Source organism: Peribacillus sp. YIM B13477 (assembly GCF_042787955.1).
Taxonomy (GTDB): domain Bacteria; phylum Bacillota; class Bacilli; order Bacillales; family DSM-1321; genus Peribacillus; species Peribacillus frigoritolerans.
In genome coordinates this window covers 173,015-288,112 of sequence record NZ_JBHZPD010000007.1, presented here as the reverse complement: position 1 = coordinate 288,112, position 115,098 = coordinate 173,015, and the positions used below count along the sequence as shown (strand labels likewise).

Here is a 115,098-nt window from a genome sequence, read left to right as displayed (position 1 = left end):
TTGTCGAACATTGTTCTCAATATCGAATATTTTAACAAAAACGTCATCATGTTTCCATGAATGAATTACCCTTTTTGTTCATCCTTCATGTAGTACGTATTTTTTTTATCATTTCCTTGAATTTCAGTCAGGCGCATTTCTTCATTTTCAAATGCCTGCAAATCCGTAACGAGCGAATCGCCGCATTTGCCGCATAACCTTCCGCTCTTGATGTTGGCGCCGCACTTTTCACAAGGAATTCCGAGATTGGGAAACTGTGAAATTCTCAGCTTTCCGGTTCTCACAAATTTAATAATTAACCTTTCTTCAACGCCGGTTTCCATAACCACCTGCATCATGGACGCCGTTCTATTTGTTTTCTTGCGAATATATGCATACACTTTATCATATTGGGCTTCTTCTTCTTTATAACAGGCATCGCACACATCACGGAATTTCGTCATAACGAATAACGAATTACAGTTTGGACAGTTGAATACATCCATCGAGGCCCCTCCTTCACCATCACGGCGATTATTCTTCAGTACTGTATATATCGAATAATCCCGGTGATACTTTAGGGAGTTTTATTAAAATAAGCTTTTTCACCTAGCCAGGGTGATCGATGATACTTCTTTGGCCCCAGCTGTTATCAATGCTTTGGCTGCATGCCTGAGAGTTGTGCCAGTTGTGTAAATATCATCGATGATCAAAATGGATTTATGCTCCAGCATATCAGATTGCATGACCTGAAAAACCTGCGGTAATGACATTCTCTCTTGACGAGATTTTTTTGATTGTTTTTCGGTATGGATTCTTGTCAAGGTCTCAACCGTATGAAGTCCAACTAGATCTGCCAAAGCCTTTCCCTGGTTGAACCCCCGCTCCTTAAGCCGTTCATCGCTAAGCGGGATGGCGGTTACCAGGTCAAACTCCACCTCCTTTAACCTTTCTTTCAAAAAAGGGACGAAAACCTCAGCTAACGCATAATCACCCCGGTACTTATATTTAGCAATCAGGTCTTTTAAGTATTCATTATAATGAAATAGCGCTATGTTCTTCGACAAATAGCCTCCCCATTCCCTATTCCTTTCCCATCTTGAACAATCGAAACAGAGGTCACCGGTCATATGGTCCCCTCCCAGCTCCCTTGAGCACATTGTACATGTATCTCCGGTTATCCTATTAAGTTTCCCCTCACATCCTTCACAGATTGCCCTTGCCTCGGCCTGCTTTAGCAGGCTCCCCCATGTCAAAGCTTGCTTCATTCCTTCATCACAAACTAGACATCTATTCATCCAGCAGCCCCCTTTTCATGGCATTTTTATTCATCATCTGTATATGGCGGACCGCCTCGGACATCGCTTCACTTTTACCGTAATGAAAAAAGGTGACCGTCCCGGAAGGGTTCGCAAAGCTTCTCCCTACCCTGCCGGCAATCTGAACGAGAGCGCTATCGGAAAACACTTCATGTTCAGCACCGATCACGGCTACTTCCAACCGCTCGATTGTCACGCCCCGTTCCAGGATGGTCGTGGTCAGTAATCCCGGAACGAGTCCATTCCTTAAGGCCATTACTTTTTCCTTTCGATCAGGGTGCAGGGAGTGGACAATCGATAATTCAGGGGACAGCCTTTGAAACAGCGGAAGGACTTGCTCCATCACTTTGATGCTTGGAAAAAACAATAGGAAGGGGATATTCTGGTTAAGGCGCTCACTTACCCATGCGTTGATTTTCGATGGAATCTTTTGTTGAAGGAATAGTTTTTGCCAATTGCCGCTCCACTTCATTTCAGGAACGGGGATTGGCTGGCGATGATAACGGGCCGGGATTATGAAGGCTTTCAATTTGCCGCTTCGGTATAGCCGCCGCATACTCTTCGAAGGTGTGGCGGTCAAGTAGATGGTTGCCGCGGATACCTTTTTCGACTTATTAACCGCATAATGCAGCGAATCATCCATTGAGTAGGGAAACGCATCGACTTCATCAACGATGATGACATCGAAAGCTTCAATAAAACGGAAAAGCTGATGGGTCGTGGAAACGGTCAGTGGCGAAAAACCATGTCGATCTTCACTACCGGCATGGAGGGTAGTGACTTCAATGGCAGGAAAAGCTTTTTTTAACCTTGGGGAGAGTTCGAGAACGACATCGGTACGCGGTGTTGCCAAACAAATCCGTTTCCCGGCAAGCAAGGCTGCCTCAATCGCTGGAAATAACACCTCCGTCTTCCCTGCCCCGCATACAGCCCATACTAGGAATTCATCTTTTCCGTTTACGGCTTCAACGACACAGTCGGACGCATTCTGTTGACCTGCCGATAAAGTGCCCATCCACCTCATCACATTGTCAGGAATCGTATATTGAATGCCGGGACCGGTCCACCTATAAAGCTTTGCACATTCACTGACCCGTCCCATCAGGATGCATGAGCGGCAGTAAGTGCAATCTAGATTGCAAATCTTGCAAGGGAAAGTATAAAATAAGGTTTGATCTTTGTTACCGCAGCGTACACAGTGATAACTGCCGTTCCCGGATTGCACGCCGCAAGTTTCCGAGACATACCCATTCTTGAGGTGCTCTGTGAGGATTTCTTGGGAGAAGGGGATTTCGAAGGCCAAAAGATGTTTTCCGGTGAGATGGTTCTGAAGTTCAGGGGAATAAGGCGGGGAAATGCTCGTTTTTTTCAAACTGCAACCTCCATTTCTTGATATATTACACTCCCCCTTATCATTCGCTTTTAATTCCCGGATTCCTTTTTGTTCATAAAAAAACGCCTTTCAATTAGTAAAGGCGTCAAAGCTTAAATTTTATACCAGCCCATCCCCATCGAGCCTTCGCCCAGATGCGTTCCGATTACTGGGCCGAAGTAGCTGATGTCGAATTCGACATTCGGGAACCGGGCTTCAAGTTCCGCTTTCCAGTCTTTGGCTTCACTTTCCCGTTTTGCATGAATGATGACGGCCTTATATTTCTCGCCGCTCGCCGCCTCTTCTCCAAGTAAATCGGCAATCCGTTTCATCGCTTTTTTCCTTGTACGGATTTTTTCGAATGGGACGATGACTTTATCAACAAAATGGAGCACCGGCTTCACTTGAAGCAGACTGCCGATCAAAGCTTGGGCACTGCTTAAGCGGCCGCCGCGCTGGAGATGGGATAGGTCATCTGCCATGAAGTATGCCTTGACCGATGGTTTCATTTCTTCAAGCCTGGCCATGATTTCTTCTGCACCTTTGCCATCAAGTGCCATCTTCGCCGCCTCGATCACGTAAAACCCTTGTACCATGCAGCTGATTTCCGAATCAAACGCATGAACCCTGATTCCCTCGACCATTTCACCTGCAGATACAGCTCCTTGATACGTGCCGCTGATGCCGCTCGATAAATGAATGGAAATAACATCATCATATTCTTTTTGCAGTTCCTCGAACTTCTCGACAAACTTCCCGATTGGAGGCTGTGAAGTGGTCGGCAATTTCTCCTGCCTCTTTACTTCCTCATAAAACTCATCCGCAGTAATATCAATTTCCTCCCGGTAAGCTTCATTGGAAAAAATGACATTAAGCGGCATCATATGTATATGTAAACGATCACGCATTTCCTTTGGTATATATGCAGTGCTATCTGTTACGACTGCGGTTTTCATATCAGTACCATCCTTATAAAAATTTACTTCGTATCATATTCAACATTCTATCTGAAAATGCCTTTATTTGCATTAAATAGCTTTTTTAATTACCAAAAATTTGAATATGATCATCAAACAAAAAAATCCAGCCCTTCAGCACGCATTGCGGAATCTGAAGAGCCGGACTTATCGAACGCTTTGATTACTTCACTTCTACCCAGCCGTTTTTAATAGCTAGGACAACCGCTTGTGTACGGTCATTCACATTCATCTTCTGAAGAATGTTACTCACATGGTTCTTGACTGTTTTTTCACTGATATATAGAGTTTCGCCGATGGCCCGGTTGCTTTTCCCGTCAGCTAAAAGCTGAAGCACTTCACATTCACGTCGAGTCAATAGGTGAAGCGGCCTCCTGATTTCTATCGTATGTATGGAATCACGATCAGCACCCTCTTCAGCTGCTAAACGGCGATATTCTTTAACTAAGTTATGGGTGACCTTCGGATGAAGGTATGAGCCGCCTTCAGCGACTACACGCACAGCATCGATCAACGCGTCTGCGTCCATCTCTTTCAACAGATAACCTTGTGCTCCTGTTTTCAATGCGTGCTGCACGTAGTTTTCATCATCATGAATGGAAAGGATGATGACTTTTGTTTCAGGGTAACGGCTCACGAGCATTTTTGTAGCTTCGACCCCATTCATGTTCGGCATGTTGATATCCATGATAACAACATCAGGTTTATGTGTTTCAACAAGATCCATAGCTTCGCTTCCGTCATCACCCTCGGCAACAACATCAAAGGATGATTCAAAATCTAATATGCGCTTTACGCCTTCACGAAAAAGCTGATGGTCATCGATTATGACGATACTAGTCTTCAACGGCTTCTTCCTCCTAGTTTCTATTTAATATGTCTATTCTCTATTATTTAAATGGTAGGGAATTTGGATAAATACCAAAGTGCCTGCCCCCGGTTGTGAATCGATAGTCATTTCACCTTCCAGCAGCTCGACTCTTTCTCTCATTCCAACCAAGCCAAATGAGCCTTCTTTTTGAATCGAAGAGTCAAACCCCTTTCCATCATCTTTGACGACGACGGTCACCATCTCCTTGGAAATGGACAGTTTAACTTGAATCTGTTTTGGGTCCGCGTGCTTCAATGAATTTTGTACAGCCTCTTGAACCAGCCTGAATAATGCGACCTCCATATCGGAAGGGAGCCTTTTGACCTGCCCAAGGTTGACGAAATTCAGATTCACGCCATTATTATAGTCTTCGGTCGTTTGCAGGTACTTTCTAAGGGTTGGAACAAGTCCTAAATCATCAAGTGCCATAGGCCTAAGGTCATAGATGATTCTTCGCACTTCATATAAAGCATTCCTTACCATGACCTTTAAACTGCGGATTTCCACTAACGCTTCATCAGGACCTCTCTCCCGCTGCACTCGTTCTATCAGGTCTGAGCGCATCATGACGTTTGCCAGCATTTGCGCCGGACCATCATGGATTTCACGTGAGAGCTTTTTACGTTCCTGCTCCTGGGCTTCGATTATTTTCAGTCCGAAGTCCTGCTTGCGTTTCGCTTCTTGAAGGGCTTCCCCCACAAATTTAAGATCTTGTGTCAAATAATTCTGCACCACCGATATTTGCGAGACGAGATGCACCGCTTTATCGATCGTCTGCTGCAAACCCCTTAACCTTAACTCAAGTTCATCCCGGCGATTACGGAGCTCTTTCTCCAATTGCCGGTTAATTTGTAAATCGACTTGCAGCTTATGTGCCCTTTCATAAGCATCGCGCACTTGTTCTTCAGAAAAATGGTTGAAGTGCATACTGACTTCTGAAAGCCTTTTTCGAGCAAACCTGGCTTTTGAATCCAGTGCATCGCTGTCGGTTATCACAATGGCAACCCTGATTTTCACATCATCAAGCTCTTTTGATAATGTCTCGAAGTCCTTTCGGCATTGTTCGCCGATATCAAAGACTTCATCCTTACTTTCACTAACAGTGCTCACCATTGTTTCTAAGATCTTGTCCAATGCTTTAGCATCAACCTTTTTTATGGACATTAAGATCCCTCCACTTAAATCAAAAGACTTAAACAATTTATTGTCTCAAAGACTATGTATATGGAAAAAAGTTCTTTCCCTTTTTCATGAATGGTTAAATTTCAGGAAACATTTGTATGAAGTAACCTTCATGAACATATTGTACCAAAAAAAGTTTAAAAATACGTTAATTTCCTTTTTGGTTTCCATAAAATGTACATACTTACTATACATCTCATAATCCGGCCATTAAGTCTGCCTATTAAAGGCAGATAGCCATATCAATTATCCTAATACAAAATATCCTTTTCAATCAAATGGGATATTCCGCTCCATTGATTATCATATGAAACAGATGCATTTATTAAATGGCAAAATCCTTGAAATGAGAGGACACGTTAAGGTAAAGCCAGGATAATGGCACAGAACTCATGTTTTTCCTATAATGTTATTCTTTTAAGCATATATGACCAGCTAATAACAATAACAGGCAATGAAATTAATTATAACACGTACAGCTTTATCTTATATTAAAGTTTCTTTACACATGCAGTATGTAAATGAATCGTGATTGCCACTTTTTCCGCAAAGCCTTATAATAAATCAACTAATAGGAAGCACGAAGGTGGAATAATATGCTCACTCAATATTTAACGGTGGCTGGTCGCGGCGAACATGAAATCGTCATTGAAAAATCCCGTTTTATTTCCCACATCGCCCGGGTCGAAACCGAAGATGCCGCACAGGCCTTTATCCAGGAAATCAAGAAAAAGCACAAAGATGCTACACATAATTGTTCAGCTTATATGATCGGGGAACAAAATCAAATCCAAAAAGCCCTCGACGATGGGGAACCGAGCGGAACGGCAGGCGTCCCTATCCTAGAAGTGCTTAAGAAGAAAGAACTGAAAGACACAGCTGTTGTGGTCACTCGGTATTTTGGCGGCATCAAACTTGGTGCTGGCGGTCTCATTCGCGCTTACAGCAAAGCGACTTCAGAAGGGATAAATGCCACTGGTGTCGTCATTAGGAAACTGATGCGGGTCATTTCGACAACCGTCGACTATACCTGGCTTGGAAAATTGGAAAACGAATTGCGCTCTTCCATTTATCAAATAAAGGAAATTCAATACCTTGATCAGGTCAATATCCTTGTATATGTTGAGGAAACACAAAAAGAGACATATATCGCTTGGATTACAGAGCTGACAAATGGTCAGGGCCATATCACCGAGGAAGAAATGCTTTATTTGGAAGAGGAATTCTCCTGATATACTCCTGCATATTTTCCCTTTTTTTTGCTGTAATATAATTGAAAAGAAATATTTATTTTACGAAATTATTAAATCATTGTAAAATTAGGTGTAATATATGACGAAATATAAACTGCAGGATTCGAAAAATAGCGATATATGTCTGATGTTCGTTATTTAAAAGGAGAAGAAAAAGATGTCTACTACTAGGCGTGTTTATAAAATTAAAAAAACAAAGAAAAAAAGGCGAAAGAGGCTTTGGTTATTGCTTGTTCCCCTTCTGGTACTTGGTCTGGGGGCTTCTACGTATGCTGCAACCCTGTATATGAAAGCCCAGAATGTATTCAATGATTCCTATGACCCTGTGGAAGCTTCAGCAAAGCGAGATGCAGCGATCGACCCGCTCGAAGATAATTTCTCGATTCTTTTCATAGGAATCGATGATAGCAAGGACCGTGACTTAAAAGGAAATTCCCGGTCGGATGCTTTAATGCTGGCCACATTCAATAAAGACCAAAAATCTATAAAGCTATTAAGCATTCCGCGTGATTCATATGTTTACGTGCCAGCTAAAGGCGTAACCACGAAAATCAACGCGGCCCATGCAGCCGGCGGTCCGAAAGCGACGATGGACACCGTAGAGGAGTTACTCGATGTCCCTGTCGATTATTATGTTCGCATGAACTTCAATGCTTTCATCGATGTTGTAGATTCATTGGATGGCATCGAAGTCGACGTCCCTTATGAAATGTATGAAATCGATTCACATGACAAAAAGAATGCCATCCACCTCGAAGAAGGATTACAGACCGTTGATGGTGAAGAAGCATTAGCATTTGCACGGACACGTAAAAAAGACAGTGATATCCAACGCGGCGAGCGTCAGCAGGAAGTGCTGAAAGCCATCATTGCCAAAGCAACCTCTGCTGGATCACTAACGAAATATACAGACGTAATGGAAGCTGTCGGCGACAATATGACAACGAACCTTAAATTCTCGCAAATGAGAGGTTTCATAAAATATGTGACTACCGATAAAGGCATCAATCTTGAAACCATCAAACTTGAAGGTCAGGATTCTACCATTAACGGAAGCTATTATTATCAGCTGAACGATACATCATTAGCGAACACTAAGCTGTTGCTTCAATCCCACTTGAACCTGGGACCAGCTGAAGGCAATCAAACTGAAGCAGTTCAATCACAAATACAAGAATAAAGCGAACCCCCCACTCGTCATGAGTAGGGGGTTTTTTGATGCATTATATGAAATCACAAAGAATAGCCCTAAAAAGATCAAGCCTGTATTACAAAAAAGCCACCAACCGTTACTTCAAACGATTGGTGGCTTTCCAATAAAACTAGCGAATCTAGTAATCTATTCCTAAATGATCATGGCTTGTTTTTAAAGTTGAGCATCTTGAGCAACGGCTGGTAGTTTGAATTGACCAAGCCAATTTTCTCCACGAAAATCTCTATGATCAGCAGAAGTCCCGTTACAAGGATCAAAGCCCCCCACATCGTGGCAAATGAAAAGATTATGGCCGCTAAACCAAAGCAAGCAGCTAAAGCATAAATGAGTAAGACAGTTTGCTTATGGGTGAATCCCAAGTTTATCAAACAGTGATGTAAATGTGATTTATCAGCAGCCGAAATCGGCTGTTTATTGACGACCCTGCGGATAATCGCGAAAAATGTATCCGAAATGGGAACACCCAAAATGATGATCGGTACGATCAAGGAAATCATCGTTACGTTTTTAAACCCTAGCAGGGACAGAACGGCAATGATGTAACCTAAGAATAAGGCACCTGTATCTCCCATGAAAATCTTTGCCGGATGGAAGTTATATTTCAAGAAGCCAAGAGTGCTTCCAATCACGATCAATGCGACCACGGCAACAAATAGGTCCCCTTTAATAAGGGCCATAGTTGCAATTGTCACTAATGCGATCGTCGAGACACCGCCTGCAAGACCATCCAGTCCATCTATTAGGTTGATTGCATTAATGATGCTGACGATCCATAAAATGGTGATCGGTATACTGAAAACACCAAATTCAAGAGTATCGGTAAAGAACGGCAAGTTGATGAATTCCACTTCAAGACCGCCCCATAATACGATAATGAGGGCAGCCAAAACCTGGCCCAGGAATTTGGGTGCAGCTCTTAATTCAAAAATATCATCAGCCATCCCAATCAATATGATGACAAGCGCTCCCACCAGAAGGGGCAGCTGCTCCCCAAAAGGCAGCTGCTCCCCAAAATCATCCATGAAAGGCAAGAAGAGCAAGAAGAGCAAGAAGGTAATGCAAAAACTCAAAAATATAGCTAAACCGCCCATGCGCGGCATAATTTTACTATGCACTTTTCGCTCATTCGGTTTATCGGTAGCTCCTAATTTAAAAGCCAGCTTTCCGACAAAAGGAGTCAAAAAAATGGATAATAAAAAGGCTACCAACAAGGCCCCTATTAACATCAAGAACCACCTCAATTCAACTAAAAATCTAATACCCGTTACGATCTATAAGAAAACCTATATATAAATGCTTATTTTAATTTTTCATCCTCAAATAAACATTATATACGTTATTGGCTAAAATCTCTATAGAAAAGTTGTTTTTTGCAAATTTTTGTAAATCCAGCCCTATCTTTGTCAAGTCCCCGGATTTTTTTAATTCCAAAGCATTGCAGATGGCCTGTTTCAGCTGTTCGACATTGCCGATATCCGTTATCCAGCCCTTGCTCCGATCGGGAATCAATTCCTGTACACCGCCGACATCACTAGTGATTGCCGGAAGACCCGATCTTGCTCCTTCAAGTAAAACGAGTGGGAAACTTTCGCTTAAGGAAGTCAATAATGTGATGTCCCCCAATGGGTAGATTCGATCTAAATCTTCACGATACCCTAAAAAATACACATGATCGGATAATCCCTTTTCCGAGACCATCTCTTTTAGAGCGGTTCTCCTGCTTCCGTCCCCTGCAAGGATCAGCTTCACATGGGGGAATTCCGATACCACTTCACTTAGTGCCGATAAAGCAAATTCATGACCTTTAACCGGTTCAAGCCTTGCAGGCATGATGATGATGAAATCATCTTTCCCAAACCCGAAATCTTCTCTTTGAAACGGGAAAGGCAGTTCCTTTTCAAAGTCAATTCCGTTCAGGATCTTTGTTATTTTGGATGAATGGATTCCTTGGTCAATCAAGTCCTGCTTAAAGCGGTCGGAAACCGCCAGTATATGATCGGCATATTGGAATGACCTTACATGAAGGCCAGTAAACAATTTCCCTTTTACACCCTGCCCTAAAAAATCATGATGAGGCGAACTGTGAACAGTAAGGAGCCATGGGCATTTAATGAGGCGCTTTATAAAAGCACCATATATATTAGCCCGCGGACCATGTGTATGGATGATGTCTATATTATTTAGACGGATAAAGTCCCTTAAAGGTTTCAAAATTGAAAGGTCATATTTGGAATGTTGCTTGAAAAGTTCAGTTTGTATCCCGGAGGACATGGCCCGCCGGTATAGTTCACCATTTTCAAATACACCTAGCAAACACTCCTCTTTATTCAATTGGTTCAGTAAGGACATAATATGAAACATACCTCCGCCGGTTTCATTACCAGCGTTTAAGTGCAAGATTCTCATCCAGTCCACTCCTTATGTTCAGGAACGCTGCACCGTTTTCCTTAACCGCCGAACCTTTAATACGAATCTTGGCAGCGCAAGCATCCGTTTCCACCGTGAAGGTTGCTGGATCAGTCGGTACAACCATTCAAGACGCATTTTTTGCCAGAAAACCGGGGCGCGGTTCACCTTTCCCGCAAGGACATCAAAGCTTCCCCCTACCCCCATGAATAACCCTTTATTGAATAACGCATAGTGTCTGGAAACCCATTTCTCCTGCCTGGGGAACCCTAATGCAGTCAATATGATGTCAGGTTCCAGTTCCGCTATCGACTTCGGCAGGGCATCATCCTTGATATCAATGTAACCATGGTTGTATCCCACCAACTCGAGACCCGGATATATTTCTTTCACTTTCAGGGCCGCTGCTTCAATCACGTTTTCCTCCGCTCCAAGCAGATAAACCTTCAACGCTTTTTCATCAGCGACCCGAAATAATTCATTCATCAAGTCGAATCCTGTAATCCGCTCTTGTAAAGGTTGATTTAGCCATTTAGAGGCCATAATAATACCAACGCCATCAGGAGTGATGTAATCAGCCGATATAATGATGTCTTTATAATCCCGATGTTCATTTGCATACTCGACTATTTCCGGATTTGCCGTAACGACAAACGTTTTTTCCTGATTCATCAATCTCGGATAAATCATTCTATTCATGAACTCATCCATATTGCTATCAATGAATGGTATGGTTAGTATCTCAACAAACTTCTCTGTCATTTCACTTCAGCCTTTCATATGTACTATACATCTAAAGGGTGGGGTATTATTCAAGAAATTTTTTCATACACATCATAGAACGTGATTTTTGATTCAAAGGTGGTTAATCAATTGAAGTTTATAGAAAAACAATCGTTACCCATTCTATTTCTGTGCCTGCTCATCCCATCGGCAGTGCCTCACCCTATCGCCGGTTACATGGCAACGGCGTTGATGCTCGTTTTTATCGTTATAAATAAAAAAAACCTGTTATTAATTCTATTCATTTATTTCCCTGCCCGTCCCCTATTGATGGAACTGAATAGCGGCTTAACTTATACAGGTGACCTGATCATCCTCACCTTATTCATTTCTTTGCTTATAGAAAAATTCAAAAAGAACGAATGGCCATTTTCGAAATATCATTTCACTGCGCCATTTTGGTTGTTTTGTTTAATTGGTGCCGGTGCTGCACTCATAAACGGGGTGGGAATCCTCCCCATCTTGTTTGAACTCCGTGGATTGCTTATTACATTCTTGCTTCTTTACATTATCGGTGAATTAAATCTAGAAAGAAAGGATATCTTTCGCTTTTTGAAGGTAATCCTAATATTTACTATCTTACTTTGCCTGCATGGCATAGTGGAGAAAATCTTTTCCCGTACAATCCTGCTTCCCCGCACATGGGAATTGTGGAATCTTTCTCCAACAAACCGCATGAGGATTTATGGAGCACCAGCCAATCCTAATGTATTTGCCTTATTCTTAAGCATTCAGTTATTCCTTGGTTTCTTTCTATTTCAGTCGCTGAAAAAATATAAATGGATCGTCTTTCTGGCTGCCATCCTGATTTCCGGAACGTTACTGCTTACCTATTCGCGGGGCACGATGATTGCATTCGGGTTCGCTGCGCTTGTCTTTATAATTTGGACTAGAAATAAACCATTTCTCAAGTATGCTGTAGGAGCATTTTGTCTCGGACTGCTCCTTATTTATTACCCAGTTTTATTTGCATCAAGCAAAGTGGAGGTATCCGCATCGATTCCCATGGAAAACGTGGTGATCGGCAGCACTCCATCTTCCGAACACGAAGATGCCCTCTCCAATCGCTTTTCAGAAATGTTCTCTGATAAGACCCTGCACCAAAGTACGGAATGGGGCCGGTTATATGTCCTAATCAAGGGAATTGAAATTTTCAAAGATCACCCGATAATCGGCACCGGGCTAGCAACCTTCGGAGATTCTGCGACACTTTCCTTCTCCTCGCCAATCTATCAGGAGTACCAAATTGGTGAAAGGATGTATACCGATAATCAATATATCCAGATTCTGGTCCAAACTGGTGTGCTCGGCTTCCTTGCAGTTCTTGCATTCATCTTTTTCACCTGCCGGAAAATCCTGAAATCGGGAAAAGGCACATTTGGGGCGTTCACCATCTGCCTGATGTTGGCCGCACTATTAGCAGGACTTTTCTACAATATTCTCGAAGATAAAACGTTTACGCTGATATTTTATAGTTGTTTGGGATTCTGTTTACAGAAGGACATCATTTTAAAGGATTGAAAATATGCCTACTCTTTCAAATGTCATTAAATCGGTCGGGCTCGTCACCATTATTGCAGCCATTGGAAAAGTCCTCGGATTCGGGCGGGAATCGATCATAGCCGCCTATTTCGGGGCATCATCCATGGCGGATGTTTTTTTCGTGGCAAGCCTCATTCCAACCATTCTTTTTACGGCTCTCGGCAGCGGTCTTCAGGCCGGCGTTATTCCTATTTACTTGGAAAAGAAAGCGGATAACCCAAAGAAGGCGGACGAATTCATCAGTGTTTTAGGTTCTTTCTTCATGCTGGTTGCCGGAGTCCTGACCATTGCCTGCATGATTTTCATAAAGCCGCTCGTCATGATGACAGCCCCGGGCTTCTCCGATTCAGAGCTTGCCCTGACGGAATCACTGACCCGGATCATGCTGCCAAGTTTACTATTTTTCACGCTTTCATACATGGCGACGGGGGTCCTGAATGCGAATAAGCGCTTTATACTGCCGGCACTCACTTCAACTGCACAAAACACGGTCATTATAGCAGCCACCGTATTGTTCGCTGCTCCCTTTGGGATTGAAGGACTGGCTTGGGGGTTTGTGTTCGGTGCAGCAAGCCAGTTCCTTATTCAATACCCATTATTGAAGAAATACGGAATCCGGCCCATCGTCTCTTTCCTGCCTCACAAAAGGCAAATTGCACAAACACTGCTCACCTTTTATCCAATTATTATCGCCGCTTTGGCGATCCAGTTGAATAGTGTCGTCGATCGGATCATTGCGACTTCGCTCGAAACTGGGAGCGTATCGGCCCTTAATTATGCGAATCGCCTGCTGTGGCTGCCATTGAGCATTGTCCTCACGCCGCTGATTACCGTATTGTACCCTTCAATCGTCGAGCGCGCGCTTATAGGCTATCAATCCTTCCTTAATTTGACCTTAAAAGGGTTGAAATCACTGTTATTTCTAGCGATTCCGTTCATGGTCGTCATGTTAATCAGTGGAAACAGCCTAATCACTCTGGCTTTCCAACGCGGGGCTTTCGATGCTTCAGCAACTGATATGACTTATAGGGCATTCCTCTTTTATTCAGCTTGCCTCCCATTCTTTGCACTGAGGGATTATTTGATGAACGCCTTCTACGCCTTGAAGAAAACGAAAGTGGCCATGTATTCCTGCCTGATTGCCGTTTTGCTTAACGTGCTGCTCAGCTGGGTTCTATCACGTTATCTCGGCGTCGGTGGAATTGCTTTAGCAACAGGGATTTCCATGCTCATGCAATCTCTCTACCTTTTCGGCTACCTATGGCTGAAGACAGAAAGTACGGACAAGGCCGCTTTCAGGGATGTTTTTCAGGAAAGCGGCAAGCTTACCATCATCGGAGTCATCCTTTACGGAATCGCACACTGGATCCACCCGCTTACCCTAATGCTGCCCATCATCATGGAATTGGTGATCATCACGCTGCTGGTATTCGGATTATATCTCGCACTATCCATTCTTTTTAAAGTAGGCAGCCTGCAAGGGCTGAAAAAGATCAGATCATCAAAATAATCCAGTAGAAGAAGGAGTGCCAATATGAACATTTTAATCACAACGATTTTCAACTATCCTCATGAAGGAGGGCTATCGAGCCATATCACTACGTTAAATAAGGGTTTAATGTCACGAGGCCATAATGTGGACATATTATCTTTCTCTCAATTACCACCTTTCAAGAGGAAGATGCTCGCCCAGGCTCCAGGGTTTTTGTTAAATAAAGTAAAACAGGGGAGCGGCCAGCTTTTCAATGATCGGCAACGCCAAAAATTATTGGCTTCATCTATTAACGCCTTGAAAAAGAACTATGATGTCATTAATGCCCAAGACATTTTCGCAACGCTCGCCTCCATCGAATCCGGTATACCAACGGTGCAAACCGTCCATGGATATTATTCATTCGAGGCAGTCAGCAGGGGCGCTCTTCTTCCGGACAGTGAAGAAGATTTGATCATCCGCGAGCTAGAAAGAAAAGCTTATCAGTCCGCTGCAAAAGTTGTGACGGTCGATCAAAGGATCAAAGACTATATAAATCATTTGGCACATATAGAGGCGGATACGATCAAGAACTTCATTGACGTGTCTGCTTTTAAACCGGAGATGGCAAAGCGGGTGCAAACTCGCCGGGACTTTCAAATACCGCTACATAAAAAGATGCTTTTCGTTCCGAGAAGAATGACGGAAAAGAACGGTGTCATCTACCCGCTCCTTGCTTTGCCGGAGGTGCTGGAAAACCATCCTGAAACGGTTTTGGTCTATGCGGGTACAGGGGAACAGCGAAGCCGGCTTGAGGAAACCGCAGCCAGTCTCAATATATCCGCTTCCGTACTTTTCCTGGGTTCTGTACCGTTCGAGAAAATGCATAACCTCTATGAAGCATCGGACATCGTACTCATCCCTAGCGTTCATTCCCACGGGGTGGAAGAAGCGACTTCCATTTCCGCTTTAGAAGCGATGAGTTGCCGCTCACCCGTCATTGCAAGCGCAATCGGAGGTTTAAAGGAGATTCTCATTGATGGCGAAGATGGCCTTTTAGTAGAGGAAAAAAATAAAGAAGCACTTGCACAAGCCATCTCCCTTCTGCTTAAAGAACCTGAATATGCAGCAAAGTTAGCTTCGAAAGCAAGGTGTAAAATGGAAAGCGAATACTCCCACCTTTCAGCGGCCGAGCGGTTTGAGAAAGCTTATGTTGAAGTGCTTAACTAAAAAAAAGCAGACCCGAAACCCGGGTCTGCTTTTCACATTCATACCAGTGCGGAACTACGCCTTTTCATTTGCTCTTCACGGTATTTTTTCTGTTCTTGTTTAGACATGGCGTTATATTCTTTTAAGAATGCCTCATATTGCGGCATTACTTCCTTCATGGCACCGTATGCCTTTAACTCTCCATATTCAAGCCATAATGCCTTTTGGCAAAATTTCTTCATCTGACCGATTGAATGGCTGACGAAGAACATCGTTTTGCCCTTTGCCTTAAATTCGTTCATTTTCTCTAAACACTTCTCAGCAAAGTTTTTATCCCCGACTGATAAGGCTTCATCAATAATCAGGATATCTGGATCGATATGCACGGAAATGGAAAAACCAAGCCTGGACTTCATGCCGCTTGAGTATGATTTCACCGGTTGGTCAATGAACTTACCCAGTTCGGAAAACTCAATGATCTCAGGCTCAAGTTCTTTGATCCGATTTTTATCGAATCCGAGCATCAGCATTTTCAGTTCGATGTTTTCCCTGCCCGTCAACTGATTATTCAGGCCCGATGAAACGGCAATCAAGGCCGTTTTCCCATTAGTTTGGACATTTCCGTCCGTAGGCGGGACAATGCCTGCAATAATATTGGACAATGTGGATTTACCTGATCCGTTGACCCCGACAAATCCTATTACATCGCCCTTTTCTGCTTCAAAACTAACATTCCTCAGAGCGAAGTACTCTTCCCCATAGCTTTTAGGCAAAAGGAGATCCAATAATTTTTCCGAGTTTTTATTATATAATTTATATTTTTTCGTTATATCTTTGACTATTACCGATTTTTCCAAATTTTCTCACTTCCAGTTTACTTAAAGTCAACAAAGCGATCTCTGAACCTGACATGCAGCGAGGAACCTATCATAAACAAGATGATAACGACTGCCCAGAAATAAAGCGTATACTCCCAATGCGCTATCAGATACCATGATTCCCCCAACAACGAAGCTCGATACCCTTCCACAATATAATATAGTGGATTCAGCTTCATGATGTTGACTATGGTAGGATGTTCCTTAGCATCCATTACCCAAAGGATTGGTGTTAAATAAAACATGACTTTCATTAAGGACACGATGATATTATGAACGTCACGAATGATGGTTGATAATGTTGAAGTGATTAAACCCAATGAAAATAACAGCAAGACCGTCGCTGCAACATAATACGGCAATTGCAAGATGTAGAGTGTAGGGAGGTAACCTGTAAACCCTAATAGGATGATGATGACTCCCAGCAGCATGAGATGCTGATACAACTTAGCAAAGATGACATACGATGGAATCACACTCATCGGAAAGCTCATCTTGGATACCATATTCATTCGGGAATAGACGGATTTGGACGTTTGGGTTATGGCCGGGTTCACAAAGAACCAGACAACGATCCCTGCCATCAGCCATGGAAGGAAATCATCCCCGCGATTTAAGATGATAAATCCAAATACAAACCAATAAATCGCAATCTGTATCATCGGATTGATGATTTCCCATAGGACTCCCAGGTAGTTACTGCTGTTGGCACTTTTCACCTCATAAACAGATAAACGCCTTACCAAATAAAAATGTTTGATTTGTTCTTTTAAAACGGTCAAAGCTGAACTCATAAATTACACAGACCTTCCTAAAAACACTTTTTCTACGACACGGCGTGAAGCCTGGCCATCTTCGAGTGCACAAAACCGCTCGTGAAAATGATTGATATCATTGGTATTTTCATATTTCATCGTCTTGATACTATCAATGACCGCATCAGATGTTTTGACTAACAAACCTGGTGCATTCTTTTCGAAATCAAAGTAAAATCCGCGAAGCTTATCCCTGTAATTTTCAATATCATATACATAGAAAAGCATCGGACGCTGTAAATTTGCGTAATCAAAGAATACGGATGAATAATCGGTTATTAATAAATCCGAAATAAGATACAAATGACTAATATCTTCGTAACTGGATAAATCATAGGCGAATCCTTCATACGCCGATAAATCCAAGTTCTCAGAAACCAAATAATGAAGACGGAGCAAAATGACATACTCCTCCCCCAATTCCCGTTTCATTCGATCCAGATCCAGTTTTATTTCGAACTTATATTTTCCCTTGCTATAAAACTCATCATCCCTCCAAGTGGGGGCATATAAAACGATCTTTTTCTCTATTGGTATACCCAACTTCTGTTTCAATGAGTCGATTGTATCACGATTATTCCCGTTGTAAAGGATATCATTACGTGGATAACCGGTTTCCAGAATTTTAGAGGCATCGACATTGAAGGCCCGGGCAAAGATTTCACTTGAATAAGCATTCGGTGAGATTAAATAATCCCATTTACTTGATTCGGCATGGAAATTTTCTTTATATTTATCCGTCGTCGTTCCAGGCATATGAACTTCATTCATATCCGCCGCAAGCTTCTTTAGTGGAGTACCATGCCACGTTTGCAAATAGATCGTGTGCTTCGGCTTCGGAATCCAAAGCGGAAGCCTGCTGTTCGTCACCCAATAACGGGCCCTTGTCATTTTGAGCAGCCAACTGAATGAAAAACGATCGAGATATGGAATGCCTGCCTCTTCGAAAAGAGCAGCATATCTTTTATCCACGCTCCAATACATTTTATATTCAGGATGGTTACTCTGCAAGTATTCATAAATCGCCCGGGGATTACAGCTATACTGCTTGCCCAAAAAGCTCTCAAAAATGACAAGCTTCTGGTCCACTGGCAACACTGTGCCCGCCAATGCAAAAGCCATTTTATATCCTCTTAAAATAATTGCTTTAGCCTTATTTTTAACTAGCGATAGAAAGGAAGGTCTCTTTGAGGTTTGTACATTTTCATTTGACATATCCGATCTCCCTTTTTATTGATTAATGATCATTTCAAACTAAAAATAAGCTCACCCAATAAAAGGGAGAGCTTATTTTTGGCGTACTTCTAACAGCTACTCCAAAGACTTAATTGCCAGTCCCAAATTATTTGCCACTGTTGTATAAAACTCCACATTTTTCTTATTATACGTCATCTTATTTTTCAGGATCCTTTTAATATTCATCAATTGATAATCATTGTAGCGAATGAACACTGTAAATAATGACATTTCCATTTTATCAATTTCTTCTAAAGAAACAGTAAACTGACCTATATTACCGTCTATTTGAACTCCGCAATTGATTTCATTGTCCACTCTTTTTCGATCACGTATCAATACAGAATCTATGTTGTCTATATCATCACCATAAATCTCAAAACTTTGGTGATAGACATTATCCATGATAAAGGAATCCATTGCACGGGCAAGCATCGGTATCCTGACAAAGCGATACTCGCCTTCCAGAAATGGAAGTTCATAATATGGTAAACCATCTTTAATATGATACTTTTTATTGGACTCTCGCTTTAACCATTCAAACAACTTTACGAAATCCTCAATGCGATCGCCCATGAATAATTCAAGAGCCAATTTATAAACAGGCACCTTAAATTCATTCTTAAAGTCATATGACAGGTTATTCGCAGTTTCGACAGCTTCCCTTAATATTTCTATAAAATCTTCTTTATTCTTGGATTTCACAAAAGTTTGGCTGTCGAACGTTTTTACAATATCGTACTCATAAATCCGGTTAAGGGCCACCTTTTTCAATTCAATGGCAATGTCCTTGGATTGAATATACTTTATTATGTCGATATCCGCTTTCCTTTTTTCCAACACATTCGTAACACGTGTTAAGGAAGAGGGATTTTCTGAAGTCCTATTGACATAATAAATAGGTTTTTTAGTAGTTGATACTGCTTTGACTTTAAAGAAAACATCAGTAAAAAACCATTTATCTTCACCGAATTTCATATTCGGAAAACCAATTTCATTTTCTTTAACCATAGGCAGATTCATCATCCTGGCCGTTGGACCCATATGATAAAAAAAGTGCGGAACATCCATTGGGGTGATGCTTCTTCTTTCTTTAATGGAAGCAAACTCACCGATGACACTCTCTGCCTCAGATTCGACTTTTACCGTTTTGCCCACTACATAATCATCACCGGTTTCCTCCAGGATATTATGGAGGCTTTCCAGTCCATCATGGGCAAGCCAGTCATCCGCGTCTAAAAAAGTTATATATTTGGATGTTCCCAACTCTATTCCAATGTTTCTGGGGGTCCCAGGTGACCCATTATTTTCTTGAAGAGTAACTGAACAGATATTTTTATATTTAGCTGTATACTCCTGAATGATTTTATTGGTAGCATCAGTCGAACAATCATCAATAATGATATATTCAATCTGATCTATACCCATTGTCTGATTTATTACTGATTCAATTGTTTTTCTGATGAATTTTTCAGCATTATAAGCAGCCGTGACTACAGTGACCTTTTTTTCTTTTCCTAAAAATTTATTCCTTAAGCCTACAGGGTTATTTTTTATTGAAATATTACCGCTCTTTAAAAGTTCCCTCGCCTTTTGACGTACCAAGAAATTCATACGATTCCCTCCTTATAAGTAGAGGTAACATAGATGTTTCTATCAGGCAGCCAGTTACCAGTTACTTAAAAGCAACAATACCCTTTATTTCAGGAATCAATCATTAAAAAATTTATCCACGATTCTCTGTGTAGCTTTACCATCCTCTATTCCACAATACTTCTCTCTAAATAAACCATATCTCTCTTTGTATTGCATGTTTATTTCATCAATATTGGTAATAGTATCGATAATCTCCTCAGTCGTTTTTAAAAATGGACCTGGTGCTTCCTTTTCAAAGTCCATATAGAATCCGCGGATGTTATCTCTGTAATCCTCCAAGTCATACGTGTAGTACAAAATCGGCCGGGCAGTATTAGCAAAATCGAACATTACGGAAGAATAATCCGTAATCAATATATCAGAAATCAGGTAAAGTTCCTGGATATCTGAATAATTGGATACATTTATCACGAAATCCTCGAATTCGCTCGGAATGCTGAGATTATTACTTATAACAACATGCATCCTTAACAACAGGATGTATTCATCCCCTAGTTCTTCCTTCATTCTTTCCAAATCAAATTTCAGCTCGAAAATGAATTTATTGTTTTTCGAAGTTTGATTATCCCGGAATGTAGGAGCATATAAGATGACTTTTTTCCCTTTTGGTATCTTCAGTTTTTCCATCACTGAGTCGGCAACCATTGAAGCATCTTCCTTGTAAAACAAATCATTTCTCGGATATCCCGTTTCCAATATTTCCCCTTCATATTTGAAAGCACTTCTGAAGGCTTTGGATGCGTATGGACTTGGTGATATTAAGTAATCCCATGTTCTCGTTGCACCATGCACCCGATTCAAGTACCCCTCGTCTCTTCCTTGGATATTATCGATATCAAACAGCATTTTTTTCAAAGGGGTTCCATGCCAAGTCTGAATATATGTCGTTTCCTTCCTTTTGCTTAAATAAGTAGGGAAGTTTTGATTATTTATCCAATAACCTGCTTTGGCCAAATAATAATAATATTCCGGGCTTAGGCGTTTGATCAGCTTCGTGTTCTTTCCTTTTATCGGTAAATTACCATTATACACCCAAACTTTTTTATATTTATTATCCCTTTTGACCAGTTCTTCATAAATATATTTGGGGCTATCGGAGAATTGCTTCCCTATCCCACTTTCAAAAAGAATAAGGTTCCGGTCAACCGGTATGATCCTGGACATGATTTTATAAACTTTTTTCATGACAGGGAAATACTGTTCACTTTTCCTAAATCGATTCATAATGAGTTTTGATATCGGGTGGTTATATAATTTAATAAGTGAATTCTGATCTTTTTCTGCATGTTTAATCACTTCGAATATCCTTGAATTAGAATGGACATCCCGATATTTAATAAAACGGTTGGCCTTATCGATATACTTTTTCTTCATGACAAAATCAGTGTTGGCGTATTCGGCTAATACACCCAACAAACCATCCAATTCATCAACGATTTCACCCGGAAGATCGTTATCCAAATCCAAATGTGACGGTCTTTTCCCTATGAAACGATCTCTATCAAATTGATAGTAAATAACCGGTTTATGCAGGAAACTAAAGTCGAAAGCAACACTTGAATAGTCCGTGATCATAATCGCGCTTTCCTTAATTAACCTTTGGACATCCACTTCACCCTGACTAATCACCCGAACAGGGGCATCTTTAAAATAAGACGTGAATTTCTGCATATTAGGGTGAAGGCAAAAAATGATTTCAAACCCATTATTTTTAGATAACTCATGTAAAACCGGGTGATTCACCAAGTTCTGATACCTTTCGAAATACTCGCTTTCCAAAAATATTTCATCGGATGTAATCCAATCTCGCCATGTCGGAATGATCAGTAATTGCCGCTTTGTTAAAACATCATCCTTAAATAGTGAGTCGAACCTAGAAAGTCCGGTCGTGAATACTTCCTTCTCGTTGTATCCAAAATCCGTTACGATCATATCCTTTTCGAAGTCTGAACTAACTAGAAAAACATCCGTACTAAAACCGGAGGATGCATTTTTGCCGTAGTTTGCAACCATGTTCTTAGTGCCCATAACACCATGTTGAAGAAATACCTTAACTCCCTTAACACGATTTTTAAATTCAGATGTTCTTAAAGGATATAAATAATCCGGATGATGTGATGAAATGATACGTGTCGATTCCATTGTCTTTTTAATATGATCCTTTGACTTGAAATAAAGGATATTTCCAAAGGGCTCGACGTTCTTGGCTTCCACGGAATTTTCTTCTATTACATAATAGACTTCTTTTTCAGGGTGGTTTTCCCTCATATATTTAAAAAAGTGATATCCGGTATCTTGGGCCTTATAAGTTCTTTCGCCAATTAGCCAAACATCCTTTTTCTTTTTAAATAGGGCCAAAAAACGCCTCCATCCCATCATCTTTTTTAGATATCGATAACTTTCCGTAGAGAAGTTAAACACTTCCAAAGATAAATTGGATGCTTTAAAGGTATAATATGGATTGATGATGGCCACTCCATTATTCGAGCTCACATCGGTCTTTTTTGTAAATAATTTAGTTCTCGTGGTCGGTCTTCCGACGCGTACCATTTTCGGCTCTTCCTGATCATGTAAATGTAATTTCATGTAAATATCATAGACATCATCTTCCAAATCCACACTGACTAATTGTTCTAAATCCAATTTCAAATCATATATATAACGATTCAGTCCAAATTTCTTAATATTCATTTCCTTATTATGAATAAAAGATAGATTGGCCTGATATTCTTTGCCACTTTGTCTTCCTCTAACTAGGCCCTCACCTTTTATGATCGCGGAATGCTTGGTGAAGATTTGACCATTTACATGCATGGTCTTCGAATTGTTTTTCATTTTTTCAATTTGAGACTTAATCTGAATTTTAGGGGTTTTATTGAAGTAAAGAGATATATTTCCTTTATTCGTTATCGAGAATATACTTTGTTTATCTTCATAGGTGTAAATACTTAAATTGTTCGTGTACGTCTCCTGAAAACGCCCTAGACGAATTGGAAATTCAATATGAACCCGTTCGTTCTCTTCTACATATTCAGCTTTATGTTCGATATTAAGTATTGTTTTCTTACTCAGCTTTTCAATCGGAACGGCTACCTTTATATAACAGTCATAAACAGTCGGTTCATCATCTGCTAATTTCCGCATTAAATCTTTCATATCTACTTTAAAATCAAATTTAGACGAGCTCACCGATTCAGCTATTTTTATTTTCTGATCTTCGTTTTCCCTAGAATATAGCCATAGTTCTTTTGCGCAATAATGTTCTATTGAAAATTCTCCTTTAATCAATAGCATATTTTCCTCTTGCGCAATGGTCAGAACTTGTTTCAGCTTAATTTTAGGCGTTTTTTTTGCTTTCCCTTTTCCAAGAAGCTTTTTAATCATTTTAGACCACCTATAACAAATTATTTATTTAAATAAAAATGAATCATTCATTGTACTTTAAAATCATAAACTTTTTTTTGTTTTTCCTCAATATCATTAAACATACAGGTGGATTTCCCTTAATTCCCCTTCAATTCCACCTATGAACAAAAAAGAAAATATCCAGGTGATTCATTGTCGTACCAAAACAAAAAACCGCAAAAATCAAATGCATGTCCTTCCATGTTGCCAGAATGGAAAGGGAATAGCAAAAACATGTCTTTCAATTACAAAGAAGTCTTCTTACTATCAAAGTGAACGCTTTCAAAACAGGTCAACCGTTTATATTTCCCCCTCATTAAATGGTTCCATAAAAGTTAAGCGATAGATTTATGGCCGATAGATACCCATCCTCTGTCCTTCACCTTCCACTTTTAGAAAACAGGATTTATGAAGCTCCTCTAGTTGTTCTCTCCTAAACGTGGTAAAATTGTGAGTGGCTTTTCTGATTGCAGCAAGAATGATGAAATCTTTTTTCATTCATTAATGTGAGGGGAATTATTTTTAAATACCATTAAGTATAAATCCTTACATTAATTATGGACACTTTATTATGCCCTTCAGAGTCATACAAATTAGTCAACATTTAATTTTAACTTAAAAAATAATATTTACAAGAATCATCAATGTAAAAAATTGTGGTTTATTTGTAAAAAAATTGTGGTTTATTTGTAAAGCTATTAAGTTATAATTAGTTAGAGAATGTCATTGCCTAAAAAATATAGGAAAACAACAAGCGGAATTAAAGAGCTGGTTGCCTGTTTTATTGTTCCATTTCATATTCTAATAGACCAAATATATATTAATTTGATTGAATAACAGTTCAAGAGTCTTAAAGGAGGAATAAAAATGAAAAAAGTAATCACTTACGGAACCTTTGATTTGCTTCATTGGGGTCATATCAATCTATTAAAACGTGCTAAAGATTTAGGGGATTATCTGATCGTTGCCATTTCTACGGATGAATTCAATGCTTTAAAAGATAAAAAAGCTTATCACAGCTTTGAAAACAGAAAAATGATCCTAGAATCAATTCGTTATGTGGATGAAGTCATACCTGAAGACAATTGGGAACAAAAGAAGGAAGACATCGTTCGCGAAGGTGTGGATATCTTTGTAATGGGTGATGACTGGAAAGGCCAATTCGATGAATTATCCGAAGTTTGTGAAGTGGTCTACCTTCCAAGGACAATCGGCATTTCGACTTCCCAAATTAAAGATGACCTTCTACAAGTTACTAATGGCTAAAGAATTCGCGATAGGGATTTATCTTTTTTGTTTCAAAGTTTTATTCTCTATCTTTAAACTTTTCCCTTTATATGACAAAACGACCTTTGTCACATCATTCGGGGACAATTGCCAATATATCGCAGATGAAATGGACAAGCAGGACATTTCCGTTCAAAAGGTATTTTTAATGAAATCAAGCAGTTCTATACAAGTTAAGGACGATGGGGAAACCATCGTCCTTCCGTTTGAATCAAAAAATATCAGTGCCATGTTCCGATCGATTTATCATCTGGCTACATCAAAATGGATTATCATCGATAATTATTTTGGCTTTCTTTCAGCCATTTCATTCAAAAAGCAAGTGACATGCGTGCAAGTGTGGCATGCGGCCGGTGCCGTAAAGCAATTCGGTGCAAAAGACCCTTCCATTAAAAACCGTTCAGCCGGTGCAAGGAAAAGATTTTTTGAGGTATATGGTAAGTTCGATTATGTTACGGCAGGTTCAGAAAGAATGGCCGAGATTTATCAAGAAAGTTTCCAACTGCCGGCATCCCATATCCTAAGGACCGGGATCCCTCGGACCGATTTCTTTTTTAATGATGAATCAAAAAGGACTGCCCGTAATGCTTTGCTGGCCAAGTATCCAGAACTTGAGCATAAGAAAATCATGTTATATGCCCCTACATTTCGTAATGACGGCTTGAACAACGGAGAGATTGCTCTTGATTTGGAATTGCTCTACAAGGAACTTAAGGGCGAAAATTATGCGTTATTGCTAAAGCTGCATCCAGCTGTAAAAGCAGAGCATGATTTACAAGATAAATTCCCGGGATTCATTTACCCTGTCAATAGTGACTTTCACGTTAATCAACTGCTGATCAGTACGGATCTTTTAATAACCGATTACTCATCGATTCCATTTGAATTCTCTTTTTTGGGAAGACCCATGATATTCTTTGCATATGACTTAGAAAAGTATGTGCAGGAACGGGGATTCTGGGAGGATTACTCTTCTTCCATGCCCGGACCCGTGGTATCCACCACGGAAGAGCTCTTGAGGAAAATCCGTACCGCCGATCATTCATTAATGAGGATCGCTTCCTTTAACCAAAAATGGAATGAATACTCCACGGGAAATTCAAGCAGGAATTTAGTTGATTTCCTTTTTAAATAAAACCACCCACTTCGTAAAACGAAGTGGGTTTTCTATTTTTCCATAACCACTGAGCGGGCATGCACGCCCAACAAAAAGGTACATTTTTTTCATAAAGTGACAAAGGGAAACACCACATCCCGAAATGTGAAAAAAGACTCACAATATAGAAAATATTGTAGTTTACAATACTCAAACGCCACCAATATAAACCAGTAAAATACTACTATTTTCCCCTTGTAACAAAAATGTAATATGTTTAAACCCATTTATTTTGTTAGAATAGGGAAAAAGACATATTCGAGGTGGAAAACCGTGAAAAAAAGTGTTGTCGCATTTTCGACATTAGCCATTTTATCTTCGACTTTTGTTTCTCCTGCCCTTGCCGGTACATATACAGTCAAAAGCGGTGATAACCTAAGTAAAATCGCCCAAAATCATAATACGACGGTAAAAGACTTAAAACAGCTTAATAACTTAAAATCAGACTTCTTGAGAATCAATCAAAAATTAATTACACCCAACTCCAAAACAACATCAAATGCTTCTTCAGTTTCCGTGAAAACAACAAAGAAAACCACATATACCATTGTTTCAGGTGATACCTTAACCAGGATAGCAAACAAGCATAACCTTACACTTGCTGAATTGATGAAAATGAATAACTTAAAATCCGATAGAATTTATGCAGGCTCCAAACTTATCGTATCCAAATCATCCACCACCACTACCATTGATTTACCCGGCAGCTCCAAACCATCCAGTGGTACACAGACCCCAGCCAATTCGTCTACATACATTGTGGTAAAAGGTGATACTCTTTCCAAGATTTCCAGAAAAACAAACTTGACTGTAGCCCAGCTTAAATCGACCAACTCGTTAAAGTCCGATTTAATCAGAGTGGGTCAAAAACTGAAATTAAGTACATCGGCAAGCACTGCCCCTGCAGATAAAAACGATGGTGGAAACGCGGAAGCCCCAAGTTCAGGAAACAAAGTGGCCAAGCTCGTTTCCGAAGCAAAGAAATTGATCGGCACACCTTATTCGTGGGCGGGTTCCTCCCCATCAGGATTCGATTGCAGCGGATTCATTTACTATACGTTCAAGAAGGCTGGGTATGATGTTCCAAGGCTTTCATCGTCCACCTATTATGATATGGGCAAAAAAGTTACTTCACCGAAAAGCGGCGATCTTATCTTCTTTGCAACGGGTTCCAATAAATCAGTCATAAGCCATATGGGAATATACTTGGGCGGCGGGGAATTCATTCATGCCTCATCAAGTAAGGGAGTAACGATCAGTACCACTTCAAACTCTTATTTCAAAAGTAAAATCATCGGTTATAGAAGTTTATAAGATTCACTTGCCAGACTTTCTCTTAAAGTCTGGCAAATTTTATGAAAAGATTCATAACTTCTTTAACTATGCTATACAATTTTGGAAAAAAATGAATGCTGTGTAAACGAAGGAATTCAGAATCCTTCGTTTTTTTGAATGAAAAAAAGGTAAATATGCACTCTACCTACAAAAAGAAACTATTCTATTTTTGACAAAAAAAAGGTATAGTTAAAAATACCGACTAGGTACTTTTTCACACCTTCCATTTTGTGGGATGGTTAAGGGAGGAATATTAAATGAGATCCGAACATAAAAAAAAGAAAAAGAAACGCAAAACGTTTAAAATAATCGGCTTCACCCTTCTTATCCTTATCATTGGCGCAGGTGTTTATGGCGCTTCAGTATATCAATCATTAGCCGGTGCGATCAGCACTATGCAGGGCACAGCCCATAAAACGGATAAACGTGTAGAGGACATCAAGTTCAAAAGCCAAGATCCATTTTCATTACTAATTCTTGGTGTGGATGAAAGAAAAAATGACTCAGGTCGATCAGATACGATGATTGTCATGACCGTTAATCCTAAAAAAGAATCGATTGAATTATTGAGTTTACCGAGAGATACCCGTACAGAGATTGTCGGTAAAGGTATAAATGATAAAATGAACCATGCCTATGCATATGGCGGAGTGGCCATGTCGATAAATACAGTGGAATCCTATTTGGATATCCCGATTGACTATTACGTCAAAATGAATATGGAAGGCTTTCAGGATATCGTGAATGCCGTTGGCGGTGTCACGGTCGATAATGATATGGACCTTGCCTATAAAGGATATACCTTCAACAAAGGTACAATCGACTTAAATGGTAAAGAGGCCTTGATTTATTCCCGAATCCGTAAAGAAGATCCCCGCGGGGATTATGGACGGCAAATGCGGCAACGCCAAGTTATCCAAGCTGTCATGAAAAAAGGGGCAAGCCTATCAACACTTACCAATTATGACGATATATTCGAAGCTTTAGGTAAAAACGTGGAAACCAATTTAAGTTTCAATGAAATGTTGAGCATTCAAAATAACTACAAATCATCCCTCAAAAATATTGAACAATATACACTTGAAGGTGACAATCAACGGGTAGATGGCGTTTGGTACAACATCGTTCCAGAAGATACAAAGCTTGAAGCCCAAAATCGCGTTAAAACACATTTGGGATTATAATGGAAGGAGGATGACTTTTATCAGTCATCCTCTTTTTTTACCTCCTTCTCAATTTTTTAAAGTAATCGGAACGTATCACCTGATCACTCAGATCAATCTCCTTTTGATCTTCTGGTGAAAATCCTTCGACCTTGCCTTCCCCATTTATTTTCATTTGAGAACCATAATCCCCTTTTAATATCAAGGCATCACCCTCTTCGCCATCCAGCATGCTCTCTCCAAAGTATGAAGAACTCTTTATATTGAACAAATCATATAGAGTGGGCAGAATATCGATTTGGCCCGCCACCTTATCAATCGTTCTCCCTTCCATATCCTCCTGATAAATGATCACGGGAATGGGCATATATTTTTCAATCCACTCTTCATCGCTAATTTTACTACCATAATACGCTTCAACCTCGTGTTTATCTTTCAAGAATAGCCCATCATGATCTCCGTAAATGACAATTACGCTGTCTTTCAACTTCCCGTCATCCTTCAACTTCTTCACGAAATCCCCGATAGCTGAATCTGTATAATGAATGGCTTCGAAGTATTTAGTCAGGTAACTATTTTCTTTTCCAACTTCAGGCTTCATTGTTATCTGTTCCTTCGGCAGTGAAAAAGGTACATGGCTGGTCAAAGTAACGAAAAAAGCGTAATAGGGGTTTTGTTTATCTTTTAAGAAATCATAGCTTTGATTAAAGAAACTGCGGTCTCCCAAGCCCATCGAAATCATCTCATCCTGCTTCATATCCTCTATGGAAAGATAGTCATCAAATCCTAGCGAGGGATATGCATGCTGCCTATTCCAAAAGTCTTCTTCATCTCCGTGGAAAGCAAAACTTTGATAATCCGACTTCTTTAATTCCTTGGCAAGACCAGGAAAATCATTATAAGGGAAACGAAAAAAGGTCGCACCTTGCTTTAAAGGAAATAGTCCGGTATTCACGATAAGCTCTCCATCAGATGAATTTCCAAATACCGTCTGCGGATATACATGCGGGAAATACAATCCCCCTTTCGCCAGTCCATTCATGAATGGCGTGACCTCCTGCCCGGCACTGGTTTGAAAGAGCGGAAACGACTGTAAAGATTCCACCTGAATGATAATGAGATTCTTCCCCTCCAAGGATCCTGAATGGGCATTTTCCTTTCTTTTCTTTTTATTGAAGTAATCAGAAACGGCCTTCTTTTCTTCCGAAGACATTTCATCCCTTCCCGAGTCAGTAAAATAGGCATAAGTATCCAATGCATGATGACCGATAGGGCCCCAGGTTCGCAAAAAGGTATTTGCCTCATAACGCCGGGTTATATCTACTTTGTCGATAAAGATATTCTTGACTGGTTTTAATCCTGCTATCATCAGGAATATTACGGCCGGCACAAGTGCCATATGCTTGAGGGGGTATTTTTTCTTCACAAAAGATTCAGCAATTGGAATGCCTGCCAGAAGAAAGATTGCATCCTTGATTTCCATCATACTGAATATACTTTCACCTAGCCCATTCAGATTGCTTTTTTGCATCCACATATAGGATGTTATAGGTGTCGAATAATAACGATAAAACCAGATGTCCCCAAGGAAAAAGACCATGATCGAAAGAAGGAAAACTGAAAAAACGATGCCCTTTACGATTCGATTCGATATCCATTCCTTCAGATAAACAACAAAACCGGCAGCACCGATGATTATCGTAATTATTCCAATAGAAAGATCGTTACCCATCCTATCATTCGTATAAATGAAAAGTATGGATACGATTGAGAATGACAATAACTCAAATAGCCTCTCCTTCAAGCGTCGATTACGGTTATTCTTCATGCCCCTGCCACTTTCCTCTTCATTATTTCCAAGCCTTGGTTAGGCTAGATTGCGGAAGATTACTTATAAATATTACTTAGCGTTACCATTTATGAGAAATTGCACACAGAAAATGGCATAAATATTTGGTGCTACTGACCTCCCTTATAAACAAAAAACCTTCATCACTAAAAGGATGAGGGCTTTGCTTTGGCGCTCCGGCAAAAAAGCTGCCGATTGCCGCTAGACTCTTGCGGTTGTTTTTCTACTTTCTCTTCATTTCAAAAGCAATCTTCCAACCTTCATCAGGAATCGATTCCGCCAACATATCCCCTTCCTCGAACAAGAAACGCCATGGCATGCTTGAAAGTGCCGGTATCTCACCAAGCTCTATGAGATCGAATGTCTTTTTCGCAAGGAGTTTTCCATCTCCATCAACTAACAGTAAATCCACGATATCAAAACTGACGGCTTTATCTATTGAATTTCGCAGAAAAGCCACTATGATGACATCATCTTCCACCCTAGTCAGCTTGATGCCGGATATTGAAATTTGGTTCGGTTTTAATGCAGGCAGCCTTTGATGGTGGAATTTATATACATATTCCTCTTGCTTGGAAATATCCCACCCCTTGTGAAACATCAGGACAGTATGAACGGTGTCATCCTGATCTGCTAACTTAGGTACATCTGAAGCTGCATTATCCCTTTTTCCAAATAAACTCATCGTTCCTCCCCCTCCAAAGAAGCTGCATCTTGCTGATTGCTTTTCATATATTCCATAAAACGGATGCTTATCTCCGCCTCAATTTTACTTAATAGAAGGTTGAATTGACTGAGAGCTGCTTTTTCAAACAACGCATATGGGTCCTGCTGACCATATTCGCTTAAACCAATGCCTTCCTTCAAACTGTTCATTTCATCTAAATGGTTCATCCAATTTGTATCGATGTGCTGCAGCATGAAAGCGCGCAACTGGTTTCCCCATTCTGCATCGTCTTGAAAGATCACCAGTCTCGATTCCCATTCACCTAAAGCCTCCAACACCCTTCCTTCAATTTGGCCTTCTATATCCTTCAAATCACTTTCCTGCCAACCTAACGACAGCAAAACAAAGGTTAGCTCCTCAATTAAGGCAGAGGAGTCGGGCTCCGCTATATGTTCACGGTCATATTTCACTGTGAGCCGAGTAATGTATTTTACGATGTATTCAAGTAAAATGGCCGACATCCGTTCAGGCTCCATATCAAGAATCCGATCTCTCATTGCATAGATGATTTTACTCTGCTCATTTAATGGATGTTCCAACTTCAATAAGTGATATCGGCTTGATTGATGCATCTGCTCTACCGTTTCCTGAACCATTTTAACGAATTTATCGGGTGCAGGGCTCAGCACCACCCCATTTTCATCCGTTTTGATTTTCTTGATATAACGTCCCATTTCTTCTTCATCATAGTAATGAAATAAATCATCTTCCAAAGAAATGATGAATTGTGTTGAACCAGGATCACCCTGCCGCCCGGAACGTCCTCTTAACTGCATATCGATCCGACGGCTTTCGTGTCGCTCCGTCCCGATAATATGAAGGCCGCCCAATTCCTTGACATCATTCCCAAGTAATATATCCGTCCCTCTCCCAGCCATGTTCGTGGCCAGCATCACCTGTTTTTTTTGCCCGGCATTCGCAATGATCTCCGCTTCATCCTCTTCCGTCTTCGCATTAAGGATTTGATGTTTAATTTTCCGATTATCCAGTTGAACCGAAATTTTTTCAGATTGCTCAATGGAGGTCGTCCCGATCAGGATAGGTCTGCCTTCATCATGGATCCGTTTTACTTCCGTGACGATTTTGTTGATTTTGCTTGTTTCATCTTTATAAAGCAAATCAACCTCATCCACTCGAATAATTGGCTCATTAGTTGGAATTTCAATGACGGGGAGCTGATATATTTCCTGGAATTCAGACTTTGATGGTATGGCACTCCCTGTCATCCCAGACATTGAATGATATAATCGAAAATAATTTTGGACGGAAATCATAGCCTGTGTTTCATTCTCTTCGGAAATCTCCAATCCCTCTTTTGCCTCAATGGCTTGATGCAGCCCGTCACTGAAGCTTCGCCCTTCCATCACCCTGCCTGTGAATTTATCGATGATTGCAATCTTTCCATCGATGACAATGTAGTCCACATCCAATTTCATGATTGCCCGCGCTTTCAGCGCCTGTGTAACATTATGTAATAACTCTTGATGCTCCATTCCATACAGATTGTCGATGCCAAAGGCCTCTTCAATCTTGGAAGCACCTTGATCCGTGAAGAAGGCGGACCTTGACTCGACGGAAATCTCGTAATCATCCTTTTCTATAAATTTCTTCATGATTTGCGCCGTGATCTGGTAAAGCTCAGTCCCGTCGTTTGCCCTGCCCGCAATGATTAATGGTGTCCTCGCTTCATCAATCAAGATGCTGTCAACCTCATCGACAATGGCAAATCGGTGGCCTCTTTGAACCTTGTCTTCCCTTCGATAAACCAGATTATCACGCAAATAATCAAAACCGAACTCTGTTGCCGTCCCATACGTGATATCTGCCGCATATGCTTCACGTTTCGCGGAAGGTCCCATTTGGGAAATGTTCAAACCGACCGTCAATCCTAGAAATTCAAGAATTTGTCCCATTAACTCTTTATCACGTTTGGCCAAATATTCATTGGCCGTTATTATATGGACACCGTTACCGAACAGTGCATGTAAATAGCTAGGCAATGTAGAGACAAGCGTCTTCCCCTCGCCCGTATTCATTTGGGCAATGCCCCCTTCACTCAGGACAAAACCGCCTGCAAGCTGAACATCATGGTGCCTAAGATTCAATACTCGCTTGGAAGCCTCCCTCACGACCGCAAAAGCTTCGACTTGTATATCCAAAATATTATCACCAGCATCCAAAATGCTTTTAAATCTATTCTTCATTCCGCTTAATTCCAGATCTGAATATTTTTCATATTTACCCTCTAGCCGATTCACTTCTTCTACCAACTTATAAATTCTCTTCAAGTCTTTAGAACCTTCTTTGAAGAACTTTTTCATACTGGATAGCATGGGGTTTTCTCTCCTATTAATTCAATTGACCTTTAGTGAAATTATATCAGTTATGTATTTACTGTTTATAAATTATCGCCTTCATATTGTAATTATATAGAAATTCTTTATTTTTTTGAAAGACAAATTATACAAAAACCGACTCGATGCCGCTAACCATGCTAAAAAGATTAGCTCCATCCTTAATATCAGGGAGGGGTTTTTTTATCGATTTAAACAAATAATAGGAAGACTTTCACCCAATGGAGGATTTCAGATGAATAAGACATCCAGATATAAACTCGTACAGCCGCATCGCTTTGGATTATTCGTTCTTATAATTTTCTTTATTAGCATGAGCCCCCCTATTCAAGCAGAAACAAGAAACACCCCCAAGAATGTCATATTGCTGATTGGCGACGGCATGGGGCTAGGGGCAATAGAAATTGCCCGGCAATTGGAATATGGTAAGACAGGTGTACTACATTTGGAAAAACTGGAGCATGTCGCCCTGATGCGCACTTATTCCGCCAATAATTACGTCACTGACTCGGCAGCAGGAGGGTCGGCGATTGCCACTGGTATAAAAACCAACAATGAATCAATCGGTGTCGATGCCAATGGTTCCGAGGTGGATAGTGTATTGGATGCCTTTCAGAACAATGGCAAAAAAGTCGGGATCATCTCAACCAATATGGTAGTCGATGCCACACCCGCTGCCTTTGGTGCAAGTGTGCCTAACCGCTGGACAGGTGGCGCAAATATCGCGAGGCAGCTCTTTGATAACCGGATCGATGTCATTCTTGGCGGTGGTGCCAGCTATTTCGATGCGGATAAGCAGAATGGCGAGGATTTAATCGCCAAATTTAAACAAGCTGGCTATGGGATTACGACGACTAAAGAAGAACTTAGTTCCATTAATAATCCGGCAAAACTTTTAGGATTATTTCACCCTACCTATATGAATTTCAAACTGGATAAAGAAGTATTACATTCCCAAGAGCCATCCCTCCCCGAAATGACATCCAAAGCGTTGGATATTTTATCCCGGGGTGATAAGGGATTCTTCTTGATGGCCGAAGGTGCGCGTATTGACCATATGGAGCATGCAGCAGACATCACTGGAATATGGAAAGAAACAATCGAATTTGACCAAACCGTGAAAGAGGTTGTAGATTGGGCAAAAAATCGAAATGATACGTTGATCGTTGTACTTGCGGACCACGAAACAATGGGGACCTCCGCTTCTGAAACAATGGATATCAAGGCATTGAAAAAAATCAGGGTTTCATCTGAATATATGTCCAAACAGCTTACATTCGATAAAAATAATGAAATCAAACCAGAAAGTGTCGTTTCCACATTCAAGAAGTATGCACATATATCCCTTACGGATCAGGAAGTTGATCAATTCATTGATAACGTAAGAAAGAATAAAACGCTTGTCTATCCAAAGCATCAAATCGATTGGGAAATCGGTAGCACCATCGCCAGGCACCATAAGGCGGGCGTAGCTGATCGAAGCATACGGGCAGCCAGTTCCACAGGAGGACACACAGCCAATATGATTCCCGTTTTCGCCTCGGGTCCAGGCAGTGAAGCCTTTGATGGAGTCATTGAAAATACCGATATCTCAAAAATCATCACAAAAGCCGCCGGTGTTCCGTTCACACCCGGTCAGCATAAAACAAAGGAGGAGTGAATGCATTCATTCCTCTTTTAAGATTCTCATTTTCATTTTGATTAACGTCCGTTAACTCAAGTTATGGCGAAGTTTGTGGGCATTACTCACGAGTTTAATGCATTTACTCGTGAGTTTCCGCCTTTTACTCGTGAATTTGGTGCGTATACTCGTGAATCCGTGCCTTACTCGTGAGTTCGGGCCTTTTACTCGTGAATTTGGTGCATTTACTCGTGAGTTTCCGCCTTTTACTCGTGAGTTTGGTGCATTTACTCGTGAATCCGTGCTTTACTCGTGAGTTTGGTGCATTTACTCGTGAATCCGTGCTTTACTCGTGAATTTAGTCCATTTACTCGTGAGTTTCCGCCTTTTACTCGTGAATTTGGTGCGTATACTCGTGAATCTGTGCTTTACTCGTGAATTTAGTCCATTTACTCGTGATGGTGAAGAGTCATGATGCCATAATAAAGTAGAGCAAAAAAAGACGCCATGATTGACGTCCTGCTCACTCATTTTTTTATATGTTTTTTTAATACATACCCAATTTGGCTTCCCTTTTTCACTTTGTACCACTCATCTTGTTGAGCCAGGATCGTTACAGATTGGTCCCTGTATAGATTCCCAACCGTTTCAGAAGATGCATTTCTATTTTCTTTAATATATAATTCGCTTGCTGTCACTATTCCCGTCGTCTTCCTAATCGAGATTTTCGTTGAAATGGTTTTCTGATTGTCACTCTTATCCTTAGCTGAGATTATTACCGTAAATATGCCGCTGGACATATTTTTGAAATCCCATGTTGCTGATTGCCTGCCTTTACTGAACGGCCTTTCAGAAAGGATACCGACAACCTTCCCTTTACTGTTCTTGATTTCCACCGTTACATTAGCGTTTTCATTAATTATATATGTTATGTTCGCTTTTTCGGTACTATAGTCCCCCGATGTTTTGACATCGGTGATTTTCGGTGCCGACGTATCTTTACTGATCTTAATCGGCATTGTTGCCAAACCTTCATTCCCGTTGCGGTCCATTGCAGATATTTCTGCTTTATATGTACCGTTACTCACCGCTTTTGTGTTCCAGATTGCTGAATGGGTACCCTTTTTCATTGTTTGGTCACGGACTGGGGTAGCTATAGATTTCCCTTTACCATCTTTAATCGTAAGTGTAACCACAGTATCTTCTTTTAGGGAGTATGTGATTCCAACCTCATCATTGACATGATCCGTTTTCGCTTTCATGTTTACTGAATTCGGTTCTGACTTGGCGACAAGATCCGTTTTAAATCCCGCGCCTGGTCCATATTCCCTTTCTATAGTTGTGTCAGGATAATAAAATCCCAAAATATCTAGATAGGATTGTCCTGCTTCCGCTCTGTTTTTCGCCCCAAACTGACTTAGCCCGACACCATGCCCATATCCTGATCCTTTAATAGAAATTTTGGAGTGATCGGAGGATGAATGGTCAACCAGATAGCTTTTCATCACCTCTTGCCCCACCATGCCCCTGATTTTGGAAGCTGATACATTAGTAAGCTTAACCGTTTGCGGCAAAAGCTTTCCCCGGTCATCAACGAGGTCCCTTACATAGAAATTCAATTGGATGGAGCCTTTCGTTACACGGCCTCCCGTTTTCTCATCTGAAAATGTTAACAAGGGAATCTCCGTTATTTTAATATCTTTCTGCGCATATCCATTATTCTTCAGCCAAGCCTTAAGCTTCGGCACAACCGTTTTATCTTTTTCCTCTACACTTGTCCACCATTCTTCCGGTTTAGCTAAGTCCATTTTTGAAAGGTCAATTTGCTGCTTGTCCAGCGTTATCTCCCAACTGGTTTTCGGATCATAGAAATCTTCTTTTATAGATAAATATGCAAGGGGGTTGCCACTTGACCAAACATTTGAATTTGATTCGGTCATTCCTCCATTGCTTGAGGAAAAGAACGCTTCGATTATTTCGCCATCATGCTTGATTATCATGCCCTTCGTCTGCTCAATGGCAGAATTAGTTCGATAGTGACCGGCAGCCCCGCCATATACTTGGTAAGAAACCGTATCATCAATTATTGTGGATTGATGGCGAAGTGCATAGGTCCGGGCAGCAATCGCCTGTGCTTTTAAGGCTTCGGAGTGCCATAGTGCAGGCATCTCCAGCGGGACGACGCCCTTTAGGTAATCTTCCATATAAACAGTATTGATCGGCCGGATGTAACCGTCCTCCGCTGTAAATGAAAATGAGCCTTGATACGGACGGCCGTTTATGGATAATGAAGAATCAGGTTTAACTGGTATTACCTTAAAAGAAGCATAAGATCCCTTTTTCTTAGTTCCTTTGTATACGGCAAGTTTAGCCGACTCTACTTTCAAAGTCAGATTTTCCCCCGCCTTTATGAATAACTCTCCCCTTGATGTACGGTAGTCCCCGGTTGCCGTTATTTCGGCACTGGTTCTATTGCCCAAATAATTCTTCAGTTTCACTTCCATCGTTGAATTTTTTTCTGCTGCCGTCGCTTCATGAGAAGGAAATGCAAAAAAAGTGATAAAGAAAGCGATAAACAAATACTTTAATCTTTTCATTCCTTTTCATCCTCATTCCCATTCTATTCATCTTTCAAGGATTTTTGAGTTAATCCCATTCAATCCATCGGCATGTGGTAACATAACGGCCTGGATGATGTCACTCTGTAAACATCATGATTTCAGGACGTCCCGAGTATACTAGCAAGTTATTGAACTCCCTTTTTACATTCTGTATGCACGACCCATTCTCCTTCAAATCCAGCTTCATTGCCGCCATAAATTAGAACACAACCAAAATAAAGCAGGACATGGAAGAAGCCAATGTCCTGCTTTTTAATGTTTAAATGCTTGCCCAGTTCAAGATGGGTGACTTTTTGCTTTACTTTAAATACTTCTTCAACACCGGTTTCATTTGGTCGACAACGACATGGCTGCCGCCTCGTCCTTTAACATCTTCCATCATCCATGCCATGAGAAGTTCCGGGTCTTCTGTGTCCATGGCAACAAACCAGCCGTTTTCTGTTCCGTCCGCGTTTTTGGATGCCTTGATTTCAGCAGTTCCCGTTTTGGCAGCGATTTTGATGCCAAGATCAGCTATTCCATGTCCGCTTCCCTTAGGATGCTCCACTACTTGTGTCAGCATCTTGGTGACCTGATTCGCTTGGTCTGCTGATATCGCATTTTCTTTCCATATTTTCTTTTCTATTTTATCTCCTGTTATTAAGAAAGGTGCAGGAATGTTTCCTTCATTCAAGAAGGCTGAATAGGTCATGGCGAGGTGGAGCGTGCTCATTTGAACTTGCGCTTGACCATATCCAGCATCTGCCAATCTCCCCTCACTGTCGATCTTGCCGATGCTCGATGCTTTGATCGGATAATCATAATTCAAAGACTCATCAAATCCGAAAGCCTTGAGTCCATTCGTGAATTTTTCCTTTCCAAGCCCGAGAGCTTTTTGGGCAAAGTAAATGTTGTCTGAATAAATTAATGCCTTTTCCATATCGATTGGAACTCCAGGGTCCGAAACCCTTGTAATGGAATGATCTTTCCATGTCGATTTGGCCCACGTTTTCCCTTGGATATTGATCGACTCTTTCGGATCCACACCATTTTTCAAGGCGATCGCCGCAGTGAGGGCCTTAATGGTTGAACCAGGTGCATACGTCGAACTGAAACGGTTCAGAAGTGGTTTTTTCGGGTCTTCTTCAAGCGCTTTTTGTTCTGCTTTCGTTATTCCGAAAATATACTTATTAGGATCGAATGACGGACTTGAAACAAGTGCAAGCGTTTCGCCTGTCTTCGGATCAATTGCCGATGCCGATCCAGTTTCGTTCTTATATTGCTTGAAGATATCCTTTTGAAGCTCGGCGTCGATAGTCAATGTAATTGTTTCTCCCTCTTCAGCAGGCTTTTCAGCAATCACCTTTTCTTCGCCATCTTCGGTTTTAATGAAGATTTTACCGCCAGGTTTGCCTTTAAGCCGCGCTTCCAACACTTCCTCAAGACCTCGCTTGCCAATAACATCACTTGCGGTATATCCTTTTCCTTTCAATTTCTCCAGGTCCTCGGCCGATGCCTCACCGACATATCCGATTAGATGGGCAGTGGCCTCTTTATACGGATATATGCGCTCTTCCGTATTATTGACAGATACCCCGGCAATGCTCAATAGCTTTTCCAAAGTTGCGCTATTATCATTTGACATTTTCTTGATGGGCACGAAATAGCTTGGCTTTACCCATGTTTGTTTTAATTTCTGATTCACTTCTTCAGTGGACATGTTGAGGATTCCAGCGACCTTTTTAACCGTTTCGGATTCGTTGGCCATTTTCTCTGGCACGATTCCCACTTCTGCCACCGTTCCATTCATGGCGAGGCCGCGTTCATTTCGATCGACAATTTCCCCGCGAATGGCTGGATACGATTCAACCGATACCTTCTCACCAGCTTCCAATTGAGGGAATATGTAGCTCTCATCCCACTCGATGTACCAATTTTCTTCCTCGCCTTCCCCTTCCTTGACAAGTGTCGCTTTATGGTCAGAGCTGACTGCGCCCGCCATAGTGGACATATCTACGGTATATGCAAGGCTTACCTTTTCTCCATCTTTATGATCTTTTTCTTCTTTTGGCTGTTTATAGTCCACCTTTAATTGGTCGGCTTCAATGCCCGTATAGATTTTTTCATAACGCTTCTCAAATTCATCCGCACTGATTTCTTTCCTTGTCTCAGGTGACAGATACTCGTACATCTTCGTAAAATCTTGTTTATTCCAAAGCTTCGTGTATGCCGCAAAGCGCTCTTCCGGACTTGGCTCATCCGAGCAACCTGCCAGGAACAATACGCTCATCAACAATAAGCTGGAAACTAAAGCTAGTTTCTTCATGATTTCCTCCTAATGAATAGTTAGAGTGATATACCTATAGTTTAGCAAAATATTAGGGGAATGGGGGATTTCGTATGCCGAATTTCTTCATTTTTCTAATTTAACCATGTTTTTTCTAAAACAAAAGTCCTGTACATCGTGTACAGGACTTTACTTTAAAGCATTCTTTTTTTTCGGCTTTTTTTCTCTTGCAGCCATTTTTTCAGGAAGATGAAGCCGAGGATGGCCGAAATGATGAGTCCGCTTGTCGTTACAATGACAGCTACCCATTCGTATAAGCTGTAATCCATATACGCTTTCCATGGCAATTTCCCTTTCCAATCTTCAATATATAGATTCATTCCGAATATCCCGGAGATCACCGTATAAATCGTTAGTATCTGCAAAAGATAATTACTTCTTTTCCCAGACAGTTTATCCTGATTTTGATAAAGGTAGGAAAGTGTTTCCTTCACTTCACTGTAGAGAGGGGCAATCCTGAAGGTTTCATCCGTTTTTTTGAAAAGCTCTTTACCGATTGCCGTACTATTCACTTCAGTGAATAAGTACTTTGCAGAAAACTGAGTGATCATGAAAATCAGCTGTTCTGTATCCGATTGATCTTTTTCCACATCAATCTGGGAATGTTCATGAGCCAATTTAAGCAGTACGATCTTATAATAGAAGAAAAGCAACAATGTATAAAAATGCTGGCCGTACATTTCGCTTGCCAGTTCTTGTTCCAGTTTACCTGTCGCTTTCGTGACACACGCGAAATGATACATGCTAGTTACATAATAGGTTTCCTTGCCCCACCTGTCATATACCCTTTCTTGATAATACTTTTCTATATAATCAGGGTTTAATGCGCCTATATATGGCTCACCATCATTGTCATACCCGTTCAGCTCACTGATCCGGAATAAATCACTTTTAGAAATATCACGATTCTCAGGGAATGCCGTATAACTGATCACATACATTCTTTCATCAATGAAAAAGGGCAAACTCCCAAAATAGGTCGGATCCGCTTGTTCTTCATCCATATATTCCTCAATAGGCGGCAAGAGTTCATTGAAGATGAAATCCTTCACTTGTTCATACTGATTTTCCCGGCAGCCAACTTTCGTTTTTTCTTCATCATCAGCAATCGGTTCGAGGATTCTAAATGTATCACCAAAATAGAGCACATCATTATGTGAAAGCCCTTCAGGTAAAGTAACACGAAGATTCATCATGCCGATATGAAATGGGCATATGAAGATATCTATAGAGTTAATAATAAATGGGGTATTTAGATAGGGTGATTCGAAGGTACAATCAATATCCAATTTTTTCGTGAAACGCCGCAAGCCTTCCTTCTGTTTTGCATGACCCGGAAATAAAATCGGCTCGATGTATGGCATGAAATACTTTTCCAATTTACGGTGTGAAACTTTATGGCCGCCGTAAAATTGATTTTGTTGTTCCATATCTTTCAAGTTCAAAAAAACGAAATTGTCCTCAAGCAATTTTTCAACAAACTTTTCAATCATTTTTCCTTCAAGTGTAAAGGGAAAAATGAACTGCTGGAAAGTTCGCTTCGTGGGATCATTCTTCACTTTCACATCCATAAAGTATATTCCTCCGATTAAACTGCTATAAACACAGGTTTAATTCATCTTGTTTCTTATATTTACCCACGTATATACAAACAAAACGAAACATAATATAGAAATAAAGTGGACAAATTATCCAAAAAAAAACAAAAAGATCCCCCAAGCAAGTGCTCGGGGGCCATCGAAAAGAGTTCTTCAACCCTCTTCACTTTAGGGTACTAGAAACTGATGTTTCTAATGAAAAATCCGATATTCGGACCATTTTAGCATTTTTTTAAAGTATGATAAAACTCGAAATTCTCCCATATTTAGGCTTTACCACTTATTATCATCTAATTAATCCTTATATGCAGGGATTGACAGATGAAAATATAACTCTAGGAATAATTTGTGATCTATTGGCTCATTATTCTTATCCCTTTATGAGGAAATCACGTTTTAATTAAAAAAAAATGGGTAAATAAAAAATGCAAAGGAGAGACATCATGAAATCCGATAGAAATAAACAACACTTTAAATTTTTTGAAAGAGCAAATAACGCTAAACCAAGTGAAAGGAAACAATTGAGCGATTTCATCAAAAAGAAAATGAATGCTCAAAACACTCATTTAAATGATAAAAACTCATGACATATGGGATGTCATGAGTTTTTATCGTTTAAAATGCGATTTCATTTCCCTGAAGGTTATGCTTCACACATTTTTTGATACCGATTACATTCAAAAAATGTTTAATTTTCTTCATTGAGGTTGCCTGATATTCATCCGCAATGGAAAACTCTTTAATATAGGCGATTTTTTCTTGTACATCTGTATCTATATGATCTTGGCTGTATTCTTTTTCATCTGATTTTTGGCATGTGTACACCACAGCTTCGCCAATATTCCTTGTTGCCTTATCAAAATAAAAAGAAAACACAATGGCACATTCATCATCGTAAAAAGAGGGTTGAACTTTCATATTAATATCAATCATTAACCTTACACCTCTCTCCGTTTTGTTATTTACACTATAACAAAATCATTAAAAGGAAATAGGCGTTACAAACTACCCTCACGTTTCTTCCACGCCTACCAAATGGACCTTACACTCCCCATTCATAGATAATTATAACTACAGGAATATGCGCAAAAGAATAATCAATCAAAAATGATAATAAAAAAACATCTTCAATTGAAGATGCTTGAATCAGTAATAGTAAGCTTCATTTACTTATTTATATAAACCTGGAAGTTCTGCGTAAAGGCCTGGTAATTCGCTTGGGACAATAACAAAAGCAGCGATGATAAGAAAAGATACGACTAATGCTTTAGTACTTTTTTTCATAGGTCATTCCTCCTTTTCTTTTAAAAAAATATTGGTTAAAATAGAAATAAATTCTATAGTTATATTTAACCACACTTCTTTAAACCATATATTTCGACTAAAGAATCTATTTAAACCGTTCAGGACCTGTACATACCGCTTTCACCGATTTTTCATAACAAAATATAACTCTAGGCATATTTTAAGGAGAATCAAAATGGATTTTTTTGCAGTTGGACAAAAGATCAAAGAGCTACGTAAACAAATCGGGCTTTCCCAGGAAGAGTTGGCAACCGGTATTTGTACACAAGCACAGATCAGTAAGATTGAAAAGGGCGATGTCTATCCATATGCATCCACTCTCTATTTAATTTCCCAACGTTTAGGCGTTGATGTAAACTATTTTTTCGATATTGGAATGACCCCTAGGCTGGATTACGTGGAAGAAGTGATTTATCAATTAAAAATAGCCAGAAGAACCCGAAATTATGAGGAAATGCAGCAAATTGTAAAGGCCGAGGAAAACAGTCCCCTCTTTCTTCAGAATAAAAAGAATCATCAATTGATTCTTTGGCACAAGGGAATATACGAATATGAAAAAAATAAAGATTTAGATAAAGCCATCGATTTCATTAATCAGGCCATAGCCATTACCCATACGACAGACAAAATTTATTCGGAACGGGAGCTTGAAATCTTAAGCAGCCTTGGTGTAATGTATGTTGCCGAAGAACAGTACGAAAATGCATTCGCCTTGTTACGGAAAGCTTTAGATCACTTGAAAGCCCTGCCCTTTTTGACGGATAAAACGCTTAAGACACGTCTATCCTATAATTTCGGCAGAGTGTTAACACGCCTGGTCCGATACGAAGAGTCCATTGCCTGCTGCCAAGATGCCATAAAGTGGTGCCTCGAACATGACCAATTATATGCTTTAGCGGATTTACATTACCATTTAGGGTATAATTTTGAACTCGTAGGTAACTTTGAAGAGGCAAAAGAGTACTTGGAAAAGTCAGCTTTTCTATTCGATTTACAAAAAAATCATACCTTTGTTACATTCATCAACAAAAAGTTGGACAGTTGGAAGAATGAAATGAAAATTAACTAATTTCATATTTTAGAGCCATTCCCGCGGGAATGGCTCTTCCCATTAACCAAGAATATGTATAATCTCACACTCATCATTTTCAAAACCTCTATTCTACATTTTAAATTCCAAGCCAAAATGAAGTATAATAAAGAGATGCTTCAAAAAACGCACATTAAAAAAGGGTTCCGGCCCCTCATCACTTAGTCTTGTGAAGCTAATGAGGATGAAGGATTCCAAGCATGTTCATCGTGAATGCCGGTTATTCCTGTTTATATCCGAACCGCTTATATTCATGCGGATTTTTGACGATATTGACTTTTACAGGGTATTTATGAATATAACGGCAAGAAGCAGTGATTAAATCGAATAGAACGTAAAGAGAACGGCCATAGTCCGGCATTCGATCATATATACACAAAGCCGGGATGGGAATTACGAAAAGTTAAGAACTGATGGTTCATGATCATACAAAAATATATAACTAGGGCTGGTCCCTGAAGGAGGAGAGTATGGAGCGGGAGTTGTTGTTAGTTGGGGAGCGGCTGGCGGAATTTTTGGAGGCCGGGGATCCGGAAGATTCGGATGTGGTGAATCAAGGGCTCCAGTTATACCGTCAGGGGCTCGTTGATATTAAAGAAGAAGCGGTGGATACGATTGCAGCTGAGGTACAGGAAGAGACACGATTTAAGTCCAGGCTGAATCTGCTCTCCCCACAGGATGGAAGCTGTACATGTGATTCAAGGTTCATTTGCCGGCATCAAATGGCCGTTTTCTTTTCTGCATATTCCGAACACGCTAGTGTTTCCGAATGGCTGGGCGATTGGAAAGCACCTAAAAACGCCTCAGCGGCGCAAGCACTGCAGCAGGTGAAACCGGCAAGTGAATTACTTAAACAGGCGGCGGGGAGATCCATCACCTTAGATAAAAGCTATCCATCATGGAAGCAATTCGTGAATGATGCCTTTGCGGAACATGTCGAGCCCCATATAGGCGAGGCTACTTACATGATCGAAAATCATATACAAACTTACTTTAAACGCCTTAGCTCAAAAGCTCCAATGGAAAGGGAATGGAAGTTGCTTTATCATTTCGTTACGCAATTTTGCACGATGCAGCAGACACTGAGAATGATTCAGCTGCATAAAAGTGAGACGCAAACGATCAGGGTCTTTTATGCACTTGCCGTCGACTTGGCAGAAGAGCTGCATGAAACGGTACAGCCGCTAAGCAGGCAAGCGCGGCCCTTCGCCTTTGACCCCTTCGTTTTCAGCATCAAGGAAGATGTAGCTAAACTGCTGGATGGAGGGGAAGGCCTCGAATATGAAAAGATCGACCTCTACCGGGAGATATGGAGCTACTTATTCTCCAACTCCTCATGGCGTAAAGAGGAACTTGAACGAATCAATAAAGAACTTCCCGAGAAGTATATGGGCACCACTGAGAGGACGTCCTATATCCTCGCAGCCATTCACCTATCCCTTTTGGAAAACCATGATAAACAAGCGATTGAGCTTCTCCATGAATTGAAGAAGGATGCCTGTCCATACATTTTTTATTGGCTGAATCTCCTGGCTGAATCTGAAAACCGGGCACGGGCCATCCCTTTCATTGAATTCATCAATAATAATGTCCAGGAATTCCTTGCCGGTCTATCCGATTATTATAAACGGGTAGATTTCGTCCGGACCTTTACGACTTTAATTAACAGTTGCTGTTATAAATTAAAACGGACCGATTTGCTTGAGAAATTTTACAGGGCCACCCTTCCGCACAGCTATTGGAACTATGCAAATTTCCTTTTTGAACAAGGACAATACAAAAAATGGGTGGAGATGCATATTTACTCGGAAATCAGCATTGACTTAATCAGCAGTGAATCCATCAAAGAAGTGGTATCAAAAGAACCGGAACTAATCCTGCCCCTTTATTATCATGCGGTCCAGGAAAAAGTTTCTTTGAAAAACCGGCCTGCTTATAAGCAAGCTGTCCGTTATTTGAAAAGGATGCGCACCATCTATAAAAAGAGCAAAAAGGAAGACGTATTCGAACGGTATATACTTTATGTAGCAGATTCGACCAAACGGCTTCGCGCTTTCCAAGAAGAACTAAAAAGGGGTAAGCTTATCGATGTTTAATCCAGGGAAATTAAAAATCAAAATAGCCGCTCTCGAAAACGGAACTTACGCCCTTGGTGTCGTCAATGAAGAGAATACCTTCCTCACCACGAATCACATTCGCAGGCTGTTATTCAACTGGGATGACGCAAGCTTTTATGGAACTAAAATGACTACGGATATAGTGGATGGAAATCAAGTATTCATTCTTGACGCTTGGGGACTTCTCAACTTTTTTGCGAGGGAAAGCTTTAACTCCTTCATAGAATGGGAATGGTCCGAAATATCCTCCCTTTGCCTGTCAGCAGCGCCCGTTCTTCATGAATCCATAGAAGCTGGAATCCCCGTACCGGATTTCACCAATCTTCAATTGGACTCCATCGGCTGGAAGCTGCCGGAGGAAGTGGAAGAGGAATTCGTCCCTTCCTTTTGGGAAGAAGAAATATCATTGGATCTTCCTTCACCTGAACTGGAAACCAACCGTACTTTTATCGAAAAGTGGTATAACGGTGCCGCTAATATGTATTTAAAAAACTATTCACCCATGCAGCATAAATGGAGTGAAGCCGTCGGGGCATTAAAGGATACTCGACTTTCTCCCGAAGAATTGCAGGCCTTTTTTGACAAGGACAGCTGGCAGGAATGGCTCGGTACCCTGCCCGATCCCAAACCATTCACTATAGGTCTCCGTTTAACTGAGCCTCCAGATGGCAACGGGCCTTGGATGCTCGATGTTACCCTTCGTTCCAAAAAGGATGAGAATATCATTGAAACATATACAGGAAAAAAACTTCCGCGCGGCTGGAATAAGTATGCAAGTGATGTGGTGCGTGCTACGAAACGCTGGCAACTCGTCGTGCCCTGGCTTGGGGAGAATGGCCGTCTGAAAAGGGAGATTTCAGAAACGGATGCATGGGAGTTCTTGACCGATGCAAGCGAAAAGCTCTTATTTCTTGGCGTCGAAATTCTCCTTCCATCGTGGTGGCTTGCCTTGAAGGAGTCCTCATTGAAGGTCAAAGCGAAAGTGAAGAGCCAATCGAACCGCGGCCCTTCTTATGTCGGGTTAAAAGCTTTAATGGACTTTGATTGGCGGTTCTCATTAAATGGCAAGGAGCTCACTGAGGCGGAGTTCGAGGAGCTCGTCAATGAAAAAAGGCGGCTTGTCTTCATCCGCGGCCAATGGGTCAAGCTTGACCCTGCTTTCATTAAGCAAATACAGGAGCTGATGGAAACAGCGAATGAAAAAGGCATCCAACTGACTGACTTGCTGCAGCAGGAACTGTTGAATGGCGTGAATGAAGATGGCGATGTCGATTCTGAAAACGACGAAATGCTCCGGATTCAATTTGAATTGAACCAGGAGCTCCGTAAAATGGTGGGAAGGCTCAGGGAAACCAAAAACATATCCATCCTGCCCGTCCCTAATGCACTTCAAGGTGATTTACGCCCTTATCAAAAACTGGGCATGAGCTGGCTCCTTTTTTTAAGGGAGCATGGTTTTGGTGCTTGTCTAGCCGACGATATGGGACTTGGAAAAACCGTCCAGATGATTGCCTATCTGCTTCATGTGAAAGGCAAAGAAATGGTCGGTAAAGAGCTGCCCACTGCGCCCAAGGATGAACAAAAGAGTGAACCGATCATCGTCGAAGAGGATCGCGGCACAGAGAGCAGTGATGAGGCTGAGGTCATTGCCACTGCCCCTGAATCCGTCCCTGTACAATCGGCGCTCATCGTCTGCCCGACATCGGTACTTGGCAACTGGCAAAAAGAATTGGAAAAATTCGCTCCATCACTTAAAGTTCACCTACACTACGGATCGAATCGTGCTAAAGGTGAGGCATTTACTAAACTGGCAGCCGATCATGATATTGTCTTAACATCATATGGACTGACCCACCAAGATGTGGCTGAACTGACCTCCATCCATTGGAGCAGTGTTATCCTTGATGAAGCACAAAACATCAAGAATGCCCAAACGAAGCAATCCAAGGCGGTCAGAAAGCTAAATGGCAGACATCATATCGCCTTATCGGGTACGCCGATGGAAAACCGTTTAAGTGAGCTATGGGCGATTTTCGACTTCATCAACAAAGGTTATCTCGGAACGCTAGGTCAGTTTCAGGAAAAATATGTGGCGACCATTGAGCGTGATGAACAGAAGGATAAAATCAAGGAATTGCAGCGTTTGATACAGCCATTTTTGCTTCGCCGTACAAAACGCGATAAGGAAGTCGCTCTTAATCTTCCGGATAAGCAAGAACAAAAGGAATTCGTACCGCTTACCACCGAGCAAGCATCGTTGTATGAACAACTGATTAAAGATACATTCACTGATATCGAACAACTGTCTGCCTTTGAAAGAAAAGGCATCATCCTCCAGATGCTGAATAAGCTAAAGCAACTTTGCAACCATCCAGCTCTTTACTTAAAAGAGACGGAAAAGGAAAACATCATGAAGGCACCTAACCGATCAGGCAAACTCGAGAAGCTGACCGAGCTTATCGATGCGGTCCGCGAACAGGATGAAAGCTGTCTCATTTTCACACAATATATCGGGATGGGCAATATGATTAAAGAATTGCTGGAAAAACGATATGGCTTTGAAGTGCCATTCCTGAATGGGAGTGCGAACAAGAAGCAACGTGATGAAATGATCACCCGATTCCAAGATGGGGAATTCCCTATTTTCATACTCTCATTGAAAGCAGGCGGCACGGGTCTTAATCTTACAGAAGCAAACCACGTGATTCACTATGATCGCTGGTGGAACCCAGCTGTTGAAAATCAAGCCACCGACCGTGCTTACAGAATTGGTCAACAGCGTTTCGTTCACGTTCATAAGCTAATCTGCACAGGGACCCTGGAAGAAAAAATCGACCAGATGCTTGATAAAAAGCAAGCCCTGAACGACGAAATCATCAGCAGTGACAACTGGATCACCGAACTTTCCACAGAGGAAATCAAGGACTTGGTCGCTCTTCAATAACCTGATTTCACGATAGAAGATGATTGAGGGCAAAAAAAGGAGAATGCATATAAATATGCATTCCCCTTTTTTTATACATAGGCGTCCTGTTATACATGGCATCGTTTGGTTCGAAAACGTTTATTGATTCAAAAAAGCGACTTCACCATATAGAGGGCTGTGAGCCAAATGATGATTGCAGAAATTTTATTTAATATTCCAAGGAATTTTCCAGATGTATCAACCTTTTTCAGCAATCGTCCCGCAAGACATAATCCGTGGAACCAGCACCATGACACAAAGATGCACGTCATGGTGAAAATCATTTTATCTTTTCCTGAATAAACAAGTGAGCTCGAACCGATTACACCTATCGTATCCAGGATTGCATGCGGATTCAGTAATGATACGGATAAAGCAAATACAATTTGTTTTTTTGTCGACATCTGCATGGATTGGACACCTGACTGTGAGTTTGATTTGGCAAACCAAATCTGAAAGCCCATATACAATAAAAATATAACGCCGATTATGATTAATGTAAGGCGCAACCAATCGTATTGCATGACAATCAACGAAACACCTAAAATAGCTAACAGAATGAGCACCGTATCACAAATTGCAGCTGTGATCGTTGCTGGCAATGCTTTTTTTATTGTAGGTTGGATTGCTCCTTGATTAAAAATGAAAATATTTTGCACTCCCAATGGAAGTATCAGCCCTAATGCCAATAATAATCCATGAAAAAATGGCCCCATATGAATACCCCCTTCCCTCATATTCAGTATAATGAATAAAACAAAGGAATTGACCCTCCAATTGGTTGGTCTTCAAACCAACCAATTTATAATGAATATAGAACATGAAAGGAGTGGTTTTCGTATGTTTATCGAATGGAGACCAAACCGGTCTTCCGCGCAATCACTTCACCAACAAATAGTAGATTGGATCAAACAACAAATTACACGGGGGGAATGGCCAGTTGACACTAAGCTTCCATCACAACGCTCATTGGCCGACTCATTTGGCGTAAACCGAAGTACCATCATCACAGCCATAGATGAGTTGATTGCAGATGGATTATTGGAAACTAAGCTTGGGTCTGGCACATTCGTTTCCAATAATACATGGAATGTGCTCGTCTCCAGCAAACAGCCCGACTGGAAAAACTATGTACGGAATGGCCTTCATGAACCTAATTTAAAAACGATTCAGGATATTAATCAGTATGAAACGGACACTGCCATCATCAGATTAGGCACTGGTGAGTTATCTCCAGCGCTATTGCCTACAAAGCAAATCGAAAAGACGTTGCGATCCACTTCCTTTGATGCACACTCATTGGGATATTCCGAACCCAAGGGTGACAAGAGACTTCGCCAATGTATAAGTGTTTATTTAGAAACAAAAGGGATCAACTCAAGTCCCAGCTCCCTCATGGTCGTTTCTGGCGGGCTTCAGGCACTCCAGTTGATTTCAGTAGGTTTACTTCAAAAGGAATCGATGATTTTACATGAGTCCCCTTCCTATTTAAATTCCGTCCACCCTTTTCAATCTGCGGGCATGCATTTAGTAGGTTTATCAAAACAAGGACGTGAAAGTATCCCGACACAAATGAAGCGCATCAATGGAAGGAAGAAAGCGTCACTGTTTTATACTGTCCCAACGTTTAACAATCCAACGAATACTACATGGTCAAAAGAAGAAAGACTTAACCTCCTATCACTATGCAAAAAAGAACAGATCCCGATTATTGAAGATGACGTATATAGTGATTTGTGGTTTGATGAGGAACCGCCGCCGCCATTAAAATCCCTTGATGCAGATGGCCTTGTATTGCACATTGGCAGCATGTCCAAAACTTTAAGCCCAGGATTGCGCATCGGCTGGATTGCTGGCCCCATAACTGTGATTGAACGTTTAGCGGACATCAAAATGCAAATGGATTACGGTTCCAGTGCACTTTCCCAACACCTTGTGGCAGAATGGTTAGCAAATGGTCAATATTCTAAGCATTTAGAGTGGCTAAGGCAAAAGTTGAAGGAACGCAGGGATTTTACATTAACTCTTCTCAATCAATATTTTAAAGGGCTGGCCGAATGGCAAATACCTCAAGGCGGATTTTATATATGGCTGAAATTATGTAAACCCATCGTGAATCCAAACCTTTTCAAGCAAGCGATAAAGGAAAACATACTTCTTAATCCGGGATACATATACGAACCAAATAACCATACACATATACGGCTTTCATATTCATACGCCTCGGAGGAACAATTAGCTTATGGCATCCAAACCCTTTCAAAGATCATTCGGCGCTTGGTTTGACATCTCCAAGGATAGGAAACGCTCATCATGGCGAAACATTAATGGAGCTGCCGTGGCAGCTCCATGCTTATTGAGTAAAGTAACTTTTCGTATGAATTATTCGGATATCTCATACCTTACAACGTCCTGCCTATAAATGTTTGGGATTTCATGGCGTAGCTGCTTTCATTTTTACGTTCCGCTCTTTTTGCTGGATGATGAAAAAAGAATGGTGATAGCCATGATTGATCATAATATGATCGAGGATTGCAGTAAGCGCCTCCCCTTTATTCAGCTGATAAGTCTCTGAACTTTCCTCAATGATGATTTTTCCTTGGTGGGGGTCATAATTAATAGATGTTTTAGCACCTCTTTCAAAAAAAGAAAGGGTTACCTCCTGACATAGAGGAAAATCCTGATAGGGTGAATCTGAACGGGGATCCTTTTCAAAGGGAGAATGGACGTGCTGAAGTGCATCAAAGAAACTCGTTTTTGTAAGATATGACCTGTCGCTTCCTCTCCTTTCGAATTTCACTGTAATTGCAATACTAGTTACTTTATTGCTAGATTTCTTCTTATAATTCATAGATACCCTCCTTTTAATAAACCCTTTATACCTAATTCTTTTATCCTATTCGATATACCTGCCGGATAATGAAAAAACTTCCTCACCAAGAGATTTCCATATTAACACGGTGAAAACAAAGCAAACCATTTCCAAAATCAGCACGAAAGAATTCAAAATCCGGAAATAATATTGGGCAAAAACAGCCCAATTGGATAAGAGAGCCCATACTGTAGTTAGAAGAAAGCGAGTATGCCTACTGTTTTTTTCTTTGAAAACGTTCCGGCTTATTTCAGAAATTCGCTCCCTTTCCGCCGACTGTCTGCCAAGCCTCCTCGACGCAAGCGTCTGTGGGGTCTCGGCTAGCCAGTTATTCGGCAGGAGTGTCGCAAATTTCTTCAATTTAATGAGGTTTCATTCCTTATAAAAAGGTAAAAATTCATGAAGGATAACCAAGATTTCTTTTTATAATCTCGGAGGGTCCATTCCGAACCCCATCTTGTATAAGTAAAAGCGAGTTTTCCTAAAGTTTTCATAAAAAAAGGCATTCCAGTTGATTGGCGGTTGTTCGGGACTCCTACAGGAATAGAGTGTCAAAGGGAGACCCCACAGGCGCAAAGGAGCGCCGAGAAGGCTTCCCGGACCTCACGCGGAAGGCAAGTGCCCTACGTTCCAATCAACGTTAGCATTGTTCTAACCCTCAAAAGATGCAGGTAAAATCAATTATGTCCACAAAAAACAGCCCTCTTGAATAAGAGGGCTGCCTTTCGTTTATTTTTTTGCTTTATTGATGTTAAAGGATTTCTTCGATTCATTTCCTGCAAGATCGGTCACCTTAAATTCAATCTTGTTGTTGCCAGTCTTAAGCGGCAGTTCCAAATCCTCTATCTTTTTCTTATAGGAACGCATTTTGTATGGTTCCTTGAATTCATGATAGAATATTTCACTTCCGTTCAGGTAAAGGCGGATTTCATCGAAATTATCTTCTACCGTCACGTCCACTTTTGGATTTTTGCCTTTGAATCCCACAGTTTCCGGTACGCCTTTAACTTTTAAACCTGGCTTTGTTGCATCGACCATTATCGTCCTTTTAAAGGAAACCGTGTTATCCCATTTATCGGTTGCTTTAATGGTGAAGCTTTGGACACCATCTTCGAATTTCTTTTCATATGAGAATTCATATTTTTTATTCGTTTTGTTATACGTTGCAGGTACCGTTTTATTGTCGATTTTAAATTCCTTTATTTCCGACGCTTCTTCAATTTCTCCTGTTATTTTGATTTTATTTTTATTGTTCACGCTCAAGGCTTCAGGACTCTTGATCTTTACAGCTGGTGCATGATTATCGATTGGAGCCGAATCACCGGCCAATTCGGTTTCAGCCGTTTTCTCATTACCTGCATAGTCGATTGCCACAACCTGAACCTTTTCCCCTTTTACATCAGGTAGGGTGAATTGTTTAGCATTAGCCGGGAGCGGCTCTTCCATGATGGATGCTCCATCGACTTGTACATCGTAATAAGCAAGCCCTGAACCATTCAAATTATCCTTACCTTGGATGGTTAAAACATTGCCTTTTTTCGAAATCTTGACCGTCGGCTTTACCGTATCGATTTTGATTGGCATTTTAACCGTCTGCCATTTTGCACCCTCGTAATCTATCATCGCTTTGATTTCAAAATAATAGACCCCATCCTTAGCGAGTGCATTATTGATTTTACCGTCCCATTTACGGGCCGGATCCAGCGTGTATGCGGTCCCTAGTCCGCCATCATAATAGTCCTTGCGTACATTATTCTCTGTGCGAAGTTTCCGGACTGATTTGGTTTCACCATTCAATATATTGTATTCTACCTTTTTCGCATTCCTTAAGAATGATAGGACAGGCACGAAGTCATCCTGTGCACCATCGCCATTTGGGGAAATCGCGATTTTTTTGCCATTGAAGGTTTTCCCCGCAGGGTCATAGCCAAGATACGTGAAATCTTCACCTGCTGTTGATACTCCCCCTGCCATGCCATAGAAAGATTCTTTGTCATATTTGGTGCCATCCAGGATCGGGGCTTTGTCCCATTCCCCTTTAAATCCTACATACGGTACATTCAGTTCCGGATTCGTATCGGCTGGATCCTTCAATGAGATGAACCCTTCAACAAAATAGCCGTTTGGAAACACCTTGTCAATATCTACAAGAGTTTGAAGGTCATCACCAAGTACCTTTGCATCGGATATGTCCACTTTCACTTCGAATGTAATCGATTTTTTTGCAGGAACGGTAATCTTATTTGTATTTTTATTATTGATTTTAATCGTAGCGTTCTTAATTTCCTGTGCTTCCAGCTCGTTAGCGGAATAGCCCAGTTGTCCCTGGATTGCATAGTCTGTTTGGATATTTCCTTTTACATCATACTTGACTGCTTTGTTGCTGAAGTTTTCAACCTTTAAAGTAAAGGCGAACTTATTGCCGACCTCCTTCATGGCAACCTTCGCTTCTTTCGTGAATGCCTCGGTCACGACAGCAGGTGTGGACAATGCGGATTGCAGCTGCATGACCCCGGCTCCCTGCCTGCGAGGCGAGTAAGGGTTTTTCCAGTCAAGGGCCTTATTGACGACCCCCTGATCCGTTAATGGTTTTGATGTATTCATCATCAGGTTCTTCGCTAAATTAGCCCGGGCCGATCCTTCTAATTTAAAGTCTTTATCCACTCTTTCAAGAACCAGTGCCGAGCCGCCGGAAACATGCGGCGCCGCCATCGAAGTACCGCTCATCATTCCATATTCATCATTGTTCAGCGTTGAATAAATTTGTCCGCCCGGAGCGGTGATTTCCGGTTTGAAATCCAAGTTCGGTGCGACTCCCCATGAGCTGAATGAGCTCATTTTCCCTGCTTCTGGATTTACAGCTTTTGTTTTATCACCATTAAAGGTAATCGTCACCTTTTCGCCATCCGCTAAGGCCGCTTTCAGCTTTGCACCATCCGATTTCAACATGAACAGCTGGGGAATGGTGATGCTAGGATCTGTAGCCATGGAAATATATCCGTCAGCATTATTGTAAATAATGACACCTGTCGCTCCTGCTGCCTGGGCATTTTGCGCCTTTTCTATAAAAGTAAGCGTGCCGCGCTCGATGAGGGCGAACTTGCCTTTAACATCCACTTTGGAAAGCTCCTCTGGTGTCCCAAGACCAGCAGCCACCAATTCATGTGATTTATCCTTCAAGGCATTGGGATGCACGCTTGAAGCCGACATGAACGGAGCTTTTCCTGCCTGACCGTTTATTTCATAAGTCGCTGCATCCAAATCCATATAATTATTCTCTACCGATGCCACTTGTACTGAATCGTAAGCAAGTCCAGGTGAACCTGAAACGCCAATATCCGGGTTCGAGGCTGATGGGTTGGCAAATCCATTTCCAAAGTGTGCCGAGTTTCCTGCTGAAATCGACATGAGGATCCCATTATCAACAGCTCTGGATACCGCCTGCTGCTCCGGATCGTCTGCCGATACAAAGCCTGCAGTGGAGCCAAGGCTCATATTCAGCACATCCGCACCAAGAATGATGGCATCGTCAATCGCCTTAATATATATATCGCCCCATGTTGTCTGCATGTCGGGATCATTTCCGAAGACCTTTAATGCAAGCAGCTGGGCTTCAGGAGCAACCCCTTTAATGCCGCCATTCTCTTCATCTCCATTGGCTCCGGCCGTACCTGCCACATGCATTCCATGCATGGAAGCCTCTTCACCAAGGTCAAGGATTTCTTCATTTTCATCCATGTAATTGTATCCATAAGGAACCTTGGCCGTATAGTAATTGCCTAATAGATGGCTGGATTCCTTCATCGCGCTGATTTCACTTTCATTCAGTTCAGCCTTATTCTCCTCGTTCAGGACCATATCACGGTGAGATGGGTCGATTCCAGTATCAATAATCCCGACGACCATCCCTTCCCCTTTATATCCATATTCCCGCCATGCTTCCTGTGCTTGGACAAGCTCTTTGCTATATAGCATTTCGGGTTTTTCTGCAGGACGTTCATATTCATTCGCTATATGTACTTCAGCAACTTCAGGCATGGCTTCCACCTTTTTGATCTCACCATACTGAAGTTCACCGCTGAATCCATTGACGACTGTCGTAAAACTTTCAAGTTCCTTGAAAGCTATTTTTTTCTCTTTCACCTTTTTTTTCAATTTCTTCTGAGTAGCTAGCTTTTCGGACTTTAATTGTTGTTTTTTACTTTTCGATAACTGTTTAAAAAGCTTCCCTTCTTTCGAAGCCGTTTCTATTGCCGGGGCTTCCTTCATCTCTACGATGACCCTGACCTTCTCATTGCTTTTGTATTTCTTCCCCAAGTCATTTTTCTTCTGCTTAATAACACTTTCCTGATTCTTCTTACCTGCACCGCCCGAGCCTGTCGGGGGATCTGGGAGCTTGGCTGCGGAAACGCTTGCAGTAAATACTAATAGAAAGATTGCTAGAATGGACAAGCTACGTTTGATCAATGAACTTTCCTCCTCTAAAATAAGCAATTTTTGGAATATTCTTACTGAGTATAAAAGTATCACAACTTTTGGGGTGATTTTAAGGGGTAATAGTCACTATTTTCCTATTTAGAACTAGGATTTTTTTATTATTTTTCATATTTCGCTAGATTTATAAGATAAAAGGCAAAAAGATGGTGATGTTAAACTAACATCACCCTTTTACTTCTAGTTTTTCATTCTTGGATCCAAGGCATCGCGCAGCCCATCCCCCATTAGGTTAAAGCCGAGTACCGTAAGCATGATCGCAAGCCCAGGGAAGAGAACCGTCCATGGCGCCTGAATGATGAACGCCCTGGAATCGGCAAGCATTTTTCCCCACTCTGGTGCTGGCGGCTGTGCACCGAGACCGAGAAAGCCGAGTGCTGCGCACTCAATGATGGCTGTTGCAATCGCTAAGGTACCTTGAACGATAATCGGTGCAAGGCTATTCGGAAGGACGTGGTGAAGGAGAATGCGGCCATCCCCCATTCCAATTGCCTTTGCAGCCGTTACATATTCCTCTTCTTTCACCGTTAAGACCCGTGACCGTAAAAGCCGGCCGAATATCGGGACATTGACGATGGCGATGGCAATAAGTGCGTTGCGAAGGGAGGGCCCCAAAACGGCAACGACAGCAATGGCAAGCAAGATACTAGGAAAGGCCAGAATAATATCAAAGATCCTCGATATGATCGTATCTATCCACCTGCCGTAATAACCGGCAATGATCCCCAAAAAAGACCCAACCACAACAGATCCGGCAACAGATAAGAAGCCGACCCCTATTGAAATGCGCGAGCCATAAATGACCCTGCTCAAAATATCCCGGCCAAATTCATCCGTTCCGAACCAATGCTCCGCAGACGGGGCCAAATGTTTATCACTTAGCTTTTGCCCATCAAATGAATAAGGTGCTATAACGGGCGCGAAGATGGCGATTAAGATGAAAAATGAAACAATCCCCAGACCTACGATGGCTACCTTGTTTTTCCTAAAGCTTTTCCAGCCTTCCTTCCAGGGAGAGATGACTTTTTCCTCTGCCTCTTTTGGAGGAAGGATTGGCGGAGTATTCGTTGCTATTTCAGGCATGAGTTTCCCTCCCTATTTATACTTAATCCTAGGATCGATCGCTGCGTACAACAAGTCCACAACTAGATTAATCATGACAAACAAAAAGGCGATGACGAGAATTCCGGACTGTATCACCGGATAATCCCGAGATAGGATTGCATCATAAATATATGTACCGATACCTGGCCATCCAAAAATGTTTTCCGTTAAAATGGCGCCGCCTAAAAGTAATCCTGTCTGCAGACCGATAACAGTCACAACTGGAATCAAGGCATTCTTAAAGGAATGCTTGTAAACAACCCAAAACATTTTCATTCCTTTAGCACGAGCCGTACGAATGAAATCCGATCTCATGACTTCCAGCATGGACGAACGTGTCATCCTTGCAATAATCGCCATCGGAATGGTAGCAAGCGCTATCCCCGGCAAAATGAGATGCTTGATCACCTCGAAAAACTGATCAACCCTGCCAGCCATGAGTGTATCTATCAAATACAGGCCGGTTATGGCCTCAACAGGATCCCTGATATTGTCCCGCCCTGTCGTCGGAAGTAAATCCCATTGAATTGAAATGATGTATTGCTCCATTAATCCCAGCCAGAAAATAGGCATGGACAAACCAATCAACGCAATCACCATGGCGACATAATCAAACCATGAGTTTTGAAACCAAGCTGATACTATCCCTGCATTCACGCCTATGACCACGGCGATGATCATCGCGATCAAGGCCAGTTCGATCGTGGCCATCAAGTATGGTCCAATTTCTTCCGAAACCGGACTATTCGTTTTTAACGAAACACCCAGGTCCCCCTTTAACAGGCCTGATAAGTAATCCCAAAATTGAATGAACCAAGGTTTATCCAGGCCAAGTTCCTTTGTCATCGCAGCGACTGCCTCTTCCGTTGCTTGCTGCCCTAAAATCACCTGTGCTGGATTTCCAGGAATTGCCCGTATCATCATGAACACAATAAACGCCATTCCGAGTAACACCGGAATGAGAGATCCTAAACGTCGTACGGTATAGGAAAACAAAACAATCACCCGCCTTTTAAATAAGGGTACTTCGAAGCGCCCTCGATCATTTTGAAATGCTTCCATAACAAAACCGGGAAGCATGCAAGACTCCATACTACCCGGTTCGTACGGTTAATTTTCTAGAGAAACATTAACAAGGGATTGTGAACCAGTTGGATGTGGAACAAACCCTTTGACCGTCTTAGATCCGGCTAACTGAGGTAAAGAGTGTACAAGCGGAACCCATGGAGCTTCATCATGGATGATTTCCTGGGCTTTTCCATACAACTCATTACGCTTGGCTTCATCTGCCGTGGACTGGGCTTCGATCAGCAGTTCATGGACTTCATCGTTTGCGTAACGGGCATAGTTGTTGGAGCCGATATTATCTTTATCCAATAATGTATAAAGGAAGTTATCCGCATCTCCATTATCGCCTGTCCAGCCCATCATGAAGGATTGGGCTTCACCAGCCTGCACTTTCTCTAAATATGCAGCCCATTCGTACGAAACGATATTCGCTTCGATGCCGACTTGTTTTAGGCTTGCTTGAATGGCTTCAGCCACTTTTTGACCATCCGGCATATATGGGCGCGGTACCGGCATTGCCCATAGATCCATTTTAAATCCGTCCTCAAGTCCAGCTTTTTTCAGCAGTTCTTTCGCTTTTTCTACATCGTAATCATAGTCTTCGATTTTGTCATTGTAGCCAGAAACGGATGGAGGCATAGGATTCTTGGCAGGCTCTGCTGTGCCTTCATAAAAATTATCAATGATTTCCTTTTTGTTGATCAAATGCGAGATGGCTTGACGCACTTCTTTCTTGTCGAATGGCGCTTTCTCAACATTGAAAGCAAAGTACCCGACGTTCATGGATGCACGTTCGAATATTTGCAGTTTTTCATCTCCTGTAACCTTACTGATATCACTTGGGTTCAACCCGTCCATCAGGTCTATTTCACCCTTGATTGCAGCATTTAAACGTGCAGAGTTATCTTTAATGACCTTAAACGTGACTCCATCAAGTTTAGGCAGTCCATCTTGCCAATAGTCATCGTTTTTCACCACTTCAATCGTATCGCCAGGTTTCCATGATTTGAACTTGAAAGGGCCTGTACCAGACGGGTTTTTAGTGAAGTCGTCACCCTCTTTTTCAATTCCATCAGGACTGGCTATAGCAAATGTAGGCATGGCAAGGTTTTTCAGGAACGGCGCCTGCGGACGGTTCAAAGTGAATTCCACCGTGCTGGCATCGATCGCTTTTACTTCTTTGATAACATGACCTTCATCACCTTCAAATCCTCCGAACATGGAGGCATAGTACGCAAATTTCCCTTCATCCTTACTTTTTGCCCATCGTTGAAAGTTTTTTACGACCGCATCCGCATTGAAATCCGTACCATCATGGAACTTGATTCCGGTTTCCAATTTGAATGTGTAGGTTTTCGCGTCATCGGACACTTCCCATGACTTTGCAAGACCCGGTTTGATTTCCGTATCATCTTCCCCATATTTCACAAGCGTTTCAAAAATCTGCTGAGTGACGATGAATGATTCCCCATCGGTTACGATAGCTGGGTCAAGACCGACAGCATCTCCGCCTTTACCGTATATCAATACGCCGCCCTTCGCTTCACTCGATCCCCCTTTACCATCATCTTTCTCTTTTGATGTAGACGAGGAGCATCCCGCAAGCGCCAGCGAAAGAGCCAGGATACCAGTCAGCAACAATGCCAATGTTTTCTTCATATTCTTCCCCCTTATTATTTGCGAATTTATGTATACGTCGTGTCAATTGTATAGATGACAAGCAACGTAGTGACCAGGTTTATGTTCAGTCAGGATTGGCTTGTCCGTATTGCATTCTGCCATCGCCTTCGGACATCTCGTATGGAATGGACAGCCGCTGGGCGGGTTTGATGGGCTTGGAACATCTCCCTGCAGGATTACCCTATCCCCCTTATATTCCACATCCGGAATGGGCACGGCCGATAATAAAGCCTGTGTGTATGGATGAAGCGGATTTTCATAAAGCCCTTCACTTTCCGTCAATTCAACAATATGTCCGAGATACATGACACCGACACGGTCGGAGATATGCCTTACCACTCCAAGATCATGAGCAATGAACAAGTAGGTCAAATCAAAATCTTCCTGCAAATCCTGCAACAGATTCAAGACCTGGGCTTGAATCGACACATCCAGTGCAGATACCGGCTCATCTGCAATGATCAGTTTGGGATTGACTGCAAGTGCCCTCGCGATGCCAATACGCTGCCGCTGGCCCCCACTGAATTGATGCGGATACCTTTTAGCATGGTAACTGCTTAGGCCAACGACCTTAAGAAGTTCCTGTACACGGGCCTTTCGCGCCTTTTTATCTTTAACCCCGTGGACGATGAGCGGTTCTTCCAAAATTTTTTCAATAGTATGCCTGGGATTGAGGGAGGCGAATGGGTCCTGGAAGACCATCTGCATTTCACGGCGCATCTTTCTCATTTCACTGGAAGATAAAGCTGTCAGGTCCTTTCCTTCGAAATAAACATTGCCCTCGCTCGGCTCAAGCAATCGAAGCAATAACCTTCCCGTCGTGGATTTTCCGCAACCGCTTTCACCGACAAGCCCCAAGGTTTCCCCTTTATAAATGGAAAAAGACAAACCATCAACTGCCTTGACCTCTCCAATGGTCTTTCCCAGAACCCCTCCTTTTATCGGAAAATGCTTCTTTAGGTTTTCTACCTTAACCAATGTTTGATTCATGCAAGGAAGCTCCTTTCCCATCTTCATAAAGCCAGCAGCGAACATGCTGACCCTCATCGAATTCCAGTAGAGACGGGGTCTCATTTATACATTGCTCCATGGCATGGGAGCAGCGGGGGGCAAACTGGCACCCGAGGTTGCTTGTCCCAGGTTTTGGCACATTACCCGGTATCGAGTAAAGGCGCTCTTTCTTTATTCGCATATCGGGAATCGACTGAAGTAAACCGACCGTATAAGGATGCTTAGGGTTTTGGAAAATCGTTTGCACATTTCCTTCCTCTATCACCTTGCCGGCATACATGACAATGACACGTTCACACATTTGCGCCACTACCCCAAGATCATGGGTAATCATCATGATTGCCGTGTCTGTTTCTTTATTTAAATTCTTCATTAATTCCAGGATTTGTGCCTGGATCGTCACATCCAAAGCCGTTGTCGGTTCATCGGCTATAAGGAGTTTAGGCTCACAAATCATGGCCATTGCTATCATGACCCTTTGTCTCATTCCGCCAGAAAGCTGATGCGGATACTCTTTGAGCAATTCCTCGGCACGGCCAAGCCCAACCAGCTTCAACATTTCCACCGCTCTATTTCGTGCCTGCTTTTTATTCCATTTTTTATGTATCCGAAGCGTCTCGACCAACTGCTCGCCAATAGTGAACACCGGATTCAAGCTTGTCATCGGTTCCTGAAATATCATCCCTATATCATTTCCGCGAATTTTTCTCATTTTCGCTTCAGAGGCATTTGCGATGTTTTCTCCTTTAAAAAGGATTTCCCCCTCCACCTTACCAGCCGGTGAAGAAACCAGACCCATGATGGACAGAGAAGTTACGCTTTTTCCGCATCCCGATTCTCCTACAATCCCTAAAACCTCACCAGGATTGACATGAAAATCGATTGAATTCACGACAGGGATCACCCCATCGTCCGTACGAAAACTGGTTCGAAGCCCATTAACCTTAATAATTGGTTCGTCCATCAAATCACTTCCTATATATAACTTATTTTCCATTATATTATTGGGTTTATTATTGCATCAAAATTAAAATATTACAATATATTTTCTAAAAATTCTAATTTAACAGAATTATTTTTTATTTTTTTCTATTTACACACATTTTGGCACAAAAAAAAGACTGCTTATTTGCAGTCATTACAAGGGGGAAATCATATAACTCAATTTTTTTGAGGGTAAATCGGGGTTTACTGCGGAGAAAAAGCTATATTAGCTTTGGGGAATGAATGGATGAAAAAAAATTCTATATGCTACTGCCTAGTTTCATGAAAAATAACTGTAATTCCATGCATTGGTTTTCATTATGGTCATATAAATACTTTTTTGTGTATCGAATGTAAATCTTACATTTTCTTAAAAACAATTCTTTGTTAAGCAAGCTAGCATGCCCAACCTTCACGTAACACTATAAACCAATATGTTCAAAATCCCTGGGCTTTCCATCATTTTGTTTAGTTCCGATGAATTGAACCCTCTCGGAGACCACTTCAGTTACATATACATATTTACCCTCCTGATTTTCGTACCTCCTTGTTTGTATTCTGCCAGTTATGCCGATTATGGCTCCTTTTTTACAATATTGAGCAGTATTTTCAGCCGACTTTTTCCATATGATACACTGAACAAAGTCTGCCTCATAGTTACCGACAGTATTACGGAAGTTCCGGTTGACCGCTAAGGTGATATTGGAAACAGCCTTGCCATCAGGTGTGTATCTTAATTCTGGATCCTTCGTAAGCCTGCCGACGAGTGTAACTTGGTTAATCATTGTTTCACTCCTTCCTCTTTAATTACTTTAATCATACGCTTTCTTCCATCGATTAAAAAATGGAGGAAATGATCTTATTACACCATTTTTCTTCATAAAAAGACGTTTGGATTGGTGCAAAAACATTTTTTAGTGATTAAAATCAGGTAAAAAACGAATAGTTAACAAAATTAAATTTTTTGCAAATTTTTATTCCATCCTTCATAATTTAGACAAATGTTGGGTTTTCATTTCATTAAGGGACTTTTTTTTAGTATGATATAATTACCTTTAAAAGGATTAATCGATATGTACCCTTTCAAAATTTACGTTAAGAGAGGTAATCGCCGCTCTTTCTTGCAAGAAACGGAGGAATTAGATGAAATCATTCAAATTGATCTCGTTGCAAATTGTTACTGAAAATTTAAACTTGATTGATATTGCATTAACAGATGGATTGATCATAAATAAAGAAAACGACGCTAGATCATGGTTACTGGAAGCCTTTGTCGAAGAAAAACATTTCAAAGAGCTTGAACCCTCACTTCCCGATATAGACGGAGAGGTGTATATCCAGGCAGTCATTACCAAAAAGGACAATGAACCGGCTTTGTTTCAAACTGTTTTACGTACAATAAGAAAAGTGGGCAATCATTATAGCCTTTTATTCGTTGGCCACATCCAAAAAACACGGAGCAAATATGCAGAACTCCTTCTTGAAGATTTGGTCCAAAAAGGTCTCGTTGGCGATGAACTTATAAAAGAGTTCAAGAAAAAAATCCGCTCAAAGCCTAAGTTAGCAACTAATAAATAAAAACCCTTCCCTTAATTTCCATCCCCTAATCGAATGCACATAAAAAAGACTGACTTAGACGGATAAGGATATTAATCCTCTTTTGCCTAAGCAGTCTTTCTCATTCTGTGCTAATTACTTATTTTTGTCGTCATTATTATTAGGGTCTTCAATCAAGTCATCGGCATCATTATCGTTATTATCGTCGTTTTCAAGGATGTCATCATCGTTATTGTTGTCGTTATCAAGCATGCCATCATCGTTACCGTTGTTGTTATCATCTGTACCATTGTTATCATCTTCTATGATGTTGTTATCTTCTTCTGGTGCGGGATTGTTGTTGTCATCATTATCCGTTCCACATCCAGCAAGGAACATAATAGATAATAAAGATCCCCCAAGTAGTGCAAAAATTTTCTTCATCATTTTTGGCAACCTCCCTTCTTTCTTTATCATTAGGTATTTTGCCCGAATATGAAAATAACTTGCGTCCTATTTTAAATTTAAAAAGAAAATCTGCTTTTTGGATTAAACATTAAAAAATGCCGGACATAAAATGTCCGGCATTCAAAGGGAGAATAGAAAGATCTAAAAACCGCTCTTGCTTTAAAAAAGCAATGCAGTGCTTTTTATATACACCGCTTCACGATTCCTTAAACCACTTTTTGAAATATATAGTTAAACATTCCATTCCCATCACGGAAAAAGAATCCTTATTTGTCACCAAAAGCAAACATGATATCGGCCTCACATGCTGTTTCCCCATCAACCGTTGCCACTGCTTTCCCTTTACCCATTGACCCTCTCATACGCACTATTTCCACTTCCAGACGCAGCTGATCACCTGGTTTAACTTGCTTTTTAAAGCGGCAATTATCAATCCCAGCGAAAAATGCAAGCCGGCCTTTATATTCTTCTTGTTTCAAGACGGCTACAGCGCCAACCTGCGCTAAGGCCTCTACAATTAAAACTCCAGGCATTACTGGATAATCGGGGAAATGGCCATTAAAGAATTCTTCATTTGCCGAGACATTCTTCAATCCAACCGCTCTTTTCCCTTCATCAATTTCTATGATCCGGTCGACTAATAAGAATGGGTAACGATGCGGAATAATTTCCTTTATTTGTGTGATATCTAGCATACTTGTTCCTCCTATGACTTAAATATTTCAAACATAACGTAAACTCGCCCCTGTCACCTGGACAGAGGCGTAGTTGCCATGAAATATAAATCCGTTAACGACAGCAACTACTTCAAAAAAAACATGGAACTACGCGCCCTTGTTCACTATATCAAAAATATGGGTCCATGTGGATTTTTGGAAAACATCCATTGCATGTCCTCCGCCAATCACACTATATCCTAATAGTGCCCCGGATAATACAGCAATGAAAATCAATCCGATAACAATGAGTAAACGAAGCCAAATTGGCAAAAGACGGACCTTGATCCTACGATTCGGTTTCGCCTCAACTTCCTTTATCTCTTCTTCAATTTGTTGTCTCATTACACGATTTTGTTCCATATAGAATGTGAAAGCTCCTTTTAAGAAAACTCGCCGACTGATTTCCCCAATACGCCAGAAATTCAGCAGCTATGCAAAATGGTCGGCACGAATGATTTCTCTTGTTATGAATTCATTATAACCGATTTGCTCTAATTCCGCAGGGAGACATTTTATTTACCAGGTACCTTAACGGATTCCATTCACTAATCCGCTCATTTGGTCAGCCATCGTTACCGCCCGGGATTGAAATTGGTAAGACCGCTGAACATTGATAAGATCCGTCATTTCTTTGGAAAGATCGACATTTAAGGACTCCAGATTACCTTGACGGACCGCTGCCTGGTTGCGGGAATCCCCTGTTAATGCAGTCATGATATCGACTTCCGTAACACCCAAGGCACTGAAGTTTTTTGGCAGGCCAAGTAAATTCCCTCCTAGCCGGTCAAGAAATTGCGGTTTCTTGACCGAGACTATTCCGAGCCCAAAACTCTTCTCGCCATATTCTTCCGTATCCACTATCAATAAGCCATTTTCCGAAATCTTAATGCCTTTAATATTTCCCTCTATGAGGATCGGTTCACCATTTTCATCAAGTACTTTATGTCCAGCAGAGGTAACAAGCATCATTCGATCGTTAGCATTAGGGGATAAATAAAAGGCACCATCCCTTGTTAGCCTTGTATTGACCCCATTATCGTCCTGAACGCTTACGGTGAAGAATTGGTCATCCCGGGTGAATGCTGCATCAAGGTTGCGGTCCGTCGTCTTTAAGGCACCCTGTAAAAGCACCAATTGAGATTTGCTTAACATAGCACCTGTTCCCTGCCGGATGCCAGGTGCGGTCAACCTTCCTTTTCCTTGGTCTCACCCGGTTGATTATTGAAACTCTGTGTCAATAAGTCATTGAAACTCGTTTGGGTCTTTTTGAAGGCTGTCGTGTCCACATTCGCGATATTATTACTTATTTGATCGATTTTACTTTGAAGTTGGTTCAGCGCATTCGTCGCCGTCATCATCGTCCGGTTCATGGTTTTTCCCCTTTTCCGAATTTCACCTACTGCTCAATTAGAGCCTGCCAACTTCATTGACCGCTTTATCCAAACTTTTATCATAGGCTTGAAGCACCTTCTGACTCGCTTCAAAAGAGCGGTAAGCCGACATCATTTCTGTCATCGTTCTCGATTGGTCAACATTGGAGCCTTCAAGAAAGCCCTGCTTAGTAGAAAAACCGACATCCGCAGCCGCGTATGCGCTAGGTAAATCCCCATCATTCACAGCCTTATATAGGCCTTCGCCATCTTTCATGAGCTGTAATGACGGCTCATCCGAATAACGGATCCCTAAACGTGCGGTTTGAACATTTCCTTCTAAAATAACACCGTTTTCCGCTACTGTGAATCGATCGCTATCAAGCTGGATCTTTTCATTACTTTCGTTCAATACATAATGACCGGACGGCGTAGTCAGATAACCTTGCCCATCCAGGGTGAAACTGCCGTTACGCGTATAACGGATAGCACCATCGCCATCCTGGACAGTAAAAAACACCGAGCCTTGCCGACCCGTTTCCTCATTGATCGGTAGGTTTACATCAACAAGGGAAATATCCGTATCAAGCTGGGTTTCCTCCAATGTTCCCTGGGTAAATAAAGGATTCGCCTCCTGTACGTAAACACCCGTACTTACCCCCCAACCTAGGAAAAACTGGACATGCTCAATTTACTCTCCGTGGGAACCGTTTCACCACCCATGCTGCTTATGAGCATTTCCGGAAAAGACCTTACACTCAATTGATCCGCTTTATACCCTGTTGTATTCGCATTGGACATATTGTTTGTGAGTAATTCCGTGCGCCTTTGCTGTGCAAGCATCCCGGAAGCAGCCGTATAAAAACCTCTTAACATCTTCTTCACTCCCCAATCTACATAACTTACCCGTTCAATATCTCATATCTATCTTATCGGTCATGAACATCAGTATCTTAAGGAAAAGGAGAAGCGTTAGGCAGAAGAATTTGTCATATCGTAGGCTAGGTCAAATTTAAAGGAATGGTGTTAAATTCTCGACTAAAAGAAGAGGGCCTATTGCTCATCAGTACTGGAACTGCACGCACTTTCACTATGCCTCACGTTTGTCTGAACCTTAGACCCCTATCTTATGATGCGGATTTCCACCCGCTTTTTAGTTGAATTTGTGCCGTGGCAATTTATCCATATTATCAAGCATGATACCGGTTCCGATTGCTACACAATCCATTGGCTGCTCGGCAACGAGTACTGGGACCTTAAGTTCTTCAGCAAGAAGTAAATCAATCCCGTGAAGCAAGGCTCCCCCGCCTGTTAAAATGACGCCGCGGTCGATGATATCAGCAGAAAGTTCTGGCGGCGTCCGCTCAAGTACGCTTTTTGCAGCTTGTACAATGATGGAAACCTGCTCGCGAAGTGCCTCCTCAATTTCTTCAGAATTGACCGAAATGGTTCTAGGCAATCCCGATACCATATCACGCCCACGGATATCGATGACTTCATTACGAGATCCAGGGAAGACGGTTGCAACCTGGATTTTAATGTTCTCCGCTGTACGTTCACCAATCAGGAGCTTATACTTCCGCTTGATATAATGTAATATTTCATTATCGAATTTGTCACCGGCCATTTTAATGGATGAAGATGTAACGATATCCCCCATTGAAAGAACGGCAATATCCGTTGTACCCCCGCCAATGTCTACGACCATATTGCCGCTTGGTTGAAAAATATCCATACCGGCACCGATTGCAGCCACTTTCGGCTCTTCTTCAAGGTATACTTTCTTCCCGCCGCTTTTTTCGGCAGCTTCTTTAATCGCCTTTTGTTCGACACTTGTTATGTTGGTCGGGCAGCAAATTAAAATTCTAGGCTTTGAAAGAAAGCCTTTCACATTCAATGTATTGATAAAATGCTTAAGCATCGATTCTGTTACATCGAAATCTGCAATGACACCGTCTTTTAAAGGACGGATTGCGATGATGTTTCCTGGAGTACGGCCTACCATTTTTCGAGCTTCTTCCCCGACGGCAAGAACACGGTTCGTATTCTTATCAATCGCGACTACCGAAGGCTCATTTAACACAATTCCTTTACCTTTGACATGTATAAGAACATTGGCTGTTCCAAGATCTATCCCAATATCTCTAGCAAACATTTCTTAAATCCTCCTTGAATATCCTCACATATAACCTACTTCTGTCCTAATTGTTTATTTTACCATATTGCATTGACACAAGTAAGTATGAATTATAAATAAACACTAATACAGACTATTATTTCCTATTTTGACAATATGTAAAAAAAATCAATGTCTTATGTACTACCTTACCGTATTTTACCATTAAAAAAAATCCCGGCATGGAACCGCATCAAGGTTAAGAAAAAGCTGACACTCACTTTCATGTCCCCTTATTCATTCCCCGATAGCCCGATTCACTTCCAATTGCCGGAATGATTCAAGTATCATTTAACGATTTCTTCTTCTCTTTCAGAACGTTTGTATTTTAATTTTGTCGCTTCTCCACCTCTAAGGTGACGAATGGATTTATGATAATCCAATATATCCTTCACTTCGTTAGCCAAATCAGGATTAATTTCTGGCAGCCTCTCAGTTAAGTCTTTATGCACTGTGCTTTTAGAGACCCCGAACTCTTTTGCAATGACGCGGACTGTTTTTCTAGTTTCCACGATATACTTTCCTATCTTGATAGTTCTTTCTTTGATGTAATCGTGCACACCACTCGACCTCCCCAAATTGGATGTGAGAAGTGTGAAATGAGATTCGTATTTTTCGAATCGAATACCGCTGCCCTATAAACAATGAAAGATAGAATTATTCACCTATTAGATAATTTGTAATAAACGATTCCTCACCTCAAACACTCTCTTTGCATGGTTTATAACATCTTATTAGCTTGGTTAAGAATATATGCCTAATGGGACAGGAGGTTTGGATTTATTTCTGATTTTCATCTGTTTATTTTCATTAAACGTAAATTATTTCCCGAGAAATTTGTCAGAAATTCAAAGGTTTCAGCATATTGGCCAATATTTCCCCGAAAGAAAAAAAGAAGCCGTTCAAAGTGAACGGCCTCCTTTTACCAAATTTTCAGTTGTTGTCATTCGTAACGCTCTAGGTTTTTGTTTTGATTTTATTAAAAATCTTAATCTTAATTAGATTGATTTAACGAATCTTTTAAGGAATCGCTTTCTTCAGTTGTATCTTCACCAGGGACAGAGCCTTCCTCATCAGTGCCACTCTCTAAATCAGTGCTCTCGTCAGTTTCGTCAACTGCAGGCGTTTCTTCTTTTTCAGCTTCAGATTCTTCGACTGCAGGTGTTTCTTCTTTGTCAGCTTCAGACCCTTCGACTGCAGGTGTTTCTTTGTCAGCTTCTGATCCTTCGACTGCAGGTGTTTCTTCTTTTTCAGCTTCGGCTTCAGTTGCAGATTGAATCGCAGAAGCTTGTTTATCAACAAAATCAAGTGGGTTTAACGCAATGTTATCTTTTCTGATTTCGAAGTGGACATGTACGCCAGCCTCTTCATTGATTTGGCTTTTTCCGGCTGTAGCAATTGCTTGTCCTTGTTTCACTTTGTCACCGACTGCAACCTTAATGTCTTTAACAGATTGATAACGAGTAACAACGCCATCTTCATGCTCTACTTCAACTAAATTTCCAAGTAACGCATCATCTTGAACTTTCGTTACATTTCCACTTAAGGAAGCTTTTACATCGAAAGACTTTCCATCTTCCATTGCAATGTCTATACCTTTGTTTTGCTCATATCTATTGTTGTAGAAAACCAATGCTTCTTCTTGTGCCTTTTCATCCGCATTCACATCATAAAACTGTTTCTTGATAACCGATTTGTCTGCATCGGCCACAGGCATCTTGATTGTCTCAAGATTGCTATTAACCTCTACAGAAGGCTCACCATAGTTTTTTCCTGTTTCAGCCGATTCCTCTTTGCCATCTTTAGCTGAATCATCAAAACTATTTTGTAATAAGAAGGCCGCGGCTAAGATTATGGCTGCACTTGCGATATAGATTGCTGATAATGCCCAACGTTGTTTTAGTATACGTCGGATTGTGGAAGTTGGTTTCTTTTCTTCCTCTCTCATATTAATCACCTCAGCAATCATTCTGAACATTTTGTTAAAATTATATACATTCAGGAAAAAATTTTTTTGGATTTATTTTGTGGAAATGAAACCGATTTTATTCGTAGAATGGTAAAATGTTTGGTATCTTACTGTTGAAGGATGTTTAAATCATGAAAAAAGCTTTTAAACTTTTGTTAACGTTATTGCCTTTTCTATATATGATTGCCATTTGGATAATGTCGAGCAACCCCGATGATATGATTCTTGATCTTCCCTCATCGTCATTTGACCGATTTATCAAAGAGGCACTTCATTTGGTCGAATTTGCCCTTTTGTATATATTATTTGTTTCTGCACTTGCTGCACACCAAAAACTGAGACCTGGTTTAAGCCTGTTGGCTGCCCTTGTAGCTTGCCTATATGGAGTGGTCGATGAATACCATCAATCTTTCGTCCCGTACCGCTCCTCCAGCATAATAGATGTCATTAAAGATATCATTGGGGTAGCTGCAGTTTATTTTCATGTCCAATATCATTATTTCAAGCGTAAACGGGGCTTTTTGACCTTTATAGAAAAATTAAACGAAAAGAAATGAGAGATGGGAATTCCCATCTCTCATTTTTTTGCCGTCATCGTATTCAGCCACTTACTTGAAGACTGAACTTTAACGCCTTTATAATAATATTTCACGATGTCTTCATAGGTTTTCCCTTCCCTGGCCATGCCGTTAGCACCGTATTGGCTCATTCCAACTCCGTGTCCAGATCCTTTTGTCGTGATCACAATCCGGTTGCCTTGACGCTCCCAGTCAAAATCGGAAGATGTCAGCCCGAGCTTCTCACGAATCTGTTTTCCTGTCATTTTCTTTCCTCCGATATCCACTACACCTACGCGATTACCCGATGTTCTTTCAATGACAGTTCCTATGGATGTTCCCGAAGAAAGACTTACACCCAATTTTCTTTCAAAATCTGCAGTATCGACTACTACTTTATTATAAAACTTTGGTGATTCTTCTTTATCCCATGGACTTGATACACTTTTTAAATAGGGGAATTCAGCTTGCCAATAGTCCTCTGAATTCTCCGTATAGCCATTGCTTGTCGAAAAAAAAGTGGCAGTAATCGGTTTTCCTTCATAGGTTAAGATTTGACCCGCCGTTTCTTTTATGGCCTTGTTAATTTTTTGCATTTTCCATTTATAATCAGAGCCCCACTGTTTTTTCAGCTCATCATTATTCTTATAAACTTGGTGCATGACCGTATCGCTTACATCGGCACCATCGGGCAAGCCTAATCGACTTTCGCTTATGAGCTGATTGACAATATAGGTTCTCGCCGTCAACGCTTGTGCTTTCAGCGCTTCTTCTTCAAAATCTGCTGGCATTTCAGCTGCAACCACACCACTCAAGTACGATTCAATCGGCAGTTTTTCAATCCTTTTTGCTGATGTGCGGTAAACGGCAACTTCTACGGAACTCATTTCATTTGCCGCTACCTCTTTGCCCTCACTCTTCCCTTGCTTTTCCAATTGCTCAGTTAACTGCCCACTTGTCTTATCATTTGAAAATGGAAGCACAAGCACTGCCGGAATCATGATAATTACGAATGCTACTGCTATGAATAGTACGACCATCGGTTTGATTGCTTTCAAATTCCTGAGCCTCCCTACACTTGTTCTCTGCCGTATTATCGTATCCAGCAGGTATCTTTACATAACAAATGTATGTCGAAGGACAAGCATTTATGAATAGAAAAACGACAACTATTTAACAGTCGGCCAAGAATCCGGAACATGATAAAAAAAACCATTCACGGTTCGGAGACTCGAACGTGAATGGTTTTATAAGCTACTTATGCGTTTAAATCTGCAATTTTTTTTGTTTCAGCAGGCACATCTTCGTTAATACGTTCCACATCAGCACCTAGAGATGCCAATTTACCATGGAAATTCACGTATCCTCTGTCAAGATGCTTTAATTCTGTAACACGTGTAATGCCATCTGCAACCAATCCAGTCAGGATGAGCGCTGCAGCGGCACGTAAATCTGTTGCAGCTACTTCAGCACCTTGAATGTTAGTTGGACCATTAACGATAACGGAACGGCCTTCTATTTTAATATTGGCATTCATGCGACGGAATTCTTCAACATGCATGAAACGGTTTTCGAAAACGGTCTCCGTAATCATACTTGTTCCTTCAGCACGCAGTAATAATGCCATCATTTGCGATTGCATATCAGTCGGGAAACCAGGATGCGGCATTGTTTTGATGTCAATGGCCTTCAAGGTTTTTGGACCGATAACGCGTAATCCATCTTCTTCTTCAAGAATTTTAACGCCCATTTCCTCCATTTTAGCAATAAGGGAAGTAAGGTGTTCAGGTACAGCTCCTTGAACAAGAACATTGCCGCCAGTAAGAGCGGCCGCTGTCATGAATGTACCAGCTTCGATACGGTCAGGTATAATCGTATGTTCAGTGCCATATAATTTATCGACACCTTCGATTCTCATCGTACCAGTACCGGCACCTCTGACTTTGGCACCCATTTTATTAAGGAGATTCGCAAGATCTACAATTTCAGGCTCTTTGGCCACATTTTCAAGAATCGTAATACCTTCAGCAAGCGTAGCAGCCATCATGATGTTTTCGGTGGCACCAACACTTGGGAAGTCAAGATACACTCTTGCACCCTTAAGTCTGCCTTCTACCTCGGCATCAATGAAACCATTGCCGACCTTCACTTTTGCTCCCATCGCTTCAAAGCCCTTTAAATGCTGGTCGATAGGACGTGATCCGATGGCACAGCCACCAGGAAGAGCAACGCGGGCCCGGCCATTCCTTGCTAGTAATGAGCCCATCACTAAAACGGAAGCTCTCATTTTACGTACATATTCAAATGGTGCTTCTTCTAATAACTCTCTTGATGCATCTACAGTTACTTGATTGTCATGAAAGGCAACATCTGCATTTAAGTTGCGCAATACTTCATTGATTGTATATACATCGGAGAGCGTAGGAACATCTTTAATGATACTTTTCCCATCACTTGCTAATAATGTTGCAGCGATAACTGGCAAAACGGCGTTTTTAGCACCTTCTACTTTAACTGTCCCGCTAAGCCTTTTTCCGCCGCGGACGATGATTTTTTCCAAAAGTATTCCCCTCCGCGTCCATTTTCTCTATATTAATATTCAAACGTTATGATTGGTGTGCCAACTACAAAGTTCGTTCGGTCACCCAATCCTTCTGTCCGTAGCCCAAACTGCAAATTTAATTTTTCTTTTGTCAAAGGTTGTTTAAACAAAGTTGAATGTGCAGATATAGATGTAAAGTTTGTTTCGTGCACACTCTCAATTTCCCTTGCTTGGAACATATCTAACAGGTCTTCAGTTTTAGAGTTTAAAACCGAATCCATATTATCATTGATAGACCCTTTAATACAAGAAAAAATTGAAGGAGTTCCTATAAATAGGTCATTCACCCTGTTTTGGAACGTAGCGGTAAAAAAGGCATTATTGGCTTTCTTCCACTTTTTCCCCTTCACTTCGTAAATAACATAGGTAACTTTATCAAATTTCTCTTCCGTTGTCATTATTTTGATAGACTCGGTCAGACCTGAATCGACATTGTAAGTTAACGCCTCAGCCTTCCAGCCGGAAGCATCATCTTTCCGATGCCATTGAAATTGAGGGTATTTTCGTTTTAAAGCTGTAACTTCGCTTTCAAACTCTTGTTTAGTTGTAATCTCTTTATTTATTTTTCTAGTGAGTACAGACCAATCCCCTATGTCTAAATCTTTATCTTCCTGTAACAGTCCCACCATTTTAACTATATCTGGTTTACTTTCTGCCACAATCGTACTATTCCCAATTAAAATCACCATCAAACCGAGAAATACTATGTATGTTAACATTTTTTTATTTAAAAAATACATGTTAAATCCCTCCCCTTTTACACATTCTTTCCATAAGGAGAGAGATCATACTTCGAGTTTTCCGACAATTGGTGACACCTTCCCCTTAAACTTGCAGGAAGCAATAGCGAATACAAGAGTAGAATCATATTTTGCTATAAGAATATTCTTACAGCTTATCAGTCATTACTAAACATATACGGAAGTTGGTTTGCAAATCCCAGGTAGTCGAGGAAGAAATTACTTACAACTGAACCGATGGCAACCGTTAATAAAATATATAATACCCTGGCCTTGATGACCGAATTGGATCTTAACATTTTATCAAAATGTAATGCCTGTAAAGCCCACCAGGTAACTGCGATGAAAAACAAGTGTGCAATTATTCCTGTTAAAGCCTGCTGTCCCATTGCTGAAAACATGTACATACCTCCTAAAGGACACCCGAATTCTATTCTAACACAAAACCCCTTCATATTTGGAATTAAAAAGGAAGAATTGCAAAATATCTTTTTAAAACTGTAAATAGAGGCTTGATCCAATGGAACAAGCCTCTGATACAGGCATTATATCATTTACTCGAAATAAAGTCTGTAAAATCGCCAAATTGATCATGAATAAAATCAAAGGCAATATTTGGCGCCACCCCGAAAAGTATGGTGCCTATTACGCATATGATCAATACGATGTGAAGACCCGGACGAATTTTAATGATCTTCTCTGAATGAACCGGTCGGAAAAAGACCTGCACCAATAATCCGAAATAATACACATAGGACACAATGGTACCTGCAATCATGATTCCCGCAAGGACGAAATGTCCAGGCTCCGTTATGAATGTCCCAAGAAAAATATTGAGTTTGCCAATGAAACCTGTCGTCCCGGGAATTCCAGCAAGCGACAGGATGAATACGGTGAATGCCATGGCAAGGTACGGGGATTTCCTCCCCATTCCTGCAAGAATGCTGATATCTTCGGACCCACTTTGACTGGAGAGCAGCTGAATGACTGCAAATACACCGATATTCATTAATACATAAGCCATTAGGTAAAACCAGACAGTATCAAGCAGGAAATATCCCCCGCCCAATGTTGCCACCGCCACAAGCAGGTAACCCGCATGAGCGATGCTTGAATAGGCAAACATTCGTTTTAAATTTTGCTGCCTTAACGCAACCACATTTCCAATGATGATCGTCAGCCCCGCCAATGAAGCTATATAAATATTATTTTTATCCAAAAAATCTAGCGCCCCGAACGTATCACCGGAAGCCGTTAGGAACAACGAAAGAAAAAGGCGCAGGATGATGACGAAACCCGCCATTTTCGAAATTACACTCAAGAAGGCTGCGACCGGTGTCGGTGCCCCTTCATAGACATCCGGCGCCCACATATGAAACGGTGCGGCAGCTATCTTGAAGGATACACCGACAAATACCATGAAGAAAGCGAGCCCCATGATGTATTGCAGCTGCCCGTCCGTCATCGCAGCCATCGTCCTGCTCATTTCGCCTAGATTGACGGAACCGGTCACTCCATATAAATAGCTCATCCCGAATAAAGTGATTGCTGTGGAAATGCCTCCGTTTATCACATACTTCATGGACGCTTCGTTGGACTTCCGATCATGCTTGCGCATTCCGACTAATATATAAGATGAAAGTGAAAGAAGTTCCAGTCCAACGAACAGCGTGATCAAATCACCGCTTGAGGACATGACCATCGCTCCAAGCAAAGCGGTCAGGAACAGATAATAAAATTCCCCCCGGTGCTCCCGCAGCCCCTCTCGCGGTTCATATCCTTCAGCCAGAAGGATGATCAGGGCCGCTCCGAATAATAGTAGCAGCTTAAAAGCTTTTGCAAATGAATCTAAACGAAACGTATCGGATAAGATACTGACTGTCTCAAAGGACAGCAGGCTAATCAGTGACAAACATGCCAAAATGATTCCGGTTAGCGCGAGCCATGCCAGTTTTCTCCGATTAAAGTGCTTCGGCCAGAACAAATCCAGTATCGAAAGAATCATGGTCGTTCCAAGAATGATGAATTCCGGCATCATCGCTCCCCAATCATAAGAAAGCATCGTGTTCCAATCCATCCTTCATCGCCCCCCTAGAGCAAGCATCATGGCTTCAATCGTTCCTTGAAGAGGCCCGCCTAACAAATTTGGGTATACCCCAACAGATATTATCAAACCGAGAAGAACCAACGTCGGCAAAAACTCCCAGCCCCTTAGGTCCCATTTCTCTTTTTCTATCAAGCTATCATTTTTCCCGAAAGTCATAAGCATGACCGCCCTCAGTACATAAACAGCGGTTAATACCAGCCCGACCACCCCTATTGCCGCAAGCAACGGCTGACTCTTGAATAAGCCAAGAAATACCATGAATTCACTGATGAAACCGGACATGCCAGGCAAACCGAGTGAAGCCATCCCGCAAGCTAACATGAACCCTGAAAAAATCGGCATCGACTTGGCCAGCCCTCCAAGCTTAGGAAGCATCGTGGTTCCTGTACGCTCATACAACGCTCCCACCAAGAAAAACAACAAAGCAGCAATTAGCCCGTGTGAGATGACTTGAAAAATAGCTCCCTGAATGCCCGCTTCATTCAAGGCTCCCAGCCCCATCATGACGATACCCATATGCGAGATTGATGAGTAGGCTAAAACGAGCTTGAAATCCGTTTGTACCAATGCCAGAAAAGCACCATATAAAAAACTGAGGACCCCAAATAGGACTATGGTAAAGGCCAAGCTTTTATATTGTTCAGGAAATATCCCCATTCCAAACCGGATGATTCCGTACGCCCCAATTTTCAATAAGACACCGGCATGTATCATGACTATGGATGGAGGTGCTTCTGCATGGACCCGCACCATCCAGCTATGAAAGGGAAAGACCGGCAGCTTTATCGCAAATGCCACGAGAAATGCAAGACATAAACCATATTTCATCGAACCGGATATGGGTGCAAAAAGCGAAACGCCGCCCATTGTCATCATCTGTGTCAATGCTGCAATGTTGGTCGTACCTGTCCTGGCAAACAAAATCAAAATCGCCACCAATAAAACAGCCGAACCAATGCCATTATAGATCAGAAAACTATAAGAAGCTTTCTCCCTCTCCAGAAAGCCCCATCTGCCAATCAAAAAGAAAGCAGGAATCAAAGTCATTTCGAAAAAGATGAAAAAAAGGATCAAATTTTCCGCCGTGAATACACCGAGCATTCCAATCTCCAGGATCAAAAATAATAAATAATACCCTTTCCATTCTTTTTTTATATAAATGGATGCGATTGCGGCCAGTGATGAAATGATTGTTGTCAGTAATATGAAGATGAGACTTAAGCCATCCAGCCCCAACTCAAAATCAACCGTGAAGAGCTTGGGATCATACATTTCCAAATTTCCAAACCTGATCCAATTCAACTTAATGTCAAATATGGATAGGGCCACACCCGAATAATATTGGCTGCAAAGAAAGAATGATAGGAAAAGGGGAGGCAGTGTTCCGAAAAAACCAAATTGTTTAATCGTCCTTTCCTCTTTTTTCGGCATGAGGGCAACCATCACGATGCCCAGCAGCGGTGAAAACACTAAAAGCGAGAGCAAATAGACATTCATCTTAGATACCCCCCAGTTACTGCAAAAATCACCAACAGTACCGCAAGTCCCAGAAAGGCTATCATGCCATATTGCTGTACCTGTCCCGTTTGCAGTTTAGACCCTACTTTCCCCAATCCTTCTATTGAACTTGTTACAGTGGAAACAAGGCCACCGACAATGAACCTTTCAATATAAGATAGGAATATACTAAAGCCTTTGATTGCATAGCCTGCAGTAAAATGATAAATCTCATCAATGTAATACTTATTTTCCAAAATCCTATATACCTCGGAGTTTTCTTTGACAAGCCATTCCCGAGATAACTTCTTTTTAACGTATATCATATAAGCAAGGTAAATCCCGGCCAGCGACACAAGCACGGCCATCAACATTATCCAAACGGGCCCCTCACTATGGCTGGCGCCTAGAAGAGCTTCATTTCCCTCCACAAGCCACTCCCCAAGAAAAGTTCCAAACCACGGTGTTTGGATATACCCACCGATTACAGCAAGCAAAGCCAATGCGAGCATGGGAATTAGCATGATGAAAGGTGATTCCTTGACCTGTTCTGCCTGACTGCGTGAATCGCCTGCAAACATCATGAAAAACAGCCGGAACATATAAAACGCAGTTAAAAAGGAGGTAACCACCGCTAGACCAAACAATATATAACTACCATTCTCCCAAGCTGCCATTAGAATTTCATCTTTACTGAAAAAGCCCGAGAGCAACGGAAACCCCGATATCGCCAACGTGCCAGTCAAGAACAGCGGACCGGTCCAATTCAACTTGCGCCATAATCCGCCCATTTTTTCCATATCCTGTGTATGTATAGCGTGAATAACACTGCCTGCTGCCAAAAACAGCAAAGCTTTAAAAAAGGCATGGGTCATTAAATGAAACACCCCGGCCACATATCCCGAAGTACCCAAAGCAAGCATCATAAAGCCAAGCTGAGAGATGGTCGAATAGGCCAATACACGCTTAACATCCTTTTGCACCATGGCAATGCTTGCGGCAAATATGGCTGTAATCCCACCTGTTATGGCCACTACCTGCATCGCAGCAGAACTAGCCATGAATAACGGAAACATGGCCGCCACCAGGTATACCCCTGCAGCAACCATGGTTGCTGCGTGTATCAATGCGGAAACCGGAGTCGGGCCTTCCATTGCGTCCGGAAGCCATGTATGAAGTGGAAATTGTCCAGACTTCCCAACCGCACCGATAAAAATCAAAATAGCAATTAATGTCAATTTTTCACTTGATATCATGCCCGACTGAACGGCTTGAAAGATCTCTCCATATTCAAAGCTGCCTGTTTCCCAGAATAGAAGAATGATGCCGATTAATAGCCCTACATCCCCAATCCTGGTCATGATGAATGCCTTCTTCGCCGCAGCCTTAGCTTCCAGTTTATAAAAGTAAAAACCAATGAGCAGGAAAGACCCCACCCCGACCAATTCCCAGAAGATATAAAGTTGTAATAAATTGGGTGCCATGACTAGTCCAAGCATGGCAAAGGTGAAGAAGCCCAGATAAGCATAAAAAATGGAGAATCGCACTTCACCCTTCATATACCCCTTCGAATATATCTGGACAAGCAGGCTGACAAGGGAAACGACCACAAGCATCAAGGCATTGAGCTGATTGATTTCGAATCCAGCTGAAAGTTGCGTCCCTCCGAAGGAAAGCCAATCTATCGATATATTATAAGTAGGTTCCTTAAATCGCTCGATCAGGACAAGCAATGATAAAACGAACGAAGCCACTGTACATATTATTCCTATAAAAGCGCCTCGATCCCGCAACCGCCCGCCTGATAGAAGCAGAACCAGAAACGTGACGAGTGGAAAGATCGGTATGAGCCATGCGTGCTCCATCATCGTATCAAATCCCCTTCTTCAATTATATAAACCTTCAATTCTTCATCATTTCCATTTCATCGACATTGACCGTCTTACGATTGCGATAAAGGGACATTAGTATGGCCAGCCCAACAGCTGCCTCAGCTGCAGCAATCGTAATCGTGAATAAGGAAAAAACTTGACCCGTAATGGATGGCGTTACCCCGAATTTACTGAAGGCCACTAAATTGATATTTGCAGCGTTCAGCATCAGCTCGATTGAAATCAAAACAATGACCGCATTTCTTTTCGTCAAGGCACCATACAGCCCTATACAAAATAAAACGAGAGCCAATACAAGATAAGCCGACAAAGGAACTCCCGTCATGATCGATCTCCCTCCTCATCATCTTTTTTAGCCAATACGATGGCACCGACTAAAGCAACAAGCAGGAGTACCGACATCACTTCAAATGGAATTACATATTTTGAAAAAAGTTCGATTCCTATTTGCTTTGTATTTTCCTCATGCAACGCCGTTGGCTGTACAGGTATATCCAGATTATAAATCCCCAGATACACCGCTACGGCAAATCCGGCAATCGCTGCCAGCAAGGAGAAATTCCCCCAGCCCCCTTTAGCCGGCGCATCATTTTCCTGGTGTTTTGTCAGCATAATCCCGAATAGCATCACGATCGTAATTGCCCCTGAATAAATAAGGATTTGGACAATGGCGACAAACTCTGCCGAGAGCAACATATAAATGCCTGCAATGCCCCAGAAAGTAAAAACAAGTGCGATAACCATGTGCACCACTTTTGTTAAGGTAATCAGCAACACCCCGCCCACTATCGCGACAAGTGCCAAACCAATAAAGGCAATTAACTCACCCGACAAACTCATACTTTATTCACCTTCCGGATATTTTCATCATTTTCATCCAGCCACTCCAGGTTTTTAAATAAATGATCACGGCTATACTCGGCAAGCTCGAATTGATTCGTCATCACGATCGCTTCTGTCGGGCAGACCTCCGTACATAAATCACATAAAATGCAAATCTCGAAATTGATGTCATACGTCTCGATGATTTTCCCTTTTTTCGACGGGTCCGGATGTTTCTTACCAGTTAATTGAATACAATCCGTTGGACAAATCGTCACGCATTGATTGCATACGATACACTTTTCAGGATAGAATTTTTGGATTCCGCGAAATCGGTCAGGGAGCGGAAGCGGCTCATTCGGGTAGTCATAGGTCACTTTTTTCCTCGTCAAGTTCTTTAATGTATAGGTTAAACCTTTTGCTAAACCAAGCATATAAATCCCTCGCTTTCCGACCAGCTTAAGTTTCTAAAAAAGGTTAAGCAATTCTTTTATTAGTGCCGTCAAAAATATATTTGCCAATGCAACCGGAAGCAGCACTTTCCATCCGAATTCCATCAATTGATCAGCCCTTATCCGAGGAAAGGTTACACGAATCCAGACCAATATATAGAATACGGCACTGAACTTCAGACCGAACCAGATGGCCGCCGGAATAAAATCCAAAAACGGAATAGAATTCCATCCCCCTAAAAATAATACAGTGGTTAGCGTTGCCATTGCAAACATATACACATATTCGGATAACATAAAGAAGGCCCAGCGAAATCCAGAGTATTCAACATGATAGCCTGCTACAAGTTCGGATTCCGCTTCCGGAAGGTCAAAAGGAACCCTGTTCAACTCGGCAACCGATGCAATGAAAAACACGATGAACGCAACCGGCTGAAGAAAAATGAACCAAACCTTTTCCTGGGCTGCAACTATATCATTCAAGTTTAAACTGCCTGTTATGAGGACGATGCCCACTAGCGACATCACCAAAGGGATCTCATAAGATATCATTTGCGCGGCTGCCCTCATTCCGCCAATCAAAGAATATTTATTATTGGATGCCCAACCTGCAGTAACGATGCCGATGGTCGATATGCCGGAAATCGCCATATAATAAAGCAGTCCGACACCTATATCAGCAAATTGGAAGGCATCGGTGAACGGCAAGGTGGCAAGGACCATGAAAGCGGGAGCAAAAGCAATTACCGGAGCTAAAATATATAACGGCTTATCAGCTTTCTTGGGTATCGTATCTTCCTTGATCAGAAGTTTCAAAACATCAGCAACGGTCTGTAAAAGACCCCATTTCCCTCCAATTTGGTTTGGGCCGACACGCATCTGCATGAATCCCATGATTTTACGCTCTGAAAGGATTCCATAGGTTACAAACCCTAATACGACAAACAGGAGCAGGACTGCCAAACCGAAAAAAATGCCAAAATTCAGTAGGCTTGGAGCGGAGTGGAGAAGATCCTTGATCATTTATCCATCCACCTCCCCTAACACGATATCGATTGCACCCAAAATCGTTATCAAGTTCGCCATATTTTCCCCCTCCAATAATTTCGGAAGAATTTGCAGATTATAAAACGAAGGTCTGCGGAATTTCAAGCGGTATGGCTCCTTTTTCCCTTCACTCGCGATATAACAGCCTATTTCCCCTCTTGGTGATTCAATTCGGACAAATGCCTCACCCTTGGGAACCTTTATTATTTTAGGGACCTTAGCAAGGACCGGCCCTTCTGGAAATTGCTCAACCGCCTGCTCGATGATCTTCAGTGACTCTTCGATTTCTTCCATTCTACAATGATAGCGTGAAAAGGCATCACCCTCTTCCCTTGTAGGAACATCGAATGTGAACCTGTCATAAATGGAATATGGTTCATTTTTTCGTAAATCCCACTTCACACCTGTACACCTTAAGTTGGCACCGCTAAGCGAATACTGCAAGGCTTCTTCCTTCGAATAGATGCCCACCCCTTTAACCCGATTAACAAAGATTTCATTCCCTGTCACAAGCTCATGGTAACCGGCAAGCTGCTCCCTCATATAAGGGACAAACTCGGCAACCTTCGCAATCCAGTCTTCAGGAGCATCCCATTTCACACCTCCGACACGCATATAATTGAATGTTAGGCGTGCCCCTGACAATTCAGTCAATAAATTAACGATCATTTCACGTTCTCGGAATGCGTATAGGAAAGGACTCGTCGCACCTATATCCAGCAAGTATGTACCCCACCAGACGAGGTGGCTTGCAACTCTGCCCAATTCCATTGCGATGACCCGCAAATATTCTGCCCTTTCAGGGATCTCCACCCCCATCATTGTCTCAACAGCATGGCAAAGTACATAATTATTTGTCATTGCCGCCAGATAATCGAGCCGGTCAGTATATGGGATTATTTGTGTATATTGCAGATTTTCCGCTAGTTTTTCCGTACCGCGATGCAGATACCCGATGACAGGTGTAGCCTCTTTGATAATCTCACCGTCAATCTTGATGACAAGCCGAAAAACACCATGTGTACTCGGATGCTGCGGCCCCACATTGAGAAGCATTTCTTCCGTCCTTAACATAGGGGTTACACCTCCACATCATAAGGCTCATAATCTTTTCTAAGGGGATACCCTTTCCAATCTTCCCCAAGTAAAATCCGCTTTAAATCAGGGTGCTCATAAAAGTTAATGCCCAATAAATCATACGCCTCACATTCTGGCCAATTTGCACCTGACCATAATGGGACCAATGATGGGATAACGGGAGTATCCCTATCAAGCTTAACCTTCAAGGCAACTGATTGGTTCATTTTGAATGAGTGTAAATGTACATAGATTTCCATATGGGATTCAAAATCCGTACCATGAAGTTCCGATAAATACGAAAAGTCAAGTTGTTCATCATACCGCAGAAATTTGGCTATTGAGAAATATGTATCCGGATTAGCCACTAAAGTGGGTACATCTTTTGATAGTCTATTAATATAGTTCTCTAATAATGCCCCTTGTCCTACATGGCTTTCAATAGCAGAAACAATTTGATCGAGTTTCGACTGATTTGGGGAAATTTCGCTAGGGGTGTCAGCTTCCTCGCTTTCCTGTACAGCAGTCCTGTTCTTCGCAGCAGCAGCCGCTTTCGCTTTGGCAGCGGCTGCTGCCTTCGCCTTGGCCGCTGCCGCCTCCTTTTGCTTCGCTGCATCGATTTCGCCTTCCGGCTTTTCTCCGGCTTCTTCTTTCGCCTGTTTTTTGGCCAATGACGCTGCCTTCGCCTTGGCCGCTGCTGCCGCTTTTTGCTTCGCTATATCCATTTCGCCTTCCGGCTTTTCTACCGCTTCTTTCGCCTGTTTTTTGGCCAGTGCCGCTGCCTTCGCCTTGGCCGCTGCCGCCGCCTTTTGCTTCGCTATATCCANTTTTTGGCCAGTGCCGCTGCCTTTGCCTTGGCTGCTGCCTCTGCCTTTTGTTTTGCTATATCTATTTCGCCTTCCGGCTTTTCTGCCGCTTCTTCTTCTTTCGCCTGTTTTTTGGCCAGTGCCGCTGCCTTCGCCTTGGCCGCTGCCGCCGCCTTTTGCTTCGCTATATCCATTTCGCCTTCCGGCTTTTCTGCCGCTTCTTCTTCTTTCGCCTGTTTTTTGGCCAGTGCCGCTGCCTTTGCCTTGGCTGCTGCCTCTGCCTTTTGTTTTGCTATATCTATTTCGCCTTCCGGCTTTTCTGCCGCTTCTTCTTCTTTCGCCTGTTTTTTGGCCAGTGCCGCTGCCTTTGCCTTGGCTGCTGCCTCTGCCTTTTGTTTTGCTATATCTATTTCGCCTTCCGGCTTTTCTGCCGCTTCTTCTTCTTTCGCCTGTTTTTTGGCCAGTGCCGCTGCCTTTGCCTTGGCTGCTGCCTCTGCCTTTTGTTTTGCTATATCTATTTCGCCTTCCGGCTTTTCTGCCGCTTCTTCTTCTTTCGCCTGTTTTTTGGCCAGTGCCGCTGCCTTTGCCTTGGCTGCTGCCTCTGCCTTTTGTTTTGCTATATCTATTTCGCCTTCCGGCTTTTCTGCCGCTTCTTCTTCTTTCGCCTGTTTTTTGGCCAGTGCCGCTGCCTTTGCCTTGGCTGCTGCCTCTGCCTTTTGTTTTGCTATATCTATTTCGCCTTCCGGCTTTTCTGCCGCTTCTTCTTCTTTCGCCTGTTTTTTGGCCAGTGCCGCTGCCTTTGCCTTGGCTGCTGCCTCTGCCTTTTGTTTTGCTATATCTATTTCGCCTTCCGGCTTTTCTGCCGCTTCTTCTTCTTTCGCCTGTTTTTTGGCCAGTGCCGCTGCCTTTGCCTTGGCTGCTGCCTCTGCCTTTTGTTTCGCTAAGTCTTCCTTTTCACTCATCTATATCACCCGCTTTCCGGTTTTCGCCTCATAACGGATTTTTTCTTTTAATTTATTGATCCCGTAAATAAGTGCAGCTGGGTTTGGGGGACAACCCGGTATATATACATCGACAGGTACAATTTGATCTACCCCTTTGACCACTGAGTAAGAGTGAACATAAGGCCCGCCAGCAGTTGCACAGGAGCCCATTGCAATAACCCATTTCGGTTCTGGCATTTGTTCGTATAATCTACTTATTATTGGAGCCATTTTTTTCGTTACCGTTCCTGAAACAATCATGACATCCGATTGTCTGGGGGATGTCCGAAAAAAAGAACCAAATCGGTCCAAATCATAATGAGAGGAGCCGACACCCATCATTTCAATTGCACAACATGCCAAACCGAAAGTCATTGGCCAGAGTGAGTTACTTCTAGCCCAGCCTTTTATTTGTTCAAGTGTGGATAAGAAAATACTGTGGCGCATTTCTTCCATTTCTTTAGGGGTAAGTTCATCCAACTTCAATTCCACTTTAACACCTTCTTTTTCCAAGCATAGATTAGCCCTAGCATAAGGATCACGACAAAAAACAGCATTTCAACCAATGCAAACAGTCCGAGTTCATCATAGGCAACCGCCCATGGGTACAGAAAAACCGTTTCTACATCAAATATGACGAACATCAATCCAAATAGATAATACCTGACATTGAATTGAACCCTTGAATCCTGAAAAGGTTCGATTCCGCTTTCATATGTCGTATACTTCATATCTGTCGGTTTATAAGGCCTTAGCAGTCTACCAAGAAATAAAGCGATCACAGGTAATAAAATTCCGAGACAAAGGAAAACAAATACAATTAAATAATTATTTTGGTAAATATGCAGCTGTCCCATGTTCATCTCCCTTTATGGATATATCATGTTAAATGGCTACAATTTAAGTTTGCTTGTCTTCATTTTGGATACGTTATAAATATTATGCAGGGTAACATTCTTTTAGAAGCAACGTGAAAGGAGGGGTATGAAGCAATAAATGTAAGCGTATACATTATAACATTAGGATAAAAGCATGTCGACGAGTTAAGGGTTAAAATGGAAAATACTTTACTCTATAATTCGACATTTTATTCCTAATTCTGATATTCCATGTCAATAATCTTCAAAAACCATCTGGATAAAAAAACACCTGATCTTACCACGAATGGTTTGATCAGGTGTTTTCATCAATTAAAGTTATCGCATTTCTGCAATTTGGATTCGGTTGATTGCACGTTTAAGCGCTAAATCAGCTCTTTTGGCATCATTTGATCCATCATTGTTCTGCAATCTTTGTTCAGCACGGGCTTTTGCTGCTTGAGCACGTGCAAGATCGATAGTTTCAGCTCTTTCAGCAGATTGAGCTAAAATGGTTACCACATCAGGGCGAACTTCTAAGAAGCCACCATTTACAGCTACATAGTCTGTGTTGCTTCCATTTTTAAGACGGACAGCACCAATGGTAAGCGGGGCTACAGTTGGAACGTGTCCAGCCATGATTCCCAGCTCACCGCTTTTAGCTTTAGTGCTTACCATTTCAACTTCTGCATCATATACTGGGCCATCGGGAGTAACAACATTGACTTTAATGGTCTTCATTTCATTCCCTCCTAGGTCCCTTTAATTAAGCCATTTCTTTTGCTTTAGCAACAACTTCTTCGATGCGGCCAACTAGACGGAAAGCATCTTCTGGAAGTTCGTCATATTTTCCAGCTAGGATATCTTTGAATCCTTGGACTGTTTCTTTAACTGGTACATAAGATCCCTTTTGACCAGTGAATTGTTCAGCCACGTGGAAGTTTTGTGACAAGAAGTTTTGAATTCTACGAGCACGTTGAACGATTACTTTTTCGTCTTCGCTTAATTCGTCCATACCTAAGATGGCAATAATATCTTGAAGTTCTTTATATTTCTGTAATGTTGATTGCACTTGACGAGCCACTTTATAGTGCTCAGCCCCAACGATTTCTGGGCTAAGGGCACGAGAAGAAGACGCCAATGGATCAACTGCAGGGTAGATACCCATTTCAGAAAGTTTACGCTCAAGGTTAGTTGTTGCATCCAAGTGAGCGAAAGTTGTAGCTGGAGCCGGATCCGTATAGTCATCGGCAGGTACATAGATCGCTTGAATGGATGTAACTGAACCTTTATTAGTTGAAGTGATACGTTCTTGCAATTGGCCCATTTCAGTAGCAAGAGTTGGTTGGTAACCAACCGCTGAAGGCATACGTCCTAGTAGGGCGGAAACCTCAGAACCTGCTTGTGTGAAACGGAAAATGTTATCGATGAAGAATAGAACGTCTTGTCCTTGTTCGTCACGGAAATATTCAGCCATTGTCAAACCGCTAAGAGCTACACGCATACGTGCACCTGGCGGCTCGTTCATTTGTCCGAATACCATTGCCGTTTTCTTGATAACACCGGAATCAGTCATCTCGTAGAAAAGGTCATTACCTTCACGAGTACGCTCACCTACACCAGCGAATACCGAGATACCGCCGTGCTCTTGTGCGATGTTATTGATAAGTTCTTGGATAAGTACAGTTTTACCAACACCGGCTCCACCGAAGAGACCGATTTTACCACCTTTGATGTAAGGAGCAAGTAAATCTACTACTTTAATACCAGTTTCAAGAATTTCAACTGTTGTTGATAAGTCCTCAAAAGTTGGTGCTTGTCTGTGAATTGGATCACGGCGCACCTCTGCTGTAAGTGGTTCGAATAGGTCAATGTTTTCCCCTAATACGTTGAAAACGCGGCCTAGTGTTACTTCACCTACAGGAACGGAAATTGGAGCTCCTGTATCAACAGTCTCTGCACCACGGGTTAAACCATCAGTGGAAGACATTGCTACAGTACGAACTGTATTATCACCTAGTTGAAGGGCTACTTCAAGAGTTAGTCCTGTACCAGACGCTGTATTTTCGATTCTTAACGCGTTATAGATCTTAGGAAGTTGTCCGTCTTCGAATTTCACGTCAACAACCGGACCCATAACTTGAGTAACGCGTCCTATATTCATCGTTTTCCCTCCTAACGTTGCTTATAACGACAATCTAGTTTATGGAACGGCCAAGCATCGTCCGGTCCGACCGTCCCTTTAATAATTTTTATTCTAAAGCTGCTGCACCGCCGACAATTTCCGTTATTTCTTGAGTAATTGCGGCCTGACGTGCACGGTTATATTGCAATGAAAGTGAATCAATCAATTCTTTAGCATTATCGGTCGCATTTTTCATTGCAGTCATACGTGCAGAGTGCTCACTTGCTTTACCATCTAACAAAGCACCATAAATTAAACTTTCTGCGTACTGAGGCAGTAATACCTCAAGGATTTCTTCTGCATTCGGTTCAAATTCATAAGAAGTCATTGCTGCATTGGAAGTATTAAAGTCAGCTAACGGAAGGACTTGCGTTTCCGTTACATCCTGCTGGATTGGGCTGACATAATGGTTATAGTACATGTAAAGCTCATCACACAGTTCATTTAGATACAAATTCACTGTTGATTTTGCAAGGGAGCTAATGTCAGCGAAAGAAGGCTGATCAGGAACTCCAGTTACTTCAAGCTCTACGTGCATGTTACGGCTGACAAAGAAATCACGGCCAACCCTTCCGATTGCGATAATGACGAACTCATCATTGGATTTATGGCGTTCAAGAATGGTTTTATGAACGTGGCGAAGGATACTACTATTGTATGCTCCTGCCAATCCGCGGTCCGATGTGATTACCAGGTAACCGGTTTTCTTAACTGGACGCGAGACAAGCATTGGATGAGATGCACCCGTACTTCCGTTCGCAATACTTGATACTACTTCTTGAATTTTATCCATATATGGAACATATGCTTTAGCATTAGCTTCAGCACGGTTCATTTTAGAAGCAGATACCATCTGCATCGCTTTTGTAATTTGACTCGTCTTTTTCGTTGAAGTAATCCGAGACTTAATATCGCGTAAAGAGGCCATTCATTCTCACCACCCTTTATAAATTAGTTAGACCTTATTATTCAGAAATAACGAAGTTCTTTTTGAACTCGTTAATTGCAGCAACGATAGCAGCATCTTCAGGAAGACCTTTCGTTGTGCGAATGTGATCTAATAATTCCGGATGAGAACGATCTAGGAATACATAGTATTCTTCTTCAAAACGAAGGATATCCGATACTGGAATATCATCTAAATGACCTTTAGTCAATGCATAGAAAATCATGACTTGTTTTTCAACTTTGATCGGTTTGTTTAGATCTTGTTTTAGAACTTCAACTGTACGAGCACCACGGTTAAGTTTTGCTTGAGTTGCAGCATCAAGATCAGAACCGAATTGAGAGAATGCTTCCAATTCACGATAAGAAGCCAAGTCTAGACGTAAAGTACCAGCAACTTTCTTCATCGCTTTAATTTGTGCAGATCCACCAACACGGGATACGGATAGACCAGCGTTAATCGCAGGACGTACACCTGAGAAGAACAAATCGGATTGCAAGAAGATTTGTCCATCAGTGATGGAAATTACGTTTGTTGGAATGTAAGCAGAGATGTCGCCTGCTTGTGTTTCAACAAATGGAAGCGCAGTGATTGAACCGGCACCTAAAGTGTCATTCAATTTAGCTGCACGCTCAAGTAAACGGGAGTGCAAGTAGAATACATCCCCTGGGAATGCTTCACGACCTGGAGGACGGCGAAGTAGCAAGGAAAGTTCACGGTATGCAGATGCTTGTTTAGAAAGATCATCATAAACCACAAGAACGTGCTTGCCAGCGAACATGAACTCTTCACCCATAGTCACACCAGCATATGGCGCTAGGTATAAAAGTGGTGCTGGTTGAGAAGCTGATGCAGATACAACGATTGTGTAATCCAATGCACCATTTTTACGCAGTGTTTCAACAGTTCCACGAACAGTTGATTCTTTTTGACCGATAGCCACATAGATACAGATCATATCTTGGTCAGCTTGGTTAAGGATTGTATCGATCGCAACTGATGTTTTACCAGTTTGACGGTCACCGATGATTAACTCACGTTGTCCACGTCCGATAGGTACTAGCGCATCGATTGCTTTAATTCCTGTTTGTAATGGTTCATGAACAGATTTACGGTCCATAACACCTGTAGCAGGGCTTTCGATTGGACGAGTTTTTGTTGTAGCGATCGGACCAAGACCATCTAATGGTTGTCCTAACGGATTCACGACACGCCCGATTAATTCTTCTCCAACTGGTACTTCCATGATACGGCCAGTACGGCGTACTTCACTGCCTTCTTGAATGTCTCTGAATGGTCCAAGAATAACAACACCTACGTTATTTTGCTCAAGGTTTTGTGCCAATCCCATTGAACCATTAGAAAATTCTAAGAGCTCCCCAGCCATTGCATTGTCTAAACCATGAACGCGAGCGATACCATCACCAACAGTGATTACTGTACCTACATCGCTTACTTTAATTTCCGACTGATAGTTTTCAATCTGCTTTTTAATCAGCGCACTGATTTCTTCAGCTTTGATGCTCATGAATTTCACCCCTATCTGTGAATATTAACCTAATAGTTGTTTGCTAAGGCGATCAAGCTTCCCACGTATCGTTCCGTCATAAATACGGTTACCGATTTGAAGTTTGATACCGCCAAGAATATTGCTATCCGTAACATTAGTGATACGCAAATTACGTTTGCCGATCTTTGCAGCAAAAGCTGAAGACACAGCTTCCGCTTCAGCTTCAGTTAATGGATTAACTGTATAAACAGTCGCATCCGCAACTGAATTTTCTTCATTCGCAAGTTCAATGAACTCTTGTGCCATAGGAATCACTTCATCTGTACGATGACGCTCCACCATTAACATTACAGTGTTTCGAACGGAAGACGAAAGACTTGCAAATGCATTTGCAAGCATTGTATTTTTTGCATCTCTAGTCATTTTAGGATGAGCCAAGAAGCTTAATAGATCTTTATCATTTGTGAAAACTTCATTCACTATGCGAAGCTCTTCTTCAAGTTGGTTAATGAGATTTTGCTCTTTCGCAATTTGGAAAAGAGCTACAGCATAACGTCCTGCTACAGTTATATCGCTCATTTACCTTCTCCTGCCTCTTGAATATATTCATTGATTAGTTTTTCTTGATCAGCTGATGAAAGTTCTTTCTCAATCACCTTAGAGGCGATCATGACAGATAATGAAGCTACTTGCTCGCGTAAGGCGGCAACTGCTTTTTCTCTCTCTTGAACGATTTCACGTTTTGCTGATTCTTTAACACGTTCAGCCTCTGCACGCGCTTGATTAATAATATCTTCGCGTTGTGCTTCGCCTTGTTGCTTAGCATTCTCTATAAGTTGTCCCGCTTCAGTGCGAGATTGTTTTACGATTTCACGCTGTTCTTCTAAATATTTCAGTGCTTCTTTTCTGCTAACTTCAGCTGCTTCAATTTCATTCGCAACATGCTCTTCACGTTCTTTCATGATGCCCATTAGCGGACCCCATGCAAACTTCTTAAGCAACGCTAACAAAATAATAAAGATTACAAGCTGGTATATGATATCTCCACCATTAAAGTGGACTTGACCAAGAACAAAATTGCTTGTTAACACGCTCGGTTCACTCCCTTCATGAGATTCACTATTGAAGTTCTGTATTTTCGATTGACAGTATCACTGCCATAAATGTTCACTTTAAACACAGAGCAATGGCGAAGGGTCTCCTTGGATCATCTTCGCCATTATTGAACTTTTTCAAGTTATCTTATTTACCCATTACAATAAACGCGATAACTACAGCGATGATTGGAAGTGCCTCAACTAATGCAATACCAACGAACATTGTAGTTTGAAGCATACCACGAGCTTCCGGCTGACGAGCCATTCCTTCAATTGTACGCCCAACGATAAGACCGTTACCAATACCCGCACCTAGTGCACCTAATCCAACTGCGATAGCAGCAGCTATAAGACCTAAAGAACCTGTCATGATAAATTTCCTCCTTGAAATGTTGTTTTATTTTTTCATCAATATAATGTTCTAAATGAACAATATTTATAATTAATGGTCGTCACTTACTTTATGGGAAAGATAAACCATCGTTAACATAGTAAAGATAAAAGCTTGAATGGAGCCGACAAAGATACTAAACCCTTCCCAAGCTAACATCGGTAATGCAGCAGTGGCTGCACCCACAACACCACTTGTTCCTAGTCCAGCAAGTAAAGTTAATAGTAACTCACCCGCATAAATATTCCCGTAAAGCCGCAATCCTAGAGTTAACGTATTAGCGAACTCCTCAATAATCTTTAACGGAAACAAGAAACCCATTGGCTGAACATAAGTTTTGGCATAATTTTTCATGCCTCTCATCTTGATACCATAATAATGAGTTAAACCCATTACCATAACTGCCAAAGTTAAAGTTATTGCCGGATCAGATGTAGGTGATTTCCACCAAAGTTCATGTCCTATTACAATCGAGAACGGCAATCCTAACATGTTTGAAACAAATACGTACAATATTAACGTCATTCCCAACATTAGGAACTGACCACCCGTACGCCAATCCATATTGCTGTTGATGATATTTTTCACAAAATCCATAACCCATTCGATAAAGTTTTGGATACCTGTTGGCTTCATCGCAAGTTTTCGAGTTGCTGCTACAGCAATAATGAAGACAATGAGACTTGCGATGGTCATCATAAGAACATTAGCCAAGTTGAAATGTATTCCGGTATTCATAAATTCCCACATAGGAGCTTCATGATTCAACAGTATTCACCTCTCTTCTTTACTACCTACGTATGTTTTGCATAAAATAATCTATCATAATGACAAAGTAAACTGTCATTAATCCCACAACCACGCAGACAACCTGAAATTCACCAGGATATCTCAATGCAATAATTGCAGCTAAACCCGCTACAGACATTCTAGTTAAACTACCAAGGGAGCGCGTTTTCTTTCCTTCGGCAACCTCTTGGGCGAACTTCTTGTTCTTTTTGACCATTGACCAGAATATAAATAGGCTGAAGGCAGTTCCAAGCAATAATCCTTGGAAGACTGAATCATGGGAAGTGAAAACCACCCCAAGTAGATAAATACCCATTAAATACAACATGTATTTTAGCTGCCTATTGAACATTTTTTCCAATTCTAGCATTTTGTCATGTAATCTCCCTAGAAATATTGTAGTATCTTGTTTAGCTTAGGAGAATTTGTCCGTAACAAGTCCAATTAGAAGGTCAAAAACTCACTTCTATTTGACACGTTATTAACGTATGAAACCCCTCTCATTTTACATCCTTAGTTAGCATACAATAGGCTAGAATCATTGTCAATGAGTGGTTAGTGAAATTTGTCACAGGTTTGTAATTATTAACGAATTGTTCACAAATTATCTTTTTTCTTCTATTGACATCCATTTTATTTTACTTATTGTCCTCTCTTCACTCGATAAGTAACGTCTTTTCTATCCGATCTTCCCTTCCGCCCCTTCTCGCAAAGATTATCGCTTTATACACTCCTTTAGGCGGCAAGTCCTTTTTCAATACATCTTTTTTGATCAAACCGGAAGGAGCAGATCTCGACCAATCCAAATATCCAGCGAATTTCAAGCTATCTTCCTCATAAAGGGCAATACCGAATTCTTCAGCCCCGCGCGGAAGATACATTTCGTATCGATATGTGCCTTCCTGGTCCCCTTGGCCAAAATCAAATCCCATTATCCTTGGATAATCCGGCTCTTCTTTTACATATAAATAAGGAAGGGATATTCTTTTGGTTCCTTCCATTATAATGAGGTATCCATCAAAGACTCCCTTTTTAAGTTCGGCTGGGTTGACCTGCAACCCGACTTTTAACCGTTTCTTTTCCTTCGGTTTCAAAGTAAGGGATTTCGGCAATTCCCAAGTGAGTCCCATCTCTTTTAATGGGACCATGAATGAGTACTTCCTCATTTCCGTTCCGGTATTTTCTATGACTATCGTTTCATGATGCTCTTCAATTCCCTCTTTTTTTGTATACATCCCAAAGGACAATGAGCTTGGATTCAAGAGCGTGTCCGCTTTTAACGCTTCGTCGACCTGGATGCGTCCAGCCCCCTGTTCATATGTGTGATACAATTGATTTGCTGTTTTCCTCAATGGCTTGGAAGTGCTCATCAATGCAGATTTCACTTGATCAGGAGTCCATTCCGGGTGTTTTTGCAGGATTAAGGCGCATGCTCCTGCAACATGCGGTGCGGACATACTTGTTCCATCCAGGGACATATATCCTTTAGGAATGGTGCTTTCAATTTCCACTCCCGGTGCCAATACGTCAGGCTTTATTCCCCATGATACGGTTACCGGTCCCCTGGAGCTAAAATCCGCGAGCCTATCCTGCTCGTTCTTATAAACAAATTGAACGGTTTTGCTCTGCCCTTGATCCATGATTTGCTTGAGCTGCAATCCATCTCTTCTATTAATAGAAGCGGCTGGGATGTTCATTTCTTTTTCCAAGCTTCCAGTAAAGGTCCCGCTCGTATTATTAAAAACAATTACACCCTTCGCACCTGCCTTTTCTGCATTGGATACTTTTTGCTGGAAGGTAAGTGTGCCACGTTCCATCAACACAATCTTATCCCGAACATTCTTCAGGTCCTTTCCATTACCCAGTCCACCATATATGACATCCTCGGAAAACGTCAGGTTCCATTTTTTAGAGCCTTGAAACAAGGTTAAATGCGATTGATGCTTTTTTGATCCAAGTCCGTATATCATATACGGAACCCTTAGGGGCGGAGTCGAAGCCCCAACGGAAATCGCTTTTTCCGCTGTACCGGGTGAACCGACGGTCCATACAGCCGGACCGGAATTCCCGTTTGATGTCACGGCAACGATGCCGCTTTCCACAGCCTTATTCAACGCAAGGGAGATAGGTAAATCAGGACCATTGACGTTATTGCCTAGAGAGAGGTTCAATACATCCACTTTATCCTTCATGGCTGACTCAATGGCCGTCAATACTTGATCTGTATCGCCAGAACCGCCTGGCCCCAATGCCCGATATGCGTAAATCTCCGCTTCAGGTGCGACGCCTTTCATTTTTCCATTGGCTGCAATGATGCCCGCCACATGAGTGCCATGCAATGTATCGAGGTCGCCTTGATTTTTGGTTTCCATCGGATCTGCATCACCATCAACCAGATCCTTACCTCCCTTATAAGCTCGTTGCAAATCTGGATGTGTATAATCAATGCCAGTATCGATTATCCCTACCTTTATCCCTTTCCCGGTGATCCGGTGATTCTCCTTATCAAAGAACCCCCTGACCCTGTCTCCTCCTATGTATGGGACACTTTTATCCAACACGGCTTGATAAACGGATACTTCCGTTACGGCCTGAATTCCACCCTCCTTTTTAAGTTGTTCTATTTCATTCATTTTCCCATGAAGGGAAAATCCATCCAGGGCAACCGAATAAACATTCCGTAATTGAAGGGATGGATATTTTTCAAGCAGTTTTTCGATCTTTTTTCGATTAAACGCCTTATCCATCGTGACAACAACCGTTACTTCGTTAGATTCAGATAGTTTTGGTAAAGGCGGCAGAATGACTTTTGCGAAGCCCCTTTCATATTGATAAATAAATATAAAAAGGAAAACAAACACTATGAACGTTTTCTTTCCCAACATAATCATCCCCTTAGCAATTATCTTTTCTCAACAATCTTGGAGTATGCAAATAAAAAAGGAAAAGCGCATGGCTTTTCCTTTTTTATGGTTCAAATCTAGTTGGCGGCATATTCACTTGCTTAAAATGGTAACGGATGGCTTCAGCTATGCGGACCGAAGAATTTCCGTCCCCATATGGATTTGAAGCTTTGGACATTTTTTCGTGCACCTCTTGATCGGTGAGCAATTCATGTGCCAAATCATATATAGTTTGTTCATCAGTACCAGCCAATCTTAAGGTTCCAGCCGTAATCCCTTCAGGACGTTCGGTCGTATCCCTTAAAACCAGGACGGGTACACCAAGTGACGGTGCCTCTTCCTGGATTCCTCCAGAATCAGTCAAAATCAGATAGGCTCTAGAAGCGAAGTTATGGAAATCCAATACATCCAGCGGTTCGATCAAATGAACCCGCGGATCGTCTCCGAGAACTTCGTTTGCCAATTCTTGAACAAGCGGATTTAAATGGACAGGATATACCACTTGAACATCATCATGCTCAACAATGATTCTCTTAACGGCCCTGAAGATATTTCTCATGGGTTCCCCTAGATTTTCCCTGCGATGGGCGGTAAGCAAAATGAGCCTGTCTTCTCCAAGGTCATTTAAAACCGGATGGGAATATGTCGACCTTACAGTCGTTTTTAAAGCATCCGTTGCCGTATTTCCCGTCACGAAGATATTATCCTTCTTGTTCTCGTTCAGCAGATTCTCCTCGGCTTTCGAAGTCGGCGCAAAATGCAAATCCGCCATCGTACCCGTAAGCTGTCGATTCATCTCTTCCGGATAGGGGGAATACTTATTCCATGTGCGCAACCCCGCTTCTACATGCCCAATGACAATTTGATTATAAAAAGCTGCCAGACTGGCAACAAACGTTGTGGTTGTATCACCATGCACGAGAACAATATCTGGTTTAGCTTCCTTCATTACGGAATCAAGACCATTCAATGCTCTTGTTGTAATGTCAGCAAGCGTTTGCCTTTCCTTCATTATGTCCAAGTCATAGTCCGGCTGTATGGAAAATAGTTCGAGAACTTGATCTAACATTTGGCGATGCTGAGCCGTAACAGCAACGATCGGCTTGAAATATTCTGGGTGTTTTTGGAATTCGAGTACTAAGGGAGCCATTTTGACAGCTTCTGGTCTCGTCCCGAAAATCGTCATAACTTTAATCGGTTTGTTCATTCGTGACACCTCAGTTTCTTTCCTTATTTTGTGCCGAATAAACGATCTCCTGCGTCTCCAAGACCCGGAACGATATAACCATGTTCATTCAGTTTTTCGTCAAGACCCGCAATATAGATATCAACATCAGGATGAGCTTCTTTTAAAGCTTCTACACCCTCTGGAGCTGCAATCAAACACATGAATTTAATATTGACTGCACCGCGCTTTTTAATGGAATGGATCGCTTCGATGGCTGATCCGCCAGTGGCTAGCATCGGGTCAACGACTATGCATTCCCTTTCTGCCAAGTCACTTGGCATCTTCGCATAATATTCAACCGGTTTCAATGTTTCAGGATCACGGTAAAGTCCAACATGTCCGACCTTTGCAGCAGGAATCAGCTTGATGATTCCGTCCACCATCCCTATGCCTGCACGTAAAATCGGGACGATCCCCACTTTTTTACCAGAAAGCATTTTCACTTTCGCTGTGCTTACAGGCGTTTGGATTTCCACTTCTTCCAGCGGCATATCCCTCGTGATTTCAAATGCCATCAATGATGCAACTTCATCCACTAGTTCACGGAATTCTTTTGTTCCTGTATTTATATCACGTATATAGGCTAATTTGTGTTGAATTAACGGGTGATCGAAAACATAAACTTTTCCCATTTGGCATCTCTCCAATTCCATTGCTTAGTTTTGCGCTTTTTTATGATTTCCCTAATCGAATAGAAAAATTTTCGTGTCTTTTAAAATTCACTTCAACCTATTTTACAGAAAAATGTTTCAATCTTCAATAAAGGTTTAGATGTCAGACCTATTTTCACTATTCGGATTCTTCTAACACACAGACCTTCCATAAATGCAAAAAAACCGCTCCCTTTAAGGGGAGCGGCTCCGATATTACAATGAAGGATATAATTCAAATTTGTTCGCTAATGATTCAACACGCTGTTTTGCTTCTTCAAGCTTAGCTGCGTCTTCATTATTTTTCAATACAAGTCCGATGATAGCAGCTATTTCATCCATGTCTTCCAATCCGAAGCCACGTGATGTCACTGCTGCAGTCCCAATACGTATACCGCTGGTAACGAATGGTTTTTCCGGGTCATAAGGAATCGCATTTTTGTTCACGGTAATACCGATTTCATCCAAAACATGCTCTGCGATTTTTCCCGTTAACCCTGTAGAGCGCACATCAAGAAGAATCAAGTGATTGTCCGTTCCATCAGAAACAAGAGTGAACCCTTCTTTCTTCAAACCTTCACCCAAACGTTTAGCATTGTCGATGATTTGTTGAGCATATACTTTAAAATCATCTTGAAGCGCTTCGCCGAATGCAACAGCCTTAGCTGATATAACATGCATCAAAGGACCGCCTTGAATTCCAGGGAAGATCGATTTATCGATCTTTTTACCGAATTCTTCTTTACAGATGATCATCCCGCCGCGTGGTCCGCGAAGTGTTTTATGAGTAGTTGTCGTTACAAAGTCAGCATAAGGAATTGGACTTGGATGTAATCCAGCCGCAACTAAACCTGCAATATGCGCCATGTCGACCATTAAATATGCCCCGACTTCATCCGCAATTTCACGGAATCGCTTGAAGTCGATTTCCCGTGGATATGCACTTGCACCCGCTACGATCAATTTAGGTTTGTGTTGACGCGCTTTTTCCAATACATCATTGTAATCGATACGGTGATCTTTTTCGTCTACACCATATTCAACAAAATTGTAGTTAACACCACTGAAGTTTACTGGACTTCCATGTGTTAAGTGACCACCATGCGAAAGGTTCATCCCAAGCACTGTGTCGCCAGTTTGAAGCACTGTAAAGTAAACGGCCATATTGGCTTGAGCTCCAGAGTGAGGCTGTACGTTCACATACTCGCCTCCGAAAATTTCTTTCGCACGCTCACGTGCTAGATCTTCAACGATGTCTACATACTCACATCCGCCATAGTAACGTTTTCCAGGGTATCCTTCTGCATACTTATTAGTCAAGACCGACCCTTGCGCTTCCATGACAGCTTCACTCACGAAGTTTTCAGAAGCAATAAGCTCAATTTTACTTCTTTGACGCCCTAATTCCAGTTGAATTGCGTTAAACACTTGCTCATCTTGCTTTGCTAAACGATTCATTCCGTAATTCCTCCTTAAATTGTGCGTGATTCGCTTTTTAGTATTTATGTGCAACATGCCTTCAAAAAGCATGAAAAAGCCATTTCAATAGTTATTAGAAAATTCTACTCCATTTTAACATGTCTAATTTAGAAGTGATAGTCTAATTTTATCGAACATTAAATGTTTTTTCATTTAAAAATGTTCGTATTTGACATCGAAATTGTGATAAATAGCTCTTTCACCCTATATTACAAGAGCGAAATCACCATTCTATTAGCACTATAAAGGAAATTTTTTCTTCTGATCCTTTACCTTGAGCGTTACGATTTTGCCCGCCTCAATTAAAAAACAGCATTCCCTATCCGAGAAATGCTGTCTTACTTACCCATTAAGTACAACTTTTGTTTTCAGAGAGGTCCCGATAAACTGCACGCTCCCCGCCAATCAGTTTCGGGCGGTTTTTTGCCATGGTCACATGTGCATGTCCTATTTCTTTAATGGCAGAGCGAATCGGAACCGCAACATGCTTCAGATGCATACCAATGAATGTGTCTCCTATATCTATCCCCGCATCCGCTTTGATATGTTCAACGACGACTGCATCTTTCCATTGCTGATAGGCGTACGTCGCCATCGATCCCCCAGCTGTTCTTACAGGTACGACCGAAACTTCTTCATAACCATACCGAATCGCGGTTTCCCTTTGTAAAACCAAGGCCCTGTTTAGATGCTCACAACATTGATATGCAACCTGAACACCCGTTTTTCCTTGAAAATCCCTCACTACGGAAAAAATCATCCCAGCAACATCGAGTGTCCCTTCAGTACCGATCCTTTTCCCGATCACTTCACTTGTACTGCAGCCGATAACCAGTAGCTGTTTCTCTTTTAAAGCCGTCTGTTCTTGGAACTCGTATAAAAGTTCCCGAAACTGGTTTTCCCATATCTCAAGCTCATTTGAAAATGTAGCATCACTTGTCATGAAAACGCATCCTTTCAATAAGAAAACTGGAACTCTCCAAAACCAAAGGAATTAGCTGTGCTTACCTTCGTACTCCGCAATCTTACCAATCCTGTTTTGATGGCGCCCGCCCTCAAATTCCGAAGTCAGCCACGTTTGGGCAATTTCCCTGGCTAGACCCGGGCCAATGACACGTTCCCCCATCGCTAACATATTGGTATCATTATGCTGACGGGTCAATTTCGCACTATAGACATCATGAACCAATGCACATCGTATTCCTTTGACCTTATTGGCAGCAATGCTCATTCCGATTCCAGTTCCACAGATTAAAATGCCCCGATCGAACTCACCCCGTGCCACTTTTTCAGCAACCGGCAAGGCATAATCAGGATAATCCACCGACGTACTGCATTCACAGCCAAAGTCCTCAAATGGAATCTGTAACTCATTCAATAAATTCTTTATTTCTTCACGGATATGTATACCACCATGATCCGAAGCAATCGCAACTTTCATCATAATCCTCCTCTAGCTTTTTCATTTGATTTTATTGTGTCACAAAATTATGAAAAGATAAAGGATGTCCATCCTTTTCCCCGCAAAGAAGCAGGAAACCAACTCTGGTTTCCTGCTAGCGGGTAATGGTCCTGTTCAACTTTTCCGCTTTCGCTTTAAGTTCCATTGCCGATTTTTCGACATTTTCCATGACTGCCCCTTGTTCGCTTGTGACTGCCGTCACTTCTTCCGCTCCAGCAGATGCTTATTCTGCAATGGCAGCCAATGCTGCCTTGATCCTATACCAAGCTTAGTAATATCTTTTACCCCAGCGGCCACATTATGTACCCCAGTTCAATTTTTAAGCCTTTTGACTAATTCATCTATCAATTCCTGCAGCTCTCTGAACGTTTCCCGATAAATGCCTTCAGAACCGCCGAACGGATCCATTATATCTCTATCATATTTATCGCCGAGAATGAATTCTTTTAAAGTAAAGGTCTTATCGATCATTTGGGGATATGAACGGGTAATGGCCGATTTATGCCCTTCCGTCATGGTGAAGATATGAGTCGCCCACTCCATTTCCTTCGCGGATAAAGGCGCTGAATGATGATTATGCACTATGTCATTTTCAACCAATACATTTTTAGCATGCATTGAAGCATCCTGACCTGTCGAAGCATACACGCCTGCGGACTTCACTTCAACACCCGCAATATTCTTGTTTTTCAATATCGCTTCTGCCATCGGGCTTCGGCATGTGTTACCTGTACATACAAATAATACTCGGATCATTTTAACGCCTCCTTTTTTATTCATTATAAGCTATCGCCCGTTTATTATAGTCAAAAAATCACTGTCATTGTGTCCGAAGAAAAATAAAAACCGCTCCGTTAATCGGAACAGTTGAGGTAGGAATGATATGAATTCAGGCGGATCAAAAAGAGAATAATAATTTCAATCCAAACGCACACAGGATGCTTCCGCCAAGAATCTCACTATACACGCCAAGCAAACCCTGCATTTTTCTACCCAGTAAAAGCCCGGCCCACGTTAATAGAGTGGCGGCAAACCCAAAACAAAGAACCGTTAAAATCGTTTTAGCACCGTAAATCCCCAGAGTCAACCCTACCGAGAAGCTATCCAGGCTTACCCCTAAAGCAAAAATGATTAAACCTTTCCCGACAGGAGCCAGCATCTTATTTTGCATGGCACCAGCTCCATCCTTTTTACCAGGAATAAACATCTGAATACCAAGAATGATCAACAATAGACCGCCGGCGTATGTAGCGAAGGTCCCGAATTTTTCTGAAATGAAACGGCCTGCCCCCATTCCAAGCAAGGGCATCCAAATATGAAAAATGCCTACTGTCAAACCTATAAACAGAACTTGCCTCAACCTTAGCTTAAACATTCCCATTCCAAGGCCCACTGAAAAGGCATCCATTCCCAAAGCGAAGGCCATTAGCAGTAAGGTTATGATTTCTCCAGCAAATGTATTCATTCCAATCCCCCTCGGACGTGCCTACTACATGTTATGCATGTCCGAAAAGAAATAGAAGGATAAATCAGTCCTTATTACACATGTTCCTTGATGATTTGATGACCTGCAGCCTTCTCAAGCCGGTTCATGACCGCAGCACCTATTCCATGGTCAGGAAACATTTCACTAAAAATGACATCGACCTCCAGCTCGTCAAACTGTCTTAAGGCATCATATAAGCCTGTCGCAACAGTATGTAAATCGGCTAATGATCCTGGGACAACCACATAATCCGCCTTATAATCCTGTTGATGTTCATAAGCTGTAATGATGCCCACCTTTAACCCGTCACTTCTTTTTTCATCCACAAGCTTCTGAAGGAACGCTTGATTACCCTTGACTAAAAATAGAGGGGCCTTCGGAGCATAGTGGGTATATTTCATGCCTGGGGCTTTTGGCGCCGTTTCCTGATTCTTCAAAGCGACATCTTGCCTGACTTCCCCAATTACCGCTTCCAGCTGTTCCAGGGTCACCCCGCCAGGCCTTAAAATAACAGGGACTTCCACAGTGCAATCCAGTACTGTGGATTCCACGCCCACACCTGTATTCCCGCCATCGACTATACCTGCAATCCGGCCCATCAAGTCATCTTCGACATGTTTTGCTGAAGTGGGGCTTGGTTTCCCGGAAGTATTTGCACTTGGGGCCGCAATGGGCAAATCACTCGCACGAATAAGGCCAAGGGCAACCTGGTGATCCGGCATCCTGACAGCCACCGTGTCCAATCCAGCTGTCACAAGATTCGATAGCTGGCCCGGTTTCCGTTTCATGATCAAAGTCAAAGGACCCGGCCAAAATTCTGCCATTAGCTTCCGGGCCTGTTCCGGAATCTCTTCTACAATACCCGACAACTGGTCATCGGAGGCTATATGAACGATTAAAGGATTATCACTCGGACGCCCCTTTGCTTCGAACACTTTTTTGACCGCCTCGTCATTTTTGGCATTCGCGCCGAGTCCATAAACAGTCTCCGTAGGAAAAGCAACCACTTGATTAGCCTTTAATAATTCAGCTGATTGTGTAATCTGGGGATAACTTTGTAAATTATCCACATTTTTATCCACTGACCAAATTTTCGTTTTCATCTTGAACACCATCGCCTTTTAACATTTCTTATTTTATATAATCGCTTTAATATGAACGGTATTTTCAACTTAACGTACGAATTCCACTTAAAAGATACTTTGAAAGTATAAAAGAAGTATACACATAATTCAAGTGTTATCCACAAATTGGGGATAACTACATCGAATCCGTGGATAAGTTTGTGGATATTAATGATTAATGACAGACTTTTTTGATTTTTTGTTAATAACCCTGTGGATATGTTTTTAAAATTATCTGAATTTAAAGAAGAGGGACTCTGCCCCCTCCTTAAAATAGATCGTTGAAGATTTCTGCAAACAAGGACTTCACTTCTACCTCGGGCTCCTTTTCCCCTTCATATAATTGTTGACCTTTTTCATTGGATGCCGCAAGTTCAACCTTGTTTTCTTCAAGTTTCCCTTCAATGACTTCCTCTGTCACCTGTTCCTTATCTTTCACTACTGCCACTTCTTCTTTTACCTCTGGCTCTACAACCTCTTCTTTTACCGTTACTTCCGGTGCTTCCTCTTTTACGCTCTCCTCGATTACCTCTTCTTCAACTACTTCCTCCGGCCTTTTTTCCTTTTCAGCCAGCACTTCTTCTTCAACCACTTCCTCCGCAACAGGTTCACTCTCTTCATTCGTTGCAGCATACGCCGTTCCTTCCGAAGTCAAGGACCCTTCCCCTTCATCCTCGACAATCGGACTTTGACTTACAGCCGTCCCATTTGAAAAATCCAAGAAACACAATGGGGGAAATAACACACACCACCAATTAGCGCCGTCCCCTTCACCAAGTGTGATAATCACTGCTTCATATTCCCCTGCCGGATATAAATACTGCCCGTACAGCTTTGTCGGAAATTCAGCTTGTCCAAAATCCACTTTCACCGACTGCTCCAAACCCTGTTCCTTTATTACCGACTCAGCCTTCGCCTGGATATCTGGCAGATGCGAGGTGATCACATCCTTCGCCTCATCCAAAGAAGTAAGCTCAGCGACCCACTTTGTGATATCTTCATTTACCTCATCCCTAATTAGCCGTTTAACCGCTTGATCCTCTTCTTTATCACTATTGGCGAGTATCCGCAGCCGAATCGCCTCATCCGGGATTACCTTCGTATCTTCTGCACCGACCATCTCCGCTTTAGGCATATATATACTTACGATCGTTCCTATAGTTAAGATTAATAGATAAATAATGGCTAAATGTTTAGTTTTCATCGCCTTCGCCCCCTCACATGAATTAGTCTCACCATTTTCCAGCTATCTTAAACTAGTAAAAACAAAAAAAGTTGATAGCTGGAAATATAGATTCCAAAGGATAATGAGGGTGCTGTCCCTAAAAAAACCGTCTCACATAAGGGAGACGGATCATTTTAATTCAGCAAAGACCATTCGATCTTTTTCATTAATGTCATTTATGATGGATACTTCCGCGGCAGGAAAGGTTCGCTTCAATAAATCGGCAACCGCCGCACCCTGTCCTGCACCCACTTCAAAACCGATCAGTCCAGGCACATTCATCACCAAAGGTAACTGTTCCATAAAGCGGCGGTAAAAATCCAGCCCATCGATACCGGCAAACAACGCACGATGTGGTTCATGACCAGTCACGACCACTGACATGGATTTATGATCATCTTCTGGTATATATGGCGGATTCGATAAAAGGATGTCCACCTTCTCGTTTATATCCATGAACGGCGAAAGCAAATCACCTTGCATGAACTCCACTTCGGCACCAAGTGATTCGGCATTTTTCCTCGCCACCTCAAGCGATGGTTCCGCTATGTCCGTGGCCGTCACCATCAGGTTTGATTTTTCAAGCTTCATCGTTATGGCAATTGCGCCGCTGCCAGTCCCAATATCAACTAAACGGAGCTTCTGTCCCTCCATAAAAATGGCCGGGAGTTTACGTAATGTATAATAAATCAATTCTTCTGTTTCCGGTCTCGGTATGAGCACTTCTTCATTCACAAAAAAGGTCCGTCCATAAAATTCTTCACTGCCGATTATATATTGGATGGGCGTCCCCTCAGCATGCAGCTCAATAGCGTCCTTAAATTGCCCAAAATCCGCTTCACTAAGCTCATCATGAAGGTTGGCCAGCATTTGGGAGCGAGTTTGCTTTAAAAAGTGCTGTAACAGGATTTCCCCGGCATTGGCATCACGATCATTTTCCTTTAAAAAAGAAGAAGCCCATTTAAGGGCTTCAAAAACTTTCACGGCAGAATTACTCATCTGCATTTTCCAGCCTTGAAGATTGGTCTTCCATGATTAATGCATCAACGACTTCATCCAGTTTACCTTCCATGATTTGATCCAGTTTTTGAATCGTTAAACCAATGCGGTGGTCGGTAACGCGGTTTTGCGGGAAGTTATAAGTTCGAATCCTTTCAGATCGATCGCCCGTTCCAACGGCCAGCTTCCTGTTTTGATCATATTCCGCCTGTATTTCGCGATTGATTTTATCGAACACCCTGGCACGCAAAACCTTCATTGCCTTTTCTTTGTTCTTGATTTGTGATTTTTCATCTTGACAGGATACAACCGTATTAGTCGGAATATGAGTCAAGCGCACCGCTGACATTGTCGTATTGACACTTTGCCCTCCAGGACCGCTTGATGCAAAGGTATCGACACGAATATCCTTATCATGGATTTCAACTTCCACTTCCTCAGCTTCAGGTAAAACGGCAACCGTGGCTGTAGATGTATGAATCCGACCGCCTGATTCCGTTTCAGGTACTCGCTGAACGCGATGGGCTCCATTTTCGAATTTCAACTTTGAATAAGCGCCATTGCCATTAATCATGAATATGATTTCCTTATAGCCGCCAAGCCCAGTAGGATTTGCTTCAATGACTTCAGTCCGCCAGCCCTGCACCTCGGCAAAACGGCTATACATCCGGTATAGACTGCCTGCAAATAAGGCCGCCTCATCTCCGCCAGCCGCACCGCGGATCTCCATGATTACGTTTTTATCATCGTTGGGGTCTTTCGGAATAAGCAATATTTTCAGCTTATCCTCAAGACCTTGTATGGTCTCATCAAGTTCATTGATCTCTTCTTTTACCATTTCACGCATTTCCGCATCAAGTTTCTCCTCCAGCATCGCCTTCGCTTCCTGAAGTTGCTCACGAACCGCTTTATATTCTTTATAAGTCGACGCGGTCTCTTGAATGCTGGATTGCTCCTTGGAATATTCCCTTAGCTTCTTGGAGTCATTAATGATCTCCGGGTCACTTAATAGTTCATTCAATCTTTCATATCTATCTTCTACTGCTTGCAAACGATCAAACAAATTATTCACCTCATAAATTTTCCAAAACATCTTAAACGAATTGGAAGTAATCCATCTCTTATTACTATAAATAAGTAGCTCAGTGCCCCAGCTCAGTTCACTTCTAGGTTAATTATAGTATAGGTGAATAATCAACGTCAAAGAGATTCAAAAATGTCTGCCGTTACTTGTTTAATTTGACATCTACATTATATTGAGGCACAACCCTGTTTATCATGCCTTGTATTCGCCGCATTTCCTTATTTCTTTCTTTTTCGTTCTTGATTTTTCCTTTATCATGGACCGTAACGTGTATGGTATTTCCATTAAACCAAACGGAACCGGCCTCATAATCAGTTTCCGATTCGATCACCCCGCGGATTTCATCAATTTGCTGACCCATGGATGGAGAATTATTGGATGTATGATGCGGTGTGTTGAGGACCTGATCTGATGGCCGTTCCGCTTCATTATCCCAATCATTATTGGACACTTGATTTAAACCATTGCCAACCCTGCCATCCCGGGATTGATCTCCATATTCCGAATCATTATTTATTGCATTGTCATTTTGACCGCATGCCGTTAATGCAGCAAGCAGAAAGGCCGTCATGATAAGCAGTTTTGATTTCATATTTTTTCCCTCCATTTTGACTGGTTAAGAAGAACATTTCCTCGTTAGCCTACCCAAAATGGGGCAATATTTATCTTTTATTTCCCTTCCATGTATTGGTCAGGCTACCTGAATAACTCGACAGTTTTTCCACTTTTCCGCATAAAAAAAAGCACCCTGTGATCTCATTGGATCATAGGGCACCACCATTCAAATATGTTCTTTAATCCCAACAGCCTGCTTACCCGGAACTTCGTGATGATGGCGGCAGCGGGGCTCGTACGATTCCGATGCACCCACAAGGATGATCGGCTCATCATAGGAGGCCGGCTCCCCATCTATCAAGCGCTGTGTCCTGCTCGCAGGTGATCCGCATACTTCACACACTGCCTGCAGCTTAGTCACCGATTCTGCAAGCGATAATAGAACAGGCATAGGGCCGAATGGTTCACCTCTGAAATCTTGATCGAGTCCAGCCATAATCACTCGATAACCGCTGTCCGCAAGATGCTGGGCAACCCCGATAATTTCATGATCAAAAAATTGCACTTCATCTATTGCAATGATATCCAAGGGCTTGTCCAAATACTTAAAAATATCCGTTGAATGGGCAATCGGTTTTGCCATCACAGAAGAGCCATTGTGTGATACGACAGCCTCTTCCGCATAGCGATTATCAATAGCTGGTTTAAATACAGCTATCTGCTCTTTAGCAAATTGAGCACGGCTGACTCGTTTAATCAATTCTTCAGATTTACCTGAAAACATGCTTCCGCAAATAAGCTCGATCCAGCCTGTTTGTTTCATTACATACATGGAAACAGCTACTCCCTTCCACCTGTCGATCCATTGGCCATAATTGAAGTCGACCTGGCTTTGTATAAATTCTTACTTGTTTATGGAAAAGAAAAAACAGGCAAGAAAAATACTTGCCTGTTTTTTAAAAAGTCCGGCTTATTTAATACCGTATTTTTTGTTGAAACGATCAACACGTCCGCCAGCTTCAGCGAATTTTTGACGACCAGTATAGAATGGATGGCACTCTGAACAAGTCTCAACTTTGATCTCTTCTTTAACTGAACCAGTTTCAAAAGTGTTTCCGCAAGAGCAAATTACTTTTGAAAGCTTATAATTTGGATGAATTCCAGTTTTCATTCTTTTCATCTCCTTATGCCCTGAATCATTCGAAACAGAGTTATATACTTCAAGTTGAGGGAAAAGCACCCTCACATTTATTGTAAAAACACATGAACTCATTATAACAACTTAAGACTAGTTGTGCAACTGTTTGTTTCTTACAGGGTTTAAGAACGTTTTACGCTCGCTGGACCCTTTTTCATTTCTGACATCTCTTCATCCAGCTTACTGAAAAATTCTTCATTGCCTTTTGTCTGTTTTAGACGGCGAAGGAATTTCTCCGAGAAATCAGGCGAATCTGACATCGTTTTCCTAATGGCCCATAGTTTATCCAGGCGATCTTTCGGAATTAGCAATTCTTCTTTACGCGTGCCTGAGCGACGAATATCGATTGCCGGGAAGATCCGCCTTTCGGCAAGGGCACGATCTAGATGCAGCTCCATATTGCCCGTACCTTTAAATTCTTCATAAATGACATCATCCATTCTTGAACCCGTATCTACCAATGCTGTAGCAAGGATCGTCAGGCTGCCGCCTTCCTCGATATTCCTCGCCGCACCGAAAAAGCGTTTCGGACGATGGAATGCAGCAGGGTCAATACCCCCTGACAGTGTACGCCCGCTCGGCGGAATGACAAGGTTGTAAGCACGGGCTAGGCGAGTGATGCTGTCCATTAAAATGATGACATCCCGTTTATGTTCCACAAGGCGCATGGCTCGTTCCAACACCAGCTCAGCCACCTTGATATGATTTTCCGGCACTTCATCGAAAGTTGAACTTACCACGTCTCCTGCGACGGAACGTTCAATGTCTGTCACTTCTTCCGGGCGTTCATCGATCAACAGCACAATCAATTCCGATTCGGGATGGTTTGTGGTTATCGCATTGGCAATTTCCTTGATGAGCATCGTTTTACCGGCTTTTGGCGGTGCAACAATCAGACCACGCTGTCCAAAACCGACCGGTGCCAGGACATCCATAATCCTGGTCGATAAGTTCTTCGGTGTCGTTTCCAGTTTAATTTGCCTGTTAGGATACAGCGGTGTTAAACCTGGAAAGTGGACACGCTCTTTAGCTGATTCCGGATTATCGCCATTGACCGCTTCAACATGCAGCAATCCATAATAGCGCTCATTTTCTTTTGGAGGCCTTACCTTACCGGACACTTTATCTCCATTTCGCAAATCGAATCTGCGGATCTGTGAAGCCGAAATATAAATATCCTCCGAGCTTGGAGAATAATTAATTGGACGCAGGAAACCGAAGCCCTCTGAAGGGATGATCTCTAAAACGCCCTCCATGAATAGGAGACCATCCTGCTCAGCTTGCGCTTTCAGGATAGCGAAAATAAGTTCCTTTTTGGAAAGTTTGCTGTAATAGGAAACTTTATATTCACGAGCGTGCTCATAGAGATCCTTAAGTTTCATGTTTTCTAAATTAGAAATAGTTAAATTCATTATGACACCACACTTTTATTAATTAAACGTTTTCACCCATACTGAAAAAGAATTGGTTTGTTAGATGGAAGAAAAACCGCAATCCATGTACCCGACCAGAGTTTTCTTAGAAAGGATGATACATTTTTACATGTAAAGAAGAAAATTATTTGAAGGCTTCTTGAAGTTTGGAGTGAAAGGGCAGATTTTAAATTATTAATAGTAGACCAAGCTTTATTTTACTTTTTTTATTTTAATTATTCAACTTAAATTTTTTTAAAGAGAAAGCGAGCGATGAAACCGCTCGCCTTTTAAAAGTGATTTTTCTAAAAAACGCTATCAGTCAATCAAACCATTCGGTTTAATCTTAAGACTGTGACGCCCATCAATGAATCGAACGGTACCAGATTTAGCACGCATGACTACGGATTGCGTTTCGCCGTAATGCCCTTTAAATTGTACACCGCGTAAAAGTTCTCCGTCAGTCACACCTGTTGCAGCAAAAATTGCGTCATCTCCGCGAACAAGATCTTCCATTCTGAGGACTTTTCCTAATTCAAGGCCCATTTTCCCACAGCGTTCCACTTCTTCATCAGTATGTGGAACGAGCTTACCTTGAATTTCCCCTCCAAGGCATTTCAAGGCAACGGCTGCAATGACTCCCTCTGGAGCTCCGCCAGATCCGAATAAGATGTCAACACCGGTAAGATCGAAGGCCGTATTTATCGCTCCTGCGACATCTCCATCATTGATCAGCTTGATACGTGCCCCTGCCTCACGAAGTTCATGAATGATCTTCGAATGACGATCGCGGTTCAATACTGTTGCAACCACGTCTTGGATATCTTTATTTTTTGCCTTGGCTACCGCTTTCAGGTTGTCCAACACGGAAGCATTGATATCAATCTGACCAACCGCCTCGGGTCCGACTGCTATTTTATCCATATACATATCCGGGGCGTGAAGCAAGTTCCCCTTATCGGCTATAGCCAATACAGCCAATGCATTCCAGCCGCCAGATGCAACGATGTTCGTTCCTTCTAAAGGATCAACCGCAACATCCACTAGTGGCCCAAGACCAGTGCCAAGTTTTTCGCCAATATAAAGCATTGGCGCCTCATCCATTTCCCCTTCACCGATTACAACCGTTCCTTGCATGGGAATGGTATTGAAAACATCCCGCATCGCAGTTGTTGCTGCATCATCCGCTTCGTCTTTCTTTCCTCTTCCCATCCAACGAGCTGAATTTAGGGCCGCCGCCTCTGTTACGCGGACTAGCTCCATCGATAAACTTCTTTCCATTTCCGGTTCCCCCTCATGTACACTAGCATGATTTATTTATATATTAGTATAACACATTATATCATATATAGTAACACAATGAGGTAACAAGAAAAGGGATCAGCTTTTAAGCTGCTCCACTTCTTCTTGCGTCATTTCTTCACGCCAAATCGTCGCTCCCAAACCTGAAAGTTTTTCAACAAGATGGCTATATCCGCGATCTATATGTTCAAGCCCGGTCACTTCTGTAATCCCTTCAGCCATTAAACCGGCAATTACCAGAGCTGCTCCGGCACGTAAATCGCTTGCCTTCACTTTTGCCCCATGAAGTTGGACAGGACCATCGACGATGCCCGCTCTGCCCTCGACTTTGATCTTCGCATTCATGCGTCGCAGTTCATCAATATGCTTAAATCGTGCCCCGTATATCGTATCGGTCACCATGCTAGAACCGCTTGCTTTTGTTAAAAGGGAAGTGAAAGGTTGCTGAAGATCTGTTGGGAATCCAGGGTAAACCAACGTCTTGATATCAACGGATTTATAATTTTCTCCCGGTGAGACAAATATCTGGTCATCACCCGCTTCAATATTGATCCCCATTTCCCTCAATTTGGCAGTTAGTGACTCCAAATGCTGGGGAATGACATTATCGATCAGAATCCCTTCACCGACAGCAGCGGCTAAAATCATGAAAGTACCGGCTTCAATCCGATCCGGTATGATTGTATGCTTGCAACCATGCAAACTTTCCACACCATCAATACGAATGATATCCGTTCCAGCACCCTTAATTTTTGCTCCCATATTGGTCAACAATGTGGCGACATCGATGATTTCCGGTTCTTTCGCAGCGTTTTCAATCACAGTGCGGCCTTTGGCCAAAACGGCGGCAAGCATGATGTTGATCGTTGCCCCTACACTAACGACATCCAAATATATGCGTGCTCCCCGGAGCTCGTCCGCCCTAAGGTAAATGGCTCCTTGTTCATTCGTCACTTGTGCGCCAAGTGCTTCGAACCCCTTAATATGCTGATCTATCGGCCGGGGTCCTAAATGGCAGCCTCCAGGCAAGCCGATCACTGCCTTTTTGAATTTACCAAGCATTGCCCCCATTAAATAATACGAAGCACGTAACTTCTTGACCCTGCCATTCGGTAGAGGCATTGAAATCATCCTGCTGGGGTTGACTGTCATCTGTCCTTCATCAAAGGACACCTCACCGCCGATTTCCTCCATTAACTCTTTCAGCATCTGTACATCCGAGATATCCGGCAGGCCTTCAATCGTTACGGGAGAATCCGCTAAAATTGTTGCCGGAATAAGGGCAACCGCGCTATTTTTTGCTCCACTGACACGAATGCTTCCCTTTAGAGGATAGCCACCGGCAATTTTAAGTTTTTCCATAATATACTCCCTTCCACGCTAAGCACTTAGAAGCTACTTCCAAAAAGTAATATTTTACCACAAGAAAATTGCATAATCCGACAACATTTACTATCTAGTTCTTTAGTTTACACAAAAGTAGAAAATTCATGTAAAAAAAAGATAAAAATTTCTAATTTATGTTAATTTTATTAAAACAGTGCAATCTATAGCGACTTAGCGGCAAGGCATTATGCTTCTGTACGTGAATTCCAATCATTCAAGAAAGCTTCAATCCCTTTATCCGTTAATGGGTGGTGGAATAATTGCATTAAAACTTTATAAGGGATCGTTGCAATATGTGCTCCTTTAAGAGCCGCTTCTGTAATATGCATCGGATGGCGGATGGAAGCTGCAATGATCTCAGCATTGATATCATGAATTGCAAATATGTCAGCAATATCCGAAATTAAATCCAAACCATTTTGGCCGATATCGTCCAAGCGTCCTAAAAATGGCGATACATAAGTTGCTCCCGCCCTAGCTGCCAATAATGCTTGGTTGGCACTGAAAATAAGCGTGACATTTGTTTTGACACCTTGTTTTGTAAGTGCTGAAACAGCCTTCAAGCCATCTGGAGTCATTGGCACTTTGATCGTGATATTAGGTGCAATCGCAACAAGCTCCTTGGCTTCTGCCATCATTCCTTCAAAATCAAGCGCAATGACTTCAGCAGAAACGGATTCCTTAACAAGGCTTGTGATTTCTTTTAGCCGGTCATGGAAAGAAACTCCCTTTTCCCTTGCAACAAGAGATGGGTTAGTCGTAACACCTGCTAGAACGCCAAGTTCGTGTGCTTGTTTGATTTCTTCCATATTTGCTGTATCTATAAAGAATTTCATAAAATATCCTCCGTATGTAATCGATTTTTTATTTCTCTATTGAATTCTAATTGTTCGAAAAATATAGCCCGGATTAAGCCTGCATCTAAAAGAAACCATTAGGGGGGAGCCCCCCAATGGGAATATTGCCTTACATTTAAAGGGATGGAACCCCTTTGAAATTATGCTTTGCCGTTTGAACCGAATTCACGAATTTTGCCGATGACGGTTTCTTTAATAGCTTCACGGCCAGGAACCATGTATTTACGAGGATCGTACACTTCAGAATCGTTATTCAGAATTTCACGAACCGCTTTTGTGAACACGATTTGATTTTCCGTATTCACATTGATTTTTGATGTTCCAAGTGAAATCGCTTTTTGGATATCTTTCAGAGGGATGCCTGTACCACCATGAAGAACAAGAGGTTTGTTCGTTAAATCCCGTACTTCTTCCATTTCTTTATAGCCTAGGTTAGGTTCACCTTTGTATGGTCCGTGAACGGATCCCAAAGCTGGAGCAAAACAGTCGACATTCGTTTCTTTAACCAACTGTTCACATTCTTGAGGGTCTGCATATACGACTCCATCAGCGATAATATCATCTTCTTGTCCGCCAACCGTGCCCACTTCCGCTTCAACCGAAACATTGCGTGCGTGAGCGAATTCGACAACCTTTTTGGTTGTTTCGATATTTTCTTCGATTGGATGATGTGAAGCGTCGATCATTACTGAAGTGAAACCGGCTTCGATAGCTTCCTTACATTTATCAAAACTTGAACCATGGTCAAGGTGAATGGCCACAGGAACAGTGATTTTCATGTCTTCCAACAATCCTTGAACCATCATGACAGTCGTTTTAAAACCACCCATATGACGGGCAGCACCTTCGGAAACACCAAGGATGACTGGAGATTTTTCTTGTTCAGCAGCAGCTAGGATAGCTTGAGTCCATTCAAGGTTATTGATATTGAATTGACCTACTGCATATTTTTCATCAAGGGCTTTATTCAGCATATCTTTCATAGAAACTAAAGGCATTTGATTTCCTCCTACTAGTGGATGTTTATTTTTAAAGTTAATTCTTTCTAGATATTCCCTAAAACGAAAGTAGCATACGCTTATAAATCAGAATATCTCTCCTCTTTTAGCATATCAATACATCAAAAAAACAGCAACAATTACAACTGTACCATGTCTCAAATTTTATTCCAAAAAAACACGGCCCATCTAAAAAAAGATAGCCGCGGCAATTTCCCCGTCAATAATATTAAACTTTCAAGACCGTTAACTCGATTGAATCGGTAAGTATTCACGAACGGCTTTTCTAATATCATCAATATCAAACGGCTTTGCAAAGTGTGTCATTGCACCTAAATCCTTTGCTTCTTGAATCATATCAAGTTCACCATATGCCGTCATGATTATGACCCGGATGTCCGGATCGACGACTTTCATCCTTTTCAAGATCTCAATGCCATCCATTCCCGGAATCTTCATATCCAGCAATACAAGATCGGGTGAATGGTTATTTAGCACTTCCAAGGCTTGAATGCCATTAGCTGCTTGAAATGTTTCATACCCTTCTTTATGTAACACCTCGTTCAATAAAATACGAATCCCGAATTGATCATCAACAATCAATATTTTCCCTGGCATTTTATCACCTCCCCCTTCCCGATTCATCCATTAAATATATTAGCCTATTCGGCCCATTACCCGAAAAAGGGTAGTTACATAGACTGCGTCAAATTACTTAAGCAACGCATTTATTCATTCATGATATCTATGTTCATATTCGATAATTGTAACAAAATTCCTGCTGTATGGCTAAAAGGAATTTTAATTTTTTTGTTTTTTCGACCGATTTAGTTAATTCTGCCCTTTGGACCAATAACCCTG

The 115,098-nt window shown here is 41.8% G+C and carries 101 protein-coding genes and 3 pseudogenes; 18 read left to right on the top strand and 86 right to left on the bottom strand.

Features of this window, described 5'->3' with window-relative positions; all coding sequences use genetic code 11:
- Window positions 1-65 precede the first annotated feature (65 nt).
- From ACFX4H_RS20535 to ACFX4H_RS20510, 6 genes are all read right to left on the bottom strand, one after another.
- Window positions 66-485 (bottom strand): TIGR03826 family flagellar region protein, encoded by a 420-nt coding sequence (locus tag ACFX4H_RS20535; RefSeq protein WP_377436114.1) that lies wholly within the window; start codon window positions 483-485, stop codon window positions 66-68.
- A gap of 99 nt (window positions 486-584) precedes the next feature.
- On the bottom strand, window positions 585-1,277 hold the full coding sequence (locus tag ACFX4H_RS20530) for a ComFC family protein (protein WP_034315679.1): 693 nt from the start codon (window positions 1,275-1,277) through the stop codon (window positions 585-587).
- On the bottom strand, window positions 1,270-2,670 hold the full coding sequence (locus ACFX4H_RS20525; RefSeq protein WP_377436113.1) for an ATP-dependent helicase ComFA: 1,401 nt from the start codon (window positions 2,668-2,670) through the stop codon (window positions 1,270-1,272). Before ACFX4H_RS20525 ends, ACFX4H_RS20530 begins: the two co-directional genes overlap by 8 nt.
- 113 nt (window positions 2,671-2,783) lie before the next feature.
- Complete coding sequence (locus tag ACFX4H_RS20520; protein ID WP_063589700.1) at window positions 2,784-3,626, bottom strand: DegV family protein; 843 nt, start codon at window positions 3,624-3,626, stop codon at window positions 2,784-2,786.
- Window positions 3,627-3,810: 184 nt separating this feature from the next.
- On the bottom strand, window positions 3,811-4,494 hold the full coding sequence (locus ACFX4H_RS20515; RefSeq protein WP_063589699.1) for a response regulator: 684 nt from the start codon (window positions 4,492-4,494) through the stop codon (window positions 3,811-3,813).
- 33 nt (window positions 4,495-4,527) lie between these two features.
- Window positions 4,528-5,682 (bottom strand): sensor histidine kinase, encoded by a 1,155-nt coding sequence (locus tag ACFX4H_RS20510; protein WP_034315684.1) that lies wholly within the window; start codon window positions 5,680-5,682, stop codon window positions 4,528-4,530.
- A 614-nt stretch (window positions 5,683-6,296) separates the two neighbouring features.
- On the opposite strand from ACFX4H_RS20510, the gene ACFX4H_RS20505 reads away from it, so the two are divergent.
- Window positions 6,297-6,932 (top strand): YigZ family protein, encoded by a 636-nt coding sequence (locus ACFX4H_RS20505; RefSeq protein ID WP_057278137.1) that lies wholly within the window; start codon window positions 6,297-6,299, stop codon window positions 6,930-6,932.
- A gap of 178 nt (window positions 6,933-7,110) precedes the next feature.
- Complete coding sequence (locus ACFX4H_RS20500; protein WP_034315688.1) at window positions 7,111-8,133, top strand: LCP family protein; 1,023 nt, start codon at window positions 7,111-7,113, stop codon at window positions 8,131-8,133.
- 173 nt (window positions 8,134-8,306) lie between these two features.
- Here ACFX4H_RS20500 and ACFX4H_RS20495 read toward each other — a convergent pair whose 3' ends face one another.
- The 3 genes from ACFX4H_RS20495 to ACFX4H_RS20485 form a co-directional block, all read right to left on the bottom strand.
- Window positions 8,307-9,392 carry a glycosyltransferase family 4 protein gene (locus ACFX4H_RS20495; RefSeq protein ID WP_063574686.1) on the bottom strand — a complete coding sequence of 362 codons (1,086 nt, stop codon included), beginning with the start codon at window positions 9,390-9,392 and terminating at the stop codon, window positions 8,307-8,309.
- Between the two features lie 76 nt (window positions 9,393-9,468).
- Window positions 9,469-10,572 (bottom strand): glycosyltransferase family 4 protein, encoded by a 1,104-nt coding sequence (locus tag ACFX4H_RS20490; protein ID WP_377436112.1) that lies wholly within the window; start codon window positions 10,570-10,572, stop codon window positions 9,469-9,471.
- A gap of 18 nt (window positions 10,573-10,590) precedes the next feature.
- Window positions 10,591-11,334, bottom strand: a complete 744-nt coding sequence (locus ACFX4H_RS20485; RefSeq protein WP_377436111.1) for a WecB/TagA/CpsF family glycosyltransferase — start codon at window positions 11,332-11,334, stop codon at window positions 10,591-10,593.
- 111 nt (window positions 11,335-11,445) lie between these two features.
- Between ACFX4H_RS20485 and ACFX4H_RS20480 the strand changes: the two genes are divergently transcribed.
- Genes ACFX4H_RS20480 through ACFX4H_RS20470 form a run of 3 tightly spaced genes read left to right on the top strand, consistent with a single transcriptional unit; the run spans window position 11,446 to window position 15,598 of the window.
- Window positions 11,446-12,876 (top strand): O-antigen ligase family protein, encoded by a 1,431-nt coding sequence (locus ACFX4H_RS20480; protein ID WP_377436110.1) that lies wholly within the window; start codon window positions 11,446-11,448, stop codon window positions 12,874-12,876.
- Window positions 12,877-12,880: 4 nt separating this feature from the next.
- Window positions 12,881-14,407 (top strand): murein biosynthesis integral membrane protein MurJ, encoded by a 1,527-nt coding sequence (murJ, locus tag ACFX4H_RS20475; RefSeq protein ID WP_377436109.1) that lies wholly within the window; start codon window positions 12,881-12,883, stop codon window positions 14,405-14,407.
- Between the two features lie 24 nt (window positions 14,408-14,431).
- Window positions 14,432-15,598 carry a glycosyltransferase family 4 protein gene (locus ACFX4H_RS20470; protein WP_377436108.1) on the top strand — a complete coding sequence of 389 codons (1,167 nt, stop codon included), beginning with the start codon at window positions 14,432-14,434 and terminating at the stop codon, window positions 15,596-15,598.
- Window positions 15,599-15,636: 38 nt separating this feature from the next.
- Here ACFX4H_RS20470 and tagH read toward each other — a convergent pair whose 3' ends face one another.
- From tagH to ACFX4H_RS20445, 5 genes and pseudogenes are all read right to left on the bottom strand, one after another.
- Window positions 15,637-16,434 carry a teichoic acids export ABC transporter ATP-binding subunit TagH gene (gene tagH, locus ACFX4H_RS20465; protein WP_034315705.1) on the bottom strand — a complete coding sequence of 266 codons (798 nt, stop codon included), beginning with the start codon at window positions 16,432-16,434 and terminating at the stop codon, window positions 15,637-15,639.
- A 17-nt stretch (window positions 16,435-16,451) separates the two neighbouring features.
- Complete coding sequence (locus ACFX4H_RS20460; RefSeq protein WP_034315708.1) at window positions 16,452-17,249, bottom strand: ABC transporter permease; 798 nt, start codon at window positions 17,247-17,249, stop codon at window positions 16,452-16,454.
- 3 nt (window positions 17,250-17,252) lie between these two features.
- A pseudogene (locus ACFX4H_RS20455) lies at window positions 17,253-18,458 on the bottom strand (CDP-glycerol glycerophosphotransferase family protein); the annotation flags it as partial.
- A 123-nt stretch (window positions 18,459-18,581) separates the two neighbouring features.
- Window positions 18,582-20,120, bottom strand: a complete 1,539-nt coding sequence (locus ACFX4H_RS20450; protein WP_249598035.1) for a glycosyltransferase family 2 protein — start codon at window positions 20,118-20,120, stop codon at window positions 18,582-18,584.
- Window positions 20,121-20,216: 96 nt separating this feature from the next.
- Entirely contained in the window at window positions 20,217-23,546 is a 3,330-nt protein-coding gene (locus ACFX4H_RS20445; protein WP_377436107.1) for a CDP-glycerol glycerophosphotransferase family protein, read from the bottom strand.
- A gap of 888 nt (window positions 23,547-24,434) precedes the next feature.
- Here ACFX4H_RS20445 and tagD point away from each other — a divergent pair.
- The 4 genes from tagD to ACFX4H_RS20425 all read left to right on the top strand — a co-directional run bounded on the left by tagD (window position 24,435) and on the right by ACFX4H_RS20425 (window position 28,529).
- Complete coding sequence (gene tagD, locus ACFX4H_RS20440) at window positions 24,435-24,833, top strand: glycerol-3-phosphate cytidylyltransferase (protein WP_034315711.1); 399 nt, start codon at window positions 24,435-24,437, stop codon at window positions 24,831-24,833.
- Window positions 24,826-25,989, top strand: coding sequence for a CDP-glycerol glycerophosphotransferase family protein (locus ACFX4H_RS20435; RefSeq protein WP_283866800.1), 1,164 nt, complete (start codon window positions 24,826-24,828; stop codon window positions 25,987-25,989). Before tagD ends, ACFX4H_RS20435 begins: the two co-directional genes overlap by 8 nt.
- Window positions 25,990-26,283: 294 nt before the next feature.
- Window positions 26,284-27,324, top strand: a complete 1,041-nt coding sequence (locus tag ACFX4H_RS20430; RefSeq protein WP_377436106.1) for a C40 family peptidase — start codon at window positions 26,284-26,286, stop codon at window positions 27,322-27,324.
- Between the two features lie 278 nt (window positions 27,325-27,602).
- Entirely contained in the window at window positions 27,603-28,529 is a 927-nt protein-coding gene (locus ACFX4H_RS20425; protein ID WP_034315716.1) for an LCP family glycopolymer transferase, read from the top strand.
- A gap of 37 nt (window positions 28,530-28,566) precedes the next feature.
- Here ACFX4H_RS20425 and ACFX4H_RS20420 read toward each other — a convergent pair whose 3' ends face one another.
- The 3 genes from ACFX4H_RS20420 to secA form a co-directional block, all read right to left on the bottom strand.
- Entirely contained in the window at window positions 28,567-30,336 is a 1,770-nt protein-coding gene (locus ACFX4H_RS20420; RefSeq protein WP_377436105.1) for an LTA synthase family protein, read from the bottom strand.
- Window positions 30,337-30,580: 244 nt separating this feature from the next.
- A complete protein-coding gene (locus tag ACFX4H_RS20415) occupies window positions 30,581-31,042 on the bottom strand; it encodes an SLAP domain-containing protein (RefSeq protein WP_377436104.1) in 462 nt (153 codons plus the stop codon).
- Window positions 31,039-33,417, bottom strand: a complete 2,379-nt coding sequence (gene secA, locus ACFX4H_RS20410) for a preprotein translocase subunit SecA (RefSeq protein WP_377436103.1) — start codon at window positions 33,415-33,417, stop codon at window positions 31,039-31,041. Before secA ends, ACFX4H_RS20415 begins: the two co-directional genes overlap by 4 nt.
- Before the next feature lie 256 nt (window positions 33,418-33,673).
- Between secA and ACFX4H_RS20405 the strand changes: the two genes are divergently transcribed.
- Entirely contained in the window at window positions 33,674-35,098 is a 1,425-nt protein-coding gene (locus tag ACFX4H_RS20405; RefSeq protein WP_377436102.1) for an alkaline phosphatase, read from the top strand.
- Between the two features lie 151 nt (window positions 35,099-35,249).
- Window positions 35,250-35,375, top strand: coding sequence for a hypothetical protein (locus tag ACFX4H_RS20400; protein WP_377436101.1), 126 nt, complete (start codon window positions 35,250-35,252; stop codon window positions 35,373-35,375).
- 211 nt (window positions 35,376-35,586) lie between these two features.
- On the opposite strand, the gene ACFX4H_RS20395 is transcribed toward ACFX4H_RS20400, so the two are convergent.
- From ACFX4H_RS20395 to ACFX4H_RS20385, 3 genes are all read right to left on the bottom strand, one after another.
- A complete protein-coding gene (locus ACFX4H_RS20395; RefSeq protein WP_377436100.1) occupies window positions 35,587-37,656 on the bottom strand; it encodes a SpoIID/LytB domain-containing protein in 2,070 nt (689 codons plus the stop codon).
- Between the two features lie 322 nt (window positions 37,657-37,978).
- Window positions 37,979-39,985, bottom strand: coding sequence for a penicillin-binding transpeptidase domain-containing protein (locus ACFX4H_RS20390; RefSeq protein WP_377436099.1), 2,007 nt, complete (start codon window positions 39,983-39,985; stop codon window positions 37,979-37,981).
- Window positions 39,986-40,140: 155 nt separating this feature from the next.
- Complete coding sequence (locus ACFX4H_RS20385; RefSeq protein ID WP_377436098.1) at window positions 40,141-41,577, bottom strand: magnesium transporter CorA family protein; 1,437 nt, start codon at window positions 41,575-41,577, stop codon at window positions 40,141-40,143.
- Between the two features lie 470 nt (window positions 41,578-42,047).
- Between ACFX4H_RS20385 and ACFX4H_RS20380 the strand changes: the two genes are divergently transcribed.
- Window positions 42,048-42,191 (top strand): hypothetical protein, encoded by a 144-nt coding sequence (locus ACFX4H_RS20380; protein WP_161784898.1) that lies wholly within the window; start codon window positions 42,048-42,050, stop codon window positions 42,189-42,191.
- A gap of 28 nt (window positions 42,192-42,219) precedes the next feature.
- On the opposite strand, the gene ACFX4H_RS20375 is transcribed toward ACFX4H_RS20380, so the two are convergent.
- On the bottom strand, window positions 42,220-42,537 hold the full coding sequence (locus ACFX4H_RS20375; protein ID WP_034315725.1) for a hypothetical protein: 318 nt from the start codon (window positions 42,535-42,537) through the stop codon (window positions 42,220-42,222).
- A 547-nt stretch (window positions 42,538-43,084) separates the two neighbouring features.
- On the opposite strand from ACFX4H_RS20375, the gene ACFX4H_RS20370 reads away from it, so the two are divergent.
- From ACFX4H_RS20370 to ACFX4H_RS20360, 3 genes are all read left to right on the top strand, one after another.
- On the top strand, window positions 43,085-43,978 hold the full coding sequence (locus ACFX4H_RS20370) for a helix-turn-helix domain-containing protein (RefSeq protein WP_034315727.1): 894 nt from the start codon (window positions 43,085-43,087) through the stop codon (window positions 43,976-43,978).
- A 491-nt stretch (window positions 43,979-44,469) separates the two neighbouring features.
- Window positions 44,470-46,095 carry a hypothetical protein gene (locus ACFX4H_RS20365; protein WP_063589682.1) on the top strand — a complete coding sequence of 542 codons (1,626 nt, stop codon included), beginning with the start codon at window positions 44,470-44,472 and terminating at the stop codon, window positions 46,093-46,095.
- Complete coding sequence (locus tag ACFX4H_RS20360) at window positions 46,088-49,060, top strand: DEAD/DEAH box helicase (protein ID WP_377436097.1); 2,973 nt, start codon at window positions 46,088-46,090, stop codon at window positions 49,058-49,060. The genes ACFX4H_RS20365 and ACFX4H_RS20360 overlap by 8 nt, the downstream gene beginning before the upstream one ends.
- A 128-nt stretch (window positions 49,061-49,188) precedes the next feature.
- On the opposite strand, the gene ACFX4H_RS20355 is transcribed toward ACFX4H_RS20360, so the two are convergent.
- Window positions 49,189-49,797: a LysE/ArgO family amino acid transporter gene (locus tag ACFX4H_RS20355; RefSeq protein WP_377436096.1), complete on the bottom strand. Its 609-nt coding sequence runs from the start codon at window positions 49,795-49,797 to the stop codon at window positions 49,189-49,191.
- A gap of 124 nt (window positions 49,798-49,921) precedes the next feature.
- Here ACFX4H_RS20355 and ACFX4H_RS20350 point away from each other — a divergent pair, with 124 nt between their 5' ends.
- A complete protein-coding gene (locus ACFX4H_RS20350; protein ID WP_377436095.1) occupies window positions 49,922-51,367 on the top strand; it encodes an aminotransferase-like domain-containing protein in 1,446 nt (481 codons plus the stop codon).
- Between the two features lie 148 nt (window positions 51,368-51,515).
- Here ACFX4H_RS20350 and ACFX4H_RS20345 read toward each other — a convergent pair whose 3' ends face one another.
- The 8 genes from ACFX4H_RS20345 to ssb all read right to left on the bottom strand — a co-directional run bounded on the left by ACFX4H_RS20345 (window position 51,516) and on the right by ssb (window position 63,079).
- A complete protein-coding gene (locus tag ACFX4H_RS20345; protein WP_054398629.1) occupies window positions 51,516-51,932 on the bottom strand; it encodes a hypothetical protein in 417 nt (138 codons plus the stop codon).
- 750 nt (window positions 51,933-52,682) lie between these two features.
- Window positions 52,683-56,420, bottom strand: coding sequence for a S8 family serine peptidase (locus ACFX4H_RS20340; RefSeq protein WP_377436094.1), 3,738 nt, complete (start codon window positions 56,418-56,420; stop codon window positions 52,683-52,685).
- A gap of 207 nt (window positions 56,421-56,627) precedes the next feature.
- A complete protein-coding gene (locus ACFX4H_RS20335) occupies window positions 56,628-57,530 on the bottom strand; it encodes an ABC transporter permease (RefSeq protein WP_048685793.1) in 903 nt (300 codons plus the stop codon).
- A 12-nt stretch (window positions 57,531-57,542) separates the two neighbouring features.
- Entirely contained in the window at window positions 57,543-58,547 is a 1,005-nt protein-coding gene (locus ACFX4H_RS20330; RefSeq protein WP_034316217.1) for an ABC transporter permease, read from the bottom strand.
- A 114-nt stretch (window positions 58,548-58,661) separates the two neighbouring features.
- A complete protein-coding gene (locus ACFX4H_RS20325; protein ID WP_057278170.1) occupies window positions 58,662-60,278 on the bottom strand; it encodes an ABC transporter substrate-binding protein in 1,617 nt (538 codons plus the stop codon).
- Window positions 60,279-60,320: 42 nt separating this feature from the next.
- A complete protein-coding gene (locus ACFX4H_RS20320) occupies window positions 60,321-61,289 on the bottom strand; it encodes an ABC transporter ATP-binding protein (protein WP_057278171.1) in 969 nt (322 codons plus the stop codon).
- On the bottom strand, window positions 61,270-62,274 hold the full coding sequence (locus ACFX4H_RS20315; protein WP_377436093.1) for an ABC transporter ATP-binding protein: 1,005 nt from the start codon (window positions 62,272-62,274) through the stop codon (window positions 61,270-61,272). Before ACFX4H_RS20315 ends, ACFX4H_RS20320 begins: the two co-directional genes overlap by 20 nt.
- Window positions 62,275-62,716: 442 nt before the next feature.
- Complete coding sequence (gene ssb, locus ACFX4H_RS20310) at window positions 62,717-63,079, bottom strand: single-stranded DNA-binding protein (protein ID WP_034315747.1); 363 nt, start codon at window positions 63,077-63,079, stop codon at window positions 62,717-62,719.
- A gap of 358 nt (window positions 63,080-63,437) precedes the next feature.
- Here ssb and ACFX4H_RS20305 point away from each other — a divergent pair, with 358 nt between their 5' ends.
- Window positions 63,438-63,872, top strand: coding sequence for a YwpF family protein (locus ACFX4H_RS20305; RefSeq protein WP_053536876.1), 435 nt, complete (start codon window positions 63,438-63,440; stop codon window positions 63,870-63,872).
- 114 nt (window positions 63,873-63,986) lie between these two features.
- Here the strand turns inward: ACFX4H_RS20305 and ACFX4H_RS20300 are convergent, their stop codons facing one another.
- From ACFX4H_RS20300 to spoIIQ, 10 genes are all read right to left on the bottom strand, one after another.
- A complete protein-coding gene (locus tag ACFX4H_RS20300; protein ID WP_249598050.1) occupies window positions 63,987-64,277 on the bottom strand; it encodes a hypothetical protein in 291 nt (96 codons plus the stop codon).
- 287 nt (window positions 64,278-64,564) lie between these two features.
- Window positions 64,565-64,993, bottom strand: coding sequence for a 3-hydroxyacyl-ACP dehydratase FabZ (gene fabZ / locus ACFX4H_RS20295; RefSeq protein WP_034315755.1), 429 nt, complete (start codon window positions 64,991-64,993; stop codon window positions 64,565-64,567).
- A 129-nt stretch (window positions 64,994-65,122) separates the two neighbouring features.
- Window positions 65,123-65,377: a DNA-directed RNA polymerase subunit beta gene (locus tag ACFX4H_RS20290; RefSeq protein WP_053087418.1), complete on the bottom strand. Its 255-nt coding sequence runs from the start codon at window positions 65,375-65,377 to the stop codon at window positions 65,123-65,125.
- Between the two features lie 168 nt (window positions 65,378-65,545).
- Window positions 65,546-66,169, bottom strand: coding sequence for a flagellar hook-basal body protein (locus tag ACFX4H_RS20285; RefSeq protein ID WP_312019024.1), 624 nt, complete (start codon window positions 66,167-66,169; stop codon window positions 65,546-65,548).
- Between the two features lie 32 nt (window positions 66,170-66,201).
- Complete coding sequence (locus tag ACFX4H_RS20280; protein ID WP_312019023.1) at window positions 66,202-66,387, bottom strand: flagellar basal body protein; 186 nt, start codon at window positions 66,385-66,387, stop codon at window positions 66,202-66,204.
- Between the two features lie 37 nt (window positions 66,388-66,424).
- Window positions 66,425-66,991, bottom strand: a complete 567-nt coding sequence (locus ACFX4H_RS20275) for a flagellar hook-basal body protein (protein WP_312019022.1) — start codon at window positions 66,989-66,991, stop codon at window positions 66,425-66,427.
- Between the two features lie 62 nt (window positions 66,992-67,053).
- A complete protein-coding gene (locus ACFX4H_RS20270; RefSeq protein WP_347343054.1) occupies window positions 67,054-67,263 on the bottom strand; it encodes a flagellar basal body protein in 210 nt (69 codons plus the stop codon).
- Between the two features lie 277 nt (window positions 67,264-67,540).
- On the bottom strand, window positions 67,541-68,542 hold the full coding sequence (gene mreB / locus ACFX4H_RS20265) for a rod shape-determining protein (RefSeq protein ID WP_048685812.1): 1,002 nt from the start codon (window positions 68,540-68,542) through the stop codon (window positions 67,541-67,543).
- A 308-nt stretch (window positions 68,543-68,850) separates the two neighbouring features.
- Window positions 68,851-69,123 carry a sporulation transcriptional regulator SpoIIID gene (gene spoIIID / locus ACFX4H_RS20260; RefSeq protein ID WP_034315767.1) on the bottom strand — a complete coding sequence of 91 codons (273 nt, stop codon included), beginning with the start codon at window positions 69,121-69,123 and terminating at the stop codon, window positions 68,851-68,853.
- Between the two features lie 434 nt (window positions 69,124-69,557).
- Window positions 69,558-70,511 carry a stage II sporulation protein SpoIIQ gene (gene spoIIQ / locus ACFX4H_RS20255; protein ID WP_377436092.1) on the bottom strand — a complete coding sequence of 318 codons (954 nt, stop codon included), beginning with the start codon at window positions 70,509-70,511 and terminating at the stop codon, window positions 69,558-69,560.
- Window positions 70,512-70,663: 152 nt separating this feature from the next.
- On the opposite strand from spoIIQ, the gene ACFX4H_RS20250 reads away from it, so the two are divergent.
- The gene (locus tag ACFX4H_RS20250) at window positions 70,664-71,089 is read left to right on the top strand and encodes a VanZ family protein (protein WP_377436091.1); all 426 of its coding nucleotides are present in this window, start codon (window positions 70,664-70,666) and stop codon (window positions 71,087-71,089) included.
- 20 nt (window positions 71,090-71,109) lie between these two features.
- Here the strand turns inward: ACFX4H_RS20250 and spoIID are convergent, their stop codons facing one another.
- The 46 genes and pseudogenes from spoIID to ACFX4H_RS20025 form a co-directional block, all read right to left on the bottom strand.
- Window positions 71,110-72,147, bottom strand: coding sequence for a stage II sporulation protein D (gene spoIID / locus ACFX4H_RS20245; RefSeq protein ID WP_249598052.1), 1,038 nt, complete (start codon window positions 72,145-72,147; stop codon window positions 71,110-71,112).
- 200 nt (window positions 72,148-72,347) lie between these two features.
- Window positions 72,348-73,649 (bottom strand): UDP-N-acetylglucosamine 1-carboxyvinyltransferase, encoded by a 1,302-nt coding sequence (gene murA / locus ACFX4H_RS20240; protein ID WP_034315774.1) that lies wholly within the window; start codon window positions 73,647-73,649, stop codon window positions 72,348-72,350.
- A gap of 32 nt (window positions 73,650-73,681) precedes the next feature.
- Complete coding sequence (locus ACFX4H_RS20235; protein WP_377436090.1) at window positions 73,682-74,431, bottom strand: YwmB family TATA-box binding protein; 750 nt, start codon at window positions 74,429-74,431, stop codon at window positions 73,682-73,684.
- A 158-nt stretch (window positions 74,432-74,589) separates the two neighbouring features.
- Window positions 74,590-74,832, bottom strand: a complete 243-nt coding sequence (locus ACFX4H_RS20230; protein WP_034315776.1) for a DUF1146 family protein — start codon at window positions 74,830-74,832, stop codon at window positions 74,590-74,592.
- A gap of 149 nt (window positions 74,833-74,981) precedes the next feature.
- On the bottom strand, window positions 74,982-76,508 hold the full coding sequence (gene nuoN / locus ACFX4H_RS20225; RefSeq protein WP_034315779.1) for an NADH-quinone oxidoreductase subunit NuoN: 1,527 nt from the start codon (window positions 76,506-76,508) through the stop codon (window positions 74,982-74,984).
- A 3-nt stretch (window positions 76,509-76,511) separates the two neighbouring features.
- A complete protein-coding gene (locus tag ACFX4H_RS20220) occupies window positions 76,512-78,035 on the bottom strand; it encodes a complex I subunit 4 family protein (RefSeq protein ID WP_377436089.1) in 1,524 nt (507 codons plus the stop codon).
- Window positions 78,032-79,903, bottom strand: a complete 1,872-nt coding sequence (gene nuoL / locus ACFX4H_RS20215; protein ID WP_377436088.1) for an NADH-quinone oxidoreductase subunit L — start codon at window positions 79,901-79,903, stop codon at window positions 78,032-78,034. Before nuoL ends, ACFX4H_RS20220 begins: the two co-directional genes overlap by 4 nt.
- Before the next feature lie 34 nt (window positions 79,904-79,937).
- The gene (gene nuoK / locus ACFX4H_RS20210) at window positions 79,938-80,252 is read right to left on the bottom strand and encodes an NADH-quinone oxidoreductase subunit NuoK (protein WP_034315785.1); all 315 of its coding nucleotides are present in this window, start codon (window positions 80,250-80,252) and stop codon (window positions 79,938-79,940) included.
- The gene (locus tag ACFX4H_RS20205; protein ID WP_377436087.1) at window positions 80,249-80,767 is read right to left on the bottom strand and encodes an NADH-quinone oxidoreductase subunit J; all 519 of its coding nucleotides are present in this window, start codon (window positions 80,765-80,767) and stop codon (window positions 80,249-80,251) included. Before ACFX4H_RS20205 ends, nuoK begins: the two co-directional genes overlap by 4 nt.
- Window positions 80,764-81,183 (bottom strand): NADH-quinone oxidoreductase subunit NuoI, encoded by a 420-nt coding sequence (gene nuoI, locus ACFX4H_RS20200; RefSeq protein ID WP_034315789.1) that lies wholly within the window; start codon window positions 81,181-81,183, stop codon window positions 80,764-80,766. The genes ACFX4H_RS20205 and nuoI overlap by 4 nt, the downstream gene beginning before the upstream one ends.
- 33 nt (window positions 81,184-81,216) lie before the next feature.
- Window positions 81,217-82,224 (bottom strand): NADH-quinone oxidoreductase subunit NuoH, encoded by a 1,008-nt coding sequence (gene nuoH, locus ACFX4H_RS20195; protein WP_048685830.1) that lies wholly within the window; start codon window positions 82,222-82,224, stop codon window positions 81,217-81,219.
- On the bottom strand, window positions 82,225-83,322 hold the full coding sequence (locus ACFX4H_RS20190; RefSeq protein WP_034315793.1) for an NADH-quinone oxidoreductase subunit D: 1,098 nt from the start codon (window positions 83,320-83,322) through the stop codon (window positions 82,225-82,227).
- 5 nt (window positions 83,323-83,327) lie between these two features.
- Window positions 83,328-84,541, bottom strand: a pseudogene (locus ACFX4H_RS20185) (NADH-quinone oxidoreductase subunit C).
- A 162-nt stretch (window positions 84,542-84,703) separates the two neighbouring features.
- Window positions 84,704-85,087 (bottom strand): annotated as a pseudogene (locus ACFX4H_RS26865) (NADH-quinone oxidoreductase subunit C); the annotation flags it as partial.
- Window positions 85,088-85,093: 6 nt separating this feature from the next.
- On the bottom strand, window positions 85,094-85,570 hold the full coding sequence (locus ACFX4H_RS20180) for a NuoB/complex I 20 kDa subunit family protein (protein ID WP_170946902.1): 477 nt from the start codon (window positions 85,568-85,570) through the stop codon (window positions 85,094-85,096).
- A 26-nt stretch (window positions 85,571-85,596) separates the two neighbouring features.
- Window positions 85,597-85,971 (bottom strand): NADH-quinone oxidoreductase subunit A, encoded by a 375-nt coding sequence (locus ACFX4H_RS20175; protein ID WP_034315801.1) that lies wholly within the window; start codon window positions 85,969-85,971, stop codon window positions 85,597-85,599.
- Window positions 85,972-86,310: 339 nt separating this feature from the next.
- Window positions 86,311-86,712, bottom strand: a complete 402-nt coding sequence (locus ACFX4H_RS20170; RefSeq protein ID WP_034315803.1) for a F0F1 ATP synthase subunit epsilon — start codon at window positions 86,710-86,712, stop codon at window positions 86,311-86,313.
- Window positions 86,713-86,737: 25 nt separating this feature from the next.
- Entirely contained in the window at window positions 86,738-88,135 is a 1,398-nt protein-coding gene (gene atpD, locus ACFX4H_RS20165) for a F0F1 ATP synthase subunit beta (protein ID WP_034315806.1), read from the bottom strand.
- A gap of 88 nt (window positions 88,136-88,223) precedes the next feature.
- Window positions 88,224-89,084: a F0F1 ATP synthase subunit gamma gene (locus tag ACFX4H_RS20160; RefSeq protein WP_034315808.1), complete on the bottom strand. Its 861-nt coding sequence runs from the start codon at window positions 89,082-89,084 to the stop codon at window positions 88,224-88,226.
- Between the two features lie 37 nt (window positions 89,085-89,121).
- Window positions 89,122-90,630 (bottom strand): F0F1 ATP synthase subunit alpha, encoded by a 1,509-nt coding sequence (atpA, locus tag ACFX4H_RS20155; protein ID WP_034315812.1) that lies wholly within the window; start codon window positions 90,628-90,630, stop codon window positions 89,122-89,124.
- Between the two features lie 24 nt (window positions 90,631-90,654).
- Window positions 90,655-91,191 carry a F0F1 ATP synthase subunit delta gene (locus ACFX4H_RS20150; RefSeq protein ID WP_034315814.1) on the bottom strand — a complete coding sequence of 179 codons (537 nt, stop codon included), beginning with the start codon at window positions 91,189-91,191 and terminating at the stop codon, window positions 90,655-90,657.
- Entirely contained in the window at window positions 91,188-91,703 is a 516-nt protein-coding gene (gene atpF, locus ACFX4H_RS20145) for a F0F1 ATP synthase subunit B (RefSeq protein ID WP_034315815.1), read from the bottom strand. Before atpF ends, ACFX4H_RS20150 begins: the two co-directional genes overlap by 4 nt.
- A gap of 151 nt (window positions 91,704-91,854) precedes the next feature.
- Window positions 91,855-92,079 (bottom strand): F0F1 ATP synthase subunit C, encoded by a 225-nt coding sequence (atpE, locus tag ACFX4H_RS20140; RefSeq protein WP_034315818.1) that lies wholly within the window; start codon window positions 92,077-92,079, stop codon window positions 91,855-91,857.
- Window positions 92,080-92,151: 72 nt separating this feature from the next.
- Window positions 92,152-92,868, bottom strand: coding sequence for a F0F1 ATP synthase subunit A (gene atpB, locus ACFX4H_RS20135; RefSeq protein ID WP_034315819.1), 717 nt, complete (start codon window positions 92,866-92,868; stop codon window positions 92,152-92,154).
- 22 nt (window positions 92,869-92,890) lie between these two features.
- A complete protein-coding gene (locus ACFX4H_RS20130) occupies window positions 92,891-93,259 on the bottom strand; it encodes an ATP synthase subunit I (RefSeq protein ID WP_034315821.1) in 369 nt (122 codons plus the stop codon).
- Between the two features lie 286 nt (window positions 93,260-93,545).
- Complete coding sequence (locus tag ACFX4H_RS20125; protein WP_283249075.1) at window positions 93,546-95,774, bottom strand: S8 family serine peptidase; 2,229 nt, start codon at window positions 95,772-95,774, stop codon at window positions 93,546-93,548.
- A gap of 82 nt (window positions 95,775-95,856) precedes the next feature.
- Complete coding sequence (wecB, locus tag ACFX4H_RS20120; RefSeq protein WP_377436086.1) at window positions 95,857-96,999, bottom strand: non-hydrolyzing UDP-N-acetylglucosamine 2-epimerase; 1,143 nt, start codon at window positions 96,997-96,999, stop codon at window positions 95,857-95,859.
- Between the two features lie 23 nt (window positions 97,000-97,022).
- Entirely contained in the window at window positions 97,023-97,652 is a 630-nt protein-coding gene (gene upp, locus ACFX4H_RS20115; protein ID WP_034315825.1) for a uracil phosphoribosyltransferase, read from the bottom strand.
- Between the two features lie 234 nt (window positions 97,653-97,886).
- A complete protein-coding gene (locus tag ACFX4H_RS20110) occupies window positions 97,887-99,128 on the bottom strand; it encodes a serine hydroxymethyltransferase (RefSeq protein ID WP_054398606.1) in 1,242 nt (413 codons plus the stop codon).
- Window positions 99,129-99,498: 370 nt separating this feature from the next.
- Window positions 99,499-100,092 (bottom strand): TIGR01440 family protein, encoded by a 594-nt coding sequence (locus tag ACFX4H_RS20105; RefSeq protein WP_249598058.1) that lies wholly within the window; start codon window positions 100,090-100,092, stop codon window positions 99,499-99,501.
- A gap of 51 nt (window positions 100,093-100,143) precedes the next feature.
- A complete protein-coding gene (gene rpiB / locus ACFX4H_RS20100) occupies window positions 100,144-100,590 on the bottom strand; it encodes a ribose 5-phosphate isomerase B (RefSeq protein WP_034315832.1) in 447 nt (148 codons plus the stop codon).
- Between the two features lie 333 nt (window positions 100,591-100,923).
- On the bottom strand, window positions 100,924-101,367 hold the full coding sequence (locus ACFX4H_RS20095) for a low molecular weight protein arginine phosphatase (RefSeq protein WP_034315834.1): 444 nt from the start codon (window positions 101,365-101,367) through the stop codon (window positions 100,924-100,926).
- 142 nt (window positions 101,368-101,509) lie between these two features.
- Complete coding sequence (locus ACFX4H_RS20090; protein ID WP_034315836.1) at window positions 101,510-102,076, bottom strand: manganese efflux pump MntP; 567 nt, start codon at window positions 102,074-102,076, stop codon at window positions 101,510-101,512.
- Between the two features lie 74 nt (window positions 102,077-102,150).
- Window positions 102,151-103,200: an L-threonylcarbamoyladenylate synthase gene (locus tag ACFX4H_RS20085; RefSeq protein WP_034315839.1), complete on the bottom strand. Its 1,050-nt coding sequence runs from the start codon at window positions 103,198-103,200 to the stop codon at window positions 102,151-102,153.
- 289 nt (window positions 103,201-103,489) lie between these two features.
- A complete protein-coding gene (gene spoIIR / locus ACFX4H_RS20080) occupies window positions 103,490-104,425 on the bottom strand; it encodes a stage II sporulation protein R (RefSeq protein WP_377436085.1) in 936 nt (311 codons plus the stop codon).
- Window positions 104,426-104,575: 150 nt separating this feature from the next.
- Entirely contained in the window at window positions 104,576-105,430 is an 855-nt protein-coding gene (gene prmC, locus ACFX4H_RS20075; RefSeq protein ID WP_323602677.1) for a peptide chain release factor N(5)-glutamine methyltransferase, read from the bottom strand.
- A gap of 7 nt (window positions 105,431-105,437) precedes the next feature.
- A complete protein-coding gene (prfA, locus tag ACFX4H_RS20070; protein WP_048683507.1) occupies window positions 105,438-106,508 on the bottom strand; it encodes a peptide chain release factor 1 in 1,071 nt (356 codons plus the stop codon).
- Between the two features lie 163 nt (window positions 106,509-106,671).
- Window positions 106,672-107,121, bottom strand: a complete 450-nt coding sequence (locus tag ACFX4H_RS20065) for a hypothetical protein (protein ID WP_377436084.1) — start codon at window positions 107,119-107,121, stop codon at window positions 106,672-106,674.
- A gap of 189 nt (window positions 107,122-107,310) precedes the next feature.
- A complete protein-coding gene (locus ACFX4H_RS20060; protein ID WP_034315845.1) occupies window positions 107,311-107,916 on the bottom strand; it encodes a thymidine kinase in 606 nt (201 codons plus the stop codon).
- 138 nt (window positions 107,917-108,054) lie between these two features.
- On the bottom strand, window positions 108,055-108,255 hold the full coding sequence (gene rpmE / locus ACFX4H_RS20055; RefSeq protein WP_034315847.1) for a 50S ribosomal protein L31: 201 nt from the start codon (window positions 108,253-108,255) through the stop codon (window positions 108,055-108,057).
- 149 nt (window positions 108,256-108,404) lie between these two features.
- Complete coding sequence (rho, locus tag ACFX4H_RS20050; RefSeq protein WP_034315849.1) at window positions 108,405-109,694, bottom strand: transcription termination factor Rho; 1,290 nt, start codon at window positions 109,692-109,694, stop codon at window positions 108,405-108,407.
- A gap of 318 nt (window positions 109,695-110,012) precedes the next feature.
- Window positions 110,013-110,975, bottom strand: coding sequence for a class II fructose-bisphosphatase (gene glpX / locus ACFX4H_RS20045; protein WP_034315852.1), 963 nt, complete (start codon window positions 110,973-110,975; stop codon window positions 110,013-110,015).
- A gap of 99 nt (window positions 110,976-111,074) precedes the next feature.
- The gene (locus ACFX4H_RS20040; RefSeq protein ID WP_034315853.1) at window positions 111,075-112,358 is read right to left on the bottom strand and encodes a UDP-N-acetylglucosamine 1-carboxyvinyltransferase; all 1,284 of its coding nucleotides are present in this window, start codon (window positions 112,356-112,358) and stop codon (window positions 111,075-111,077) included.
- 209 nt (window positions 112,359-112,567) lie between these two features.
- On the bottom strand, window positions 112,568-113,218 hold the full coding sequence (gene fsa / locus ACFX4H_RS20035; protein WP_034315855.1) for a fructose-6-phosphate aldolase: 651 nt from the start codon (window positions 113,216-113,218) through the stop codon (window positions 112,568-112,570).
- 161 nt (window positions 113,219-113,379) lie between these two features.
- The gene (locus ACFX4H_RS20030; RefSeq protein WP_053536898.1) at window positions 113,380-114,237 is read right to left on the bottom strand and encodes a class II fructose-bisphosphate aldolase; all 858 of its coding nucleotides are present in this window, start codon (window positions 114,235-114,237) and stop codon (window positions 113,380-113,382) included.
- A 246-nt stretch (window positions 114,238-114,483) separates the two neighbouring features.
- On the bottom strand, window positions 114,484-114,855 hold the full coding sequence (locus ACFX4H_RS20025; RefSeq protein WP_034315860.1) for a response regulator: 372 nt from the start codon (window positions 114,853-114,855) through the stop codon (window positions 114,484-114,486).
- Window positions 114,856-115,098: the final 243 nt, after the last annotated feature.

Excerpts from the sequence above, each read along its gene's own strand:
- ACFX4H_RS20325 (WP_057278170.1), bottom strand. The coding sequence starts at position 60,278 with ATGAAGAAAACATTGGCATTGTTGCTGACTGGTATCCTGGCTCTTTCG.
- ACFX4H_RS20450 (WP_249598035.1), bottom strand. The coding sequence starts at position 20,120 with ATGAATTTCTTGGTACGTCAAAAGGCGAGGGAACTTTTAAAGAGCGGT.
- ACFX4H_RS20060 (WP_034315845.1), bottom strand. The coding sequence starts at position 107,916 with ATGTATGTAATGAAACAAACAGGCTGGATCGAGCTTATTTGCGGAAGC.
- ACFX4H_RS20180 (WP_170946902.1), bottom strand. The coding sequence starts at position 85,570 with ATGGAAGAAATGCGCCACAGTATTTTCTTATCCACACTTGAACAAATA.
- ACFX4H_RS20160 (WP_034315808.1), bottom strand. The coding sequence starts at position 89,084 with ATGGCCTCTTTACGCGATATTAAGTCTCGGATTACTTCAACGAAAAAG.
- ACFX4H_RS20300 (WP_249598050.1), bottom strand. The coding sequence starts at position 64,277 with ATGATGAAGAAAATTTTTGCACTACTTGGGGGATCTTTATTATCTATT.
- ACFX4H_RS20500 (WP_034315688.1), top strand. The coding sequence starts at position 7,111 with ATGTCTACTACTAGGCGTGTTTATAAAATTAAAAAAACAAAGAAAAAA.
- ACFX4H_RS20270 (WP_347343054.1), bottom strand. The coding sequence starts at position 67,263 with ATGTTAAGAGGTTTTTATACGGCTGCTTCCGGGATGCTTGCACAGCAA.
- ACFX4H_RS20495 (WP_063574686.1), bottom strand. The coding sequence starts at position 9,392 with ATGTTAATAGGGGCCTTGTTGGTAGCCTTTTTATTATCCATTTTTTTG.
- rpmE (WP_034315847.1), bottom strand. The coding sequence starts at position 108,255 with ATGAAAACTGGAATTCATCCAAATTATAAGCTTTCAAAAGTAATTTGC.
- ACFX4H_RS20315 (WP_377436093.1), bottom strand. The coding sequence starts at position 62,274 with ATGGACGAACCAATTATTAAGGTTAATGGGCTTCGAACCAGTTTTCGT.
- ACFX4H_RS20040 (WP_034315853.1), bottom strand. The coding sequence starts at position 112,358 with ATGGAAAAACTTAAAATTGCCGGTGGCTATCCTCTAAAGGGAAGCATT.
- glpX (WP_034315852.1), bottom strand. The coding sequence starts at position 110,975 with ATGGAAAGAAGTTTATCGATGGAGCTAGTCCGCGTAACAGAGGCGGCG.
- ACFX4H_RS20095 (WP_034315834.1), bottom strand. The coding sequence starts at position 101,367 with ATGATCCGAGTATTATTTGTATGTACAGGTAACACATGCCGAAGCCCG.
- ACFX4H_RS20505 (WP_057278137.1), top strand. The coding sequence starts at position 6,297 with ATGCTCACTCAATATTTAACGGTGGCTGGTCGCGGCGAACATGAAATC.
- atpE (WP_034315818.1), bottom strand. The coding sequence starts at position 92,079 with ATGACAGGTTCTTTAGGTCTTATAGCTGCTGCTATCGCAGTTGGATTA.
- upp (WP_034315825.1), bottom strand. The coding sequence starts at position 97,652 with ATGGGAAAAGTTTATGTTTTCGATCACCCGTTAATTCAACACAAATTA.
- ACFX4H_RS20085 (WP_034315839.1), bottom strand. The coding sequence starts at position 103,200 with ATGAAAACGAAAATTTGGTCAGTGGATAAAAATGTGGATAATTTACAA.
- mreB (WP_048685812.1), bottom strand. The coding sequence starts at position 68,542 with ATGTTTGCTAGAGATATTGGGATAGATCTTGGAACAGCCAATGTTCTT.
- tagD (WP_034315711.1), top strand. The coding sequence starts at position 24,435 with ATGAAAAAAGTAATCACTTACGGAACCTTTGATTTGCTTCATTGGGGT.
- ACFX4H_RS20110 (WP_054398606.1), bottom strand. The coding sequence starts at position 99,128 with ATGAATCGTTTAGCAAAGCAAGATGAGCAAGTGTTTAACGCAATTCAA.
- ACFX4H_RS20405 (WP_377436102.1), top strand. The coding sequence starts at position 33,674 with ATGAATAAGACATCCAGATATAAACTCGTACAGCCGCATCGCTTTGGA.
- ACFX4H_RS20395 (WP_377436100.1), bottom strand. The coding sequence starts at position 37,656 with ATGAAAAGATTAAAGTATTTGTTTATCGCTTTCTTTATCACTTTTTTT.
- ACFX4H_RS20530 (WP_034315679.1), bottom strand. The coding sequence starts at position 1,277 with ATGAATAGATGTCTAGTTTGTGATGAAGGAATGAAGCAAGCTTTGACA.
- ACFX4H_RS20385 (WP_377436098.1), bottom strand. The coding sequence starts at position 41,577 with ATGGATGTGAAAGTGAAGAATGATCCCACGAAGCGAACTTTCCAGCAG.
- ACFX4H_RS20285 (WP_312019024.1), bottom strand. The coding sequence starts at position 66,169 with ATGTTAAGCAAATCTCAATTGGTGCTTTTACAGGGTGCCTTAAAGACG.
- ssb (WP_034315747.1), bottom strand. The coding sequence starts at position 63,079 with ATGATTAACCAAGTTACACTCGTCGGCAGGCTTACGAAGGATCCAGAA.
- ACFX4H_RS20030 (WP_053536898.1), bottom strand. The coding sequence starts at position 114,237 with ATGCCTTTAGTTTCTATGAAAGATATGCTGAATAAAGCCCTTGATGAA.
- atpD (WP_034315806.1), bottom strand. The coding sequence starts at position 88,135 with ATGAATATAGGACGCGTTACTCAAGTTATGGGTCCGGTTGTTGACGTG.
- nuoL (WP_377436088.1), bottom strand. The coding sequence starts at position 79,903 with ATGATGGAGCACGCATGGCTCATACCGATCTTTCCACTCGTCACGTTT.
- ACFX4H_RS20290 (WP_053087418.1), bottom strand. The coding sequence starts at position 65,377 with ATGGAACAAAATCGTGTAATGAGACAACAAATTGAAGAAGAGATAAAG.
- ACFX4H_RS20380 (WP_161784898.1), top strand. The coding sequence starts at position 42,048 with ATGAAATCCGATAGAAATAAACAACACTTTAAATTTTTTGAAAGAGCA.
- ACFX4H_RS20205 (WP_377436087.1), bottom strand. The coding sequence starts at position 80,767 with ATGAGTTTGTCGGGTGAGTTAATTGCCTTTATTGGTTTGGCACTTGTC.
- ACFX4H_RS20230 (WP_034315776.1), bottom strand. The coding sequence starts at position 74,832 with ATGTTTTCAGCAATGGGACAGCAGGCTTTAACAGGAATAATTGCACAC.
- ACFX4H_RS20065 (WP_377436084.1), bottom strand. The coding sequence starts at position 107,121 with ATGAAATCAAAACTGCTTATCATGACGGCCTTTCTGCTTGCTGCATTA.
- ACFX4H_RS20535 (WP_377436114.1), bottom strand. The coding sequence starts at position 485 with ATGGATGTATTCAACTGTCCAAACTGTAATTCGTTATTCGTTATGACG.
- ACFX4H_RS20305 (WP_053536876.1), top strand. The coding sequence starts at position 63,438 with ATGAAATCATTCAAATTGATCTCGTTGCAAATTGTTACTGAAAATTTA.
- ACFX4H_RS20365 (WP_063589682.1), top strand. The coding sequence starts at position 44,470 with ATGGAGCGGGAGTTGTTGTTAGTTGGGGAGCGGCTGGCGGAATTTTTG.
- ACFX4H_RS20355 (WP_377436096.1), bottom strand. The coding sequence starts at position 49,797 with ATGGGGCCATTTTTTCATGGATTATTATTGGCATTAGGGCTGATACTT.
- ACFX4H_RS20370 (WP_034315727.1), top strand. The coding sequence starts at position 43,085 with ATGGATTTTTTTGCAGTTGGACAAAAGATCAAAGAGCTACGTAAACAA.
- nuoK (WP_034315785.1), bottom strand. The coding sequence starts at position 80,252 with ATGACGGGAGTTCCTTTGTCGGCTTATCTTGTATTGGCTCTCGTTTTA.
- atpA (WP_034315812.1), bottom strand. The coding sequence starts at position 90,630 with ATGAGCATCAAAGCTGAAGAAATCAGTGCGCTGATTAAAAAGCAGATT.
- ACFX4H_RS20350 (WP_377436095.1), top strand. The coding sequence starts at position 49,922 with ATGTTTATCGAATGGAGACCAAACCGGTCTTCCGCGCAATCACTTCAC.
- nuoI (WP_034315789.1), bottom strand. The coding sequence starts at position 81,183 with ATGCTTGGTTTAGCAAAAGGTTTAACCTATACATTAAAGAACTTGACG.
- ACFX4H_RS20445 (WP_377436107.1), bottom strand. The coding sequence starts at position 23,546 with ATGATTAAAAAGCTTCTTGGAAAAGGGAAAGCAAAAAAAACGCCTAAA.
- ACFX4H_RS20435 (WP_283866800.1), top strand. The coding sequence starts at position 24,826 with ATGGCTAAAGAATTCGCGATAGGGATTTATCTTTTTTGTTTCAAAGTT.
- ACFX4H_RS20130 (WP_034315821.1), bottom strand. The coding sequence starts at position 93,259 with ATGCTAGAATTGGAAAAAATGTTCAATAGGCAGCTAAAATACATGTTG.
- ACFX4H_RS20235 (WP_377436090.1), bottom strand. The coding sequence starts at position 74,431 with ATGTATTTTTTAAATAAAAAAATGTTAACATACATAGTATTTCTCGGT.
- ACFX4H_RS20190 (WP_034315793.1), bottom strand. The coding sequence starts at position 83,322 with ATGTTAAGGACGGAAGAAATGCTTCTCAATGTGGGGCCGCAGCATCCG.
- ACFX4H_RS20415 (WP_377436104.1), bottom strand. The coding sequence starts at position 31,042 with ATGAGTTTATTTGGAAAAAGGGATAATGCAGCTTCAGATGTACCTAAG.
- ACFX4H_RS20510 (WP_034315684.1), bottom strand. The coding sequence starts at position 5,682 with ATGTCCATAAAAAAGGTTGATGCTAAAGCATTGGACAAGATCTTAGAA.
- ACFX4H_RS20375 (WP_034315725.1), bottom strand. The coding sequence starts at position 42,537 with ATGATTGATATTAATATGAAAGTTCAACCCTCTTTTTACGATGATGAA.
- spoIIQ (WP_377436092.1), bottom strand. The coding sequence starts at position 70,511 with ATGAGAGAGGAAGAAAAGAAACCAACTTCCACAATCCGACGTATACTA.
- ACFX4H_RS20460 (WP_034315708.1), bottom strand. The coding sequence starts at position 17,249 with ATGAGTTCAGCTTTGACCGTTTTAAAAGAACAAATCAAACATTTTTAT.
- ACFX4H_RS20390 (WP_377436099.1), bottom strand. The coding sequence starts at position 39,985 with ATGAAGAAACTAGCTTTAGTTTCCAGCTTATTGTTGATGAGCGTATTG.
- ACFX4H_RS20220 (WP_377436089.1), bottom strand. The coding sequence starts at position 78,035 with ATGAATGTCTATTTGCTCTCGCTTTTAGTGTTTTCACCGCTGCTGGGC.
- ACFX4H_RS20125 (WP_283249075.1), bottom strand. The coding sequence starts at position 95,774 with ATGTTGGGAAAGAAAACGTTCATAGTGTTTGTTTTCCTTTTTATATTT.
- ACFX4H_RS20425 (WP_034315716.1), top strand. The coding sequence starts at position 27,603 with ATGAGATCCGAACATAAAAAAAAGAAAAAGAAACGCAAAACGTTTAAA.
- ACFX4H_RS20025 (WP_034315860.1), bottom strand. The coding sequence starts at position 114,855 with ATGCCAGGGAAAATATTGATTGTTGATGATCAATTCGGGATTCGTATT.
- ACFX4H_RS20420 (WP_377436105.1), bottom strand. The coding sequence starts at position 30,336 with ATGAAGAATAACCGTAATCGACGCTTGAAGGAGAGGCTATTTGAGTTA.
- ACFX4H_RS20345 (WP_054398629.1), bottom strand. The coding sequence starts at position 51,932 with ATGAATTATAAGAAGAAATCTAGCAATAAAGTAACTAGTATTGCAATT.
- ACFX4H_RS20520 (WP_063589700.1), bottom strand. The coding sequence starts at position 3,626 with ATGAAAACCGCAGTCGTAACAGATAGCACTGCATATATACCAAAGGAA.
- ACFX4H_RS20320 (WP_057278171.1), bottom strand. The coding sequence starts at position 61,289 with ATGAATCAAACATTGGTTAAGGTAGAAAACCTAAAGAAGCATTTTCCG.
- ACFX4H_RS20105 (WP_249598058.1), bottom strand. The coding sequence starts at position 100,092 with ATGACAAGTGATGCTACATTTTCAAATGAGCTTGAGATATGGGAAAAC.
- fsa (WP_034315855.1), bottom strand. The coding sequence starts at position 113,218 with ATGAAATTCTTTATAGATACAGCAAATATGGAAGAAATCAAACAAGCA.
- nuoN (WP_034315779.1), bottom strand. The coding sequence starts at position 76,508 with ATGGATTGGAACACGATGCTTTCTTATGATTGGGGAGCGATGATGCCG.
- ACFX4H_RS20470 (WP_377436108.1), top strand. The coding sequence starts at position 14,432 with ATGAACATTTTAATCACAACGATTTTCAACTATCCTCATGAAGGAGGG.
- ACFX4H_RS20175 (WP_034315801.1), bottom strand. The coding sequence starts at position 85,971 with ATGGGACAGCTGCATATTTACCAAAATAATTATTTAATTGTATTTGTT.
- ACFX4H_RS20150 (WP_034315814.1), bottom strand. The coding sequence starts at position 91,191 with ATGAGCGATATAACTGTAGCAGGACGTTATGCTGTAGCTCTTTTCCAA.
- nuoH (WP_048685830.1), bottom strand. The coding sequence starts at position 82,224 with ATGATCAAGGATCTTCTCCACTCCGCTCCAAGCCTACTGAATTTTGGC.
- ACFX4H_RS20090 (WP_034315836.1), bottom strand. The coding sequence starts at position 102,076 with ATGAATACATTTGCTGGAGAAATCATAACCTTACTGCTAATGGCCTTC.
- murJ (WP_377436109.1), top strand. The coding sequence starts at position 12,881 with ATGCCTACTCTTTCAAATGTCATTAAATCGGTCGGGCTCGTCACCATT.
- wecB (WP_377436086.1), bottom strand. The coding sequence starts at position 96,999 with ATGAACAAACCGATTAAAGTTATGACGATTTTCGGGACGAGACCAGAA.
- ACFX4H_RS20360 (WP_377436097.1), top strand. The coding sequence starts at position 46,088 with ATGTTTAATCCAGGGAAATTAAAAATCAAAATAGCCGCTCTCGAAAAC.
- ACFX4H_RS20335 (WP_048685793.1), bottom strand. The coding sequence starts at position 57,530 with ATGCCTGAAATAGCAACGAATACTCCGCCAATCCTTCCTCCAAAAGAG.
- ACFX4H_RS20170 (WP_034315803.1), bottom strand. The coding sequence starts at position 86,712 with ATGAAGACCATTAAAGTCAATGTTGTTACTCCCGATGGCCCAGTATAT.
- rho (WP_034315849.1), bottom strand. The coding sequence starts at position 109,694 with ATGAATTTAACTATTTCTAATTTAGAAAACATGAAACTTAAGGATCTC.
- ACFX4H_RS20490 (WP_377436112.1), bottom strand. The coding sequence starts at position 10,572 with ATGAGAATCTTGCACTTAAACGCTGGTAATGAAACCGGCGGAGGTATG.
- ACFX4H_RS20485 (WP_377436111.1), bottom strand. The coding sequence starts at position 11,334 with ATGACAGAGAAGTTTGTTGAGATACTAACCATACCATTCATTGATAGC.
- rpiB (WP_034315832.1), bottom strand. The coding sequence starts at position 100,590 with ATGAAAGTTGCGATTGCTTCGGATCATGGTGGTATACATATCCGTGAA.
- ACFX4H_RS20250 (WP_377436091.1), top strand. The coding sequence starts at position 70,664 with ATGAAAAAAGCTTTTAAACTTTTGTTAACGTTATTGCCTTTTCTATAT.
- ACFX4H_RS20280 (WP_312019023.1), bottom strand. The coding sequence starts at position 66,387 with ATGAACCGGACGATGATGACGGCGACGAATGCGCTGAACCAACTTCAA.
- fabZ (WP_034315755.1), bottom strand. The coding sequence starts at position 64,993 with ATGCTAGATATCACACAAATAAAGGAAATTATTCCGCATCGTTACCCA.
- secA (WP_377436103.1), bottom strand. The coding sequence starts at position 33,417 with ATGCTATCCAGTATGAAAAAGTTCTTCAAAGAAGGTTCTAAAGACTTG.
- spoIIR (WP_377436085.1), bottom strand. The coding sequence starts at position 104,425 with ATGAAAACTAAACATTTAGCCATTATTTATCTATTAATCTTAACTATA.